Consider the following 115,343-nt stretch of genomic DNA (forward strand, 5'->3'; position numbering starts at 1 on the left):
CGGCAGCGATGACGTTTCTCGTACTCGGGGCGCTCTGCCTCTTCTCGCACAACGTGATCGTGACGGTGATTCTCGTAGTCATGCTGGGACTGTTCGGCATGTCGACCAATCCCATCCTGATCGGGATGGCTGTGCGTTATGCCGATCAGGCGCCGACGATGGCTTCTGCTCTCAGCACCTCGTCGTTCAATCTGGGCACGGCGGTCGGCTCCTGGATCGCCGGGTTTGCGTTCGCCTCGAGTCTCGGTGCCACTGGGCCGGTGTTGGTAGGCACCGGCGTTGCCGCTCTCTACTTTCTGCCGCTGATGATCCTGTTGCGCAAGGAACGCACGAAGCGCACCACCGTCGAAGTCGTCAACTGACGACCCGATCAACCGTCGCGCAGTTCGTCAGCCGTCCGTCAGCGACCGCTCCGACACGTGAGGAGCAGAGTCCGCATCCTCACTGGCTGCCAACGAGGCGAGTAGCTGCATCCGTTCCGCGGACGGCGATCCCGGCTCTGCGGTGTAGATCGTGAGCGTCAACCCCGGCTCGGCGGCCATCTCCAAACCTTCGAAGGCAAGCGTCAGCTCCCCCACGGCGGAGTGGTGAAAAGTCTTGAATCCGGTGCCGTGATGGCGGACGTCGTGCGCGCCCCACCGACGCCGGAATTCCTCACTCCGAGTGCTGAGTTCACCGATCAGATCGTGCAATTCCTTGTTGTGAGGATCTCGCCCAGCCTCGGTTCGCAGAATCGAGACGGTCACCTCGGCAAACGCGTTCCAGTCCGGATAAAACTCGAAAGCCCTTTCGTCGAGGAACGTGAAGCGCGCGATATTCGGGGGCTGCCCCGGCATGTCGTACAGGTCCTTGTAAAACGCACGCGCGAGTGGGTTGACAGCAAGAAGATCCATGCGACCGTTCCGCACGAAAGCGGGTCCCGCGGTGACTGCATCAAGCGCCCACTGCAGGCTCTGATGGGGCTTCCAGCCCTTCGCATTTCGCCGACGCGGGGGCCTGGCTACCGGGCTTGCCGCGTGCGCGAGATCAAAAAGGTGGGCGCGCTCGGCGTCGTCGAGTCGTAAGGCCTTCGCGATACTGTCGAGTACACCCGGCGATGCGCCGCTGATCGCTCCGCGCTCGAGCCTCGTGTAGTACTCGACGCTCACGCCGGCGAGGGTTGCCACTTCACTTCGACGTAGACCGTCCACGCGGCGGTTCGATCCGGCCGGAAGTCCAACTTGTTCGGGCGTGACTCGGGCGCGCCGCGAGGTCAGGAATTCGCGTACTTGCGCTCGATCGTCCATGCCATCGAGCCTAAGTCAGTGACCGGTAGCGAGGGAGTCCCTCGCAGTACCACTATCGCGTGGGACTCCCGCACGCCGCCAAATCATGATCAGGTTGAAGTGACACGAGAAAACCGATGGTGAGGAGTCACGTCATGCGCGCTGTCGTCATGCATGCCCCCGGCGACGTCCGGGTCGAAGAGATCGAAGCGCCGGTGATCGTCGAACCGACCGACGCGATCATTCGCGTTACAGCCACCTGCGTCTGCGGTTCCGACCTCTGGCCGTACCGCGGCATCGAAGAGCTGAATGGCCCGACGCCGATGGGACACGAATACGTGGGCGTCGTCGAACAGGTCGGCCCCGACGTCAACGACATCGAAGTTGGGGACTTCGTCGTGGGCTCGTTCGTCGCGTCGGACAACACCTGCGAAATCTGCGAGGCCGGCTTTCAGTCTCGCTGTATCCACCAGGTCATGATGGGCTCGGTCGGCACCCAATCCGAATACGCTCGCATCCCGCTCGCGGACGGCACCCTCGTCCCTGTCCACGGAGAGCCGACCGAGCGGCAGGCCCGCAGCCTCCTTGCAGCCTCCGACGTACTCGGCACCGGTTGGTTCGCCGCCGTAGCTGCGGAAGCCGGACCTGGCAAAACGGTCGCCGTCGTCGGCGATGGCGCAGTCGGGCTTTTGGCGATCCTCGCTGCCAGACAACTCGGCGCCGAGCGGATCATTGCCATGTCACGTCACGCCGACCGGCAGGCACTCGCCACACAATTCGGCGCCACCGACATCGTCGAAGAGCGGGGCGACGCGGGCATCGCGAAGATCAAGGAACTCACCGGCGGCTACGGCGCCCACTCGACCGTCGAAGCCGTAGGTACCCAAGAATCGATGATGCAGGCTATCGGAGCTACCCGCCCCGGCGGACATGTCGGCTACGTCGGGGTATCCCACGGCGTCGAACTCGACGGCATGAACCTGTTCTTCGCGACGGTGAGCCTGCTCGGCGGTCCCGCGCCGGTCAGGCGATTCCTACCCGAACTGATCGAGCTCATCATGACCGACCAGATCGACCCAGGCATCGTCTTCGACCTCACTCTCCCGTTGGAGGACGCCGCCGCAGGCTACCGGGCGATGGACGAGCGGCGCGCCACCAAAGTGCTACTCACCCTCTGACCGATACCAAAGGCTCACGAGACAGAACTGGGCTCTACACGCCGGTCGAGGAACGTCTCGGCTACCAACGAGAGGCGCTCTTGGTCTACCGATCAGCATGTTCACTGATCACACCGAATGCGTATGACGCCGAAGGTGAGGACGGGCACTTCGATTGGTGCGCAGCTGCTTTGACCCAAGCGGATGCTTCGCGACTGATATGCGCCCCCACCAGCGGAAACCGATTGTACGAGTGAATGTTTCAATGAGAGCGACTCGGCGCTACTTTGTAGCAACGGCACTCGTCTCTACCTACGGTTGCGTACTGAATTCCTTGTGGGGCAGGCTTTCTTGTGTACTGCTGACGAGCCGTATCTGCTGACGAATCGTATTGCTGACGAACCAAGGTCGGAGAACAATGGGTCACTACAAAAGCAACGTGCGTGATATCGAGTTCAATCTGTTCGAGGTACTCGGGATCGGCGAACTGCTGGATGCCGGCGCTTACGGGGACCTCGACACCGACACCGTGCGCAACATTCTTGCGGAAGTATCGAGGCTGGCAGAAGGACCGGTCGCCGCGTCCTTCGCCGACGCGGATCGAAACCCTGTCGAATTCGACGCACCCAATCACGCAGTTGTGGTCCCGGAACCTCTACGCAAGACGGTCGAGGCGGTGAACGAAGCCGGTTGGTCGCGACTCGGCCTACCAGAAGGCATGGGTGGTGTACCTGCTCCGGCGCCGTTGGTCTGGGCGATCGGCGAAATGTTGGTCGCGGCAAACGGATCCGCAAGCTTTTTCAACATGGGTCCACTGATGGCGAGCGTGCTCTACACCATCGGAAACGAACAGCAAAAACACTGGGCCAAAGAAGGATTCGAGCGCGGATGGGCCGGAACGATGGTGCTCACCGAACCAGACGCCGGATCCGATGTAGGCGCAGGCCGAACAAAGGCAATCGCGCAGGAGGACGGCACGTGGCACATCGAGGGCGTCAAGCGGTTCATCTCCGGCGGCGACGTCGGAGACACGGCCGAGAACCTCTTCCACTTGGTGCTTGCCCGGCCCGAGGGAGCCGGTCCAGGAACCAAAGGTTTGAGCCTGTTCTACGTTCCGAAGTCCCATTTCAACTCGGACACACTTGAACTGGGAGAGCGCAACGGTGTGTACGTCACCGGCGTCGAGCACAAGATGGGCCTCAAGTCTTCCCCGACTTGCGAGCTCACCTTCGGAGCGACGGACGTTCCTGCCGTCGGCTGGCTCGTGGGTGATGTCCACAACGGTATCGCCCAGATGTTCCAGGTCATCGAGAATGCTCGAATGATGGTGGGCACCAAGGCTACCGGAACACTGTCCACCGGCTATCTCAACGCCCTCGAGTACGCAAAAGAACGAATTCAAGGCGCAGACCTCACCGAGCTGACAAACAAGACCGCGCCCCGCGTGGCCATTACGCACCACCCCGACGTCCGACGCAGCCTGGCGATGCAGAAGGCCTACGCCGAAGGCCTCCGAGCGGTCTACCTCTACACCGCTGCACACCAGAATGCCGATGTCGCCGAGTTGGTTTCGGGTGCGGATGCCGAATTGGCGGTGCGGGTCAACGATCTGCTGCTGCCGATCGTCAAGGGCGTCGGCTCCGAGAAGGCCTACGAACTGCTCACCGAGAGCCTGCAGACCCTGGGCGGCTCCGGTTATCTTCAGGACTACCCCATCGAGCAGTACATCCGCGATGCCAAGATCGACACCCTGTACGAGGGCACCACGGCGATCCAGGCGCAGGACTTCTTCTTTCGAAAGATCGCACGCGACCGCGGCGTTGCACTCGCTCACGTAGCCGGTCGCATACGAGAGTTCATCGACAGTGAGGCCGGGAACGGTCGACTCAAGGCCGAGCGAGTCCTACTCGAGACCGCCTTGACCGACGTGCAGGAGATGGCCGGGACGCTCACCGGGTATCTGATGGCTTCCCAGGACCAACCCTCCGAGTTGTACAAGATAGGCCTCGGCTCGGTGCGCTTTCTGTACGCGGTAGGCGACCTGCTCATCGGATGGCGCCTGTTGGTGCAAGCGGAAGTCGCGTTGGCAGCCTTGGACCGTGACGCGTCGGCAAAGGACCGGTCGTTCTATCGGGGCAAGGTGGTGATCGCGTCGTACTTCGCCAAGAACATCCTGCCCGTCCTGGCGTCGACCAAAGAAATCCTGGGTTCCCTCGACAACGAGATCATGGAACTCGAGGAAGACGCATTCTGACAACGTGCCACGCGCGGTATGGGTGGTGCGCAACTCGGAATGCTTGCTGCGTGATTCAAACGCGGTCGTGAACCGGCGACGGAATCTTGTTGGAACGATAAGAGTCTGCGCTCCGGTTCGGCCGCCAGAGACGCCAGTGCTTCGCGGACAGCCGGAACGGGAGATGGTCTTGTAGGTGACGAGCACCGGACGACAACCGTTCGTCTGCTGGCAGGTTGAGCCACAGGGACAGTGAGGATGCCGCGTTGCCAAGGGTTGCGCGTATGCCTGAGTCACCCAGAGTCCGGCCGTATCCATCCACGGCAAAACGGCCGAACGCGTCGGGGGTGATGTCGGGGTACGGCGCGCGCGTGTTGGGGTCGATCAGGCGTACGGGCGTGCTGCAGGTCAGTGCCGCCAAAGAACGTCCGTGGGTTGTGACCGCATCGGAACCAACGAGGGCATCGAGCGCTTCGTTGACAGAACCAGGTGGGACGTTCCATTCGGTATGGGTTTGCGCTTTGTAGCGGGGCCCACCGAAGATCCCGGTGGCAAGCTCTGTCAATTGCGCGGTCGGCGCGGGTGGCCCGCCCTGGCGGATCTCTAATGTCCACGACGGCAACGACACTGGTTCGGTGCAGGCTTCCAGAAATGTCTGCAGGCGTTGAAATGCCACGTCGGGGCGCTTGACTCGAAGCGAGTGTGCACCACCGGCGGACCTGGGCAGCCCGTCGTATGTCACTACCTCGGGCAATGTGATGTTCGGTGTCCGCGCCGTCACAGGTTAGCCAATCGCGAAAGCACTACCCCGGCTGGTTCCTCCGTCGCGTGGCGGTAGCCAGTACCGGCCCACAGGTGCATTCGCTCGGGATCTGCCTGCGCAACAGCGGCTTTGCGCATCGGGTTGGTCAGGTGATGGATGGCCGGATACCCGATGGGCGCTTGTGCGTCGTAGCGATCGATGAACTCGTTCCGAAGCGCCCGTGCAGGACGTCCCGTGAAAGCTCTTGTGACGACCGTGTTCCCGCGGGACGTGTCGGCCAGAGCTGCCTTGTGCGGAGCCGAGGCACCACTCTCCTCGGTGCGCAGCAGCACAGTACCGACGACTGCCGCGTCCACTCCGGCACGTAAGGCTGCAGCGACGTCGGCGGAGGTCGCCAGTCCACCTGCCGCCAATAGCGGAACAGAGGTGCGATGACGGATCTGTGCGATAAGTTCGGTGATCGGTGTTTCTGCCGGAACCTGCAGGGGAGTGAGCGTTCCGGAGTGGCCGCCGGCAGCCGACGATTGCACCACAAGCAGATCGGCACCGGCGTCGACGGCAAGGAGCGCCTCTGCCTCCGAAGTCACAGTGAGGACGACAAGTGAACCGGCAGCGCGCAGCGCCTTGATGACGCCGGGTGCGGGAAAGCCGAAGGTGAAGCTGACCACCGGAACCGGGCTGGCCAGGAGCAGATCGATCTTGTCCTCGAAGTAGTCGTCGTCTTCGACCGGCTCACCGTCAGCCAGTGTGATGCCGTAGCGATCCGCCTCGACCTGGATCGCCCTGGCATAGGCACGGTAGGCATCGACATCGACAGGCACCGGGTTGGGCGCAAAGACGTTGACACCGAAGGACACTCCCTCGGCGCGCACGGCGTCGATCTGGTCGGACAGAGCCTGAGGCGTCTTGTACCCGGCGGCGAGGAAGCCGAGACCGCCTGCGCGAGAGGCAGCAGCAACAAGTGCCGGTGTGGAAGCGCCGCCGGCCATGGGGGCTGCGATGACAGGGACCTTCAGGTCGAGATCGGTTGTGAGTGCGCTCATTCGAACATCTCCAGCCCTACGTCGGGTAGTGCTCCGGCGGTTTCGTCATCTGACATCAAAAACTACCTCCTCAGTCGAGGTGGCCGTCCGAGGGTCCGCATCGAGATCGGAAGGGAATCGGAACCGCAAAACCGCGGCGGCCACTGCCGCGCCCAGGACGACGGCCGCACCCAACAGCAGAGCGTCGCGATACCCGTCTCGCAGCAACGGAGTGACAACGAGTGGGCCGAGAATCTGACCGACGCTGTATCCAGCGGTCAGGAACGCCACGGCGCGTGGGAACTGCAGGTGCGCGCCGATTGCCAACACAATTGACCCGATACCAAGGAAGGTGACACCGAACAGGAAAGCTGAAATCAGTGCGGGGCCGACGCCTCCGATCACAGCAGGAAGCGCTATGCCCACCGCCTGAATCAACAGGGCAACGAGAAGCAGAGTCGGCCTCGACCAACGCAGGCTGAGCCAAGCCCACAGGGCGCACGAGGGAAATGCGGCCAGACCGACCACTATCCAAGCGCCGCTGCCGACCCATTCTGGAGCGGCGAGATCGATTGCGGCAACAAGGAACGTGCCCGCGATGATGTAGCCGATGCCTTCCAGGAAATAACTGATGAACAAGGCAGTGAACCCGCGTTGGGAACTGGGAGTTCCCGGCGCGTCCGGTGTGATGGCCGGACGCGGTTCCGGCGTCAATCCCCAGGCTGCGACCGCACACACCACTGCAAGGGCCGCAGATGCCAGCCAGGCTGTACTCCAGGTACCGATGAAGCGGACGACCAACACGAGGACCCCGGACAGGGCGATACCCAACCCAACTCCGCCGAATCCCCATCCGGCCAGGAATTGGGACTGCCCCCGAAGGTGCGCGTGCAAAGCGCTGACGGCGATCATGAAGACGAGGGCACTGGCAATGCCTGCGACGAGCCGCAGGGCGAACCAGATGGATCCGTCGTGGGTAGTGGGCATGAGCGCCAAAGTCGCGATGAGGACCACCAACGACGTACGCATCACCGCTGCCGAGCGCACCACGCCGGGAATGAGGATTCCCGCGAGCGCGCCGATGAGGTACCCGAGGTAGTTGGCCGTCGCCAGGGTGGCGCCGAGCGAGGCGGACAGACCGGCCTGCGTGTGCATCAACGGCAGAATCGGTGTGTAGACGAATCGACCGATTCCCATGCTCGCCGCCAGCGCAGCGGCAGCTTGGACAGCGTGCGCTCGCGAGGAGACGCCGTTGTGGATTGTGGTCATGGTCTTATCGTGTGCCCCGGCCGCGCCGGACCGCCACGACCGCTTTGCTCCTGACTGATAGGCGCAACCTCCCACCGCACGTAGCATGAAGGATCGTGGAGCTGCGTCAGCTGAGATACTTCGAGGTCGTCGCCGAGGAACTGCACTTCGGCCGAGCCGCGGCAAGACTACTGATCGCCGGGCCGTCATTGTCGCAGCAGATCATGGCACTCGAGCGCGACCTCGGCGTCAAGCTGTTCGTCCGCGACCGCCGTTCCGTCGCTCTGACGCCAGCCGGCGCGGCGCTGCTCCCCGATGTCCGTGCGCTACTCGAGAGTGCCGGGAATCTGCGGCGCCGCGCGGAGCGTCTGTCCGGAGCGGAGCCCGTCCGGATCGGCTACGTCAATTGGCTCCCCGCGGATCTGATCGCGCGCACTTCAGGGGTCGCGCAACTGCACGTCGACGCCTGGGTGGTGCCATCGCACGCACAGGCCGCGCGGGTGGCGGACGGCAGCCTCGACCTGGCGATCGCCTGGGTGCGGAAAACCGATGTCGCCCAACATGCTCTGAGCGCGAAACTGCTCGGCGCGGATCGGCTCTACGCCGTCTCCACCGGAGAAGACACCACACCGGTGCGGGCACGCGACGTCGTCGTACTCGTCGACGAAGACACCACCTCCTGGTATTCGTGGAACGTCTTCGCCGAAGAATTCGCTCGCGATACCGGCGCACAGATCATGCGCATCAACGACGGTGGTATCACCGGCCCGGCATTCTTCGATCACGTCCGTGCCGTCGGCCGTCCGGTCGTCAACTCGCCCAAAGGGCAGACCATCACGCTGCCGAGCGATCTCACGGCACGCCCGATGATCGACCCGGCGGCAATCTGGACGTGGTCACTCCTGTGTCGTGAGAACGAAACGCGCCCTGCCGTTCTCGCGGCCGTCGACGCTCTCACCCGCGGCGTCACTGATCTCGGAATCCACGAGGACGGGAGATGGCTACCCATGGACGATCCTTACCGGAGGACTCGATGACACGACGCGCTATTCGAGTTTTCTGGGGACGACGGCCGGAATCGGTGCAGGCCGTGGCCTCCCGGTGGCGTCGGACGTTGGAGCAAGTCGAATTCCTGTTGCCCGAGGTGGTCGGCGGGTCGTGGCAACAGATCCATTCCGCTGGACCTGCTACTGCCGTGACCGTCGACCAGTTGGCACACGTGCTCGAGATCGCGCAGGCCGCCGAAGACTGGTCGGATCGTCTGGGAATCGGGTTGAGGCTCGCATCCGGCGGAGGGCCCGAATGGGGGCTCGAACTCTCAGGGTTGGCCGGCGGCGAACCGGAAATCGTCCTACAGTCGATGATTCTCGGTGTCAGCGCGCCGGACGCCGCCGAAGTTCCTGAGACAGAACTACTTCGGATGCTCGCCGCGGTGTGGGAACCGGACTTCGGGGACGTCACCGACGACAACATCCTCGACGCTCTCGAAGACGAGTCCGACTATCGCGTCGGAGATCCCGTGATCGGCCGCGTCGGCTACCTCTCGTCCGCTCGCGCTGACGCGATCCCGGATGACCTGGCCGTAGGCGTTGCCGCGTTACCGGGCGGCGTGTTGCTACAGATCGGGGCCGTCGATGGGGTCGTTCGAGCGTACGAGCGCCTGCGCGAGACCGGCGCACTCGATCCGCTTCCGCGTCCACTGGACCGCGCAGTCCTCTGAAGGCGGTTACCGTTCGTCGAGTTTGGGTAGCCCGCGCGTCGGAACGAAGTCTCGCCTCGGCACTACCGCCGAAAAATGAACCGAAAGGCCCACCGCATGGTTGACGTCACCCGCAAATTCACCGCCGAGGTACCGATCGAGAAGGCTGCGGCGTTTCTCCGCGACTTCGCCAATGCGCCGACGTGGGATCCGGGCACCGAGAGTTGCACGCAGATCTCCGACGGTCCTGTCGGCGTCGGAACCCAATGGCACAACGTGTCGAAGCTGTTCGGCGTCACCACGGAACTGACGTACACGCTGGTGACCGACGAGCTGAATCACGTTGTTCTCGAAGGAAAGAACAAGACTGCCACCAGTACCGACGACATCACCTTGACTTCAGTGAGTCCGAACTCGACCGAGATCGAATATCACGCGAACGTCGAGTTCAACGGTGCCGCCAAGATTGCGTCGCCTCTCCTGAAGGCGGGATTCGAAGCCAAAGTGGCACCAGAGACGGTGAAGAAGATGACGGAAGCCCTCGAAGCGCTCTGACAAGTCCGTCAGGTTCTTGTCACTGTGTGTTGCCGCCGCTCGCGCCACCGTTGCGAGCTTCGATGGCATCGATGGACTTCGTGAACGACTTTCCCAGCACTTGGGTGCCGACGAGTCCGAGTACCGACGCCAGGAGCTTTCCCTTGAGGTTCTTGCCGTCCCGGACCACGACGGCGTCGACATCGGTCAGGCCCGTCGGTTGCCGGGTCAGCGTGTAGGTATGGCTCGACGCCCCGCCCCACAGGTTGGAGTCGGTGGTTGTCATCACGACGCGGTGCGGGTCGGTCCAGTCGTAGTGCAGACGCTCCCAGATACCACTGGAGCCCTCGGTGACATCAGCATCGTGGGGTCCTTGTTGGTGCACTTTCAGGTAGCTGTCCGCACTGCGGCCGAAGATTTCCTCACGGCCCGGGCCGAAGTCGGTCAGGCCGGCAAGGACCTGTTCGGGCGTCGCAGTGGTCGTCTTGTGAAGATGGATCGTGGTCATAGCGCCTTCTTTCAACTGTGGATGATCCGGTGCTGAAAAAGCCGGGAAGTGACTCATCCAGCACACCACTCACACGAAATGAATGAAAGAGAATTGCTCGCCCTGTCTCGATCCGCTATTCGACGCCGCGCCGGCTGGCAGTGATTGCGCCGTGCGGCCTGTAGCCGCTCCCCGTCCGGGTATGGGTCTCGATCACGTCGAAGCCCGCTGTGACCAGCACCTCGGCAAGTTCGGTCACCGGCCATCGATAACCAGTCGTCGCGGCATGATCAAAAGGCTCTACCGTTGTGCCTTCGAAGAAGCCCACCAGCAACCCACCACCTGGGCGGATCACGCGCGCGAATTCAGCGAGCGGTGCCTCGATATCTTGCGGGTGATGGTGAATGAGCGAGTACCAGGACAGCACGCCGCCCAGTGAATTCGTTTTCGCGTCCAACGCCTCGAAGCCCCCGACCTCGAAGGAAAGATCCGGGTATTGGTTGCGTGCTCGTTCGACGAACTCGGGCACGAGATCGATCCCGCTCACAGCCAGCCCGGCCTGGGCCAGGAAGTCTGTCCACTGCCCCGGCCCGCACCCGGCGTCGAGCACGGGGCCGGTCAAAGTGGCAGCCCAGCTGGTCACCAGGGCCCGATCAGATACGTGCGTCGAATCCATCGAGCCGAAGAGGTCCGTGTACTCCTGGGATCTGGCCGAATACGACTCTCGGACTACGTCGCGGCGCGTTGCACTCGAATTCTCCACGCCGTCAATGATTATCGATGTGCACCATTCCTTCGCCACAACTCGCCGAACCGAAGGTTCATACTCTGTTGAAGGCCTACGGTCACGTCCGGAAACTGAGGTCATATGGTGGAAGAGAAAGAACTGGCGGCGAAGATCCGCGAACTACTCAATGCCCGATCGGCCGAGTCGAGCATCTGCCCCTCCGACGTGGCCCGCGCAGCAGCACCCGACAATTGGCGTCCGCTGATGGAACCCGTCCGAGAGGCTGCCCGCCACATGGTGGCCCACGGCGAAGTGCAGATCACCCAAGGCGGCGAAGTCGTCGACCCGGAATCCGTACGAGGTCCGATCAGGATTCGGTGGGCTCGTTGATCAACCGCGTGACTTCTGGCGGCACTGCTCTCGCAGCGTGAATCAGCGGAAACGGTCCAGATGCTCACGCAGGAACGCATCCAGGCTTCGTGGCTCACGCCCCAGGACACGTGCCACCGTGTCGGTGGGTGACTCCGGGCGCGAGACGGCAAGTTGCTGGATCTCCAGAATGTGCTCGGCCAGCCACGGAGGCATGTGGGCATGATCGACGAGGTTTTGCCGAAGTTCGTGCGGTGGCAGGTCGATATATTGGACGGGGCGATCGAGCATGCGGGTCAGAGAATCGGCGATGCCGCCGTAGCCGACTGCCTCGCTGCCCGTCAGGACGTAGGTACCGCCGGCGAGGTCGGCGCGTGTGAGCACGGCCGCGGCGACGTCACCGATGTCTCGGCAGTCGATCCAGTTGCACGGCGCGTCCCGCATCGCGCCCAGAATCACCCCTTGCGCAGCCACCGCCGGAGCCAGGAGCAACAGATTCTGCATGAACGCATAAGGGCGGAGCAGAGTGTGGCGGATCCCGGATGCACGCAGGTGTTCGCCGACGGCATGGTGGCCGCGGGAGAGAGCGATGGGGGAGTCGGCCGCGGCGGCGGGGTCGGAGATCTTGACGATGTGTTCGACGCCGCTCTCGGCGGCTATGTCTATCACACGCGTTTCGAGCTCGACCTGTTCGAGGCCGTTGGCCATGGCGAGGAAAAGTTGTTCGGCCCCTTCGAAAGCCGTGCGCAGCGAAGTTGAGTCTGCGGCATCGGCCGGCACTACTTCGACCAAACCGTCGGCCAAGTCGCCGAGGTGGGCGCGCAGCCTGTCCGGGTCGCGGGACAGCGCTCGGCTCGGCACACCCGAGGATGCGAGACTGTGTAGCAACGCGCCGCCTGTGGTTCCGGACGCTCCCATGATGACGATCATCGTGTTCCTTTCGGTCTTCCCCGGGAAGCCGGGGATCGTTGACATATGTTGTCGGTCAGGGATTCTGACGGCGCCATCGCCAGCTGACGATGACGGCAGCCACAGCGGCAGATATCGGTAGATCGAGTTGCAGGCGAGCAAGGCGAGCGGTGTCGACTACGCTCGTGTGAGCTGGTAGCCAACGGGAGGCGAACCATCCGACGAGACCAGCAATCACAGCGGCTCCGACGGCAAGAATTGCCGCCACCATGATGCGAGGCAGGGCCGTGGTCCACGGCCGTGACCTCCCGCGACGCTGCAGCCAGGAGCCGATCAGCAACGCCACCACTGCCGACGTGCCCGCAATGGACGTAAATGCCGCCGTCGTGAGGCCCGATTGGCCGGATGCGACTCCGCCCGCACCCGCCATCAGCGCAGGGGCAAGGTAGGCGACCAGCACCTCTCTCCACAGGGTGAAAGGTCGTGCGGCGCGACGATCGGCAACCGGGTCGAGTCGATTGGAATCGGTTATCTCCTTTTTGTTTTCGCGACGGATCGGCGGGGTGAGTCCGGACATGAAGGAGACCAACTTTCCGTTTATAATTAGGTGGCTAACTATTTGGGCATGGAAGGAGAAGCCTCTGTCGAGAATTGACGACGATTCGAAATCGCTACGCGAATGCCTGGAATCCCAGCCGACTACTCCGCAGTCAGCGCACCGATACCGCGAACGACCCGCGAGAGCAGATCCAGAAAAACCGCACGCTCGTCGACAGTGAGCTCGTCGACCATTTCCTCGAGACGAGCAAAGTGTTCGGGCGCCATGTCACGTAAACGCTGAGCGCCGCGAGCAGTCAGGACGACCACCGCACCACGCCCGTCCTCCGCGGACGGACGTCGAGCGACCAAACCCTCCTGCTCGAGCCCATCGACCAAGCCGGTGACCGTGGCTCGCGAGACGCCGAGATCAGCCGCCAGACGTGAGGGAGATTTCTCCCCGTCGTGGTCTTCCAGATCCGCAAGCAGTCGGTAACGGCCGGTCGACAGTCCATACCTCGCGAAGTGAACCTCAGTCGCTCGACCGAGCCGCGCGCCCGCCGAGATCAACCGCACCGCAACCAGCACCGCCTGCGGATCGGACCCGAGGCCGTAATGCTCCAACTGCCGCCGCGCCTGATCCAAAGTGGGTGAGTCGTGATCGGTTCCGTCCACTGCCATGCAACTAATATGGCACCTAACTACATTCTGGTCAACCCTCCACCAGAGCGCGTGTCAACGCCGAACAATTCCTACGGGGCCGCATGGCAGTCCGGGTGATTGCCGGGATAGGGCAGGACCTTCTCGAGAGCGAGACCAATCGCAAAGGCCGTTTGGTCGTCGTACGGTCGCGTAACTATCTGTGTGCCCGTGGGGATTCCGTTCCGAGCGAAACCGGTGGGGATTGTCAGCACCGGGCAGCTGCTCAGGATGTTGAAGGTGATGGCCGGTACAGCCTCGAGGTAGAACTCCAATTCTGTTCCAGCCACATTGATTCCGTGCCCCACGTAGTCGTCGCCGGCAAGAAAGCCCTCCGTCGCCACTGCCGGAGTGATCAACGCGTCATAGGTGTCGAACAGGGATCCGATCGACGAATACAGTTCGGCTTCGATCGCGAGTCCGTCGAGGAAAGTCGCGTCACCACGGGTGCGGCGTGCCCATCGCGCGAATTCCTTCGCGTACTCCGTGACTTTGTCGGGGTGCGCGGACGCTTCGGCGGAGATCGATGCACCGAACACGTGATCGTAGTGAATGGCGGCCGCACGCATGATTGCAGCGCGTGACAAGTCGACTTCGATGATCTCCGCGCGTGCGCCCAGCGCAGTGAGGGTGTCCACCAACTTGGCGGTGTTGGCGGCAACGTCCGGATCAACCGGCCAGTCACCCAACGCGGGGATCACGGCGATACGCATTCCTGTCAACGAATGCGTTGCGAGGCCGGGCAGCGGCGATGCCGGCACATGCGAGGCAATGTCAGTGGAGCTCGGTCCCGCGATGACCGACTGCAGTGTGAGGCAATCACTTACGGTGCGCGCCATCGGACCGCAGTGGCAGTAGCGATCGAGATTGAAGGGAGGATCGACCGGGACACGGCCGTGTGGTGGCTTGAACCCGACAATTCCGTTGAACGACGACGGAGTTCGGATCGATCCTGCAACATCGGAACCGGTAGCCAAGTGCGTCATCCCCGTGGCAAGTGCGACTGCCGATCCACCGGAAGACCCGCCGGAGGAGTATTTCGTGTTCCACGGATTGCGAGTGACGCCCCACAACTCGGACTGTGTGAACGCGGCCGAGGAGAATTCGGGCGCCGTCGATCGCGCGTGGACGATCGCACCGGCGTCGATGATTCGCTGCACGAAAGTGGAAGTGTGAGTGGCGATCACATCCTCATAGACCTTGGACCCTTGAGTCCAAGGTTGTCCTTGCACCGGTTCATCCTCTTTCACCACAACGGGAACACCGGCGAGCGGAAGGCTGACATCCGAGCCGCGGGCGTAGTGGCGTTCCGCTGACTTCGCTTGTGCTCGTGCAGTATCGAAGAAAGTGTGTCCCAATGCGTTCAAGGTCGGGTTGAGCGCCTCGATACGTTCGATGGTGGACTCGAGCACGTCCACCGGAGAAAGCGATTTGTCCCGATAGCGTTCGAGCAACTCGGCCACATCCATGAATGCCGAAGCGGGTATCTGGTGCATATCTGTTGTCCTGCCTCTATGAAGGTTTTGTGTAGGCGGCTAGGTTGTCAGTTCATGCTTTGCCACGACGGGATTGCGGAATGTCGCGAGCAGCATTGCGAGAGTTGCGATTCCCGCGGCTGTCCAGAAGACCGTTTCGGAACCGGAGTGGTCGTGAATGCGTCCGCCCGCGAACGCACCGAGCGCGATGCTTGCATTGAAGACTGCAACCCATAGAGCAGAAGCGGCCTCGCGGTGAACGGGAGCTGCTTGTGCAATCCATGTTTGAGTACTCACCGATGCACCACCGTAGAAGAGGCCCCAAGCCGCCATGAGCAGAGCAGCTGCGATCAAGGTGGTAGCCGAGATCGGAAACAGGGCGAGTGTGACCGCTATTCCCACGCTGAGGCTGACGACCACCGCCTTCGGGGACTTTGCAGCGGACGGCCCGGCGATGAAGTTGCCGACGACACCGAATGCACCGTAGATCAGGAGCATTGTGCCGACCTGCGAAGCGTTCAACCCCGCGAAGAACTCCAGCCCCGGACGCACATAGGTGTACGCCGCGAAATGAGCGGTGACGATGAGCGCGGTAATCGCGAATCCGACCCGGACTCCTGGGTTCCGAAAGGCCGCCACGAGACTCCCGAGCGACAAGGCCCGATCAGCTGGCATCGTGGGTAGGACAGCGATCATGGCGATCGCGATCAGCGTCGCCGCGCAGCTGAGAGTCCAGAACGCCACGCTCCATCCGGCGACTGCCCCGATATACGTCCCCGCAGGGACACCGAGAACTGAGGCAACAGCGATTCCGCTGAAGATGATCGTGGTCGCCAACCCGACGGATCTGGAACCCACCAATTTGGGTGCCAGACTAGCTGCGAGTGCCCAGACTCCACCCATGCTCACGCCTAGAAGGACGCGAGCCACAGCGAGGAAAACGAAGCTCGGAGCAAGGGCCGTGAGGGCGTTCGCCGCGGCGACTACAAGCATCAGAACGATAAGCGTCGACCGACGATCGAAGCGCCGGGTCACGATGGGCACAAACGGGGCAGTGGCCGCTGCCACCAATCCGGTAATGGCCAGTGAGAGCCCGATGGTCCCTTCACTTTCCACCAGAGCAGCACCGATCGGGGTGAGTAGCCCGACCGGCATCATCTCTGCCGCGACAACGATGAAGGTGGACGCTGCGATCAGCGCGACCGCAGCCCAGTGGTTCTCAATGGTGTGTGCGTGGGTTGAGGACGTGGACGCAGGGCTGTTCTGTGCAGATGCGGAGTGGGGCATGTAACCAGAGAAGCTCCTGCACGCCGATGGATCAACGGCGAATCGCTCATCCAACCATTAGCTCAATTCATCGATGAGCCATGATGGAGTGGTCGAATGAGTCCAGGGTCGGAGTGAAAATGTCGGAGCCCCCGATGCGTGAGATCGAGTGCTTCCTCGTTCTCGCTGAAGAACTGCACTTCGGTCGCACCGGCGAGCGGCTGTTCATCTCCCAGAGCCGAGTGAGTCAGCTGATCAGCGCGTTGGAGCGTCGTATCGGCACCAGCCTGGTGGCGCGGACCAGTCGCCGCGTGCACCTGACTGAATTCGGTGCCGATTTTCTTGCGTCGTTGGCTCCCGCGCATCGTGCGCTTGTCGGAGTAATCGAGGACGCTCAGTCAAGAGCACGCAACACGCCGACGCCGTTTCGGGTGGGTTTCCAAGGAGCAATTTACGATTCGATCGCGGCTGCTGTCTCTCGTTTCGAGATACAACATCCGCAAACATGCGTGACCATCAAAGAATTACCCCTGGGTGATCCGTTCAGTGATGTACTCGCCGGGCGAATCGATGCGGCAGTGGCCCTTCTCCCCGTAGATGAGCCGGAACTGACAACCGGGCTCGTCTTTTCTCGACAGCCCCAGACCCTCGCCGTCTCAGTCCATCACCCGTTCAGCGAACTGGGCGTGATCGACGCCGAGCAGTTGGCGCAGATCTGTCTCGTACCCATCACCGGCCCCGCCCCCGACTATTGGCAGCGTGTGAATTCCCCGAGCACGACGCCGGGCGGAGCCACGATTCCCACGCAGGGTGGGGCGAGCACCGTTCAGGAAGGCCTGTCGCAGGTCGCATTCAGTCAGGTCGGCCTCATCCTCTGCGCTGCAACCGCTGCATACAGCCAGCGCTCGGACATCACATTCGTACCGATCAACGGATTACCCGAATCTGCTTTGGGTCTCGTGTGGCGTACCGATCTCGAAAGCCCACGACTTCGCGCTTTCGCGAAAGCGATCGAGGAAGCACACACCTGTCCCTCCTGACGTCGATCAGTAAGTCGCGGAAGGAGTCCGGGGCATTGAGATGCATCGTGTGTGAGATGATCGCGCCATGTCTGCGATCACCGACTACTTCACCGCGCGCACGGATGAGCATGCCACCTCTGCCCTCGAGGGACTCGTCGACTTGGACCCAGAGGTGATGGAGGCGAACGCAGCTTCTCGCCCGCGGATCCAGTTGGCTGCGAGTGGGACTCCAGTTCTGCAGGCGAAAGGCGTCGATCCAGTTGTCGCGCTCGGCCGACTGGAAGCAGCCCTCACCGCTCGCCCCTACGACGAAGTTGCAAAAGGTCCACGCTGCGGGAAACTCGTCGCGATGAGTGACGACGGCGACACCCTCGTGCTCACGGTTACCGACGAATTGCGTGATGCACTAGCGGAATTGAACGCAGAAGGCGTCGCGGCCGCTGCGGCCGCCTGGGCGATCGACGAGACCAGTGAACCGTCGGAGGACTCAGTGCCGTTCCTGACCGCCTTCGTCGAACTAGCGACCAGAGCTGTGGCTCAGGGCGAACGAATGTACGGCTACGTCGTCATTTGAGCTTCGCAACTCCGCCGATCTGAACAGACAGGTCGTTCGTCTTCGACTCCCGACTTACCGTCAGCCCGGGATCTGCCGGGCCAGATCGTTGCGGTCGAAGTCGGAGAACTGCTGGGTGTCAGTGCAGTATCCACAGCTCGCTCCGAAGAACTCGGTGCGAGCGTTCGGATCGTCGAGTAGCCAGTACCGCAGCCACGCCGTGCTCGGCCCGCGCATATCGCCGCCGTTGATCGCCGTACCGAAGTGCGTGGCGCCGCGCAGTTCCAGATACTCGGCAGGCACGTGGTCTGCGTCCTCGTACATCGCCCGCACGATCGCCGGCCAAACGATTGCGTCGGCCTGGCCGGCCAGATAGAGAACGGGCTCGTCGATGAGATCGACATCATTGAGCGGGCCTGGTTGGATCGCGACGGCGGTGTCGACGCGGTCGTCGATCGCCGCGTTGATCGCCGCAGACCCGCCCTGCGAGTGCCCCACCGCACCAATGTGTTCCAGGTCGACTTTGCCGTAGAAGACACTCGACGGGCTGGCCGCTTTGTCCGCGATGAGGTCGATTCCCGACCGCATGGTGATGGCGAAGTTGCTTGCCGGTGTATTGGCGGCGACCACGATGAATCCGTGGCTGGCGTAGTGGCGCAACAAGGAGGTGTACGCACCGGGGAGCACACCGGTACCGTTCCCCCAGATCACAACAGGGTGCTTCTCGCCGCGCGCGCCGAGCTGGCGCGGGTAGTACAGAGTGTGCACCAGCCCGATCGAGACGTTCGGGGTGTACGGCCCTGCACTCGCCCAATCGTGCCCGACGCTCGGGATGCCGGGCGCATCGGCAGCCGCTGTTCCGGTTGCGCCCGTGAGTCCTAGCGTCGCGCACAACGCAACCGCCGCTGCAGCATTCACGAAATGTTTCAGAGACTTTCGCATGAAAGTCAACCTTTCGAAGTTGATCCGGAGTGACGTGTATTACATATTCACGGGAAGGCAACCCGTCGGCTTTGTTTCAGGAAACGGACTATCCCAGAAGTGTTGTGTCTGTGGACAAAATCATCGTTCTCGGTGGATGCCCGGGCGACGCGAATACCCAGAGCGCAAGGTCGAGATCGCCTCGGCCTACGGCTTCCGCGCGGATTGCTCGGCACACAGCCGTAGGAAATGTTCGACGATCTGCGTGTTCTGGCCGTCCCTTGCCACGGCTGCGATCTTCCGTGGGGGCAGTTCGAATATCTCGCCCACAGTGCACCCGCGTTCGGATGCTCGCTCGGCACTGGAGAGTTCGAGGATGACAGCACCGATCCCTTCGTACGCGAAATCCGCGAAGGCATCGCGGTGCTGTGACCTCATCACGAATGCGTGGTCGATTCGCGGTTCGATCGACCGCAGATGGCGATAGACATCGGAAGTTTCGAACCGTGGTGCGACAACCAAGCCGATGCGCATGAGATCTTCGCCGATGAATACCCCGTCCACCGGTGGCGGGGTACCGGGCGGGCAGACGAGCCGCAACTTGTGGTCCGGAAGGCGCACCGTGCGCGTCCCGGGAACACCGGTGGGCGGCGACTCCATTATTGCCACGTCAGCGGTGCCTGCCATGACCGGATGAATCGCATCGGCCACGGACGACCCAGGCGGATCCGAGATGGTGATCCTCAGGTTCGGCACCTCCGTGCGCAGCGCTCCGAGCAGTACCGCTGCGGGATCGTCCGCAAGGCTCGCTGTCGTGGCAACACTGAGGTGGGGGACTGCTGACAGTAAGAACTCGCGCTCGACCACTAATCGGTCGAGCGCGGCCAGCGCTTCGCGTGCTGGATCGATGAGATTCCGTCCGCGCGCAGTCAGCGTCGCGCCGGTCCGGCCTCGATTGAAAAGCCGTCCTCCGACCCGTCTTTCGAGCCGCGCAATTGATTGAGAGACGCTCGATGTTCCCGTGAACTGATTTGCCGCTGCCGCCGTGATACTGCCGTGTTCGACGACGGCAAGGAAGTCTTGTAGCTGCCGCGGATCGATTCGCGGGGTGGCGGACTCTCCGAACTTGCTCATCCGGCGTTCCCCATTCCACCTTCGTCACGTAATCGGCTGGTCGTCTCGATAAACGCTTGTGCCGCAGGCGATGGCGTCGAACCGTGGAACATCCAGATATCACGAGTGAGCGGGGGCCGAGTACGACACAGCACCACACCTTCTCCGACTGTATCGGCGACAGATTCGGGAAGGAAAGCGACACCGACTCCCGCGCGTACAAGTGGGATCATCGAAGCCACAGAGATAGTCTCCGCAACCACCGCCTCGTCCACAGTGCCTTCGCCCAGGCGTTCCGCCAACAGTCGCCGAGTGACATCGTCACGCGGGCTGGTGATCAATCCGATTCGCAACAGATCCGTCAACGCCGCTGCCCCCTCGCCTTCACTTCGTGCGGCCGGCACCAGCGCAACGATTTGTTGCCGGCCGAGAAGGATACGTTCAACGCCCTCGTCGAACACCTCGTCCACCCCGAGCCCAATATCAGCCTGACCCGAGGCGACCACCGTTCCGATTCCGTCGGTGTCGTTGCTGAGCATCGTCACCGCAACGTTCGGAAACTTTCTTTTGAACGCACCCAGGGCCGTGGCCGCTGGATCACGCGCCAATGTTCGCGGACACACGACCGTCAGCCGACCCCGCTGCACGACGTTCAATGGATGCAAAGCGTGATCCAAATCCCGGTATGCCCGAAGTACTTGGGCCGCCGGACCTGTGAGATCGCGTCCAGCGTCGGTCAGGGTGACTCCCCGCGATCCACGGCGGACGAGCGTCAGGCCGCACTCTTTCTCCATCCTGGCCAGAGCCTCCGAGATTGTCGGCTGGCTGACCCCCAGTCCGCGAGCAGCAGCGGAAATGCTGCCCCGATCAGCAAGGGCAAGAAAGTATTCCAGATGACGCCGGTCCATTGGGGTTCCCTTCTCGTGGAAGTCATCGCGCGCGCCCGATTTTGCGCCCGTCAGGCATAGGGAAACCCTATGGCATACCTCTCGAATGTGGCGTAGACGGGAAGAAGAATCCCGTGATCTGCTTCACATATGAACGCAGTGAGCAACAACCCGGGGAGCTTCGACCAGAGGCACCCGTCTGCTTTTGTCGAGCACCAATCGCCGCCTGCGAGCACAACGGAGGAGGCGCCGAAATGACCGAAACCATCACCGCAAGTTCGCCATCCGGTGCTACGTCGCTCCGTTCCGTGAGGCGGGCGCGCTCTGAGCCGAAGCCCGCTCGACAGCGTCGATCCGGTACGCGACTCACCATCGGGGTACGACTGGCCCAGGTCGCGCTGCTTCTGGTCCTACTCGGAGCGTGGCAGCTCGTCGCATCGCAAGGTTGGATCGAGCCAGTTCTGGCCAAAACGCCAGGCGAGGCCTGGGCCTACTTCACCGCAGCGGTGCAGTCGGGCGAGATTTCGTCGAACTTGCGTGCCACGATGACTGCCGTCGTGATCGCGTGGATCCTCGCTAGCGCAGTCGGGGTGGCGGTCGGACTCTCTCTCGGACTGCTTCCGACCCTCGAACGCATCATGAGTCCGTTCCTGGATGCGGCGAATGCCATGCCACGTCTTGCGCTGGCGCCTCTGCTTATCGTCATCTTCGGGATCACGATGACGGCGAAGGTCGCTCTCGCGTTCACACTCGTCTTCTTCATCGTCTGCTCGAGTGCACGAGCCGGTGTGAAGTCGGTGGACGACGAATGGCTCCGACTTTCCACTGTCCTGAATGCCAGTAAGACACAGGTGTTCTGGCACATCCTCCTCCCCGTCGCAACACCTGGCATTTTTGCCGGTCTTCGGTTGGGGCTGATCTATTCGCTACTTGGCGTTGTCGGTTCGGAACTGATCTCGTCACGGGACGGGCTGGGCCAGCTTGTGTCGATCTACTCGGCCCAGTTCCGGATGGAAGCGGTCTACGCGATCCTCATACTTCTCGCAATCGTCGCAGTCGTCCTCAACCAGGTCATGAACTTCGCCGAGCGCTACCTCCTTCGGTGGCAGCCGCCGGCTCGACGATGACAGGAATCATCATGGATACCAACGTGATTACACCCGCCGTACAACTCGACGGACTGACGATATCCTTCCCCTCACCCGACGGGTCGACGAAAACTGTGGTCGACAATCTCGACCTCACCATCCCTCGCGGACAGTTCGTGAGCTTGGTCGGCAGGAGCGGTTGCGGAAAGACCACTCTGCTCAACGCGCTCGCTGGATTGGTGGACGCGACGGAAGGCAAAACCGAGGTCCTCGGCACAACACCATTCGACGCTCGTTCTCGGATGGGCTTCATGATGGCCCGAGATGCGCTGTTCCCGTGGCGAACAGCGCAGAAGAACGTGGAGTACGGTCTCGAATTGAGGGGAGTACCCAAGGCGGAGAGACGAACTCAATCCGCGCGCTGGCTTGCGGCCGTTCAAATGTCCGAGGCGTCACGGCTGTGGACTTGGCAACTCTCCCAAGGGATGCGCCAGCGTGTCGCGTTGGCCCGAACGTGGGCGCTGGATCCGGACATCTTGTTGATGGACGAACCCTTTGCCGCCCTCGATGCGCAAACCCGAGTCGAAGTACAGCGAGAATTCCTCGAGCTTTGGCAATCCCAGGTAGGCCGGACGGTCATCTTCGTAACCCACGACCTCGGTGAAGCCATCTGTCTCTCCGACCGCGTTCTGCTGCTCGGGGCCGGCCGAGTGATCGACGACGTCAGCATTGACATCGAACGCCCCCGCGAACTCGAAACCCTCACCGCCGAACCTCGATACATCGAAATCTTCAACCGGCTACGTGGTCAGCTCGACCACTGATGTGCCCAGCCAACTCAGCTTGATTACTGATGCGCCCAGCCAACTCAGCTTGATTTCTGATGCGCCCAGCCATCAAGGAACAGGAATCCCATGAAACTTCGACCTTTTGTCGGCACAGTCATTGCAGCGGCCCTACTGCTTTCCGCGTGTGGAGGGGGAGGGCGGCCGAACGACGGTAGCGTCGCCATCGGGGTCTACCCTGCGAGTGCTTTGTCCCTGCCTGTCTACGTCGCTGTCCAACAAGGAATGTTCGACAAGGAAGGCCTCCACGTCGAGCTCATCGACGGAAAGAACGGGCCCGAACTCATCAGCGGTCTCATCGGCGGTACAACCGATCTCGCGGTCGGTGCACCCGGAACCGTCGTGCCGGCCATAGAGCAAGGGCAGAGTCTGCGGCCACTGTCCCCCTACGGGTCGATCGATCTTGCCATCGCCGTGACGAAAGACAGCGGCATCACCACCATCGAGGATTTGCCCGGCAAGCGGATCGCCATACCGTCACGTGGCGGCGCGGCCGAGCAATTCGTCAATCAGCTTCTCGCAGAGAGAAACATCGACGGCTCCACGGTGCAATTCATCGCAGCGGCACCCACCGCGAGTCAGATACCACTCGCACGAAAGGGCGACATAGATGCCGCCGTTCTCACCGCTGCCAGCCAGGCCGTATTCGATGCTCAAGGAATTCCGATGACGGCGATTACAGAAGTAGACCCGGTGGGCTCTGACGGCGTGAGTTCATACGGCCTGGGCACGGTGCTCGTCACGACAGCCACATTCGCTGAATCCGATGCTGCTGCCCCCGTGTGTGCGGCGCTCGAGGCCGCAGCAGGGTGGATAGCCGATCCTGCGAACGAGCAAGCAGGAGCTCAACTTCTCACCGAGCGAATGAATGTTCCTGCTGACAAAGCCAACCAGGTGTGGGCTTCGCAGAAGACCCTCTGGCCGGTCGAGATTTCAGCCGACCGATGGACCCAGAACGTCGCATGGGTGAACAACCAGACCTCGGGCAAGTCCGACGCAGACGTCCCCTTCGACCCCCTCTGCTGACCAACGCCCCCACACACAATCCAGTTCGTCTACTACGAAAGAGAAGAAACGATGACACAACTCGCTGACCAGTCAACACAATCCGAGTCCCAGCACGATCGCCGGCAGCTCACCGAGGCTTGGTCTGCAGTCACCGACAGTCTTGCGACATTCGGTTCGACCGCTGCCGCTACCGGATCGCCGCTGGACAGCGCCGAAGGTGTACGGCACGCACTTCGCCTGTTCGGATACCTCGCCGAGATGAACATCGAGCGCCAAGACGTGCTCCGGCCTGAACTCTTCACCCTGATGTCACCGATGCGAAAGTTCTGGGGAGACGGCATCGACGTCGACTACTGGACTGCGATGATCGACCCCAACGAGACATATCGCATTCACGGTAACCGTGGCACAGTGCCCTACGTCGCCGTCCTCGCCAATCGTGTGGGCGCGTCTGGGACCGACAGGGTCGCCGACAACATCGTCATCGACGACAAGGTGTGTGACGCGGACGGCAACTTCGAGATCTTCGTCGCACAAGAGCTGGAGGGGCGCAGCGGCATTCGGCTGGATGAGCGCTGCTTCGACGTAGTAGTGCGTGTGTATCACAAGACGCGTAACGCGGAGATCGATCCTGTTCTCCACATCGAGCGCCTCGGTCCGCCGCCTGGTGCACGCCCCGATCTCGAGACGGCGTGGCTGACCCAGCGCCTCACGAAACTTGCTCGTGGCATGGACGTGAGCCTTCGACGCAGTCTTCAGCTCATCGAAACACTCAGTCAGTCTCCCAACGAGATTCGCGTGACCTCGGAGCAGCGAGGGTGGGGAGACTTCTACGGCACCAGCTCCAACCAATACGTTGCCGGCTGGTGGTCACTGAAAGACGCTACTGCCGTCGATATTACATTCACTCTCCCGGACTGCACCTACTTCGGAGTGATGCTGTACAACCACTGGTTCGAGTCCTTCGAGTACCGCGACCACACCGTCAATCTCAACGACGCGCACTTCGAGCGCAATGACGATGGAACCGTGACAATCCGAATCGGGGGAGTAGAAGGTGACAGAAATCGATTGAACCCCTGCAACCACACCGAAGGCATCTTGTTGGCGCGCTGCCTGGAGCCCGCTGAGGATGTCACTTCGCCTCATGTGGAGATCATTCGATGACCGACGAAGTAGACCTGCCGTTGGCAGGTGTCCGAGTAGTGGAGATCGGTCAACTGATCGCAATACCCAGCGCCGGGCAGCAGTTGTCCGATCTCGGCGCCGAGGTCATCAAGCTCGAGCCTCCAGGTGGTGAACCGGCCCGACAAATCGACGCCGACTACGCGCGCGGCATCTTCTACGGGTACAACCGTGGAAAGCGTTCAATCTGCCTCGACCTCAAAGACTCCGCCGATCTGCAGCGAGCTCGGGATCTGATCGCGTCGAGCGACATCTTGCTGCACAATCTTCGCCCGGGAACCCTCGATCGATTGGGATTCTCCTCTGCCGAACTCCAACGCCTGCGACCGGAAATCATCGCCGTCTCGGTGAGCGGGTACGGGGCGGAAGGCCCGTCCGCCACCCGCGCGGGGCTCGACATCGCTGCGCAAGCAGAGAGCGGACTGATGTCGGTGACGGGTGAGGCGGATAGCCCGCCACAACGTGTGGGCGCACCGGTCATAGATCATGCAACGAGCTACGTTGTCGCTCAAGCGGTACTGGCAGCGCTACTTCGACGTGAGCGCACCGGCAAAGGATCGTCCGTCCGAGTCTCCCTGCTGGACGTCGCAATCCACTTGCAGACCGCCAACTGGATCGAGTGGCAGGTATCCGGAAAGCCCATGAGTCGCAAAGGGAACGGACAACCGAGCGTCGCACCGGCGGCAGACGTCTTTCGTGCCGTCGACGGCGAGCTGGTGATCAGCGGATACCAACCGCAAGCCTGGATTGAACTGTGCAAGGCAATCGACCTGCCGGAGTTGGCCGACGACCCGCGGTTCACCACCAACGCGCTGCGCGTGGAAAACCGTGCAGACCTCGTCGCCACGATCGAGAAGCAGCTTTGCCATCGCAGCGCCGCTGAGGCAGTAGAGCATCTCACTGCGGCCGGAGTGGTTGCCGCAGTTGTGCGTGACTACGACCAGGTAATTTGCGCCGACGATGTGATCGCGAACCGTACCTTCATCCCCGGCACCAACGAACATGGCGAACAGTATTTGACGCCTGCCATGCCCTATCGCGCCGAACCTCCGATGGCACGAACTGAACTTTCACAGGTTCCGGCCTTGAACGAGTGGACAACATCGACGCGCTGAATGCGCCGTTCGGGTCGAAATTGACTTTGCACCAACGTAACTGACAAACAGATAGCCATGCACCATCGAGGAGATGTCCAGTGCTGACCACCGCATTTACCGAGACGTTCGGAGTTCGCCACCCAATCGTGCAGGGCGGCATGCAATGGGTGGGGAGAGCAGAACTCGTAGCGGCAGTTGCAAACGCCGGCGCGCTCGGCATGCTCACTGCCCTGACACAGCCGACACCTGACGATCTTGCCCGAGAAATATCCCGAACGCGCGAGCTCACCGACCAACCGTTCGGAGTCAATCTCACAATCCTCCCCACGATCACGCCCCCGCCCTACGATGAGTATCGCAACGTGATCATCGACTGCGGAGTGAAAGTCGTCGAGACAGCCGGATCGTCTCCCGCGCCCCATCTGCCGCACTTTCACGGCGCAGGCATCAAGGTTCTCCACAAGTGCACCAGCGTCCGCCACGCGGTCAAAGCCCAGGCCCTCGGTGTCGACGGCATCAGCATCGACGGGTTCGAATGTGCCGGGCATCCAGGGGAAGACGACGTACCGGGTCTCGTCCTCATAGCTGCAGCAGCAGAGCGGATCAGCATTCCCATGATCGCGTCCGGTGGATTTGCCGACGCGCGAGGATTGGTGGCCGCCCTGGCGCTCGGCGCCGACGGCATCAACATGGGTACCCGGTTCATGTGCACCGAGGAGTCTCCGATTCACCGCAACATCAAAGAGGCGATAGTCGCTGCCTCGGAGGTCGACACGGAACTGATTTTCAGGTCACTACGCAATACCGCACGGGTAGCACGCAACAGCATCAGCCGAGAAGTTGTCGAAATTCTCTCCAGTGGTGGCAAATTCGAAGACGTTCGACATCTTGTTGCCGGTGCGCGGGGCAGAGCGGTGTTCGACAGCGGCAACCAGGAGGCTGGCATCTGGACGGCTGGGACTGTGCAAGGATTGATTCACGACATCCCCACAGTGGGTGAATTGGTGGAACGAATTGTCACAGAGGCCGAAGCACTGATTGCCGGACGGCTTACCGGCCTCCTGGACCCGGTCAGCGCCTGACTACGTCCGAACCCGCTGAGCGCTACAGTCGGCCAGTCCTTCGCGCATGACCCCTGCCGTTGCGCTCGTCGACCCGCATGCCGCCGATACCTCGTCCTCGATGCGTCGTGCGGTGACGGTGAGCTCTTCGCGATCGCCTCGCGGCTTGTCATCGCCGTTCGATCGTTTCGGGTGCATCCGGACGATCATTGACGTCAGGACGAGGAAAGGAGGTGTACTCCGAATTGCTTGCGGTCATCAGAGTAACAACCGCAAGGTTTTGATCGGCACCGAACACGATCTACTCGACGTTGTGGCCATGGGGCTACCAAAACATCACCGTCGGCCCACAGCAGCTCCCCCCATTACGTCCCCCGACATTTCTTGGCTTCGACTGCATACAGCAAGGACGAGAGCCCGGCGCGCCCGTCCCGACTGTGCGATCGTCGAAGTCGTCTCACAACCCTTTCAAGGCACCTAGTCCCTATGGCGCTACGATCCCCGCAACAATCTTGCGCTTGACCGAATACTGAAGTCCCACGAGCCCGATAGCGTTCGCGATAGAATCCGATATTTCGCTCGCATCGTCCGGGGCACACCGAAGGGGAATCAAGAGCATGCATGCGGTACCGATCCGGAGGGCGAAATTCGTTGCAGCGGGATTGATCATCGCTGTGGCTACTGCTGGTGCTATCGGTGTATCGAAGATCTTCGCTGCACGCCCATCCTCTGCGAATATCGAAGAGACCATCACGAAAGCGGAACGTGGACGGCACAATCCAGCGTGTGAACCCATCCCGTCGAGGCCCGATGCAGCTACGTTGCGTCGCTCTTCTGACGCGTCGGTTCGTTTGACGAACGTGGTACAGACTGCTGCGCAGCTCTTGCGAGTCAACGGAGCGGCTTGGGGGCCCCAAGTCGCTGTCGGTACTGAGCTATCCATTGATGAAGCTTTCGAGAACGCCGGTTCGATTCCCGGAGATGCGATAGTCGCAGAAGCGGAGTGGCTTCGTCAGGCGCAACGAGATGGACTCTACGACGACGCAGATCGTTCGCTCGATTCGCTTGTCCGGCACATCGAGTCGACAACCATCACGGACGTCGACCTCGCCAGCCATCTGGGGCCGAATTGGCCCGCAGTAATCGATGTCGTCGGGACTGTCGCCGTGATCGGGTTCGAGGAGTACGTGAGCAAGGTGCGCGCGTCACCCCCGATGAGAGCAGCTGACGCGCTCGACCTTCGATCCGCGTTGCGGGAGAACACGGTAGCCCTCGGCCTGGAGGCGGAGTGGGACGGCGCTCAGGAGTTGGTCGCTCTCTACTTTCAAGGATGCACTTCGGCCGCGCTGAGCCGGCGAGAAGCGAACCTTTCGGTCGAGGATTACATCCATGATTGGGACCTGGCGGAGGCTCTGGCACGCGACGCCGTAGCTGCTGCTTTCGCAGCAGATCTCACGAGCAACGAGAACCGTGGACGAGTCGAGATCTTGGCACGAGGTCTTCAGATCATCCAGGCGCCAGACGAATTGGGTCCAAACGACCGGTTGACCCGATCCGTGGATCCGAACGAAAACTTGAATCCGGACGAGGTCGCGCTTCTCGAACTGGAAGATCCATTGATCGAGGGCGAGTGACACGACCAGAGCCTCCGGCGAGTGTGGCGCGGCAAGCAGAAGGGTGGTTGCCGATGTGGCACCGCGCTCTCAGAACCGAAGTGACGCAACATCATCGTGCTCTCCTCTTCGGTGCCCCCTTGCTCACGCAGACAACGCAGCACCTCCTTTCGATACGCACGTAATCGAACCCCGAAAATCATGTCCTCTAGCTGACGGTCCATCCAGTCGAAGAAACAGTTCGCGTCGTGCGGCGGCAGCGGATTTACCGTGGGTATGCCCAGTCTCGAAGCCCCAGCAGAAGCCGAGGGTCTCGACTAACTTTGCCGGACCGACTGCAATGGTCAGCTTCGGCGGAGTGAATCTCGGAAGAAGAAACCTTCGTCCCCGATATGCCAACTCCCTTTGCAGCCGGATCGACCCGCGGCATACCTCGCGATAATTGTTCACCACAGTGCAGCTGTTCTGACCAAGGAAAGGTCGAGGCGCTTCTCCACGGCGAAGTCGATGCATGTCGCGCCGTCGACACCATGCACCTGAGTGCAGGGAAGGGTGCGCACTGGATTCGGCGTCCGTCACCAGAGTGCCAGTGATGGCTACAGCCCCAGTACTCAACCCAGGCGTCATCACGCAGCTGTTCCCGAAATTAGGCAATCGGCGGTTAGGTAATTCGACCTTTTGGGGATCGAATCCACCGTAACCGATTCTCGCCCTCCACTGGAGATGCAACGGCGCGCCGCCGAGAGCCATGAAGATTTCTGAAAAACTGCAGATCAAGTCAGTATTTACGCCCACGGACTAACCTCGCCCTCTGGTTCCGCTGGCCAAAAGACAAACGATTGTGGCGTGCGCCACAAATCTCCTATAGGGTAACCACTGTTAGCCTGCGACGGGGTGCGAGACATTTCCCAGCGCCGGATCCACGCTCTATCCCACTCCTGAACAGACCGAGCGAGAGCTGAGCGCTCTTGACGACGTCGTGGTGGATTGAGGATCAAGAAAGAAAGATGGTATTGCCGTGCAGTCATCACTTGTCTCTCTGCCGTCCATGGAGAGAGTCCGCATTGGCGCTCCGGTCGCGGAGGCCGCGGCCCAGGAAGCAGAGTTGCTCGGGGCGAACCGAGTCTTCGTCGTATGTAGCGGGACGCTCAACTCGCAGACCGACGAGATCGCTCGGGTGATCGAGGCATTGGGTGATCGATTCGTGGGACTGTTCGATGCGGTTCGACCTCATGTACCGCGCGAAGACGTCATTGCTGCCACCCGAGTTGCTGCCGACGCCGATCCGGACATGCTGTTGTGCGTGGGCGGCGGATCGGCGACGGACCTGGCGAAGATCCTTGCAATCACTCTGGAGCACGGAGTTCGCGAGGCATCGCAAATGGACGCCTACCACCTGCAGGTCAATCCCGACACATCGGTGACCGCCCCCACCTTCTCCGCCCCGAAGATCCCGGTAGTGGTGGCGCCCACGACCCTGGCGGGAGGTGAGTTCAACGCGTTGGCCGGGTCGACGGATGAGACGAGCAACGTCAAAGAGGGTTACTTGCATCCGGCGATGACCCCGAAGGCTGTCATCCTCGATCCTGCACTCACGCTGCACACTCCGGAGTGGCTGTGGCTGTCGACCGGGGTTCGCGCACTGGACCACGCCTTCGAGACCCTGGGCTCACTCGAATCGAACGGGTACTACGACGGGATGGCGATGAATGCCATACGACTGCTCTCCGAAGGACTCGTCCGAGTGAAGGAGAACACCGACGACGTGGATGCGCGGCTGATGTGCCAGGTCGGTGCGTGGTCGTCAATGGTCGCGATCGTCGCAGGCCTCGACATGGGCGTCAGCCATGCCGTCGGGCATGCACTCGGCGGTTCGTTCAACGTCCCACACGGGTACACCTCCTGCGTCATGGCGCCCTTCGCGCTCGAGTACAACCGCGAAGTCAACGAGCATCGCCAGGCGCTGATCAGTGCGTCCTTGGGTGCGCCGCAAACGCCCGCACACGAGTTGGCGGACTCGCTCATCCGGCGGCTCGGCATGCCGAGATCGCTGGGAGAAGTCGGGCTGACCGAAAACGACCTCCCCAGTCTGGCTACGTACACGTTCAAGGACATCTGGTGCGGGACCAATCCGAACCCCATCGCGAATCCGGATGCTTTGGTTCCTTTGTTGCGGCGGGCACTCTGATCGAGCTCGAAAACAAGTGATCCCCCTCCACGTCGGGTGGAGGGGGATCACTTGTTTTCGGGCTGAACGGGCGTAACCGTCAGCTGGGCGTACCGCCGTTACCACTCTGCGTTCCGGGACGGTGACGGAGAATTCCGACGACGATGTAATCCACGTAGGTTGCCACCAGCGCCTCGATATCGTGGTCGTCTCGAAGCCACCAGCTCACGCCATTCATGAGGTCGAGCACCGCAACAGCCGCACGCTGTGGGTCGGCGATCTCGAACTCTCCGGCGCGGACCCCGGCAGCAATCACATCGCGCACACGCCTCTGGTAGTACTTGCGGTACTCGAGCACCCTCATACGGTGTTCGTCGGTAAGCGCCGAGATCTCTCGTAGGCTTACCAGATGCTCGACCCTGTTCATCGCCAAATACCGCAGATGAACATCGATCAGCGAGGTGAGTCGCTCGACCGGAGTTCCAGTCTCGTCGAGGACAAGTAGATGCTCCTCGACCGGGTCCCGGGTCATCTTGAGCGCGATCGCGTAGAGGATCTCCTCTTTCGAGGTGAAGTGGTTGTAGAGGCTCGCGCCCTTGATTCCCACCGAATCTGCGATGCCACGCATGCCTGCCGAGTGGTAGCCCTGATCAGCGAAGTATTCGGCCGCCGCGGCCAGTATGTCGTCACGTCTGCTTGGAAGCCCTTCAAGCCGTGGTCGACCGGATCCGGGTGTCGCGCTGCTGGCAGGATCGATGTTCAGCGTTTCAGTCCTTTGCATACAGGCGGCGTAGTTCTCTCTTGAGCAGCTTCCCCTGAGGGTCCGTGGGCAGCTCATCCACAATCTTGATCGCCTTTGGAACCTTATAGCCTGCGAGCACGGTCTTGCAGTGGTCTCGCAACTCCTGGCCGGTGAGGTCGCTGCCGTCTATGACGATGACGAAGCCTGTGACCGCCTCGGACCAGTATTCGTCCGGAAGTCCCACGACGGCGGCGCGCGACACCTCGGGGTGGGCTTGTAGTACGCGCTCGACCTCCTGCGAGGACACGTTGTAGCCGCCCGTCTTGATCATGTCCTTGCTGCGATCGAGGAAGAACATGTTGCCCTCCGAATCGCGACGTACGATGTCGCCGGTGTGGACCCAACCACCGTCGAGGACAGCGGCGGTCTTCTCGGGATCCTTGTAGTAACCCAGCATCACCGACGGCGTGCGACAGAGGAGTTCACCTCGCTCTGCTTCATTTCCGTCGGCATCGACCACCTTGACCTCGAGATGGCCTACAGGCTTGCCGATCCAGGTCGGATCCTGATCGGGAATGTCCTCGAGTCGCTTGAACCAGCCGACGGAGCCCAACTGCGTCAACTCGGACTGACCCCAGTAGGTGCCCCACACCGATGCGGGCGCCGCGTGGTGCCATGCGTCCACCGTTCGCGGCGAGACCTGACCTCCATAGGTCAGGCAGCGCTGGATGGTCCCGACAGTCTCAGGACCGAAGTCAGGATGATCTGCGAGCGAGATGAAGAACGTCGGGGTTTGAGCCAGGACGGTGATCTGCTCCGCTTTGATCATGTGCAAAGCGTCGGCAGGCGCGAGGCTGGCCGGGAGCACGAGCGTCGCTCCCAACAGCAGGAGCGAGGTCAGGGAGCCGATTCCGGCAATAGTGTGGAATGGCATGACGTAGAGCCAGACGTCATCGTCCAGGCATCGCAGTCCCCATGTGTACGCAGGTGCAGTGGAGACCAGGTAGTTGCGATGCGGCAGCATGACGCCCTTCGGAGCCGCCTCGGTTCCACTGGTGTACACGATCATTGCGAGATCGTGCTCGTCGACATCGCAATCCGGCTCTGTCGGCGACGAGGACTCGAGGAGTTGATCGAAGCAGTGGCCGCCGAACTCGTCCGTGCTGTCGAGAACAACGATTTCGGGGCGGGTACCGAGTCCCGCCAGCGCTTCTTCCAGTACCGGCAGGAATTCCGCGGCCACGACCACAACCGCGGGCTCGAGGTGCCCGATCTGTTGAGCCACTTCGTTCGGCCCGAAAAGGACATTGATGCCGGAGTACACCGCCCCTATTTTGAGAGCACCGTAGTAGGCGACTACCGACTCCACGCGATTGCGGGCCATCACGGCGACCCGGTCACCGCGGGAAACACCGAGTCCGAGGAACATGTGGGATGCCCGGTTGGCATCCTGATTGAGCGCACCGTAGGTGGTCACGGTGCGTCGACCACCTGGGGCATACGACACGATCGCCGGCTTCGAGTGTCGACTCTGCGAGTGGCGGCGTAGCTGGTCGCCCAACGTCGCTCGCCCTAGCGGTGACGACTGGGTCGCTGTGAGGGATCGGACAAGCGGACCTGAACTCCGTCGCATATCAGTGGCATCCGATTCGACACTTGTCGACAGATCCATGGTTCCTCAACTTCCTGAATGCTTACCGCGGTTAGTATGATGTGGCTCATACTGTCATCGGCATCCACGCGGGTCAAGCAGAGTTTCCAAGCAACAATGGGAATATCGAAATCACACTTGGTTGTGTCGCTAACGGCTGTTAGCCTGCATGACATGACTATCGTCACTGACCTGGACCGTGACCACCTGCGTTCGGCGGTGTTACGGGGCAACGTTCCGACCATGCTCGCCGTGTTGCTGGAGCTGACCGCCGATGAGCGGTGGGTGGCACCCCGCTATCAACCCACGCGCAGTCGGGGCATGGATGACAACTCCACGGGAGGACTTCCGGAGGAAGTTCAGTCCGAAATCCGGAGCGCGTTGATCGACGCAGTGGAACGCTGGTGGACGCTGGACGAGCCGTCCCGGCGGACGCTGGACAGCTCGGAAGTCGAGCGAATCCTCAACTTCACCTGCAGCGAGACCGTGCCGCCGGACTTCGCGCCGATGATGGCGGAGATAGTCAATGGTCCGCAGATCAAGCCTGCCACCGCCAAGTGCGACGAGCGACTCCACGCCATCGTGATCGGAGCCGGCATCGCGGGGATGCTGGCCTCCGTCGAGCTCACCCGCGCTGGAATCCCTCACGTGATCCTGGAGAAGAACGACGACGTCGGCGGATCATGGTGGGAGAACCGCTATCCGGGCGCCGGAGTTGATACACCGAGCCACCTTTACTCGATCTCGTCGTTCCCTCGTAACTGGTCGACCCATTTCGGCAAGCGCGACGAGGTTCAGGGATATCTCGAGGACTTTGCGGAGGCCAACGACATCCGGCGCAATGTCCGCTTCCGCCATGAGGTGACGCGCGCCGAGTTCGAGGAGTCGAAACAGAGTTGGCGTGTGTCCGTCCAGCGACCAGGTGAGGCGCCGGAGACCCTCGAGGCTCCCATCCTGATCAGCGCGGTCGGTCTGCTCAATCGTCCGAAGATCCCGCATCTACCGGGAATCGAGACCTTCCGTGGTCGCCTCTTCCACTCCGCCGAGTGGCCGAACGAGCTCGACGATCCCGAGTCGCTCCGCGGAAAGCGAGTGGGCATCGTCGGTACCGGAGCCAGTGCTATGCAGATCGGCCCGGCCATCGCGGATCGTGTCGGATCGCTGACGATCTTCCAGCGCTCACCACAGTGGATCGCACCGAACGACGACTACTTCACGACCATCGACGACGGCGTCCACTGGCTGATGGACAACATCCCCGGCTATCGCGAGTGGTACCGGGCGCGTCTGTCGTGGATCTTCAACGACAAGGTGTACTCGTCCCTCCAGGTCGACCCCGACTGGCCAGAGCCGAGCGCCTCGATCAATGCGACCAACCATGGTCATCGCAAGTTCTACGAACGCTATCTCCGCGATCAGCTGGGTGATCGAACAGATCTGATCGAGGCATCTCTTCCGGACTATCCGCCCTTTGGTAAGCGAATGCTGCTGGACAATGGCTGGTTCACGATGCTTCGTAAGCCCGACGTCACACTGGTGCCCCACGGAGTCGACGCCCTGACACCTTCTGGACTCGTCGACACGAACGGCGTCGAGCACCAGCTGGACGTCATTGTCATGGCGACGGGTTTCCACAGTGTGCGCGTTCTTTACCCGATGGACATCGTCGGTCGATCCGGCCGGTCCACCGGAGAAATCTGGGGCGAGCACGACGCGCGCGCCTACCTGGGAATCACAGTTCCTGACTTCCCCAATTTCTTCGTCATGACCGGACCGAACACCGGCCTGGGACATGGGGGGAGCTTCATCACGATCCTGGAATGTCAGGTCCGCTACATCATGGATGCCTTGAAGTTGATGCAATCGGAAAACCTCGGCGCGATGGAGTGCCGGGCCGAGGTCAACGATCGATACAACGAGGCCGTCGACCGACAGCACGCACAGATGGTCTGGACCCATCCGGCAATGGAGAACTGGTACCGAAACCCGGACGGTCGCGTCGTGTCGGTCCTTCCGTGGCGGATCAACGACTACTGGGCCATGACCTACCGAGTCGACCCGGCAGATTTTCGTACCGAGCCGGCACGCTCCGAGTCGGTCCCGACTCCGACCGCGCGAGGGTGATCATGCAGGACGAAGCCACCGGCGGAGTGCACGGCGGGCCGCTGTCGGGTATCCGGGTCATTGAAATGGAGGCCATAGGGCCGCTACTGCACGCCGGTCTGATGTTGGCAGATCTTGGCGCCGATGTCGTGCGCATCGTGCGCCCCATCTCGATGGGAGCAGATGACGGAATCGACGATGCGAATGCGGGGATGCTCCGAGGGCGGACCGAACTCACTGCAGATCTGACCAAGACCGAAGATCTCGCCAAGGTGCGCAGGCTGATCGGCCGAGCGGACGTCCTGATGGAGGGCTCTCGGCCCGGCACGATGGAGAAGCTCGGCCTGGGCTCCGAGATCTGCCTGCAGGACAATCCGGGGCTGATCTACGGCCGAATGAGTGGCTGGGGCCAGAAGGGACCGATGGCCCGAGAAGCCGGGCACGACCTGAACTACCTTGCGCTTTCGGGCGCGCTCGAACAGCTCGGACCGGCTTCCGGGCCGCCGTCACCGCCGCTGAACTACGTCGGGAACTTCGGCGGCGGATCGATGTTCCTGCTCGTAGGAGTACTTGCCGCGCTGCACGAAAGAGAACGCACTGGCCGAGGCCAGGTGGTGGATACAGCGATGGTCGACGGCGCCAGTTCGTTGACTGCGCTCGTCCGATCGTGGCAGCATGCCGGCCGCTGGTCAGCCCGTCGTGGAACCAACCTCCTCGACGGATCTGCCCCGTTCTACCGCGCGTACGAGTGCGCAGACCACAGGTACATGGCGGTAGGGGCCCTCGAAGACGTGTACTACGACCGCTTCGTGTTCGGACTCGGATTGGATCCCGCCTCGTTGCCGAATCGCTGGGACCAATCGAACTGGGACGACTTGTCCGAACGCTTCGGCAGAACCTTCGCCACACACGATCGCGACGCCTGGGTCGAGGTCTTCGACGGCCTGAACGCTTGTGTCACACCCGTGCTCACACTCCACGAGGCAACACTCCACGACCATGCAATACAGCGGACGGCCTTCGTCGATGCAGGAGGCTTTTCGATGCCCTCCGCCGCACCACGGCTGGACTCGTCACAGGGAGCAGCCCCACCACGGAGAAACGACGAACTGGACGCAACCGTGTCGCGATGGGAGATTGCCTCAGAGCACCACGGGGGCAATTCCACTCGACATCGGTCCACTCGCATGGCTGTTGGTCCACAGACGTGGTGAGCGAGAGAACCGATGGCGCCAGGCGGGCTACGATTTCGGTATGCGCAGGCTGGCTGGATCGTTCGATCGTGACCTCCCCGGGTTGCCGCGTGGCCGCGGCCGACTGGCTGTGGACGAGGTCCAAGACGCGCAACGCGATCGCATTCTGCGTGCGGTGATCTCGTCGACGGCGGAGAAGGGGATCGCCTCGACCACGATCGCCGATGTCGTCGGGCGTGCCAGGGTGTCTCGCCAAGCTTTCTACAAGCAGTTCGAGAGCAAAGAAGCGTGCTTGATCGCGGCGATCGACGCCGGCATCGAGGTGATCGTCTCCAACATCACCTCGACACAAAGCTCGACCGCCAATTTATCTCTACACGAACAGCTTTCGGCTGTCATCGAGAAGTATCTCGAGACGTGTTCGTCCGAACCGGAGTTCGTGCGAGCCTGGGTGGTGGACCTACCTGTGGCCGGCCCGGCCGGGGTGGCGAAGCGCAACGAGTACGTGGAACTGCTCGCCGATGCATTGCTCGTCGGCTACTCGTCCAAGTCTTCAGAAGCCCCGGGGCGTGAAGTGTTTCTCGCGGCGATCGGCGGTTGCAACGAGTTGTTCTACCGCCAGGTGGTTGACGGGTCGAATTCGTACATGAATCTTCATGCGCCGATCATGTCCTTCCTTGAACGGGTACTGGATCTCTCGTCCAACCCTTCGTAGTCCGGTGTTGACAAGCCAAGGGTAGATCGCCATGCTCATTCATAAGTACGCAGCAGTACTTATGAATGAGGAGTGGTCATGCGAATTACGAGTGGACTGACACAGAGTCCGATCGCACCGCCCGGCCGGGTAGCGATCCGTCCGCGGCGAGTCGATTTCGACTGGGAGAAAGCGCCTTTGGTGTGGTTGCCGAACGAGCCGATCGCCTCATACCTCCTCAGCTCGATGAACCTCGTCATCCCGGAGGGCGAACGGATGATGATCCAGGCCTTCGAGCAGGCCCTCCCGGACGTGCACGACGAGAAGCTTCGCGAGGACATGCTCGGTTTCATGGGTCAAGAACTGCTGCACGCAGAGGCGCATGACGAGGTCATGAATCAGGTGTTCACACGGCACGGGATCGACCCGGCCCCGTTCAACCGCCAGATGCAGTATTTCTTCCGCAGAACTTTGGGCGTCGGTGACGACTCCGATCCGCGGGCCATCCGGCAGCGTCTGATCGAGCGTCTCGGGATTTGCGCGTCTTCGGAGCATATGTTCGCGTTCGTGGGCGACTGGGCGTTGAACGCGGACTTGGAGAAATTCGGCGCGGATCCGCAGATGCTTGACCTCTATCGGTGGCATGGGGCCGAAGAGGTCGAGCATCGTGCCGTGGCACACGAGGTCGCCACGTACTTCGGAGTCGGCTACTTTCGCCGCTGTATCTCCATGATCATCACGTGGCCAATCTTTTTGGGGTGGTTGCTCCGTGCTGCGATGTATCTGAGTCGCAACGACCCCAACACGCCGAACATCGGTTATCCACGATTGCTACTGGAATTCGTCCGCGCCGGACGCCGCGGACTGGTGCCTGGTGTATCGAAATGGTTCTGGAGCGGTGTGTCGACGTTCGTGCCGGGATTTCACCCCGACAGTGTGGGGTCCACCGCCCAGGCCCTCGCCTACATCGCGCAATCGCCAGCGGCCAAGCGGGTCAACACATGACACCCAACGCGCCCGAACTCACACAGCGGTGGCCGGCCCCCCGCGAGATCCCGGTCGACCTACGTCGCGGCAAGCGCCGCGACTCGATTCTGCGCATTCTGGATGTCCTGGTCTCCACGCAGGTCAAGTTGGCGGTCTTGATTCATCGCGACGAGCCACCGGAAAACCGGATCGACGAGTACAAGACAACGCTCACGGTGTCGGAGCGCACGACGGTGGCCACCGACAACGACGTGGTCAGTCTCGAACTGCGAGCACCTGACGGCAGCGACCTCGAACGGTGGTATCCCGGGGCACACCTCGACCTGTACCTGCCCTCGGGACGGATACGTCAGTACTCGCTGTGCGGCGATCCCGCCGATCGACGCTGCTACCGGATCGCGGTACGCCGGATTCCTGATGGTGGCGGCGGATCGAACGAGGTGCACGACGAGTTGCCAGTCGGTACCGTCGTCGGCGTTCGCGGTCCACGCAACGCGTTCGGGTTCGTCGAACCCGGGCGAATCGAGCGCGCGAAGCGCGTTCACTTCGTGGCGGGTGGCATCGGCATCACACCGATACTGCCGATGGTCCGCGAGGCGGAGCGCATGGGCCTGGATTGGTCGCTGATGTACGTCGGTCGCGAGCGCCGCACACTACCGTTCCTCGAGGAATTGTCGCCGTTTGGTGATCGGGTCACCATCCGCACCGACGACGAATACGGCCTACCCGCAGCGAACGATCTTCTCCCGCCGAATGTCCGCAGCGGCGACGCGATCTACTGTTGCGGTCCGGTCCCGATGATGGACCTGATCACAGCTAGTGTGCGCAACGAGCCCGGTGTGGAAGTGCACGCCGAACGCTTCTCCGCCGCACCGGTCGTCGATGGACGACCCTTCCGCATCCAACTGGCTCGCACCGGTCAGGTCATCGATGTCGCCGCCGACCAGACCGCACTGGACGCGGTCCTGCGTGTGAACCCGAAAGCCCCCTATTCATGTCGTCAGGGCTTCTGCGGCACCTGCATGGTCCACGTCAGCGACGGCGACGTCGATCATCGTGACAATTCGTTGAGCCCAGCCGAGCGCGCCGCCGGCAAGATGCTCCTGTGCGTTTCGCGGAGCAACAGTCCCTGCCTGACGGTCACCACATGAATCCACCGATGAGAAAACACAATTCCAGACGACCGGAGTACCTGTTGAACGACGATCAACTGACATCGCGAATGGTGGACCTGCTGATCGCACTGGAGGAAATGGACGCCGATGCCGTGCGCGCACTCGTCGATCCCGACATCGAATGGCGCAACACCGGCCTGCCCAGCGTGCGTGGAAGCGAACGCGTCGAACGGGCGCTCACGATCGTCTCTCGCCTGATCACCAGGTACGAGGTCGTGGAAGTGCTCACGATGACCACCGACCACAACACCGTGTCCTCCCGGCGAAGAGAGATCATCCGCATCGGATGGTTTGCCATGCACCTCGACGTAGACGGCCACTACACATTCGCAAACGGCCTGCTTCGCATTTGGGACGACCGCTTCTCCTACCGCCGACTGCTCCGCGGATTGCGATTCGGCCCAACCACCTGAAGTAGCGACGTTTTGTGTCGCATTTTGCCGGGGAGTCCTCACCAGATGCTGAAATCTCCCCCTGCAGCTTCTCGACTGCATCCTCGGTTCAGGAGTTCGGCCGCTGGTGCGGAGAACTCTCGCCGAGTCTACGTTCGCGCATGTGACCAGCTCGTTGTTCCTTTGGACTGCAACGGGATTGGATACCGCTGATGGATTCTCGACAATTGTTCGCCCTCGGCGCGCTCGGTACCGGGATGTTGTCGCTGGCCTTGCAGCTGACCCCGCTGTGTCTCGGCGCAGAGGATGCGGAGCAGTACGTCTTTGTTCGCACCGCCAATGCCACCGCGGTCCTCAGCCTTGCTCTGCTGTCCGCCGCGTTTGTCTTCTGGCCGCCGGCTGGATGACTTTCCGGGCGCAACATGTTCACGAATAAAGGAGTTTCGGTGAATCCACCCATAAACCACTACCGCCGGCGATCGGTGGAATCGATCCTCCTCGGCGGAGCCCTTGCAGCACTGCTGCTCTCGGGATGCACGATCAGTTCAGCAGATCCCACTACCGAGGGCAGGCAGTCGTCGAAGATGCCCACCGACTCCGAGCAGATCACCACGGTGATCCGATCTCACCTCGATACCCTCAGTACGACTCGACCGAGGTGCAACGAGAATTGTCGACGGGTCGGGGCATCCAGGGGTCGGTATCGAGCCGACGGTCGACGGGTGCTCAACTGACAAGTAGTTCCGCAACTTTCTTCGAGAGGGCCCCACTAATGCGTATTGGAGTATCCGGCCCGCACGGGACCGGCAAGAGCACGCTGGTCGACGAGTTGTGTGGCCGCCTCGCGGGACACATTCGGGTCGATGAACCGTATTTCGTGCTCGAAGAGGAGGGGCGCGAGTTCGAGTTTCCACCCTCGGCTGATGACTACCGTGCGCAGCTTCGTCGTTCACTGCGATTGCTGACTACACCTTCTTCTGGTGTTGTATTCGATCGCACGCCGCTCGACTTCCTGGCGTACTTGTCGGCGTGTGGTGTCGATCCGGAGGCAGAAGTCGAGGCGGCGATTGTGAGGTCCGCGCTACGTACTCTCGACGTGCTGGTTGTGGTGCCGATTACCGTCGAAACAGTGCAGAAGTTGCCTGCGGTGGGGATGCCGGAGCTGCAGCGCGCGGTGAACGACGCGTTGCTGGATTTGGTGTACGCCGATCCGATGCAGGTGTGTGACTCCCTGGTAGTTGTCGAGCTTGACGGCCCACTCCGTGGGCGGGTCGACACGGTTCTCTCGGCTTTGCAGTGACACCGGAATCGTCGAGCTGGGTGCGTTCGAAAGATGTTGGTACTGAGTGTTACTCGTGATGATCGACCTGATGAAACTTCGGTTTATGGCTGGCCGGTCTCTAAAATCGCAAGGGATGTACGTCTTCTCGTATGAGCTGGTGCTGACGCCCCTTCAGTTTGCCGCCCCGCAGAGCGCTGCTCACCAACGCGCGTTCCCGGGCTCACTCTCTGGCGGAGGGTATCGAAAACAGGCATCTCGTGGCTCAGAGTGAATTCTGAGAGCCGGTTGTCCTGGCAATTCTCGCGGAACCGAGGAAACGGAGTCCAGCGTGACAGTCGCCGCGTACCCATCCTTTCTGTTGCGATTCTCGCTACGGCCGCACTTTTCGTGGCCGGATGATCGTCGGGCTCCGAGACTGATTCGACAAACACCATAACCGCTCGGCAGCCGCCCAACATCGACATAATCGCTGGTGCTCGCCCCGAATCCCACCATGACCGATTCTTGTCCCACCTTCAGGCGATGGCGGCTGTAGATTCCGATCTATTTGTCAGATCAACCTGCGACTTTCGAAAAACTACGCGACAGTTGGCGCTGAAATTCCGGGCAAAGATGGCCTTTTCGACAGCTGAGAACAATCCACCAGCAGTCGGTCAACACTGGCCCTCTCCCTGGACTCGACGGGATGAAACCGTTAGCAACGGAGCTACGAACGAGGCACGGGGCGTCAGGATTCACCAGTGTGTCGACGACCGGGAGTGACTGCCGACGGAAACTGTTGACTAGGTTCGAACCTTTCCAGCACCAGGCACCGACCCGACAGGTGACCTATCGCCATGGTTCTGTGGCAACAGGTGTGGCCGCGACTTCCCACGAGCATTCCGAGCGCTCCAAGGGGCACCCACCACCCCTTACATAATTTGCCAGCGGAGATCGTCCATGTCGTTTCCAACCTCAGCCGTCGTTGATGCCAACAAACACCTACTGGCGCTTTGCAACAACGGCAACATGATATGGTCGGCAACCAACAAAACCGCACACAACAAGATCGCATCAAACGGCGAACAGCTAACGACTGCAACAATATTCAGTCCACGGCAATCCGGGCTCACACCGCTCCGACGCCAACCACACGGGGACGCGGCATCACCGCTTTTCAATCCTGAAACAGCCACCCGAAAACCACCCCCTCACTTAGGGTGTCGGTTTGTCCAACAAGAACACGGACAAACCGCGGCAGGTCGAACTCATCGGTTTCGCCGCCGGGATGATGACGTACTCGATCGACCGGCCGTGTAGTGGGGAGTCTTCACCTTCCCGATCGGAATCGGGCTTGCAGTCAGTACCTATGGATGGCGCTGGGAGGAAAGCGATTCCGGGCCGTCGGTATTGCAGCGACTGCAGAAATTTTCGCCGTCAACCGCATCCGGGACCTCAACGAGGGCCAAGACACCGCCGAACTGACCGTCCGTATCAGCGGCCCGGGTTTGGACACGTTCGACGCTGACTGCGAGGCACCCAAAGGTAACGTGCTACCCCAGGTCGGTGACCGGCGCACGGTGATGGTGAATCCATCCGACCTCACCTTTGCCATCGTCTATGACCATCTTTCCAACAGGACTAGCACCAATCGTCCTTGCTCGATGATCCGTGGTGCTCCACTAAGCCCTCCTCCAAGAACAAGGAGTCCTACTTCACTCCAGGCAGGTCACCTCAAACTCGAAACACTTTGCAATGAAACGAGTTTGAAATGCTCTTCCTACACGGGTAGCGAGTTGGCTCGACTGAGTGCCCTGCTCGTGATCTACCGATACCTGGGCGGAAGCGAGCGACGGACAGTACGCCACAGCCGCGCACGCCGGCAAAGCTACCGTGATTCGGGTATGGCTGTGGCACAACTGTATTCACAACCGAATGTGACCGCCATCGACAAGACATTTTCCAGTCGGTTGTTCAGACTTTTTCAGCGAGAACGTCGAGGTAGCTGATTTCGGGCGGCGCAGCGAAGAGTTCGTCGGCGCGTTCGCCGAGGGCCTTGCCGACCGGACCATTGAGATGTGTCTCGCGGGCAGCTTGGTCCGGGAATGCGTCGATGATGCCGAACGACGAGGGCCCGAACCGCACCGCGAACCAGGGTTTCGTGCCGGGCTCCTGCTCGACGAGCGGCAGTGCCGATCGGAGGAATTCCTCGACCGCTTCTTCCTTGCCGGGCTTCGCTTCAAGTCGGACCAGCAGCGCCTTGGTGGCCATATCGGATCTCCTCTTCGAGGTGGTGAACACTGTCAAGCATCACACCATCCATCGGTTAATGGAAGGTACCCAAACCCACCGTTCGAGGAAACCGATCCCAACCCCCTAGCGATCGTGGAGCCGAAGGAGGAGACTCCATGGTGAGGGAATGCGATGCCTGGATGCAGCCGCAGTTGCGTCGATGGCAGGAAAAATGTTGGTGCGCCGACATTTTGGTGCGGTCTTCACTTCTGCGCCCCGTGGACCTTCCCCGAACAGCACGATTCATTCGGTCGGTCGCTCACGCGTGGACGCCTGCGGCCGACGAGATCAACCGGAAAGCCGCAGCTACAAGACAAGGGAGTGCCGCGATGAAAGCGCTTGTATACGACGGGCCTCGAGAGGTCCACGTCAAGGACGTGCCCGATGCGCGGATCGAGAATCCGACAGATGTGCTGGTGAAGATCACGAGCACCAACATCTACGGGTCGGATCTACACATGTACGAAGGCCGCACCGATCTGGAGCCCGGAATGGTCCTCGGTCACGAAAACTTGGGCATCGTCGCCGAAGTCGGCAATGCAGTGGTCAAAGTATCGCCAGGGGATCGAGTGTGCTTGCCGTTCAACATCGGCTGCGGCTTCTGCCGAAACTGCGAGGAAGGGTTGACTGCATTCTGCCTGACGGTGCACCCCGATCCGAAGATGGCCGGCGCTGCATTCGGTTTCGCGGGGATGGGCCCGTTCTGGGGCGGACAGGCGGAATATCTGCGAGTGCCGTTCGGCGACTTCAACTGTCTGCGACTGCCCGAGGATGCCCAGGACAAGGAAACCGACTACGTGATGCTGTCGGACATCTTTCCCACCGGATGGCATTGCACCCGCCTGGCCGACATGCAACCCGGCGATTCGATGGTGGTCTACGGCGCTGGCCCAGTCGGTTTGATGGCCGCGTATTCGGCGATGATCCAGGGAGCGAGCAAGGTGATGATCGTCGACCGCCACCCCGACCGGCTACGCCTGGCCGAAGAGATCGGCGTCGTCCCCATCGACGACTCGAAGGGCGACCCCGTCGAGCAGGTCCTCGAGCAAACCAACGGGAAAGGCGCAGACAAGGGGTGCGAGTGCGTCGGCTATCAGGCACACGACCCGCAAGGCCACGAGGACGCCGCCATGACGATGAACCGGCTCGTGGATTCGGTGCGCTTCACCGGCCACATCGGGGTGGTCGGCATCTTCCTTCCCCAGGACCAGAACGGCCCCGACGAACTCGAGCGCAACGGCAAGATCGCCTTCGACATGGGCAAATTCTGGTTCAAGGGCCAGAAGATCGGCACCGGACAAGCGAACGTCAAACACTACAACCGGCAACTGCGCGACCTCATCCACGAAGACCGGGCAAAGCCCTCCTGGATCATCTCCCACGAACTCCCGCTCGCCGAAGCCGAATCCGGCTACCAGCACTTCGACGCTCGCGACGACGGCTGGACCAAAGTCGTCCTGCATCCCTGACACGGCCAGAACCGAGAGGAGCACAACGATGCCAATGCCACTGCAGGGCAAGCAGATAGCGATATCGACTGCCGACGGGGCCGGAGGAGTAGAAGTCGTAGACGAACAGGTCGCGATCGACGGGAACCTGATCTCGAGCCGCTCGCCCGACGACCTTCCTGCGTTCCGTCAGGCCATCGTCGAGCAGTTCGCGAAGTTCGGGGCAGGTGCGTCATGACCGTGAACCAGACCTCGGTGTCCCTCGACGATGCGCAGCGGGTCATCGCCGCAGGACAGGCCAAAGCCACCGAGATCGAGTCGCCGTCGAACATTGCGGTGGTCGATGCCGGCGGCAACCTCGTGGCTCACGTGCGAATGGACGGTGCCTGGATCGCCAGCATCGACATCTCGATCAACAAGGCGTTCACCGCGCGGGCATTAGACGTCTCGACCGAGGACCTCGCGGCCAACGCGGGCCCGGGCGAGCAGTTCTACGGGATACACGCCTCCAACGGCGGGCGCATCATGATCTTCACCGGCGGTGTGCCTCTGCGGCACAACGGCCAGGTCGTGGGCGCTGTCGGCGTCAGCGGCGGCACCGGGGAGCAGGACAAGACCGTCGCCGAGGCGGCCGTGGCGGCGCTGTGAGCGGTGGACTGCGTCGTCAGGTCAGAGAACGCATCGACAGGGCAACGTCGAACATTCCGACGTTGCTTTAAAGCTAGTCGCGGCCCCGCGACTGTGACTGGACCGAAGTCGTCCCGCATCCTTGACGCGGCCAGGACCGAGACAAACATAACGACGAGCGGACGTGCACATCCGCGCGCCGTGTCAGGGGCAAACCGAGCCCTCGGCCGAATGATGCCGCAAGGAATAGACGATAATTACGCAAGTCCAGCGATATCGGTGTCCGAAAAATGTTGATTTGCAATAAATTCCGCCTGAGCGGTCTGTTGACCAGCCTCAGAACGGGACGTTGAACTGCGCAGCACGCGGGTGCACGCCGCCTACTCGCAACCAATTGGAACCGACCAGTAGTGACCCATTGCCTTTCTGTTACAAGGAGATTCGATAGAATTACAGTGAATCTCGTCCGGGTTCAACGGAGCTGCTGTTCGCCGACTGGGAAGTTCTTTCGCAAAGGTGTTCTCCTTATGCATGCGCCGCGGTAGTGTGGACGTACCGCAGTAGCGGCCGACACTCGAGTTTTCGTGTCGAAGCCGATACTCGGAGTTTCATGCGATGGCCGCTTCGATCGGGTTCCGGCGGGCATCTTCGATCAAGGGCAGGTGTGGTCGCCACTGCCCCGTTGCGCCCCGCCCATCAGGCGAATGTTGTTGACGCCCTTTAGGTGGACGAAAAGACTCATCATGGCTGGGTGGTTCGTGAGCTCAACCGGTTGACCGGCGGTCGGGCCCTGTCAGTACACACAGGCCCGGCGAACCCCACAACATCAACGCTGAGGGGCGTGATGTCAAAGCACAGTGGCGGAAACCCTTACCCTCGGCCGCTCTCGAGCCTCACGCCCGCCATTCACGGATTGGTGTCGGGCGCCGTTATCGGCGCCCTGCTCGGTCTCCGTGACTTCACCCAATCCACTCGCCAAAACCAGGGAACTACGAAGTCCTTGCCGACATCGAGCGAAGTTGCGGGCGGAATCGCACTTGCTCAACGGCCGGGCCGATCGAAAGGAATTGAGTCATGACAACTGCTGTAGGCATCGACTTGGGCACAACCAACTCGGTCATCGCAAGCTGGCAAGGCGGCGAGCCGGTGGTGATCTCCAATGTGGAGGGAGCACGGACGACGCCTTCGGTGGTGGCGTTCACCGAGAACGGTGAGCGTCTGGTGGGCCAGCTTGCCCGACGGCAGGCGATCTTGAATCCGAAGGGCACGATCTACTCGGCGAAACGCTTCATCGGACGCCACTACGACGAGATCTCCGAGGAAGCCAAAGCGGTCAGCTTCGACGTCGTAGCGGGTGACAACGGTGAGGCCCGCTTCGACGTGCGCGGCAAGAAATACGCACCAGAGGAGATCAGCGCTCTCGTGCTGCGCAAGCTCGTCGACGACGCGAGCAAGTTCCTCGGTGAGAAGGTGAAGGAAGCGGTCATCACCGTTCCTGCCTACTTCAACGACGCGCAACGAAACGCCACCAAGGACGCCGGCCGTATCGCAGGCCTCGAGGTTTTGCGGATTATCAACGAACCGACCGCTGCGGCACTCGCGTACGGCATGGACAAACAGACCCACGAAACCGTACTGGTCTTCGACCTCGGCGGCGGAACCTTCGATGTGAGCCTGCTGGACGTCGGAGAGGGGGTAGTCGAGGTTCGTTCCACGGCCGGCGACTCCCACTTGGGCGGCGACGACTTCGATCGACGCGTGGTGGACTACCTCGCCGACGAATTCCAGCGCGCGGAGAACATCGATCTGCGTAAGGACGCGCAGGCGTTGCAACGACTGTTCGAAGCCGCGGAGAAGGCAAAGGTTGAGCTGTCCTCGGTGACCCAGGCCCAGGTAAACCTGCCTTTCGTTACCGCTGACGCGAATGGTCCCAAACATCTCACCACTACGATCATGCGATCGAAGTTCGATGATTTGACTGCCGATCTGGTGGAACGGTGCCTCGGCCCGGTGAAGCAGGCCATGAGTGACGCCAAGGTCGCCGCCAACGACATCGACGAAGTGATACTGGTCGGCGGTTCGACACGTATCCCGGCTGTACAGGCGCTGGTTCGCCGGCTGACCGGCGGCAAGGACCCCCACATGGGCGTCAACCCGGACGAGGTCGTTGCCCTCGGAGCCGCAGTCCAGGCAGGCGTGCTCAAAGGCGAGGTTTCCGATGTGTTGTTACTCGATGTCACCCCACTGTCCCTCGGCGTCGAGACGCAGGGCGGGGTGATGACGAAGATCATCGAGCGGAACACGACGATCCCGGCACGGCGCAGCGAAGTGTTCTCCACGGCGGAAGACAATCAGTCCGCCGTGGACGTCGTGGTGTTGCAGGGCGAACGCGAACGTGCGGCCGACAACCGGGTGCTGGGCCGGTTCCGGCTGGAAGACATCCGCCCCGCGCCACGTGGCGAGGCCCAGGTGGAAGTCATTTTCGACATCGACGCCAACGGCATCCTGAACGTCACCGCTCGCGACAAGGATACCGGCAAGGAACAGAGCATCACGATCAGTGAACAGGGCAACCTGGATCAGGGTGAGGTCGAGCGCATGTTGGCGGAGGCCGAACGGAACCGGGGTGAGGACGAGGCGCTGCGCAAGGCGGTCGACGCGCGCAACGGGCTCGATTCGGTTGCGTATCAAGTGGAGCGGCGACTCGCCGAACTCGGTGACAGTGCCCCGCCGCATGAGAAGGCGCGGGCCGAGATGCTGGTTGCCGACGCCCGAAAGGCCGTGCAGGACGGCGCTTCACCCGCGGAGGTTCAGCCACTCACCTCGGAGCTGCAACAGCTGCTCTACGGACTTGTGCCGGACCAGTCGGACGACGGCCAAGCAGGCGGCGCTGATGCTGCGTCGTCGGATGACGGCGACGTGATCGACGCCGAATTCGATCGAAGCTGAGGCGCACGATGGAAATGTCTGCAGATCATTCGACGACTGAGCCGACTACCAACAGCGCCGACACGGATCAAAGCAAGACCGAGTCCGATCGCGCCGAGACGGCAGACGAGCTGTCTCAACTCGAGGACCGTTGGCGCAGGGCCGTCGCAGATCTGGACAACCTGCGCAAGCGATACGCCAAAGATCTGGACCGTGAACGCGCCGCGGAAGTAGCGAAGGTTTCGGCGGCGTGGCTGCCGATACTGGACAACTTGGAGCTTGCGCTTGCACACGCAGGCAGCGATCCGCAGGCCGTCGTCGAAGGTGTGAAGGCGATCCGGGACCAGGCGGTACAGGTGCTCTCACGACTCGGCTTCGAGCGCCACGACGAGGCCGGTGTGCCGTTCTCCCCGGAACTCCACGAAGTGGTCAGTGTGGTAACCCGACCCGACCTTCCATCCGGGACCGTGGTCGAGGTCTTGCGCCCGGGTTATGGAGAGGACGGGCGACAGTTGCGGCCCGCCGCGGTGGTCGTCAGCCGCCCAGAGGGGTGAGCACCGATGGCCCGTGACTACTACGAAGTACTCGGCGTACCGAAGGGCGCCGGCACCGACGAAATTCAGCAGGCGTACCGCAAGCTGGCCCGCAAGTACCACCCCGATGTGAACAAGGATCCCACTGCGGAGGACAGGTTCAAGGAGGTCAACGAGGCCTATCAGGTGTTGTCCGACCCGGACACCCGGAAACGCTATGACCGATTCGGTGACGACTTCCGGCATGTACCCGAGGATTACGACGAACGGGTGCGGGCAAACGCCGCCGGGTACGGCGGTGGCGGGAGACGGGTGCACTTCGGCCACGGTGTCGGTGGTGAGGGTGCCGTCGACTTCGAAGACCTCTTCGGGCAGATGTTCGGCGGAGGCGGTGGGTTCGGACCGATTCCCGGCGCCGATCAGGAGGCCGAACTGGAACTGGCGCTGGAAGAGGCCTATCAGGGCGGAAAACGCACTCTCAGACTGGACGGACGGCAGTATGACGTCGACATTCCAGCCGGCGTCCTGGACGGCCAGCGAATCCGGTTGGCCGGGCAAGGAGGCCGAGGCAACGGTGACGCGCCGCCTGGGGATCTGTACCTCGTGGTGCGGATCAAACCGCATTCACGGTTCCGCGTGCAGGGTCGGGACATCTACGTCGATCTGCCCGTATCGCCATGGGAGGCGGTTCTCGGGTCGACAGTCGTCGTTCCCACACCGGGCGGAGAGGCGAAAGTCAAAGTGGTGCCTGGCTCTTCGACTGGTAGGAAGCTGCGCCTGCGCGGAGAGGGAATGCCGAATCCGCGCGGTGCCAACGGCAACCTCTACGCCGAAATCAAGGTGATGGTTCCGTCGAAACCGACAGCACGTGAACGCGAACTGTTCGAGCAGTTGGGCGCCGAATCGAACTTCAATCCGAGGAAAGAGACATGAGCACCTCAACGCCGATCACTCAGTACGTATTGGTTCGCCGTACCGGATTGTCGCCGGACGCCTTCGCCGAACGTACTGGCCTGCACCCGGATCTGGCACGAAAACTCGTGGCTCTCGGACTGCTCGACGCCCACCGCTACGCCGGCGGAGAGATGTCGTTCGACCCATCCGAAGTGACCCACGCCGCACGCATCCAACGACTGCGGACGGGTCTGGGTCTCAACTACTCGGCAATCGGGCTCGTGCTCGATCTGCTGGATCGAATCGAAAGACTCGAAACAGCGGCCCGCAGAAGGATGACATCCTCATGGACACCGGCAGCTTGACCGAAAAGTCACGAGAAGCCTTGCAGGAAGCCCAGAATGTTGCGACCAGAATGGGCCACACCGAAGTCGACGGAGAGCACCTGCTGCTCGCATTGGTCGATCAGCAGGATGGGTTGGTGCCCCGACTGCTCGAACAGGCCGGCGCGAATGTCGAAGCACTTCGATCCGATCTGGATCGTGAACTGTCGCGTAGGCCGAAGGTCAGCGGCCCCGGCGCGACCCCCGGTCAGGTGATGATCACCCAGCGTCTGGCCAAGCTGCTCGATGCCGCAGAGCGGGAGGCGAAGAGACTCAAGGATTCCTACGTGTCGGTGGAGCATCTTGTGATGGCCCTCTCCGAGGAAGGATCGGCCAGCGCGGCCGGGCGGGTCCTCGCCAGTCACGGGGTCACACGGGACGCCTTCCTCACAGCGCTGACGAAGGTGCGCGGCAATCAGCGTGTCACGTCGGCAACCCCGGAGGGGGCGTACGAGGCATTGGAGAAGTACGGGCGCGACCTCGTCTCCGAGGGACGGGCAGGCAAACTCGATCCGGTCATCGGCCGGGATGCCGAGATACGCAGGGTAACTCAGATCTTGAGCCGGAAAACGAAGAACAACCCGGTGCTGATCGGCGACCCCGGTGTAGGTAAGACTGCGATTGTCGAGGGTCTCGCCCAGCGGATCGTCCGCGGCGACGTGCCCGAGGGCCTACGCGACAAGACGATCTTCTCGCTCGACATGGGTTCTCTGGTGGCCGGTGCGAAGTACCGCGGCGAGTTCGAGGAGCGACTGCAGGCCGTGCTGTCCGAGGTGAAGGCTGCCGAGGGGCGCATCCTGTTGTTCGTCGACGAGTTGCATACCGTGGTCGGAGCGGGCTCGGTCGGCGGCGAGGGGTCTCTCGATGCCGGCAACATGCTCAAACCGATGCTCGCACGCGGCGAACTGCACATGATCGGTGCCACCACTCTCGACGAGTATCGCAAGCACATCGAATCCGATGCGGCACTGGAGCGTCGATTCCAGACCGTTCTCGTCGACGAGCCCAGTGCCGAGGATGCGATCTCGATTCTGCGCGGACTTCGAGAACGCCTCGAGGTGTTCCATGGCGTGAAAATTCAAGACGGTGCATTGGTGGCCGCCGTGACCCTCTCGCACCGGTATATCACCGACCGCTTCCTTCCGGACAAGGCGATCGATCTCGTAGACGAGGCATGCGCTCGGCTCCGCACCGAAATCGATTCGATGCCTGCCGAACTCGACGAGCTCACGCGGAAGGTGACCCGTCTGGAGATCGAAGAGGCCGCACTGTCCAAGGAAACGGACGCGGCCAGCAAAGCGCGCCTCGAAGAATTGCGCAAGGAGCTGGCCGACCTGCGGGCCGAGGCAGACGCCCGGCACGCTCAATGGGAGGCGGAGCGGCAGGCGATCCGGCGGGTGCAAGAACTGCGAGGAGATTTGGAACGGTTGCGCGTCGAGGCCGAGGCCGCCGAACGCAACTACGACCTCAATCGGGCAGCCGAGTTGCGATACGGCGAGATCACCGAGCTCGAACGCCGGCTCGAGGCGGCGGAGGAGCAACTGGCCACCAGACAAGGCCGAAATCCGTTGCTGCGTGAAGTGGTCACCGAAGACGAGATCGCAGAGATCGTGGCCGCATGGACGGGTATCCCGGTCGCCCGGCTGCAAGAAGGTGAGCGGGAGAAGTTGTTGAAGCTCGACGAGATCCTGCACGAGCGGGTCGTCGGTCAGGACGAGGCGGTGCAACTGGTCGCGGACGCTGTGATCCGGGCGAGGTCCGGTATCCGTGATCCTCGTCGACCGATCGGTTCGTTCATTTTCCTGGGCCCGACGGGCGTCGGAAAGACCGAGCTTGCAAAGACATTGGCCAGCGCCCTATTCGACAGTGAAGACAACATGGTGCGCCTCGATATGAGCGAGTACCAGGAACGGCACACGGTGAGTCGGCTCATCGGTGCACCTCCCGGATACGTCGGGTACGACGAAGGTGGCCAGCTCACCGAGGCGGTGCGGCGTAAGCCGTACTCCGTGGTGCTCTTCGACGAGATCGAGAAGGCCCACGCCGACGTCTTCAATACCCTGCTGCAGGTGCTCGACGACGGCCGGATCACCGATTCTCAAGGGAGGCAAGTCGATTTCCGGAACACGGTGATCATCATGACCTCCAACATCGGATCCCAGCATCTCCTCGACGGGGTCACAGCCGACGGCGAAATCAAGCCGGACGCCAGGGAACGGGTGATGGCAGAACTGCGCGGGCATTTCCGCCCCGAATTCCTCAACCGGGTCGACGACATCGTGCTGTTCTCCCCACTCACCCTGCCCCAGATCGAGTACATAGTGGAACTGCAACTCACCGACCTTCGAAACAGGTTGTCGGAGAGACAGATACACCTGGAAATCACGCCGGAGGCACGCCGACTGATCGCCGAACACGGGTTCGACCCTGTCTACGGTGCGCGGCCGCTGCGCCGATACATCGCACACGAGGTCGAAACCAAGATCGGCCGTGCACTGTTGCGCGGCGAGATCAAACCGGACGGCACCATCAGCGTCACGGTGGACGGCGGCGAGCTTGCCGTCGCGTATGCCGAACCCGCCTTCGCGGCGGCCTGAGAAGAGGTAACTGGTCATGGGATCCGAAAAGGTGAAGTGCCCGAACTGCGGCAAGACCAACAACATCCCGGCAGCAGGGGAAGGAAAACCTCGCTGCGGCAACTGCCACGAGCCGCTGCCCTGGATCGCCGCGGCGGGAGACGGTGACTTCGCGGAGATCGTCGAAAAATCCTCGGTGCCTGTGCTCGTGGATCTGTGGGCGACGTGGTGCGGCCCGTGTCGCATGGTCAGCCCCGCGCTCGAGCAGCTCGCCAGAGAACACGCCGGCCAGATCAAGCTGGTCAAGGTCGACGTCGATGCTGCACCCGGACGGCTGAACGATTCACCGTCCGCGCCGTGCCGACTCTGCTGGTGATGGACCGGGGTGAGGTTCTCGCTCGCCAGTCGGGCGCAGCTCCGGTCCCCCAGCTGCGCACGTGGCTCGATCAGGCGCTCTCGGAAAATGCCGGCGAGGAGGCGAAGTCATGAGTCCTGTCCATGCGGACCCACATGTAACCGCGATCCGGGCCGTGGTGCCCCGTACCCCGCAGGGCTGCGAGGAATGTCTTCGCCTCGGCACCCCGTGGGTGCATCTGAGGCTGTGCCTGACGTGCGGACACGTCGGTTGCTGCGACTCTTCGCCGGGCAGGCACGCGAGTGCTCACGCTCACGCCATCGGGCATCCGATCGTCCAGTCGATGGAGCCCGGCGAGGATTGGCGGTGGTGTTATGTCGACCAGAACTTCGTCTGAGGGCGCCTCACCCATCGGGTACAGCCCGCCGGTCGACGACGAGACCCCGGACGAGGAGGGCGCCTTCCCGCGGCTGACGGACGACCAGGTCGCGAAGCTCGAGGTCGGTGGCTCGCGTCGACCGGTTCACGCCGGCGAGGTGCTGATCCGAGAAGGCGCGCCTGACAACGATTTCGTCGTCGTCCTTTCCGGAAAGATCGCAGTCGTCGACGAAGGCGACGCGGACGGCGAGCGCCGGGTACTGCGCGTGCACGGTCCTGGGCGTTTCCTGGGCGAGCTCGGACTCCTGGAAGGTCAGGTGGCGTTCTTCACCGCCGAAGCGATCGAGGACGGCGAGATACTCGTCGTCCCGGCCGAGCAGGTACGCGAGCTGATTGCCCACGATCCCGTGCTCAGCGATTTGATCCTGCGCGCCTACCTTGTGCGTCGGCACTTGCTGATCGGGCTCGGCTCCGGATTCCGGATCATCGGCTCCTGCTTCTCCCCGGATACGTTGCGACTTCGTGAGTTCGCGATGCGAAACCGTCTGCCCCACAAGTGGTTCGACTTGGAACAGGACGAACGAGTGGAGCAGCTGCTACGCAGCCTGAACGTCGCACCCGAGGACACACCCGTCGTGATCTGGCACGGCGAGAAGGTGCTGCGCAATCCGACGAATGCGGAACTCGCACGCGTCGTCGGGCTTCCTGTCCCGGCACCCGTCGCGGACGCAGCCAAGGACGTCTACAACCTCGTCGTCGTGGGTGCCGGACCGGCCGGCCTGGCCGCATCGGTGTACGGCGCCTCGGACGGGTTGAACACGGTGACGTTGGAGCGGATCGCTGCGGGCGGCCAAGCCAGTACCTCATCCCGGATCGAGAATTATCTGGGATTCCCCGCCGGGGTCTCCGGCTCCGAATTGGCCGAGCGAGCCGTGCTCCAGGCCGGGAAGTTCGGCGCCCGAATCCTGGTGTCGGCAGAAGTGACCGGTTTGGGATCCGAGGCCGGGAACCATGTGCTCCGACTGGCGGACGGCGGGTCGGTGCACGCCCGGGCCGTTGTGCTCGCCGCCGGGGCGCGGTACCGCAAGTTGGCCGTTCAGGGGATCGAGGCGCTGGAAGGAACAAGCGTGTACTACGCCGCAACGCATCAGGAAGCACGGATATGCGGCACCGACCCGATAGCCATCGTCGGTGGCGGCAACTCCGCCGGCCAGGCCGCCGTCTTCCTCGCCGAGCACGTCTCACAGGTGCACCTGCTCATCCGCGGCGATGACCTCGGGAAGAGCATGTCCCGATACCTGGTCGACCAGATCGAACACCATCCGCGGGTCACCGTGCACCGGCACAACGAGATTCGTGCGGTCCACGGCGAGAAATACCTCGAAGCAATTGCGGTCGAGGACAATCGCACCGGCGACCAGGACACGATTCGGGTGCGCGCCCTGTTCGTCTTCATCGGGGCGGTACCGCACACCGGGTGGCTTGCCGACGCGATCGCACTCGACGACCACGGCTTCGTCCTCACCGGCATGGACGCGATCCACGCCCGAGCAGACGGCAACCTGCATATCAACGGCGGCCTGTCCAGGACGCTCGAAACCAGCCTGCCCGGCTTGTTCGCGGCGGGCGACATCCGCCGCGGTTCGGTGAAACGAGTCGCATCCGCCGTCGGTGAAGGAGCGATGGCCGTACGCCAAATCCATGAATACTTCGAAAGGAGCTGACGACATGCCAGTAATGGGCACCGTGAAATTCCAGCGGTTCTTCAGGGCAGCGGCCGGACTGCAGGTCGACCGGAACGATCTCAAGCGCTATACCGATTTCATCGACGACAAGATCTACGACGTGATCCTGATCGGGAAAGCCTCCGCGAAAGCAAACTTGCGCGACGTGATCGAACCGTGGGACCTGCCGATCACCAAGGGATTACAGGAGAGCATCCACCGGTTCGAAAAACTCGACGAGGAGATCGAACTTCAACCGCTGCTCGATCAGCTCACGGCCCGCCCGCCCTTGGACGTGGCCCTCTCAGAGGAGACAGAGCAACGACTGCCGCTGATCGCAGGAGGGTTGAGCGTAGCGCTGGCGCAAACCTTCGCCACGGTCGAACCGGACCGCAAGAACCCCGGCACAGCCCAATGGACAGTCGCCTTCGACATCTTCCACCTACTTCTGTGATTACCACCCGTCCCGGCTGACAGCGCGTCTGAGTTCGAATATGCCGTCCGGCTGCGAAAATACCGGTGCGATTCAGAACTGCCTGTCAGTTGGCGTCGACGACGGAGGATTTCCGGCGAGAGGTGCGGTTTCCGCGCTCGATTCTCGGGCAGCGAGAACTCCAGTGAGGGACTCGATTACAGCCCTCAGATCTTCTGCCGTGAGCGAGTTCGGCTTACACGCCGAACCTCTGACACCGGTAGTCCGCGTGGCCAGGCGGCGAGCAGAACTTGTCGATCGCCGATCACTCCTTCGGCTCATCTGAGAACCTTTCGTCTTCACTTTCTCGATCCCCGCATCGGGCGGGCCCTGAGCACTTCTGGGCGCGCACAGCTCAAGGCCCGGCAAGGAGACCAGTGAGGGTGATATGGCCTTGCCTTGACGAACACCCGCCCGATTGTTTGCCCCCTCGAACGGAACGGGTGCCCCCGACCCGACGAAGGTTATTGCGCACTGCTTGTAGACGACAGGGTCGAAAGTCCCAGTTCCATTGTGATGAGCAAGCTTTGACGGTAGCCGAAGTGTTCTCCCTTACAGCCGGTTCGGTGTGTGCACGAACACCGACATCGTTCGCAGCGACTCCGACGAACGAGCACCCGCGATGTTCGATGCCCGATCCACCCGCAAACATCGGGAAAAGACCTATTTTGCAAAAGCATTCGGAACAGACGTCTGCAAACCAAATACCAGGCACGGGCCACCTTTCCAGGCACCGCGGCTACTGCGCCGCTAGCGTGACGACCAAGATGTTCACCTTGCCATGCAAACGGCCATGTCACTTCTTGGCATCGAAGGCGACTGAACATGATTTATACCGATCGCACTGTTTATGGTTGAAGATGTGCGGACGACATGAACGTCGACTTCGCACGGATAGTGGGTCATCGGTGTTGTGTGCTCAATGCCGACGTCGGTCATACGCCCCGACTCGCACACGCAGAGTCGGGGCTCCGGCGGATCCGTTGCCGCACCGCCGCTACTGACGAAGTGCCGTACCGCGCCGCCCGCTTCGAATCGAGGCCGAAGGCGGCCACCGCTTTGTCGGGACCAGGCAAAGCAGCGATCTTCAGGGACCGGAACACTTCCCCAAAGCTTCTGGCACTCTCGGTTGCAGAGTGCTAATTCGTGTGGTTATCATGTTCTCGCACAGTAAGTTCGGTCAACCGCCACAGTGGCGGTGACCTTTCTTTTCACGACATGGGAGGTGTGTTGCTGTGCTTCGTTTCGATCCTTTCACCGACATCGACGCGATCACCAAGTCCGTACTCGCCGCGGGAACCGGCAACGGACGCAGTCCACGGTTCATGCCGATGGACCTCTACAAGGTCGAGGACCAGTACGTCCTGCACGCCGATCTTCCGGGCGTCGACCCAGGATCAGTGGGCGTCCACATCGACGGCTCGACCCTGACGTTGACCGCGCACCGCACCGCCCTCTCCGAAGAGGGTGTGAGCTGGCTGGCGAGTGAGCGTTTCGCTGGAACATACAAACGGCAGCTGTCCATCAGCGACGACATCGACGCCCAACAGATCGAGGCCTCGTACGACAACGGCGTGTTGACGGTGACGTTGCCGATCGCAGAGAAGGCGAAACCGCGGCGGATCGAGGTCTCCTCCGGACCACCCTCCCGAACCGATAACGCCGGATCGACAACACAGGTGCAGATCGAAGCCTGATCCGCCTGGCCCGAACACCGCTTTGATGGTGGGGTGACTCCCGAGGACACGCGATGGGTTCTCGGGCCTCACCCACCATCGTTTCGATCTCCCACTGCACACCCGTGGCGCACACCGGTACATCCACCACACGAAAGAATCAGCGCGAGAACCCTTTAGCTGCCATGACTGCATCCACCATCCCCCGCACGAGCAATCCGACAACACCAACAACACCGAATCCCGCGCGCACACTCCACCCGATTGGTGGGATCACCACCGTCCTATCACCAGCGATGAATACAGCGACATGGCGTTGATGCTCGGTGCACTCTCGATACTGACGTTCTGGATGTTCGGCCTCGGCATCCTCCTCGGTGCCGCCGCCATCGGAACCGCCCTGGCAGCGCGCCGACCCGACACCCCCGGACGCGATCTGGGCGACAACACCGCCGGCGTGGTCGGGATCCTCACCGGCATTGCCGGAATCGCCTTCGGCGCCGTCTTCCTCACTGCAGCACTACCCCACCTGTAGAAAAACCGAATTTTGCACTAGTGGAATCGAATTGGTGCTTGTAGCAGGATCTCACAAGATCTGAAATCCGTCCCACCTTCAGGCGATGGCGGCAGCCACTATCCCCGGGCCATGTCCACAAACTTGGACAGGTGAAGCTGGTGCGCCACAGTGATTGTCGCGGTCGGGCCGTTACGGTGCTTACCCAGAATCAGGTCGGCTTCACCGCCACGGGGATCGTCTCGCTCGGTCGCGTCAGGGCGGTACAGCAGAATCACCATGTCGGCGTCCTGCTCGAGCGATCCGGACTCACGAAGGTCGGCGACCTGCGGACGCTTGTCGGTTCGCTGCTCGGGACCACGGTTGAGCTGACAGATCGCGACAACCGGAACTTCGAGCTCCTTCGCCAAAAGCTTTAGGCTACGGGAGAATTCGGAGACTTCCTGCTGACGGGACTCGACCTTTTTACCCGAGCTCATCAGCTGGAGGTAGTCGATGACGATCAGGCGAATGTCGTGTTTCTGCTTGAGCCGCCGCGCTTTTGCGCGAATTTCCATCATGGTGAGGTTGGGGGAGTCATCGATGAAGAGCGGCGCCTCACTGATCTCACTCATGCGACGCGCGAGCTTGGTCCAGTCGTCGTCGGTCATCTTTCCGGAGCGCATGTCGCCGAGCTTGATCTTTGCCTCTGCGGACAGCAGACGCATGACGATCTCGGTTTTGCTCATTTCCAGGGAGAACATGACGCTGGCCATGCCGTGCGTGATGGAGCAGGAACGCAGGAAATCCATTCCGAGCGTGGAATTGTGCGTCGGGACCATCGAATGACCGGCCAGGTACATGTGGTCGGCGTTGTCGACCTCGACGCAGCGAACCGGAACACTCGCAATTGGTCGAACATCGACAATGTAGCGCGACCCGCTGCGCGCAGTGCTTTTACTCGCTCGACGCTCCTTGTGCAGCATCGCTTTCCGCGTAAGACCGAACACTTCGTCATCAGTCGAGAAGGTCAAGGTGAATGCAGTCGACGAAGCCTCGGTGCGACCGTTGACTCGCTTTGTGCTCATTTGGCAGCGATAGCCAAGACTAACCACTAATTCCTGGGCATCGCGGACGAGGCGCTCGTTGGTTACCGAAAACTGAACGGAGCCACCGGCAGTCACAGTTCCATCAGTGTCGAGAAGCCCCGCAAGAACCGCACGACGCTGCGCCTCAGACCCACGGAGATACTGGACAGGGATGTGCTTGTTGCCCAGAACACCGACCGTACGTAGGCGTCCTTGAACCGTGCCGTACTCATTGCGGCACTTCTGGCACAGTCGCAGCCCGATCGAAGGTCCACCACAGTGTGAACAGGTTGGCGCAGGTACAGGGTCAGACATGAAACGTGCTTTGCCGCCGCATGATTGACCGCACGTTCGCACCTGACTGGTGAACGGCACGAAGCTCTTTCCGCACACAACGCAATCGCGCGGAGCGACGGGATCTTCCGGGGCTAATTGAAGGCTGTAGCGCAAATGCGCCGACTTGGACGGAACTGCAACCAGGCCTTCGGCCTCGATCAACATGATGATCTCAGGATCAGCAGTGGTGAATTGTGCGCAGGCAGTAGAACCGTCACCTAGCCAAGCGCCAAGTGTGTAGGGCGGGACAAGGAGATCCTGCGTTGGTAGGTCGAGCGGCTTGGCATTCACGACAGAGTGATTAACGCGGCCATCCGCCGTTGCGCATCGCACCGTCGATGCGATCTCCGCCGTGGTTCGGACCTCGGCGAATGTCTTTTGATTCTTATAGCGGTTGTAACCTGTCTTGGCGTTCTGCGCTGAACGGCGCGAAGCACGCGTCTCCGTCAACCACTGATGCTGCTCGTCGGCCACCAACACTGTTCCATCGGAAAACTCGACCTCGTAGCAAGGACGGTCAACCATCACGTCGGTAGCGGCAACAACCCGCGTCGGCTTGCCGTGGTTGTCGATCAACAGATCGCCGACAGCAACGTCACCCATCGTGGTCCAGCCACTGGGCGTCGCGAGGGGAGTATCGAGGGCAAGCGCCTTGCCCACACCAGGACGGGCCGCGACGATAATCATCTGACCAGCGTGAAGGCCGTTGGTGATCTCGTCGAGATCCTTGAATCCGGTGGGCACACCGAGGGAAATTCCGCCGCGGCTGGCGATGGAGTCGATCTCGTCCATCGTGGGCTGGAGGAGCTCGGTGAGGGGTACGAAGTCCTCGGTGGTTCGACGCTCGGTGACCTCGAAGATCTCGGCCTGCGCGCGGTCGACAACCTCGGCCACGTCCTGGCCCTCGGTGCCGGCGTAGCCGTACTGGACGATGCGAGTACCGGCGTCGACGAGACGACGCAGCACGGACTTCTCGGCGACGATCTCGGCATAGAAGGCAGCGTTGGCGGCAGTGGGCACTGTCTGGGTCAGCGTCACCAGGTAGGCAGCACCACCGATACGGCGGAGCTCACCTCGACGGTCGAGCTCGGCGGAGACCGTCACCGGGTCGGCAGGCTCGCCACGGCTGTAGAGGTCCAGGATCACGTCGTAGACGGACTGGTGGGCGGGCCGGTAGAAGTCACCCGGACGCAGTACCTCGAGGACGTCAGCGATGGCGTCCTTGCTCAGCAGCATGCCGCCGAGCACCGACTGCTCGGCAGTCATGTCCTGAGGTGGCTGGCGTCCGAACTCCTGGTCGGGCTCGGCCTCGGGAGGGCCCGGGTAGTCCGGCCCTGAGAAGTCGGAAGGTCCTCGATCATCTACAACAGCCACAAGCGAGACCTTCCCGTAAAACACTCGACGACACTGCCAGAAACCGCAGCGCCCTCATCATTTGTACCTGCCCCCACCGACATCCCCTAGCCGCATTCGGCCGGGCTGTAGATAGACGCCGAGATGACGTTAGGGACTAGTAGGTCCGCATACAAACCGGACTGTGGATAAACCTGTGGATGCTTTGTGGAAACTCCCGCCCCACGGTGTGCACCGCCTGTGGAGCATTTGGGGACTACTTTGCTCAGTAACTACAAAAGACCAGGTAGATGGCTATCCACAATTTCACAGGCCTGTTGATGAAAATAGTTTTTCCACAGTCGGCGCGTCGGCGTGTCGGGCGTGTTGCCTCGCCCGATTCGTCACTGATCACCAAGTCGAACATCACAGTGTGAGAGTTATCCCCAGGTCCGATTCGGGACGCTGACAGGCGGCACACCGCACCCCGAAACAAAACGTCGGGCCCCGCACACCGAAGTGTGCGGGGCCCGACGAGACGAACAGTCGACTATGCGCCGACGACGTTCAGGTTGAACTTGGCAACCACATCGGGGTGCAGGTTCACGACCACGGCGTGCTTGCCCGTGTTCTTGATGTGAGCCTTCGGCAACACGATGGAGCGCTTGTCGACAACCGGTCCACCGGCAGCCTTGATCGCAGCAGCGACGTCAGCGACGGTAACCGAACCGAAGAGCTTGCCCGAGCCACCGGCGGTCTTGACCGTCAGCGTTACGGACTCAAGGCCCTCGATAGCTGCCTTGAGCTCCTTGGCGTGATCCAGGCCGCGCACAGCGCGCGCTTCCTGTGCACGACGGATGCCCTCGACCTGCTTCTCGGCGCCACGGGTGGCGACGATTGCCAGTCCGCGGGGGAGCAGGTAGTTACGGCCGTAGCCGTCCTTGACCTCCACGGTGTCGCCAGGCGCACCGAGGTTGTCCACGTCAGCGGTGAGGATGAGCTTCATGTTCTTTCCTCCCTTTCCTTAGCGAGCCACGGTGGCGTAAGGCAGCAGTGCTACCTCACGTGAGTTCTTGACGGCAATGGCAACGTCGCGCTGGTGCTGGACGCAATTGCCGGTGACACGGCGAGCACGGATCTTTCCGCGATCGCTGACGTACTTACGAAGCAACGTCGTGTCCTTGTAGTTGATCTGCGTGTTCTTCTCTTTGCAGAAGGTGCAGACCTTCTTCTTCATAACCTTGTCGCGCAAGGGCGGCTTCGGCATGTCTTTGCTCTTTTCTGGATGTTCCTGATCAGGTACGGATCAGAAGGGCGGTTCGTCGCTGCCCGCACCACCGAAGGAGCCCGAAGCCTGAGGCGCACTGCCCCAAGGATCGTCTCCACCCGAAGGTGCAGCGCTCGGACGTCCGCCACCCGATCCGCCGGAGGAACCGCCGAAGTTGCCGCCTCCACCGCCGCCACCACGGTTGGCCTTGTTGACCTTTGCCGTGGCGTACTTCAGTGAAGGACCGATTTCATCGACTTCGAGCTCGACGACAGTTCGCTTTTCGCCCTCGCGAGTTTCGTACGAACGCTGCTTGAGCCGGCCGCTCACGATTACTCGTGAACCACGGGTCAAGCTCTCCGCGACGTTCTCGGCTGCTTCGCGCCAGATGTTGCAACGCATGAACAGCGCATCGCCGTCTTTCCATTCATTGGAATTACGGTCGAAGGTGCGGGGCGTGGAAGCAACCGTGAAGTTTGCAACCGCGGCACCCGCCGGGGTGAAACGAAGTTCAGGATCAGCCGTCAGGTTTCCGATGACGGTGATGATGGTGTCGCCAGCCATGTGGTTCCTCCTGCATTGATGTAAGACCGTTGGGCGCGAGAGTAGAGCTCGCTACCGACAGTAATTACTTGTTGTGGCGCAGAACCTTCGTGCGCAGAACCGACTCGTTCAGACCGAGCTGACGGTCGAGCTCAGCGACGGTGGCGGGAGTGGCGTTGATGTCGATCACCGCGTAGATACCTTCAGCATGCTTCAGGATCTCGTAGGCGAGACGACGCTTACCCCAGACATCGACCTTGTCGATCGTGCCGCCGTGCTGGCGCACAACATTGAGGAACGTATCCAGTGAAGGAGCGACAGTGCGCTCGTCCAGGCTGGGGTCAAGGATGACCATCAATTCGTAATGACGCATAAGACCTCATCACCTCCTGTGGACTAAGTGAAAACGGCCACGGACTATCCGTGGCAGGAGGGTCGTTGCGTCAGCAACCCTCGTAGGTTACACGAGGGGCCTTGACCAGGGAAATCGTCCCAGCCCTCCGGGGAGACCGCCAGGTCGATGCGCGACGCGTGGCGCAGACGCATCACCCCGCGAGCCACTGCGCCCCCTAGGGTGAGAATCATGCGAACAGACCGCAAGACCCCGGCGTCGATCCTGGCGTTGGTCGTCGGATTGTGCGGGCTGACGATGGCGCTGGGCTATTTCAACAAGGCCAGATGCGGCGGTGCACCGTTCGCGCCCGACGGCCGAAGCCTGAACTTCGACGTCAACAAGAACATCGACGTCTGCTACTCCGATATCCAGTTGCTCTGGCTCGGACGAGGAATCGATCAGCATCTGTTCCCCTTCGTCACCGGAGGGATAACGCCCGAAGGATTCCTGACCGGCGGAACCGTCGAATACCCGGTGCTCAGCGGAATTCTGATGTGGCTGGGCGGTATCGGCTCACACACCGACACCGATTTCCTTCTGCACTCGGCCCTGATCCTGGCTCCTTTCGGACTGCTCACGGCGTGGATGCTCGGCAAGATGAGCGGCGCGTACGCGCTCGTGTGGTCGGCGACTCCGCCCCTGGTTCTGTACGCATTCCACAACTGGGAGCTCCCGGTGGTGGCCACCAGCGTCGGCGCGATCTTCCTGATGACGTTCGAGCGGATCCCGCTGCGAACTCGCGCGGTTCTGGCGGCCGTCATCCTGGCGATCGGTTTCTGTTTGAAGCTGTACCCGGGAATGTTCGTGCTGCCGCTCATGGCCTACGTGCATCTACGCGGCACCGAAGGCAAGCGCTACGACGTTCGTGGAGCGCTGATGACGGCAGGCGCGGCGATCGTCACCGTCGTCCTCGTCAACCTGCCGTTCGCCCTCATCTCGTACGAAGGCTGGCGCGCGTCGTTCAGCTTCCAGGAGAAGCGAAGCGCCGACATCACCACCAATTCGGTGTGGTTCTGGGGTTTGCGCCCCTTCTACGGTTTCGGAGTTCGCGAGCTCAACGCCGACTACGACGCACTGGTGAGCATCCTGTCTCCGGTGATGATCCTGTTGTCGTTCGCGCTCGCGATGTATCTGGGTTGGCGCCGCTACGTCCGCGACGGCTACTTTCCGTGGATTGCAGTCAGTGCCGCGATGCTGTGCGGATTCGTGTTGCTACACAAGGTCAATTCACCGCAGTACACACTGTGGATCCTGCCTTTCCTCGTACTGTTCAAGATCCGGTGGTTCTGGATCGTCGCCTATCTGATCGCCGACGCAGCGTTGGGTATCGGCATCTTCCGGTACTTCTACCAACTGGACATGAATCTCGATCCGAGCAAGTACGAGGCCGTCGTCCAGGCGAGCGTGTGGGGCCACGTCATCCTGCTCGCCGTGTTCTTCTTCCTGTTCCTGCGAGTCCCGTTGCGGTATCCGCTTGCCGGTGGGACCGATCAGATTGCCAACTCCGACAACAACCTTCCGACTCACTCACGGGAGCACGCCTGATGACTGCATCATGGTTCGAATCACCGACGCTGACCGGTGATCGTGTCCGACTCGAACCCCTGGGCGTCGCGCACACCGACGCTCTGCTCGCTGCTGCCGACGACCCGGCGATCTTTCGTTGGACCGCATCGCCCATCACCGATCGGGAACAGGCACAGAAGTACATCGCTGCAGCAACCGACGACCCTAATCGGATCGCCTTTGCGCAGGTGAACATCGCGACGAACGCCGTGGTCGGCACCACGTCCATGTACCAGATCGACCCGGTAAACCGCAGTCTTGCAATCGGATACACGTGGTTGTCGCGATCGGTTCAGGGAACCGGGATCAATCCCGAATCGAAGCTGCTCCTGCTTCGTCACGCCTTCGACCAGCTCGAAGCCGTACGCGTCGAGTGGCACACGGACGAGTTCAACGAACAGTCCAGGGCCGCGATCGCAAAGCTCGGCGCTCAGTTCGAGGGCCTGCTGCGCAAGCACCGACGCCGCGCCGACGGCAGTTGGCGTACAACAGCGCTGTTCGCGATGACCGACGACGATTGGCCGACCATCGCACCTCAGCTCGAGACACGTACCCGAAACTAGCGATCACCTGCACTCTTCGGCCAAGTCCATGCCAAGATTCACCTCATGAGCGATCAGGGTGGGTACGGGTACCAGGGCAATCAGAATTGGCAACCGTCTCCGTACGGGCAGCCCGATCCGTACGGCAGGCGGCCGACGAACACACTCGCGGTACTCGCCCTCGTCTTCGCGTTCCTCATCGCGCCGTTGGGGATCGTCTTCGGGCACATCGCTCGCGGCCAGATCAAACGGACCGGCGAAGAAGGCGACGGACTCGCCCTTGCCGGACTGATCATCGGCTACATCTTCACCGCACTCGGCATCCTGGCCGTGATCGTGTGGATCGCGTTCTTCGGGCTGCTCGCCGCCGCTTTCGGCAACGCCGCCAATGAAGCGAGTTCGCGGAGTCTCACCTATACGACGCCGTACTCGTACTCCACGACCACGACTCGGGCGCCGAGTGCACCCACCACAGCGCCGAAAACGACGACGCCCCCACGCGTCACAACCTCGATCGGACCAGCGCCGACCGTCTCGGGCACCAACCGTCAGGGCTTCATCTCCGGCGGCCCCAGTTGCAACTCCACCAATCCTGCCGTCGCCATCGCCGTCACGACCGGATCACGAATCGTCATCTGCGAAACCGGAGTCGGGCGTTACTACTACAAGGGTCAACGGCTGAGCGACGGCGCCACCATCGAACTCGACGATCCGACGCCCACCGGCAACGGATTCACCGTCACCAACAAGGACGTGACGTACAAGCTCACCTCCGCCGGACTGGTGATCACCGGCAGCGGAGGCGAGCTGGGTCGGGAACCGGCGCTCGAGTTCTGGATGAACTGACCCACGTCAGCCGGCACACGGATCCTGATAGGGAACACCGGGCAGGTACCGCTCCCATTCGGCTTCCGTGATGGGAGATCCTGCGGTGCGGCACAATCGATCAACGACGCCGTCGGGGTCGATTCCCCACAAGCGAACGGTCTTGTCCGACCCGCTACCCGCGATCATGTCACTCTCGCCGGCGAACTGAGCGTCGTTGACGCGACCCGGGTAGGCGGACAGCGTCGCAAATCGTGTTGCCTGCGAGGGAGTCTCGATGTCCCAGAGCCAGACGGTTCCGTCGCCGACACCGGCAGCGAGCCGATCACCGGCGCGGTTGAACGAGATCGAATAGATTGCGCCCTCGGGGCCGACGAGACGAGCGAGTTCCTCGGGTGCCGACGGTGTGCGTACGTCCCACACGGCGACACCGTGATCCGCACTTCCAGCGGCCAACAGCGTTCCGTCGGCGCTGAAAGACACTGCTAATGCGTAGCTTTCGAATCCACCCACCGTCGCCGCCACTCGGGGCGACGCTGCGTTCGACACGTCCCACAGATCCACTTCGTTCTTGGCGTTCGCGATCGCCAAGATGTCGGTACCTGGCTGAAAGGCCATCATCTGCGGGTAGGAGCCGACATCGGTCGACGACAACAGTTTCGGAGCCGACGGGTCGGAAACGTCGACCAACGCAATACTGTTGTCGTCCTGCGAGGACACCGCCAGCAGATCTCCGGCGGGATTCAGTGCGACAACCGCCACGATGCCCTTCACATATACCGCAGGCTCGCCGTAGATACGTGGCGACGCCGGATCACTCAGGTCCCAAAGATATGCACCGCCGCCGCCGGTGCCGCTCACAGCCAGGTTCCCGTCTGCCGACACCGCCGACGCACCGCTGAAAGAGTCGTCCCCTTGCGGTTTCAACTCCGGCATCACCGCGGGGCGATCGAGATCCTCGGTGTTCCACGCCAACATCGCGCCACCCCTGGCACCGACGCCGGCCACCAGACGCGAGCCGTCCGCGGCAAAGGGACTGGTGAAGATCGTGTCCCGAGCTCCCGCCCAGACCGGACCCGGAAGAGCCCACACGCGAGTCACACCGTTGAGTCCCCCGGTGACCAGATTGCGGCCGTCATCGCTGTAGTCGACTGTGGTCACCGCCCCACTGTCCGGAAGTGTCTCGATCAATGCCCCGGTTCGGGGGTCCCACACGCGCACGGAGTTGTCGGAACTCCCTGCAGCAAGGCGTGTTCCATCTTTACCGTAGTTGAGTTCGTTGACGTAACTGGAGAATCCCGTCAGCGCCGGGAGGGGAGCAGGGCGCGCCGGATCGCTCATGTCCCACCGAACCACCTCCCTGCCAGTCGTTCCCGCCGCAAGCTCACGTCCGTCCGGGCTGAAGGCAACGCCGAGGTAGTGGACGGTGGTGCCGTTGGGCTCGGTCGCGAAGATCGGCGCCGATTCCTCACCCCACTTCGCGACGTCCCACACGCGCAGAGTCGCTTGACGCCCGCCCGCCACGAGGAAACGTCCGTCGGGGCTGAACGTCGCGGTGACAATGCCGTCAGCTGGATGCGGAAGAGCAGGCAAAGCAACGGCATTCGTGGAGGTGTCGATGTTCCATCGCAGGACGTCGGGCGTCGAGGTACCGGCGACCAGCTTGGTTCCGTCTGGGCTGAACTCCATGTCCTGCACTACGCGTTCACCGTCGACGGGAAGTGTTCCACGGACCGGATTCTTCGGGTCCGACACATCCCAGAGTGCAGCGCCGCCGGCACCACCGGTCGCAAGGAGCCGTCCGTCCGGGCTGTAGGCGACGGCAAAGAGGGCCGTGCCCTCCGAGACTCCGAGGAACTCCGCCTGCGGAACGGCTGAGGCAACACCGTCCACCATCGGATAAAGCCTGACTTTTCCGTCCGAACCACCCACCGCCACAACAGTTCCGGCTGGGTTGATCCGGGCCTTCATCGCGCCGGGCGGCCCGATGATGCGAGTAGCCGAATGAACGCCCGACGCATCCAGCAACGCCGAGCGGGCTTCGGTTGTTTCGTTGACCGCAAATGCCGCCAGAGCAAGCTGCGACGCCAGCGACGGATCCCGCTCACGCATCCTGATCGACTCGGTGGCCACCTGACGCGACATCGCCTCGTCGCGCGCGGTATCTGCTTGGACACGTTGACGATTGGCGCCGATACCGGCGACGGTGGCAACCACCGCCAACACCAGAGCGATCACCGACGCGGCTGCCAACGCAGTCACGAGTCGCCGCAGAACGCGTGTACGTCGGCGATCGGCAAATTCCTGCTGATCACGATGCTCGATGCTCGCGGCGAGGTACTCCCGCTCGGTGGCATTGAGGTCGGCGGCGCGGGTCCGACTCGGTTCCAGTGGGAGCCCGAGTTCGCCCGAACGCAGCCATTCTTCCGTCAGGTGAAGACGTGCGGGTCCGAGCAGCGCACCGGGGTCGCGTCCACTGTCTTCCCACACCTGCGCCGCGTAGGTGAACCGGCGATGCACTGCCAGGCCGGCGCGGTCCGAGTCGATCCAATCGCGAAGCCGACTCCACGCGGACAGCAAGACCTCGTGCGAAACCTCGACGGTCTCCTCGTCGACGGTGAGAAGGCGGCGTAAGGCGAACCGGTCGATGACGGTATTCACGTCGTCGACGTCGTCACCGAGGAAGAGTTCGGTGCGCGGTGCCCGCCGACGCGTCTGCGTCACTTCGTCGACGTTGACCAACCGGAGGAAGATCCTGCGCGCCAACTGCTGCTGCCGCTCTGTGAGCTCGCCGTACACTTCCTCCGCGCTTTGCTGGACGGCCCCGGCAATCCCGTCGGTGGCGTAGTAATCCGAGACGGTCAGAGTTTTACGCGTCGACCGTTGCCAGGTCCCCAACAGTGCGTGTGACAGCAAGGGCAAAGCTCCGGGGTCGCTCGCCGTACGCGAGCCGCGTGGTGTCAGCTCGGAGACCAGAACCTGAACCAATTCGCTCTGCACGGTCATCCCGGCCTTGATCGCCGGCTCGACGATCACCTCGCGCAATTGTTCGTCGGTCAGTGGCCCGACCACCATCGGCGAATCGTCGAGCAGCGGCACCAAAAGCGGTTCCTCCGCCGCGAGCCCGTAGAAGTCGGCGCGCATTCCGATGACGGCGATGGTGTTCTCACCGAGTTCCGCGAGTGTCCGCAGTATTTCCTCGCGCCGATCACCGTCGCACTGCGTCCACAGTTCCTCGAACTGGTCGAGGATCAAGACCGTTGGTTCGTCGGAAATCGACGACGGGATTCCTCCTGTACCCGGCTGCAGGGTTTCCACCCGCCAACCGTCGAACCGTGGATCGTCCCCGGCAACCTTGGGGGCGAGCCCGGCCCGCAGCAAAGACGACTTACCCGATCCGGAAGCACCGATCACCATGAACTGACGGCGGCCGACACCCCGTATCGCCGACGCCACCCGCTCGACCAAGTTGGCAGTGAGTTCGTCTCGACCGAAGAACCACTCGGCATCCTCCTGCCGGAACGACTCGAGACCTCGATACGGAACGGTGGCGTCGCCGCGTCGTCTGGCCGTCAGCTGTCTCACTCGTTGCACCGCACTGATCCAGCGCTCCCGCTCATCCTCGGAATCGACGCCGCAGGCCTCGAGGAGCGCGAAAAACATCGGGGTACTCGCCGGCGTCGGCAGGTGTTGGCCGGCAAACCATCCGCTGACGGTTCCGTGCAAACCACCCGAACGCTCGACGGCTTCGCGGACCGTCAGTCCGGCTGCGTTCCGCAGTGCAGTGAGCGTCTCAGCAAACTGCCCACGCGACTCGATCCGGGCGGGATCGACCTGATTGTGCGTACCGGCTTCCGCCTTCGAGTTCATAGCGACGCACTCTATCGGAGCAGGTAGGGGATTTGTCCGTTGTATGGACTCTGTATCGAGAGAGTTGCACCCGTTCCACTGAGACACCTCGATTGAAATACTCGTCTCAGTCGCACCCTGAGCCAGCAGCCCTTCTGCAAATACGGCAGTCGACGCCCATCCCCTCCGTCGAAAGGCGCTACTCGCGTGTCTTCAATCGGCATTTCTCCGAAGATCGAGGCAAACGTGTCCCGAGTCGGCAACCCCAAGCACGGCAAGCACAAGCCGAAGCTGAGCGTCCGCGAGATCGAAGTACTTCTTGCCTGGCTACGTTCGGATTCCAAGTCCGAGGTCGCCGAGACACTCGGCCTACGCGTCTGCACCGTCAACACACACATCACTCGGATCCGCACGAAGTACAGCGACGTCGGGCGGCCGGCTCCCACGAAGGCAGCATTGTTTGCCCGCGCGGTCCAGGACGGGTACACCACCCTCGACGAGTGGTGACCTCAGACCGTGACGGGTTCCGGTTCCTTCGCCTTGGACGGCTTCAGCCAACCGGGTAGCCAGGCAGGTTGTTTGTCCGGTGCTTGATCGAGAACACCGCCCGCCGGATCGTCGATGAACCCGTACCGCACGAGATCCTCCGACGGCCGGTAGATCTGCCGGAGCACCAGCGCGCATAGAACGAGTACCGCGATGTCCCGGATCACGACGGTTCCGGTGAACCACTGCTCGGGCAGCCCCTTGTTGGACACACCGAGGTAATACATCATTCGTGGAACCCAGACCAGGGCGTCGATGGTCATCCACGCGAGCAGGAGTCTGCGGTGCGGCAAGGCCAACACGGCCAGCGGCACCAGCCACAGAGAATACTGCGGGCTCCACACCTTGTTGGTGAGCAGGAAGCCCGCCACCAACAGGAAGCACAGCTGCGCAACTCGCGGACGACGCTGCGCCGTCAGGGCGACGTATCCGACACCGATGCAGACGGCCACGAACAAAAGCAGAGAGACGGCGTTGAGATTCGACGGCGACTCACCCTGTGCGAGAGGACCGTCGAGGCCCTTCCACGACGTGAACGACGCGATCACGTTGTAGAGCGAATCCGGATCGGCCCCGCGTTCGGAGTTGAGCCGGAAGAACTCGTACCAACCATGGGGGTACAGCGCGGCAATGGGCAGGTTCACCGCAAGCCATGCCGCGACCGCGCTGAGAGCGGTCACCAGCCAGTCCCTCGTCTTGCCCGCGCGCAGACACAGGACCAAGAGCGGTCCCAGTAGGAGCAGCGGGTAGAGCTTTGCGGCGCCGCCCAGGCCGAGCAGGATTCCCGCGAGCACGGGCCGCTTGCGTGCCCACGCCAACAACCCACCCGCCGCGAACGCCGTCGCCAGAGGATCGAAGTTCGTGAACACGTGCACGATCACCAACGGGGAGCACGCGATCAGAGCGCCGTCCCACACTCGTCGTCCGGCCAGCAGGGTGCTCGCCCACACGGTGACCAGCCACGCCAACGCCAACCCGAACGCCACGACGTTGAAATAGAGCGCCACCTGAATCGCGCCCGGCAGCCAGGTGATCGAATCCCACGCCTTCGCGACTTTCATTGCGCCGTACTGATAGAGCCCCGAGATGACCGGATACTCCATGTACCGCATCTGGATCGAACCGTCGCCGCGTACTTCTTCCCACGACGTCTTGTACGGGAATGCTCCCTGATCGAGGCGTTCGGCTCCGTACAGCGGAACGGTATCGGAGTAACACATCGCCACGTACTGACGGCTGCCACTCCAGTCGAGGCCGACCTGCCCGCTCTCGCCGACCGGCGCCTGCTGAATACAGCCCGCCTTGGCGAACCAGCCGAAAGCCAAGAACACCACGGCGAGCAGAAGGATCACTCGCATCGGTGTGAAGAAGCGAGTGCGCCCGATCAGTGCGTGACGACCTACCGGACCGCCGACGGTTCCCGACAGCGCAGACACCATCGCGTCGTTGCGACTGGGAACGTCCCGCCAATCCGCCGAACGAAGATCTTCGGCCAGCGGAGCGGGGGAGGTCGGTTCGGCATCATCAGCATTCGCGGCCACTCCGCGAGGTTACCGTCTTTCGAACCGACCACCCTCCAACTACTGGCCGGGGCTCACACCTGCCGGTTCTTCCTCGGTGGTCTCGCCTGCCCCCGGTACCTGTGGCGTGGTTGTCGTCGGCCGGGAGATGCCCGGAATCGGGATCGTGATGCCCGGCAGAACCTCGACCTGCGTCGTTGTCACCACGGGCGGCGGAGTGGTTTCCGTCGTCGTCGGTGCGGTGGTCGGCGGCGCCGACGTCTTGGGCGGTGCGGGAGCCGTGTACTCCGGAACACCACCGGCTTGACCGTTGATCTTGCCCGGCGTCGGGAACTTCTCGTTGTCGGTGCCCTCGAGGGCGCCGTCCATCGTGTCCTTCCAGATGTCCGAAGGCAGACCCGAGCCGTAGATCATCGCGCCACCGGAATTGGTGATCGCTTCACCGTCGGGAGTTCCGACCCAGACCGCGGTCGAAAGCGACGGCGTGTAGCCGACCATCCACGCGTCCTTGTTGGCTCCGGTGTCACCGAGCTGCGCAGTACCTGTCTTCGACGCCGACAGACGTCCGCCGGCCAGGTTGTGACCGCGCGAGTACGCCGCGATCGGCTGCATCGCAGCCGTCACGTTGTCCGCCACGGCAGCGTCGATGCGGTCTTCACCGGCGGGCGCGCCGCGGTCCAGCAGCACGGTGCCGTCGGCCGCGACGACCTTCTGCACGAAGTGCGGTGCGTGATACGTACCGGACGCGGCGAGTGTCGCGTACGACGACGCCATGTCGAGCACGCGGGCCTGGTACTGGCCGAGCACGATGCCGTTGTTGGGGCCGGAACCGTCGGCCTCGGTGAGCGACGGGCCGACGCCCGGGATGTCCTTCGGGATGCCTGCCTTGTGAGCGATGTCCGCGATTTCCTGCGGGCCGTTGCCGTCGAGGCTGAGCATCTGACGGTAGAAGCTGGTGTTCAGCGAACGCTTGAGCGCCTCTGCGATGGTGCAGGTGCCGCAGCTTTCACCTTCGACGTTGCCGATGGAGATGCCGTTGACGGTCAGCGGTGAGCTGTCGTACATCTGCGAGAGCGGGATTCCCTGATCCAGGGCGGCTGCGAGGCCGAACACCTTGAACGAGGAACCAGTCTGAAGTCCGGCATTCGCGAAGTCGTATCCCGCGCCGTCCTCACCGCCGTAGTACGCCTTGACGGCTCCGGTCTTCGGATCGACCGAGACAACTGCGGTACGCAGATTCTCCGGCTCACCCTCCATATTGGAACGGGCTGCCTCGACCGCTGCGGCCTGAGCCTGCGGGTCGATGGTCGTGGTGATCTGCAAGCCCTCGGTGTTGAGCAACTGCTCGCTGATTCCAGCGTCGCCGATCTCCTTGAGCACCTGACGCTTGATCAGGCCTTCGGGTCCGGTCGAGCCCTGGCTGCTGTTGTCGACCTGGGCGAGCGGGATGTAGGCGGGGTACTGCATCGGCGTGCGCGCGGCCTGATCCAGCGTGCCGGCGGACACCATGCCGTCGAGCACGTAATCCCAACGGGACTTCGCGCCTGTCGGGTTGGTCTCGGGATCGAGGAGCGACGGAAGCTGGATCGACGACGCCAGGACGGCGCCTTCTTCGATGGACAGCTGGTCGACGGGCTTACCGAAGTAAGCCTTGGATGCTGCGCCGATGCCGTATGCGCCGCGACCGAAGTAAATGGTGTTCAGATACGCGGCGAGGATGTCGTCCTTGGACCACTCGTTGGCCATCTTCGAGGAGATGACGAGTTCCTTCATCTTTCGCGTCAGCGAACGCTCCGAGCCGACAAGCGCCTTCTTGACGTACTGCTGCGTGATGGTCGAGCCACCACCGGCGCTGTCGCGACCGAGGACGTTGTCTCGGGCCGCGCGTGCGAAACCGGAGATCGAGAAGCCCGGGTTCGAGTAGAAATCGCGGTCCTCTGCGGCCAGAACAGCGTTGCGAACGTGCGGCGGTACCTGATCGAGCGAGACCTCGACGCGGTTGCCATCTGGCGGGACGACAGTGCTGATCACCGTGGTGCCGTCGGCGGCAAAGACCGTCGCCACCTGATTGGTCTTGAGGTCACCGGGCTTGGGGACGTCCTGCACGATGTACGCCGCCATGAAGGCAAGGACGGGCAGAACAAGACCGAGCGCCACCAAGACGTAGGCCGAGCGGCGAACTGTGCGCCACTTGGACTTCTTCTTCACGGTGCTCTTTCTTCCCTTCGGGGGTTGTCCGTCGTTGCCACCGCCACCGGAGCCACCTGTCGGTGGCTTCGTCGGTGGAGGTCCGACCGGCGGGCGGGTGCCCGCGTTGCTACGGGTGGTCGCTGCTGCTGCCGCGACGCGCTGGGTCGGTTCGTTCGCCTGAGCGCCTACGGCGCGATCTCGAGGCGGCGGGCCGGCAGGTCGGCCTTGCGGCGGACGACCCTGAGGAGGGGGACCGGCGGGGCGGCCCTGAGGAGGCGGGCCGGCAGGTCGGGCTTGCGGCGGACGCCCCTGGGGCGGGGGTCCCATCGGACGACCTTGCGGCGGACGACCCTGAGGGGGCGGACCCATCGGAGGGCGTCCCTGCGGTGGTGGGCCCATGGGACGTCCCTGCGGCGGACGACCCTGAGGAGGTCCGGCGGGACGGTTGGGACCGACGGGACGGCCACCCGGGTTGTTGCCGCCCGGGTTGTTGTTGCTGGGGGAACTCACGAATCAAATCTCCAGTGGTCACGGACCGATCACGTGCAGACTTCGATCGGGCCCTTCTTCGGGTGTGGCGTTACTCGCTGGCGGTGCGCCGGCTTGGTGGGCGTGCTCGCCGCGGTCGCGGCGGCGCAGGTACTGCGCCGAGCACATAGGACTGCACCAAGTGGTTCCAACTGCAGGTACGGCACACCTCTACAACGTGCACCGTGAACTCCTCTGCTGTTTCCGCAAGCCGAGCGAGCTCGTCCGAGGTTCGGGCCGATCCCGAAACCTGACCGAGCTTGTCGCCGAACACCCAGGACACGAGCGTCAACTGTTCCTTGCGGCAAATGGGGCAGACGACGTCGCTGCCCCGGCCGTGGAACTTCGCGGCTCTGAGTAGGTACGGATCGGCGTCACACACCTGCTTGACGTCGGTCCGACCCGCAGACACTTCGGCCAGCACAGACCGACGCGCGAGCGCGTAGTCCACAACTTGCCGCTGTATCCGCACCTGACCAGCGTACGTGCGTCCGTGCCGCGACGGACGGTTCGGGAGGGTCACGATGAACACATTTCGGGGGCTGGGGGCATGGCGACCAGCCATTACGATCACTTCCTGTGAAGTCTTCTCGTTCTCCGATGACGCGCGCTCGTGATCTTGATCGCGTCGAAACGTGCAATGTGTTGGACGCCGCGTACGCCGAAGGGCAGTTGAGCGCGGAGGACTACTTCGACCGGACCGAGAAGGCGAAGTCCGCGAAGACCCTGCTCGCACTCGCACGCCTGGTCAACGATCTGCAGGTGCCGAAGATCGAGACCAAAACGGTGCCTCGGACGTCGACGGCACGAAAGGCCGTGTTCGTCGGTGCTGCTGCTCTGATCGTCGTCGGCGCGATCGCAGCAGTGGCGTGGAGTCGGTCACCGTTGACGCCCTCGGAAGACATCACAGCCAGTTATGCCAGCACTACTTCCCTCGCTCCGCCGTTGCCGACCACCACCCCGGTGCCGGAGCCGACCGTCGAACCGATCCTGATCGCACACATCGACACGTTGACGCCGGAAGGAATCGGCGCATTCATCGAGAGGTATCGAGAAGAGTTCGGTGACATGTTCGTAGACGACGCCAGCTTCCACGGCGACTACTCCTCAGTGAGCCGGGCGGTCCCCGATGCTCCCGCTCTCACCGAGTCCATCAGTTTTCGCGACGGCTTCGAGAGGGAAGTGACGTCCATTCCGCGGCGAACGGGCCAGCCGACCTTCGACCTCGGTTCCATCCAGATCGACAAGCTCGCGCCGTACATGGTGAACATCGGCGACTATGTCAATGTTTCGGACGCCGCGATCACCCACTTGATCGTGGACGCGAACTACGGCGTCCCGGAGATCGCGATCTATGCAGAGAACGGACTCGGCCACCAAGGACGCATCGAGGTCACGCCGTGGGGCGAGATCTCTCGTTCCTACCCGTACGGGAGCTAGGGTGAGCCGGTGAGTGGGTCCCCGACTACTACCTCTACGCGCACCCGTGCGCGCGACGTCGACCGTTCCGATACCTGCGCCGTTCTCGATACGGCTCTGTCCGACGGCCAGATCACGGTCGACGAGCACGCGAACCGGACGGCTGCGGCCATGACCGCGACCACGCTCGGACAGCTCGATCTGCTGGTCCGCGATCTGCAGAAAGCAACGCTGCGCAACGCCGTCGCCAAAGTTCGCCGTATCGACAAGATCTGGTACCTCGCAGCCGCATCGACTATCTTCGCCGGCCTGATCGGGTACCTCACCTTGTCCGCCGACCCTTCACCCCCACCGCCTCCACCGGCGGCAGCCGAAAACGTCGAACCGCTTGCCCCCATTGTGAGTTCGACGTTGAACACGGTCACCGCAAGCGGGATCGAGGAATTCATCACCAGATACAGCGCCAAGTACGGCACGACGATAATCGATTCCGCCAACTTCTACGACGGCTATGCAAGCGTCACTCGCGCCGCCGCTGTCTCGCCGAACCTGGAGGAAGACATCGACTTTCGAGGCGGTTTCACACCACGCGACAGCACGTCGACTCGAGCAGCCAGCACCGTCACCTTCGACCTCGCTGCCGTCGACATCGACAAACTCGCCGGATATCTGGCAGGAGTGTCCGCAAATCTCAACGTCCCCGACGCCGAGATCACACAAATCAGCATGAGTTCGTCGAGCGACGATCCACGCATCTCCATCTACGCCAGCAACAACCTCGGCGCGAGCGGCTCAATGGATTTGACCCCGGATGGCCGCCCGATCCGCTTGTCTCCCTTCACTCCTCGATAGGCCCCGGACATGCCGAACGATCTGACCAGGACCACCCGCGCTCGCAATGCCGATCGCGAGGCTACCTGCGCAGTGCTGGACTCCGCCTTCGCCGACGGACAACTCACGGCGACCGAGCACAACGAATTGACCGAACTCGCCGCGGTGGCAGTCACTCTCGGCGATCTCGAAGATTTGACGTCCGATCTGCAGACCGAGGCGTCCCTACCCATTCTTCGGAAAGAACCTTCGCTCGACACGCGTTGGATCGCCCTTGTGATCATCGCGCTGTCACTGGTCTCGGCTGTCGGTTTCGGAATCAAATACGCCGCGTCCGACGTCACGATCTTCTCGAGCCCCGAGCCACAGTTACACACCGTCGACGGCCTGGGGGCGATGTTCCATGCCATCGAAACGGAGTACGGCAGCGGACTGGTCGACGAGATGACCATCTATCCCACTTATGCACGCGTAACGCGCGCCGATCCTGCCGCGCCGCGCAAGAGCCTGGACAGCTACTACCGAGGCGACCTCGAGGACACGACTTCAGGAGGATCACGCGAACCCGACGTGACACAGATCGACGTCAGACAGCTCGATCCTCGCATCGTGATCGCCCTGCTCGACGGCGCCGGAACAACGACGTCGGTGCAAAATCCGACCACTCGGTACGTCTCTGTCGACAGCACCGAAAATGTTCCGACCATCCAGATTCACGTCGGCAACGACCTCGACGAGAGCGGGTACCTGACCGCTGGCCTCGACGGGGAAATCATGTCGATCTACCCGTTCACCCCCTGATCTAGCCGTGACACCTTGGTACACGTATCGGGCCGCAGTGTGGTTTTATATATCGGCGCGATATAGTTGGTTATCGCATCAAGCGGTTAGGTTCAACGACTCGGGAGGTTTGTCAGTTGCTCGAACTCGCAATCCTCGGGCTGCTCCTCGAGTCACCGATGCACGGATACGAGCTGCGTAAGCGGCTCACTGGTCTGCTCGGCGCATTCCGCGCGTTCTCGTACGGATCGCTGTACCCGGCACTGCGGCGCATGCAAGCCGACGGATTGATCTCAGAAGACGTCGACACTGCCACCGGCACGCTCAAGCGTCGGGCGCGTCGCGTCTACCAGCTCACTCCGGAAGGTCGGCAACGGTTCACCGAACTGGTCGCCGACACCGGGCCGCAGAACTACACCGACGACGGTTTCGGCGTTCACCTCGCCTTCTTCAGCCGCACCCCCGCAGAAGCGCGGATGCGGATCCTCGAAGGCAGGCGACGCCAGGTCGAGGAGCGCCGTGAGGGGCTCCGCGAGGCCGTCGGTCGGGCCAGCGGATCGCTGGACCGCTATACCCGTCAGCTCCATCAGCTCGGACTCGAATCGAGTGAACGCGAAGTGCGTTGGCTCAACGAATTGATCGCAGCCGAGCAATCGACAACAGGAACATCCCGGAAAGAAGGAGAACCCGACCATGGGTGAGAACAGCACCGCGGTGCGCGTAGCCATTGTGGGCGTGGGTAACTGCGCCTCGTCCCTGGTTCAGGGCGTCCACTACTACAAGGATGCCGACGAGACCCAGACGGTCCCCGGCCTCATGCACGTCAAGTTCGGTAAGTACCACGTCCGCGACGTGCAGTTCGTCGCTGCGTTCGACGTCGACGCCAAGAAGGTCGGCTTCGACCTCTCCGAGGCGATCCTCGCGAGCGAGAACAACACCATCAAGATCGCCGACGTCCCGCCCCTGGACGTTCCCGTTCAGCGTGGCCCGACCCTCGACGGCATCGGCAAGTACTACGCCGAGACCATCGAGCTGTCCGACGCCGAGCCCGTCGACGTCGTCAAGGCACTCAAGGACGCTCAGGTCGACGTCCTCGTCTCCTACCTGCCCGTCGGTTCCGACGACGCTGACAAGTTCTACGCACAGTGCGCGATCGACGCAGGCGTGGCATTCGTCAACGCTCTGCCCGTCTTCATCGCTTCCGACCCGGAGTGGGCTGCCAAGTTCAAGGACGCCGGCGTCCCGATCGTCGGTGACGACATCAAGAGCCAGGTCGGCGCCACCATCACCCACCGCGTGATGGCGAAGCTGTTCGAAGACCGCGGCGTCGTGCTGGACCGCACCTACCAGCTCAACGTCGGCGGAAACATGGACTTCAAGAACATGCTCGAGCGTGATCGCCTGGAGTCGAAGAAGGTTTCCAAGACCCAGGCCGTGACGTCCAACCTGACCGGCGCACTTGCCGGCAAGGTTCACGACCGCAACGTCCACATCGGTCCCTCGGACTACGTGGAGTGGCTCGACGACCGCAAGTGGGCATACGTCCGCCTCGAAGGCCGCGCCTTCGGTGACGCTCCCCTGAACCTGGAGTACAAGCTCGAGGTCTGGGATTCGCCCAACTCTGCCGGCATCATCATCGACGCCGTCCGCGCAGCCAAGATCGCCAAGGACCGCGGCATCGGTGGACCGGTTTACCCGGCTTCCGCTTACCTGATGAAGTCCCCGCCGGTCCAGATGGCCGACGACAAGGCTCGCATCGAGCTCGAAGCCTTCATCATCGGAGCCGACGAGGCCTGATTTAGGTTCACGCTGATTCGGGGTCTTGCGCCAATGGCGCAAGGCCCCGATTCTGTTATCCGCAGGGTGTTTCCGCATCCGCGCGGGTAATCACGCCTGCGGCTGCCGAATTGCCGTGCGGGTCCGGGTGCCGCTCAGCGTGGAATGATGGACATCAGAACCATCACACGGATCGAGGACCCCATGTCGATTACGTCGCTGCCAGTGCTCGATCTGTCGCTTGCGCAGAACCCCGACACCGCCGAGCAGTTCCGCACTCAGCTCCGCGAGGCCACCCACGAGGTCGGATTCTTCTACCTGGTCGGCCACGGAATTCCCGACGAACTGCAGCGCCGCCTCCTCGCCGTCGCCCGCGAGTTCTTCGCGCTGCCGACTGCCGAGAAGCTCGCGATCGAGAACGTCCGCAGCCCGCACTTCCGTGGGTACACCCGGCTCGGCGGCGAACTGACCGAAGGCAAGCAGGACTGGCGCGAGCAGATCGACATCGGCGCCGAACAGCCCGCGGCCGAGCGCACCGACACCTCACCGGCCTGGGAGATTCTGCAGGGCCCCAACCAGTGGCCAGACGCCCTTCCCGAACTTCGCGACGTCATCACCGAGTGGAACGACACACTCACCTCGATCGCATTGAGCCTCTTACGCGAATGGGCGGTAGCCCTGGGCCAGGATGCGAACATCTTCGACGACGCGTTCGCTCACGATCCGTCGATCCTCATCAAGGTGGTGCGTTACCCGGGCCGCCCGAAAGGTGCCGGCTCCCAGGGCGTCGGCGGACACAAGGACGCGGGTGTGCTGACTCTGCTCTATGTCGAACCGGGCAAAGGCGGTCTGCAGGTCGAGCACGACGGCGACTGGATCGACGCGCCGCCGATCGACGGGGCGCTGGTGGTCAACATCGGCGAACTGCTCGAGGTCGCTACCGGCGGCTACTTGAAAGCGACTGTGCACCGGGTAGTTTCACCCGAGGGCGACGGTGAACGTATCTCGGTGCCGTTCTTCTTCAACCCGAACTACGCAGCACAGATCCCGGAGTTCGACCTACCGCCCGAGCTCGCGGCGCGCGCCACCGGCGTCACCGTGGACGCGAACAACCCGATCCACGATTCCTACGGGGCGAACGCCCTCAAGAGTCGACTACGTGCGCACCCCGATGTCGCGGCCCGCTGGTGGCCGGACATCGTTGCGGCACAAAGCGCTACCTGACGCTGAACTACAGATCCATCGCGACTTTCCACGCCGTGTGCATCGCGCCCTCGATGTAGTCGACGTTCACCGCGTCACCGACCACGTGCACGTCGGAGACGACGCCGATCAGAGAATCGGCCAGTGGCGCCTGCGCCGACACTCCCGAGGCGACGACAACCATGTCGGCCGGAGCGGTCAGTGTCTTGTCACCGGAACGGAATTCGACGTGCTCCTTGGTGATGCGCTGCACCGTTGAATTGCGGTGAATGTCCACACCGACATGCTTGGCGTGGCGCACAGCCGTCCAGCGGCGCGGCATCGCCATCGGAATGCCCAACTGCTGGCCTTCTTCGATCAGCGTCACAGTGCGACCTCGCTCGGCCAGGAACTCTGCAAGCTCGAGTCCGACAAGCGAACCACCGATCACGACAACGTCCTTACCCATGGGCAGGAACTTGCGGGTCACAGCTCGGATCGCCGCGGGGCTCTTGGTGATACCGGACAGCTTGCCCAACTTGGCCATCGTCCGCAGGAACGGCGGTACCTGTGAGACGTCTCCAGCTCCGGTCATCAACGCGCGCAACGAATCACCGGTGTGCACGTGCGGCAAGTCGCCGCCCGGAACGCTAGGCCGCTCACGAACCGCACCGGTGGCCACGACTACGGCGTCGGGGTTCAGTGCCCGGATCAAGGCAACCGAGGCTTCGGTCTTCAGTCGAACATCGACACCGAGACGCTCGATTTCCACTTTCAACCAGCTGAGCAGACGCCCGTTGTCCGGGGTAGTGAGGCTCGAGAACCACAGGGTGCCACCGAGGCGATCGGACTTGTCCAACACCGTGACTCGGTGCCCACGTTCAGCGGCCACGCGGGCCGTCTCGAGACCACCGGGGCCCGCTCCGACCACAACAATGCGTTTCGGAGTGCTGGTCCGGACGAAGGGGAGAAGCGCTTCGTTGCCGAGCGCGGGATTGACAGCGCACAGCGGCGTCTCGTCCCAGAAGTTCTCCTGCACGCAGACGTAGCAATTGATGCAAGGCCGAACCCGCTCGGGTGCACCGTCTTTGAGTTTGTTCACCAACTGTGGATCGGCCAGGAGCTGGCGGCCCATTGCGGCGAAGTCCGTGCGACCTTCCGCGATCATCTTCTCGCCGACCTCGGGGAGCATACGTCCGACCGTGATCACGGGGATCGATATCGCCTGCTTGATTCGCGTTGCATTGTCGGTGTAGTAGCCGACCTTGTCGGGCAGGGGGCCGTCGGTGAAGTTGGCAAAAGCATTCAGCGCGGTACCGGTGACGTGAATGGCGTCAGCGCCGGCCTCTTCGAACATCTTCGCGGCCGCAGCAGCCTCGTCGACCGTCAGCCCGTCGGTTTCGCCGTACTCTTGACCGGCCAGACGCACGATGACGGCGAGCGCACCACCGACCTCCTCCTTGACCGCCCGAATGACCTCACAAGCGAGGCGAGCACGGTTCTCCATGGAACCTCCGTACTCGTCGCTGCGCTGATTCGTGTACCGACTCAGGAACGCTCCGAGGACGTAGTTGTGGGCACAGTGAATCTCGACGGCGTCGCCGCCCGCCGCCTTCACCCGTCCGGCAGCCTCGGCGAACATGCGAACCAGCCAATCAAGATCTTCCTTGGTTGCCTCGTGGTACGTAGCCCTCTTGCCCTCGTTGATGGCAGCCATCTTGCCCAGTTCTTCTGGCGTGCAATCGGCCATCGCGCTCATGTCACCCGGCGGCTTCGGCGTGGACGGGACCAACTGCGGTCGGCCGTCGAGGGTATCGATGCGCGCCACCTTGCCGTGGTGTGTCATCTGCACACAGAGCTTGCTGCCCGCGTCGTGGACTGCGTCGGCCAACGCCTTGAGACCGGGGATGAACCGGTCTTCCGAAAGCCCCGGTTCCTTGCGGCTGGTGCAGCCCAGCGGATACGCAACAGCGCAGCAACCGGTGATGATCAGACCCGTTCCACCAGCCGCACGAGCCACGAAGTGGTCGATGTCGCCCTTTTCGATTTCCCCGTCTTCACACAGGTTCATGTCCATCGCAGGGAGAACCACACGATTGGGCACGGTCATCGGGCCGATGGTGCCTGGTGCGAGCAGGTGCGGAAAGGTCTGGCTTCGGATCGTCACGAGCAGACGCTAGAACTGGACCACGCCCATCCGTTGCCGCACTCCCGATCAACGAGACTTCACGCGCAGTGACGTGCGAGGCACTCGGCTATCACCTCGAGCGCATATTCGAGGTCCGCGGATTCCACTCGCCCGTAGCCGATGACCAATCCGCCGGGGTCTCCGTGCGTTCGGGTGGACTCGACCAGGGTGGGCACTTCGACGCCGTGTTCAAGTGCCTCGCGAGCGACGGTGGCTGCCAGATCCGCGTCGAGCATGAGCGTCGTGTGCATGCCGGCGCCGAGACCCCGCAGTTCACCGAACGATGACAGCGCTTCCTCGACCGCCCGATCACGCTCCCGGTACCTGCGCCGGGCGGTACGCACCGCTCGATCCCATTCGCCGTCACGGAGCAGGGACAGGAGTGCTTGCTGCAGCGGAACCGACGGGAAGTCGCCGATTCGCTGGCGGTGTACTGCTATGCGGTCGACCAGGTCGAGGGGAGCTACCAACCAGCCCAATCGAATTCCGGCGCCGAGCGTCTTTGCAACTGTTCCGAGATACACCACCCGATCAGGAGCCAACTGGGCAAGCGCAGGCAAAGGCGCTACGTCGTAACGGAATTCGGAGTCGTAGTCGTCCTCGAACAGGACGACGTCGCGGACGCGGGCGAACTCGATCAACTGGTTGCGCCGACCTACCGGAAGCAGCCCACCCGTCGGATACTGATGGGACGGTGTCACATACACGCCACGGACGCTCTCCGACGCAGTTTCGAGTTGGTCGACACAGAGACCATGAGCGTCGACGGGCACGTCGAGCAGCGACCATCCACAGGCTGTAGCGGCCGAGGACGCATACCGGTATCCGGGATCTTCCATCGCCAGAACAGCACCACGGGTACGCAGAGCCGACAGGGCGAGGCCGAGACCATGCGTGGCACCTGAGGTGATCAGGATTCTCTCGGGTTCAACCGACATTCCGCGGGCTCTTGCCAGCAATTCCGATAGTGCCGAACGCAATTCGTAGTCACCCGCAGGATCGGGATCCTCGAAAGGTGGCGGTTTGGACCCGACGTCACGCCACGCCCGCCGCCACGCTGCCGATGCACGCGGCGGCGTCCACGGCACGCCCGGCCGGAGCTGCACCCTGGGCGACATCTTGTCGGCGGCATTCTTCGGTGTAGTCGTGGGAGTGACCATGGGGGAGGGCGCCTCGGCAACGAAGGTGCCTGAGCCGTGCACAGCGACAAGCCAACCCTCGGCGATCAACTGCTCATACGCCCGTTCCACGACGCCCCGCGCCACCTCGAGTTCCGCCGCCAGCTTCCGGGAACTGGGTAACCTCAGACCCACTGCCGCCTTACCACTGCGGATATCAGCTCTGAGGTGGTCGGCAATCTGGATCGGGAGCGCCCGCCGATCTGTCCGGTCGAGGACGACGGCTACCGCCGAAGGCAGAAACATTCGGAATCCTCCCGGAAGTGGCAAATCGAAGTGGCCTATCGAAGTCTCCACTGATTGGACCATGACTTGAAGCCACTTTGCCACCAGCATTGTCTGCATGACAGATTCCGTTGTCTTTGCTGCCCCTGCTCCTGCCCCCACTGCACCTGTTCCGCTGTCCCCAACAGCACGTACGACGCACAAGCGCGCCCGCCACCACGGCGTCGCAGAACGCGCGGCACTCGTCGACGTCTTGCAGTCCGCGAAGCTGTGCCACATGGGTGTGACCGTCGGCGGAGTTCCCATGGTGTTTCCCACCGCCTACGGGTTCGACCTCGACGGCCCCGACCGCGGCGGATCTATTTATGTTCACGGTTCAGTCGCTTCACGGAGCTTGGCTCCCGACAGCGAAATCTGCATCACCATCACGATCCTCGACGGGCTCGTGTTGGCTCGGTCGGGCTTCCACCACTCGATGAACTACCGCAGCGGCGTCATCATCGGATCACCTCGAGTCGTGACCGACGGCGACGAACGCGTGAAGGCTTTGAATCTGATCGTCGACCAGGTGGTTCCCGGACGTTCCCAACACTTGCGGGATCACACGCGCAAGGAAATGGTGGCAACCATCGTTCTTGCGCTGCCGTTGTACGAGGCTTCCGTCAAGGCTCGCACCGGCGGCCCCGGTGACGATGCCGCCGACATCGGTATCGAAACCGTTTGGGCTGGAGTAGTTCCCGCAGCTACGCACTTCGGTGAACCGATCCCGTCCGAGGATCTCGACTCCGGTGTCGCGCTGCCGGACCATATCTCGACGATGCTCTGACCGCACACGCCGTACACACCGGGGCATGGCTAAGCCCCGGTGTGTACGTATTCAGTTGCGCCCGTTCAGGCTGCTGTGGGTGGGCTGTTCCCGCCGATCGGCTGTTGATACGGGTCGATCGACATCGGTGGATAGAACACCGATTTCCGATCCGGTCCGATCTCCACCCGCCACTCCGTGTGATGCAGCGTCCGATGATGATGACCGCACAACAAGATCAGGTTGTCGAGATCTGTTGGGCCACCATCGTTCCAGTGAACAATATGATGGGCATCGCACCACCCCGACGGAGTTCCGCACCCGGGAAACGCACACCCGCCATCACGAACCGCCAACGCTCGCCGCTGCGGCACCGTCGCCGTTCTCGCTTCCTTACCGCAGTCGAGCGGAACACCATTCTCATCCAACAAAATTCGCGTGACCGTGCAATCGCAGGCCAACATCCGGGCAGTGTCGATACTGATCGGGCCCACCCAATCCGTCCACGCGAAACCCAGTTCCTGAGTCGACGGCAACATATCCTTCATTGCTTTGAGGTCGGTCATGTCTTTCGCCGACGCAGTCACCGTGATGTGCGGTTTCACCCCGCCCTCGATCGGACCCAACCCCGCCCGCTCGTACCGCCGCAACAACTCGCAAAACCCGTCCGCCCGCCGTAGCGCCGGGGTGCGGGTGTCTTTGACGCCGTCCTTCTCCGGTGTCGGAGCAGACAGGCTCGACAGCAACGTGATCAACCGGGCCCCGTTCACAGCATCCAGGTCGCCCTTCACCGACACGCGCCCGTACAGGCCTTTCGACGCGTAGAACTCGTTACGCTCCGAATCCTCGCCGACCGGAACACCGTCCTCACGCTTGCCGTACTGCTTCTCGATCCGCCGGATCGCCGCCCGCACCGCATCACAATCGGCAATGTTCTTCGACGCCAACCCGAGCAAGATCCCGCGAGCCTTGTCCACGTCCGCCGGCGTCATGTTCTTCGGCGGATGCTGACAAAACGACGCAACCTGCCGCGCCTTCAACGCATCCACATCACCACGGTGAAACGCATCCGCGACAACAGGTTCGAGCATCAACAACCGCGCCAACCCGACCAGCAGACTGCACTCACCGATCTCCAAATTCGTCGAACCATGCAACCACTGCGCGATCGCCCGAAAACCCTTCCCGCCGAGAACCTCACGGGAAAACACCTCCACGATCAGCAACACCAACCGCGACTGCAACTCGTGCCGGACACGCACCAGATCCAGAACCTCCCCCTTGAGGCCCTCGCCATCCAGCTGCCACGCATCCCGACTGTCCATGCCGAAAGTCTAATCGAACATAGTTTCGAATACAAGGAACGGATAACCGAAACTAGATGCTAATCAACAACTTTCGCATTCCAGGCGAAACGGGCAGGTTCTTGGGTCGCGGGAGTTGCCGCAACTCCGCCACCGATAAAGGGCCGGACAAGATCCAGCGGCAAGGGGAAGACAACGGTGGAGTTGTTCTCGCTACCGATCTCGTGAAGTGTCTGCAGATATCGCAACTGCAGGGTGGTCGGATTGCGGCTGATCACCTCGGCCGCCTCGGCGAGCTTGGCCGAAGCCTGAAACTCGGCGTCGGCGTTGATGATCTTGGCTCGCCGCTCTCGTTCGGCCTCTGCTTGCCTGGCGATGGCGCGCTGCATGTTGGCCGGAATCTCGACGTCCTTGATCTCGACGGTCGTGACCTTGACTCCCCACGGCTCGGTCTGCTGATCGATTACCTTCTGCAAGTCCTCGTTGAGCCGTTCACGTTCGGAGAGGAGCGAGTCCAACTCAGCTTTACCGAGAATGGAGCGCAGTGTGGTCTGGGCGATCTGTGAGGTGGCGGCCAGAAAATCCTCGACCTCGACTATCGAACGGTCAGCGTCGACGACCCGAAAGTACGTGACGGCGGTGACCTTCACGGGGACGTTGTCGCGAGTGATCACTTCTTGGACCGGTATCTTCAGCGTGACGGTTCGCAGACTGACCCGCTCCATGCGATCGATCGCCGGCACCAGAATCACCAGACCAGGACCCTTCAAGGTGATCAGTCGACCGAGGCGGAACACCACCGCGCGCTCGTACTCGCGCAGAACTCTCACCGACATGCCCACAAGGACTGCAATCAGCACGACAAACACGGACAACACGACAAGCACGGTGGTCATAGCGGCAGCTCCCACGGTTCACGACGGCGCACTTTCAGAGTCAGGCCTCGAACCTGCTCTACGACGACGGATTCGCCCACGGCAGGCACAGAATCGTCGTACCCGAATTCCATTCGAGCACGCCATAATCCGCCGTCGAGCTCGACCTGACCCTGCGCACCGGTCCAACTGCGAACGGTCGCGTCCGAGCCGACAAGAGATTCCGTCCCCGTACGCACGGGAGCGCGGCGCGCGGTAAGCGCTTTTCGACTCGCTACCGCCACCACGCCCAGGCCGACTACCGCGACCCCCGCCGTCACCGGGATCGCGATCAATTGGCCGATACCGTCGGATGTGAAGAGCATCCAGACGCCGGCACCGATCATGAGTGCTCCAAGCGCACCGAGCACCCCCGCGGTTGGGGCATGCGCCTCGACCACAATCAACAGGACGCCCAGCAACAGGGCAACGACACCGATCGTCGTCATCACTCGTCTCCACGCTCGCGAGGACGCGGTCACGTCGCGTAGCCATTGTGCGATCACGCCCTCGACTTCAACGGTAATCACGTTCGGCCGGATCTGCCACAAGCGCTTTCACATCACGTCAGAGAAGGACCTCACCGATCTGTCGTGCAGTCACCTTGGCAAGGTCGGCGAGAAACGGAATCCGTTCGTCGATCATCAGCTCGACCGGACCACGAAGCCCGAGAGCGTAACGCACAGTGCCGGATCCATCGATGATCGGAATTCCGATCGTTCGGAAATCCGGGGTCAACTCCTCGTCGTTGAATCCGTATCCTCGCTCACGAGTCAGTTCCAGTTCCCGGCGGATACCGGCGACATCGGTGATCGCACGCTGAGTGGTCGCTTCACGTGGCAGCGCAGCCAGCTCGGAATCGTCGACATCGGACCAAGCCAGAAAGGCTTTCCCCAGTGCGCTCGCATGCAAGGGAAGGCGGACACCCTGCAGCACGTGCCCGTCGGCCTCGCGCCACCGACTGAATCCGAGCAACACCACCTCACTTCCGCTTCGCACTGCCAGGGAAGCGGATGCTCCTGTCGTCGCGGCCAATTGCTCCAAATAGGGCTCGGACAGATAGATCCGATGCTGCCGGTAGGAGACCTGTCCGTAAGCCGCCAGCGCCGCGCCGATGCGATACCGACTGGTTGCGTCGTCCTTCTCGAGAAATCCCGCGTCGACGAGCGACTGCAGCAATCGATGCGTGGTGCTGACCGCAAGCTCTTGTCGCCGCGCAACTTCCGAGACTCCCAGTTCTTCGCCACTGCGAAAACATGTGAGCATGGTCAGGGCACGGGTTACCGTCTGAACTCCCGCGCCGCGTGCGTCCGTCACGAACGATCCTTTCGCTGTGGCCTGATCGACCTGAGAATCGGACGCTAACACGGACCCAGCAGTCCGGCCATCCTTTCCATCAGATGGAAAGGAACCGAACGTGGACCTGCAAAAGCCCAGATGAACAGACTTCCGATGTTGTCAAGATTTCCAATCTCCAGAAAGCAAACGGGGGTAAAACGGACAGGCACCCAATAGCGTCATCGTCGTCAGTTCTGACGATTCAACGCCTGAAGGAGCCACATACATGTCCCGCTTCCGCCGACTGCCACGAGCTGCCGCTGCGCTCGCCATGATCCCGCTGGCCGGGTTGGCGGTGGCGTGTGGGTCTTCCGATTCCGACAGCGCCGCAGGCAATTCCAGCGCAGACTTCACGCTCAAGGTCTTCGATCCCGGAAACTCCGGTGCCATCGCCGTCGGCAAGCGTGACGGAACCTACGACGAGGCTCTGGCACCGCTGGGCGCAAAGATCGAATGGGTCAAGACCACACCGGGATTCAGCTCCAACCTCAAACTCTTCAACAGCGGTGAACTCGACATCCAAACCGGCGCATACAGTCCCGTCGTCGGCGCACTGTCCAAGGACGTGGGTGTCCGCATCTTCGCCACGTCCGACCCGTACAACAAGGACCAGGCCGGCATCATCGCCACTCCGGAGTCCGGCATCAAGACCGTCGCAGATCTGGCCGGCAAGCGCATCGCCGTCAACCCTGCAGGCAAGGGCGAGTACATCACGCTCAAGGCTCTGACGCAGGCCGGAGTGCCGATCGATTCCGTCGAACGTGTTCCGCTGCAACAGGCTGACGCGGCGTCGGCATTCTCCACCGGGCAGGTCGACGCGTGGGCATCGTTCCTGATTCCGTATCAGGAGGCCAAGGCCAAGGGCGCGGTCGAGATCGCAACCGAGGCGAGCATCGACTCCGTGGACAGCACCATCATCGCCGGCCGCACCGTAGTACTCGAAGAGCATCCCGAAGTGGTCCAGAAGTTCCTCGAGGTCACCCAGGAACTCACCGCGAAGCAGCAGGCCGACCCGACAGCATTCGAGAACGTCTTCGAACAGACCGGTCCGCGCGCACTCTCCGGACAGCGACTCGACGACGCGATCACCCTGGGCGGCCAGATCACCAACTTCCGCTACCCGACTGCAGCCGACGCTACCGACCTCGAATCGATCTCCACGTTGTTCGCCGACAACAAGGTGATCCAGCAGCCGATCAAGGGCAGTGACGTGATCTTCGACCTCCAGGGTGCTGTGGCAGGTTCGGCAGCGGCAGCGCCCACCACCGAGGGGAAGTGACCCGATGGTGACGCTGACCCGGCCCGCACGAACTGCGTCGCCGTCGGTGGTGCATCCGCAACTCGAAACGCCCCGCTACCGCCGCAATCGCAGCAGGCCCAAGTGGGTCTCGATCCCACTCCGCTTCCTCGTGCCCGCGCTGCTGGTTGCCGGATGGTGGATCGGATCCGCTACCGGACTGATCCGCGAAGAGATCCTGGCCGGACCTCCGGCGGTGTGGACGGCATTCGCCGAGCTGTACCAGTCGGGTCAGTTGGTCGACTTCGGTCTCGCGTCGCTTCAACGTGCTGCACTCGGTGTTTCGGTCGGTGTGATCGTCGGATTGGTGCTCGGGGTTCTGTCCGGTCTCTCCTCGCTCGGCGAAGAACTGATCGACTCGACCATGCAGATCAACCGCGCGGTTCCGTTCCTCGCGCTCGTTCCGTTGTTCATCGCCTGGTTCGGTATCGACGAAACCTTCAAGGTAGTCCTGATCGCCGTCGCGACCGTCGCCCCCATGTACGCGTACACCTACCTGGGAGTGCGCGGAGTCGATCGCAAGATGGTGGAAGCGGCACAAGGTTTCGGCTTGACGGGTTGGCGACTGGTGTTCGGAGCGATTCTTCCGACCGCCCTCCCCGGTGTTCTGATGGGGCTTCGAATCTGCCTGTCGCTCAGCATCACCGGATTGATCGCCGCCGAGCAGGTCGGCACACGTGAGGGCATCGGATATCTGGTCACCCTGGCGCAGGAATACAACCGCACCGACTACATGGTTCTGTGCATCGTCATGTACGCGGCACTGGGACTCATCTTCGACGCAATCGTCAGACTGATCGAGCGGTACTCCATGCCGTGGCGGAGATTGTCGGTGGCGCGATGACGAATACAACCATCGGCTCGCTGCCATCCACCGAAGCACCTCTGCCGCCGTTGGCAGCCCGTGAGCGGACCGGCACCACTGCGGCCGAGCGACGTGCCGGATCACCGGTAGCGGTCTCGCTCACCGGAGTGCGTAAGTCGTTCGGTGACAAGACTGTTCTGGGCGGTATCGACCTCGAGATCACGCGCGGCGAGTTCGTCGTTCTCCTCGGCCCCAGCGGTACCGGCAAGACGACCCTGTTGCGAGTGCTCTCCGGTTTGGAAGCACCGGACAGCGGGGAGGTGCTGGTTCCGCGCGACCGCACGGTTGTCTACCAGGAACCGCGATTGATCCCGTCGAAGCGAGTTCTGGCCAATGTCACAGTCGGACAGAAACGGTCACGTCAGGTCACCGACAATGCACGCAACGCACTCGCCGAGGTCAACCTCGCGGACAAGCACCGCGCCTGGCCGGCCACCCTCTCCGGCGGCGAGGCCCAACGCGTCGCACTGGCGCGCGCTCTGGTTCGCGAACCTGAACTATTACTGCTCGACGAACCGTTCGCAGCCCTCGACGCTTTGACCAGGCTCCAAATGCAAGACTTGGTAGGCGATCTGGTCGCCCGCCACCGTCCGGCAGTACTGCTCGTCACGCACGACGTCGACGAAGCCGTACGACTTGCCGACCGTGTGCTCATCCTCGACAAGGGCGGGTTTGCCGTGGATGTCGACATCGACCTACCACGCCCCCGCGATCGGAACGATCCCGAATCTCTGCGCTACCGAGCGAGTTTCCTGAAGGAACTCGGCGTCGGTCGCACCTTCCCCGACGGACAGGACAGTCATGACATTGATCGCTGATTCCGCAATCGACACACTCTGGTACACCCGCTGCCCCGTTCCCACCGCCAGCGGCCTCGCCAACAGTCTCGGTTGGCTCGACCGGACGGCAAACGAATCCGGAGTGCGTTTCGGCGTACTGCAAGATGCCGGACCGGAATTGGCAGTGCGCCATTTCGATCACCACCTCTCCGGACTCATTCGCGAAGGCGGCAACGTCCCCGCACTGGCTGCGCGTGCCAGTGGTTCTCCGACGAGGCTCATCGGGCTCACCTGGATCGATGAGGCCCAGGCAATCCTGGTGCGCGGAGACTCCGACATCCGAGAAGCCGGTCTTCTGGCAGGCGCTCGGATCGGCATCCCGGCCTGGGCGGCAGATCAGGCCAGGAGCTTTCCTCGTGCCATGGCCCTGCACGGCTTCGCCTCCGCACTTCGACTCGGCGAGTTGAGTTTTGCCGACGTCACTCTCGTCGAGGTTGCGACGACGGCGGCCCCCGAGGTCCGCACCGCCTCGTCCACCCGCAACACGACGTGGGGCGTCGAATCCCTGCTACGCGGCGACGTCGACGCAATCTACGTCAAGGGCGCCCGAGCCCAGGAAGTTGCCCGCGAACACGGTCTCGCGGTGGCCGTCGATCTCGATTCCACTGCTTCCCTGCGTGATCGCGTCAACAACGGCACCCCACGACCGATCACGGTTCACGCCGATCTACTCGAACAGCGCCCGGACATCGTCGTGGGTTTCCTTGCCGAGAGCCTGAGAGCGGCGGACTGGGCCGCAGCCAACATCGACGAGGTCCGAGCCGTTCTGCAAACCGAAACACAGTCGGGGCCCGAAGGTGTGGTGGCAGCATACGGCGAGAACTTCCACACCGGACTGCATCTGAGCCTGTCTGACGAGCGTGTGGACCTGCTCGGGGTGCAGAAGCAATTCCTGTATGCGCACGGCTTCCTTGCCGCCGACTTCGACCTGCAGTCCTGGGTGGCGCACGAACCACTGGAACAGGCACGCAACCTTGTTGCGCAGAAGGGCACAGCAGAATGACGGACGTCTACTGGGAGCTGTCCTCGCGCGGTGACGGACGCCGAGCAGTGGCCGCGCTGAACAGTCGCGGCGGCTTCGGGCCACAGCGACCGACTACCGTTGCGACCGATGTTCGTCCCGGAAACTTCGGGCCCTTCGACGAATTGGCACAGATCGTTCTCGCCGCCGAACTGTCGGGCGTCGACGGCGTTGTCGCACCGTACGATCCGAATGGCGAAGAATCCTGGATCGTTGCTGCCGCCGCCCTACGTCAGACGCGTCATTCGCGAGTGGTCGTGGAGTTTCACCCCACTTTCGGCACCCCCGTCTACGCCGCCAAAATGTCGGCGACACTTCAGCGCCTGTCAGCAGGTCGTCTCGAATGGCGAGTGAAGGTAGAGACGGACCCCGAAGACGCCGCTGCTCGCGGCGACGTGGTTCGAGGAGCCGACCGCTACGCGCGCGCCGCGGAGTTCCTGACCGTCGCCCGTGGCGTATGGAACGAGGAGCAAATTCTCCCTGGCGGATTCGGCGGCACGGGTTACGACTTCGACGGCGAATACTACGACGTACTCGGCGGCGGATTCCGAGGCATCTTGTCGGGACTCCGTTTTCCCCGAGTACATCTGACCGGAGACTCACCGGAAGCTCTGGAACTCTCGGCCCACCATGCCGATGTCCATCAGTTCACCCTTGCCGGCGGCGAGTTGTCGACACGGATCACCACCCTCGACGACCGAGCATCCGAACTCGGCAGGACCGTCGAGAAGGTCCTGCGCATCCCGATCATCGCGAGGGAAACAGCGGACGAAGCCTGGGCTCGCGTCGAACGGCAACTGAGAGAAGCCGATTCCGCTGCACTCGAGATCGATCGGGGCGGCATCCTGTGGTCCGGATTCGACCGCATCGGCTACGAGCACAGTATCGGCCTCGTCGGAAGCTACGAGGAGGTGGCGCAGCGATTGTCGTCGTATCGCGATATCGGCGTGGACGGTTTCGTCTTGTCCGGTCGGCCACACATCGAAGAGCTGCACCGGGCGGGCGAGCATCTCCTGCACCTGGTCGATCCCGAGGGTCGGATTCGCAAGGAAGAGAAGGCCACCACAGAAGAGAAGGCCACCGCATGAGCATCGATTTCTATTGGCGGATCGGGATGGAAGGCGACCACGCGTCGCTGCGTACTCCGCGTCGCTACAACCGCGGCGATGCCGGTGGATACGGGCCGGGCAACATTGCTCCCGCGATCCGCGGCGGCGAATTGGACGGATACAGCTACATCGACCACATGGCAGCGGTGGCAAAGGCTTCCGAGTCCGCAGGGTTCCTCGGTGGACTTCTGCCGTCTTTCCCGATGACCGAGGATCCGTGGGCGACCGCAGCAGCGTTGGCCGCCGAGACCACCACCTACCGTTTCATGGTTGCGTTCCAACCGGGGTTCCTTCACCCGGTACAGGCAGCGCGAATGTCGGCCAGTCTGCAGCGCGCAACCGGTGGACGTCTGGTCTACAACATCATCAGCGGCGGAGGTGGAGCGCCTCAGCTGTGGTGGGGCGACAAGGTCGACCACGACGATCGCTACACCAGGACATCCGAATTCCTCGATGTCCTCAAGGGTGTGTGGGACGGTGAACCTTTCGACTTCGACGGTCGCTTCTTCCAGACCCACGGCGCCGCACTGCCAACCGGACTGGCCGGCCAACCGTTTCCCGAGGTGTACTTCTCCGGATCTTCGGCCGCAGCCGTCGCCGCCGCCGGACTGCACTCCGATTACTACCTTTCCTGGCTGGAGCCGTACGCCGATCTCAGAGCCAAGATCGACGGGGTGCGGGAGAACTCGGCCAAACTGGGACGCACGCCGAAATTCGCCGTACGCATCGACGTCGTAGCCCGGCACACCGAAGAAGCCGCGTGGGCCGAGATCGAGAAAGGCTGGGCCTTCGTCGACAAGGGGGCCGCCGACCGTGCAGCCCAGGGTGACTCGGTGGGCGCCGCCCGCATCAAAGGCTGGGTACCCGAACACATCACCGGCTACCGAGATCTGGAAGTGCAACCCAACGTGTGGTGCGGCTTCAGCCTCATCCGCGGCGGACCGGCGTTCGGACTGGTCGGCAGTTACGAGCAGGTCGCCGAAAGAATCGACGAGCTGCGCGAACTGGGCGTCGACGCCTTCATCCTCGCCGGTAACCCGCATCTCGAAGAGGCATACCGCGTCGGCGAAGAAGTTCTTCCCCTCCTGCAGCGCACCCCGATCACACCTTCTGGACTGGAGACTCGATGACCACCACCGAAACTCGACTCGACACCGATACCGCAGCATTCGTCGAAGAAGCTCGCAAAGCAGCAGACAAAGCATTCGACGTCTTCCGCAAGACCGGAACCGTTGCAGCCAACGGGACCGTCAACTTCGTCGAACGAGTACCCGGCACCGAAATCGCGGTCGCCCTGAACGATCCGGGACCGTGGGCGAACGATCCGTCGGTGTCACCGGTTGTCGCCACCTTCGATGGAGAGGTGCTGTCCGGCAACGGATCTGCCGGATTTGTCACCGGCTACGCATCGGTCTTCCGTCAGCATCCGGAAATCACCAGCGTTGTCCACATCCACACACCGTGGCTCGGCGGTTGGGCACAGACACATCGGACGCTACCCATCCGCTATGCGGCTTCGCAGAGGCTGACGCTCTCCCGAGAGATTCCGCCGCACATCGATCGGTCCCGTTCTGCAGGCGATTTCATTCTCGAGCGTCTCGAACACGATCCCGATCTGGTGGCGATCTTCGAAGCCAACGGCGGGGTCAACGTCATCGGCCGCAGCGGGTTGCTCGACCTCGCGAAGTTCGTCGTCCTCCTCGAGGAAGGCGCCCAGTTCCAGGCGATCGCCGAATCCCTCGGCGGTTCGGTTGAATTCGATCCATCCAACCTCGTCGTGCAGTGGGGCCGTAGCGGACTCGCCGACGAGGCGCGTCGACGCGGCCTCATCTAGCCACCCCCATCACTGATTCAGAACAGGAAACCGTAGATCTCATGACCGTTCGCGTCGGATACTTCCCACACAACAATTCGCTGTTCGTACTGCGCCACACCGGAATCCTCGAACGCCGTCTCCCCGATGTCGAGTGGGTGGACCTGCGTGAGCTTCCCGCCAAGCCTGCAGTGAACCCGGAAAACGCCTTGCCGACCCTGCACTCGGACTGGCTGTTCGAGGAGGGCGGATACGACGTGATCGGAACCGGATTCACGCCGCCCGTCACCGGATTGGCTCAGGGCCGCGATCTCGTCTACATCGGAATCTCCGGCCCACGTGTGGAGAACGGGCGCCTGGTAGTCAAGGCAGAGTCCGAGATCAACACGGTTGAGGACCTGCGCGGCAAGCGCGTCGGCATCGCGCACGGATCGTGGCAGACCACACTTCTGTTGTTCGCCCTGGATCAGGCGGGGCTGACCTGGTCCGACATCGTCCCCGTCGACACCGACGTACGCGGTGGTGGAGCGGACCTCGTCGACGGCACCATCGATGCCTGGGTTGGCGCGTACCCGGGGCTGACGGACATCGAAGCGAACCACGAACTGCGCACGCTGATCGCCACCGACGGACTCTTCAGCCACCCCTCACTGTGGTTCACCCGGCGCGATTTCGCGGATACCAACCCGGAGGCCCTCCAGGCGATCATCGAGGCCCTGCAGGAATCCGACGCCTGGATCGAAGCCAACCCCCGCGAAGCCGCGCAGATCTTCGTCGACGACATCGAGAAGCGTGGCGGGTCCGCGAGCATCGATGCCTGGGAAGCTGCACTGCGCGGACGTCCTTTCGGTGTCAACCCTGTCACCGACGAGTTCCTGGACGAGCAGCAGCGCGCGGCCGATCTCCTGCTGAGCAACGGACTACTGCCGAAAGCGGTCACCGTCCGCGAAGCAGTCGTGCCGTGGATCAGCGAGTTCGTCGGTTCGGATCGTTCGTCGATCTGAGGACCCACTCCTGACAGATCCGCTTCACACGTGACAGATACCGAACGGTCTGCCATTGTGAAGGAATGCGGCGGCGCGTGGGTGAGAGTTGGTCCACGCGACCAGTCTCAGGGGTAACCCCTGGGTCGGCCAGAAGAATTGGATACTGCGTCCACCGGCGTTCGGCACGCTCCGCGTGCTTGCCGCCGCACCGGACAAAGGATTTGGTCACCCCGCCCCGTCGCATCCCGGAGTCGAATCATGCGTGACTTCGAGCTCGATCCCGAGTTGGCGCGTCGTCTGGCCGTTGCGGCCGCTGACGCTCCGTGGACCCTCAGCGGCCTCGAGGAGGCATTCGGAACCGTCTTCGGCGTTTCCCCGACGCTCCTGGCCGTGCGCGTTCTCGACCTCATGCCCGCTCCACCGTTCGAACCGCAGACTCTGTACCGATTGCTTCGCGAACTACCTCGCCTGCGGCCTGTTCCTCTCTCACTGGACACCAATGAAACCTCGGTGTGGCGGTTCGACGTTCCCCGCTACAACACCAGTGTGGACCTGGCTCGTTCACTGGATCTGACGATCTCCGAACTCGAGTGGTTCGCCGACCGAGGGGAATGGCTCCGCACGAAACCCCGACCGCTACGCCACTACCGGCCGATGCAGATCAGCAAGAAGGCCGGCGCTCGCCTCCTCGAGGTACCGAAACCCCGATTGCGCGAAATTCAGCGGAAGATCCTGCGCCGCATCCTCGACCTGGTGCCCCCGCACGACGCGGCACACGGATTTGTCCGTGGTCGAAGCCCTCTGACTTTTGCAGCGCCGCACGCACAGTCGGAAATCGTGATCGGCGCGGACCTCGCGCAGTTCTTCCCTTCGATCAGCGGCAGCCGCGTTCATGCCGTCTTCGCCGCCCTCGGCTATCCACCCGCAGTGGCAGGCGTTCTCACCGGATTGTGCACTGTTGCAACACCTGCCGATACCCTGCGCGGCCTACCGTATGCACAGGCATCACAGCTACGCACCGCGCATCTTCCGCAAGGCGCACCCACTTCTCCTGCACTGGCGAATCTCGTCGCACGCAAACTCGACATCCGCTTGAGTGGACTCGCACAAGCGAACTGGCTCACCTACACCCGATACGCCGACGACCTCGCGTTCTCCGGAATCGAAGTAGCCGACGTCGGCACCCTCCTCTGGACGGTCGAGCAGATCGCCAGGGACGAAGGGTTTGCCATCCATCCACGAAAGACCAAGGTGATGCGCCCTCATCGACGCCAACACCTCACCGGGCTGGTGATCAACGACCAACCCTCGTATCCGCGCGACGACTACGATCGCTTGCGCGCCCTGCTGCACAATGCCGCCAGTACTTCTGCGCAGGAACAGAATCGGGACGGTATCGAGGACTTCCGCGCCCGCATCTACGGCCGGATCGCGCACATCGGCGAAACCAGCACTACACGCCGACGCACATTGCTGCGCCTGGCTGAACGTGTGGATTGGGACGGCTAGTGCCCGCGAGCAGTCAGAACCGCGGGGTGTAGGCCATGCATTCGACCTCCATGTGCGCACCCAGCGCCAGTCCGTCTGTTCCGAACGCACTGCGGGCCGGCAGTCTCGACGCCGGGAAATACTCGAGGTAGACCTTGTTGAACTCCTGCCAACGAGACATGTCGTCGAGCATGACAGTGCATTTGAAGATTGCTTCGACGCCGGAACCGTAAGCGATCAGCGAAGCCACGATGTTCTCCATGGTCTGACGAGCCTGCGCTTCGAAGCCGTCGGCCAAAGTCCCGTCCGGGAGCATGCCGATCTGACCCGACAGATACAGAACGTCTCCGACGCGCACTCCGGTGGAGAACGGCGTATCGAAAGCGGGTGGGATGAACTCGACGGTCTGAGATGAATCCATTAGATCTCCTCGGAGTTGGAATATGCGTGACGAGTTGGCGTTTCAGCGCACTGGGCGCGCACGAACATCGGCCAGGAAGTGCGCCACCAACTCGTTCCACGCGTGTGGGTCCTCGAAATAGGGGGAGTGGCCGCGGTCGGCAAGTTCGACCACTTCGGCGTGGGGCAGGAACTCGGCGGCGCTGCGAATCCGCTCGGGTGTCATCAAATCGTCCAGCTCACCTGCGATCAGGAGAACCGGCGCCGTCACCGCGGCAAGATCGCTCGGCGAGTAGTTGTGGGCCTTGAGAATTCGGAAGAACTCGGTGTCAGGTGGGCGATGACCGAAGGTGCCGAGAGCTTGGTACAGGTATGCCCTCGCCATGTCCAAGCTCGGCAACCGTCCGCCCACAGCGGGATGCTCCCCCAGGGGCCGCGCGGTGACGGGTGCTGCGGTGAGGGGAGGTGCGCTGTCCGGACCGAATCCGACGGGAATGCCGCCGGTCGTGCAGGCCAGGACTACCGACTCCACCCGGTCCGGAACAGCGATCGCGGTCCCCAATGCGGCCCAACCGCCCATCGACTGGCCGACCACGTGCGCTCGATCAACCGCCAACAGGTCCATGATTTCGATCAGATCAGAGACTGCCGCTACCGGGCCGTGGTTGCCGTTCTCGTTGGTAGAGCGGCCGAATCCTCGCTGATCCCAGCTGATCACCCGATAGTGCTGAGCGAAGTAGGGCACCTGCTGGTACCAGACGGCCGCATTTCCGCCGAGACCGTGCGTGAGAATCAGATCCGGGCCCTCGCCGGCAGTCTCGTACCAGACCCGTTCGCCGTCTGCGACGGTGATGAAGCCCTCGGTCCGTGAAATCATCCTTGTTCTCCTGTGTCGGACGGGCGCTTGCCCGAAGTGTGGTCAGTGAGGAGTTGCTGCACTTCATCGGTGGCCCGCAGCAGGTGTTCTTCGACCATTCGCGTCGTTTTCGCATCGAAGTCGGTATCGAAACCGATCACCGTCAACGCACAGAGCGGAGACCCCTTGCGGGAAGACACTGCACGCGAGACCGAACCGATGATGTCCTGAGATCGTTTGTGGACAACGGCGAATCCGGTTTTCTGCGTCTCGGCGATGTCGGCGAGAAAGCCGGTGGGTCCTTCCAGTGGATAGCCACTCTTCTCCACCATCGCCAGGTAGGGCGCCCGGGTGTTGTCCTCGAGTGCCGCCACCAACGCGAGCGGACCCGCGAACCGGTGCGGCGGAAGCAGATCCCCGAGCATACGAGTGATCATCTTGAGTCGCTCGGGACGCAGCGCCGCGATGATCCGCGTCCCGCCGCTCTCGAGAACCTGCAGATTCACCATCATGTCCGTGCTCTCGGACAGCACCCGCATGGTCGGATCGCACAAGGCCGCCAACGAATGCGCTGCCGCTTCGTGGGAAACCTGCAGTGCAGCCGGGCCGGGGAGATAGCGACCGTCGTAGCGGAAGACCCAACCACGGTTCGCGAGTTCTCCGAGCACTCGGTGCGCAGTCGGGCGGAGCATCCCGACTTCTTCTGCCAGTTCGCTGAGCTTCATCGGCGTGGTCGAGCGCGCGATGGCCTCGAGTAGATCCAGCGCTTTGTCGACGGCGGACGCAGAACCCTTCGTCATCCGATCCCCTCCCGGTGCCGTGGATGTACCCGGCGATCCGAAATCTCGTGTTCTTGGAAAACCCTTGGCATTCGCCTAGGAAATTACTATAGTCACAACAATCGTTCCGGCGTACGGAATTCTTTGAGCGTCTTCACCTTCCCACCGGATTACCGGCAAGGAAGTCATATCTTTCCCAGCGAGAGGTTTTCGGACATGACGGTTGGACTTACCCTTCGGTCGACACCACGGTTCAGAGTTGTTGCCCTGGCCGCAGTCGCGACCGCGGCATTGGCACTGACAGGCTGTTCGAGCGACGCCACGGCCTCCGACGACGGGGGCACCCAGACCACCACGATTCGAATCGCACCTCAGCCGATCGCGGACTTCGCACCGATTTGGCTCGGCATGGAGCAGGGGTACTTCACCGATGAGGGACTCGACATCCAACTCGTGGAGGGCGGCGCTAGTTCCTCGGCTCAAATTCCGTTGTTGCTCAGCGGAAATGCAAATATGGCAGCCACGACTGCCGCTGCCGCAATTCAGGCACGGAGCCAGAACATGCCCGTCACCATTGTCGGCGGGCTCACGAATTTTGCCGCAAATGACAGCGTCGACCAGTCCGGTCTCGTGGTCGCCAAGGACAGTTCCATCAGCGGCTTCCGTGACCTCGAAGGCAAGACCGTCGCGATCAGCGGTTTGAAGTCCGTCAGCGAAGCAGTCATCTCTGCCGCGGTGGAGAAATCCGGCGGAGCAGCGAACAAGGTCTCGTTCATTCAGGCGCCCATGCCCAACCTCGGCGACCTGGTTTCCACCGGCGGGGCCGACGCGGCATTCCTCATCGATCCGTTCCTGAGTAAAGCAACCGACTCGGGGCTGAAGATCCTCGGCCACCCCTTCCCCTTGGCCGCACCCGGTGTACCGGGGACCTCGCTGGTCGCTTCGGAATCGTTTGTCAATGCGAACCCTGACTCACTCGCGAAATTCCGTACCGCGCTTGCCAAATCAGTTGACTACGCCAATCAGAATCCGGGCGCGGTCAAGGCTGCACTCTCGACACAAGCCAAGATTCCGCTCGAAATGCTGGCCAACAGCAAGAATCCTCAGTTCGTCGCAGTAGTGGAACCGGGTGCTCTCGGCACGGAGATCGAACTGCTGGTCAAGTACGGGGTACTGACGGATTCGGTCGAGGCCGAATCCCTGCTGACCCCGGCCAACTGAGTTGTCCGCCTTGACAACCCTGCAGACTCGCCGCAGGCAGGTTCTGCTCGGTCGGCTGCTGACGCTCTTCGCGTTGGCAGCCGCCTGGCAGATCTTCGGAATGCTCGGCGACGAGGACGTCAAAGGTATTCCGAAGTTCAGCGACGTGGCAGTGGCCTTTGTGAACGAGCTCGGCATGTCCTCGTTGTGGACATCACTGGGACAAACGGTGACCACCACGGCGATCGGATTGGCGCTGTGCCTGGAGATCGGAATCCCGGCAGGGCTGCTGCTCGCCGCGCACCCGTTCCTGACGGTCTCCTCCCGCTTCGTCATCGACTTCTGCCGAACCGTTCCGCCGCTCGCAATCATTCCGCTCTTTCTGCTGATCATGGGCCCGACGCAACGGATGGCGGTGGCACTGATCGTGGCAGTAAGTGTGTGGCCGATTCTGCTCCAGACGATTCACGGTGTGCGCAACGTCGACCCGGAACTGCTGGCCACCGCACGATCCTTCCGACTTCCACTGTGGCGCAGGCTCGCTCTCGTCGTCGCACCGGCGTCGATGCCCTACATCTTCACCGGGATTCGCATCTCGGCAACACTGAGCTTGCTGCTGACCATCGGTGCAGAATTGATCGCCGGCGTGCCGGGACTCGGTAAGGAGATCCTGCTGAGCCAATCCGTTCCCGATCGAATGTTCGCACTGATCATCGTCGCCGGACTACTCGGAATGCTGCTCGCCTTCGCCGTGATGGCGATCGAGAATCGTTTACTTGCCTGGCATTACATCCCGAGGAGGATGACGACGTGAAGATGATGTCAGGACTTCGACTCCTCGCGTGGGAGTTGTGGCTGCCGATCTTGATCGTCGTCGTATGGTACTTCGGTTCGGAGTCGAGCAAGTCGCCTTACTTCCCGCCGCTGTCACGTATCTGGAAAGCGTTTGTGGACAACTGGTTCGGTCCGGGATTCGCCCACGACGTCGTACCGAGCTTGACCAACCTTGCCTTCGGTCTCGCCGTGGCACTGGCGGTCGGCGTCGGTGCCGGTCTCCTGCTGGCACTGTTCCCGCTGGCTGCCGACATTGCCGATCCGTTTCTCCAGTTCTTCCGCGCTATTCCGGCGCTGGCCGTATTACCCGCACTTTTCATCGTTTTCGGAACCGGTTCGACGGGTAACGTTGCCGCCATCGCCTTCGGCGCGGTCTGGCCGATACTCCTCAACACCCTCGACGGCATTCGCTCCATCGACCCGAGTATCCGATTGGTGGCGCGCAGCTACCGGATCCGTACACCCCTCCTGGTGACGCAGGTACTCCTCCCCGGAGCGATGCCGCAGATAACAGTCGGTATCCGCACCAGTCTCGCGATCGGTGTCGTCATCATGGTCGGAAGCGAAATGTACGTCTCCACTGCAGGAATCGGTCACTTCGTGATCGTCGCGCAACAGACCTTCGCGATCGCCGACATGTGGTCCGGAATTCTCCTGATGGGAATCATCGGATACGTGCTCAACCTCGGATACGGCGTGATCGAACGATGGTTGCTCAGATGGCAGCCGCGGACCCACGACGCTCTCGCAGTGAAAGGAAACTGATGTCATCCACAGAATCTGCGGCATCGAAACCCGCAGTCGAACTGAGCGGCCTCGGGGTGACCTACGGCGGTCCCACCGGCCGCGAAGTGCTCCGCGGCATCGATCTGTCCGTTGCACCCGGAGAAATCGTCTGCATCGTCGGCCATTCCGGCATCGGCAAGAGCACGCTGATTCGTTGCATCGCCGGTCTGCAGAAGCCGACCACCGGTGAGGTCCGCATCGCCGGGATCGCGATCGATGCACCGCCGGCCACGCTGGCTCTCGTGTCACAGGACTACGGACGCACACTGATGCCGTGGCTTCGAGTGGGCGAGAACGTTCGCCTGCCGCTACGGGGCAACGGTCTGGCGCGGAAGGTTCAGAACGAGAGGGTTAGCGATGCACTTGCCGTTGTCGGTCTAGGCGGTGCTGCGCGTTCCTACCCCTGGCAGTTGTCCGGCGGAATGCAGCAGAGAGTGGCGATAGCTCGCGCTCTCGCCTATCGGCCGCAGGTACTCCTCATGGACGAACCCTTCGCGTCGGTCGATGCGCAGACCCGCGCGGAACTCGAAGACCTGCTGCTGACGCTTCAGCGTGATCTTGGCATCACCGTCCTCCTCGTCACCCACGACGTCGACGAATCGGTGTACCTGTCCGATCGAGTGGTCGTCCTCGGCGGAACTCCGGCATTGATGCAGGACATCGTCGACGTCCCGTTGACCGGAGCTCGAGATCAACTGACCACCAAGGCAGACCCACTGTTCATCGAGTGCCGTACCAGGGTCCTGTCCGCGATCCAGCAGTCGAAGGTGGTGGCGCCCGTGTCGTAAGCGCCTCGCCTAGGCTGGCTCCGTGATCCTTCTCCTCATCGGCCTCGCGCTGCTCGGATTCTGCGGCTACCGGTTCAGGCAGGATCGACGGAGGCTGAGCAACGGCGTCTACCTACTTCTCGGACTGATCTTCACCGGTCTGTGGATGTTGCAGTCGGGTGCGCCGGGAACCGAGGTCCCGTCGTTCGTCATCGCGACGATCGCTCTGCTCTCGCCGTTGCTGGTGCTCATGCTTGCAGGATTCCTGATCGTCAACGGAGTCACGATGCTGCGGCGCGAGGGATTCAGCGTCGCGAATCTGCTCTCACTCGTCGCCGGACTCGGCCTGCTCGTTCCCTACGTGTTGCTCGCATCAGCGCTGCTGACGCAGAGATATTGGCTCGCAGTCGTTCTCGGTTCGTTCAGCCTGGTCGCGTCGTACCTGGGGTTTCTGTTCACGAGCTTTCTGCTCTACTCCTACGTCTACGGACGCCAGAAGTACCAGCCCGGAATGGACGCGATAGTGGTTCACGGCGCCGGGCTTTCGGGCGCCGACGTGACGCCCCTGCTTGCCAGCCGTCTGGACAAGGCGGCCGACGTCTTTCGCGCCGAGGTCCGCGAAGGACGTTCACCACTGTTGGTCGTGAGCGGCGGGAAGGGTTCGGACGAGGTGGTCAGCGAGGCGGAGGCAATGTGCGTCTACCTCGTCGATCACGGGATACCGCGCGAGAGCGTGATTCTCGAGGACCGCTCGACCACCACGCTCGAGAACCTCGAGTACACCAGGGACCTTCTCCGTGCCAACACCACGAAGCCTCGAATGGTGCTGGTCACCAGCAACTTCCACATCCTCCGAACTGCGACGTTTGCCCGAAGCCTCGATCTGGATGCGGAAGTCATCGGTTCCCACACCGCCCGGTACTACCTGCCGAGCGCCATTCTGCGCGAGTTCGCCGCCGTCACGGTGGAGCACAAGTGGCTCAACGGAACGGTCTGCCTGATCCTGGCCGCCCTGCCCCCACTGGTGGTCTGGGCGGCAGGAGGCATTTCGTAGCCGGATTCAGCGAATCAGGCTCTCGACGGCCATCGGTCGGCGACCCAGAAGCAGTTCGACGGCCGCGCTGCCGGCAAGAAAATCGTGGTGGTTGTAGAACTCGAACATCACCGCCAGACGCGAGCTGGCGTTGACGTCAAGGCTGCTGCCGATCTGTTCGCGCCATTGATCCACGCTGATCTGATCTATCGCGACGGTCCGTGACGTCTGCTTTTCCACCATCTGTGCCACCTCCATGACGCTCAGAGCTTGCGGGCCGCCCACCTCGTACGTCGCTCCGTGATGTTCACCCGAGCCCTCGCTCAGTACGACCGCGGCAACAGCCGCCACGTCCGCCAGACTCACGAACGAGAACTTCGTTTCCGCGCTGTACGGCAGGACGATGGTGTCAGATCGGCCCGTGAGTACCGCCTCGAAATTCTGCGCGTACGCACACGGTTGCAGCACAGTCCATTTCAAGGGTGAACGATGCAGTTCGTCCTCACACCTGGCTTTGTCCAGGTGATGCGGCATGGACGGGCTGAACGGCCACGCGACGGAGTGATAGACAAAGTGCTCCACTCCCGCCGATGCCGCTGCCGTCAGCGCATTGCGAAGCAGTGCGGGCTCGTCGGGATGGACGTTCGGGGCAATGAAGTACACGCCTCGGCACCCGGCGAGCGCCTTGCGCAGTCCGCTTCCGGTTTCCAGTTCTACCTCGAAGTCCCCGTCGACACGCGCCTTTCGCACCAGTCGCCGAACTGTCACGCTCGGCGGCAGTGCGGCGACGACGGCCTCACCGGTCTTACCCGCGGCGCCGATCACCGCGATGTCGGCGCCGCGAGCAATTCCGTTCTCCATGAGAGTTTTCCGTCCTAGACGTAGTCGTAGACCGCTGAGGTGGCGCCACCCGAAAGCTGCGCGTAGCCCGGACCCCGATCGAAGAAGGGCTCGTTCTCACCGCGTTCCGAGCGCAACTGATCCCGCAACTCCGTGGTAGCAGCCTCGTCGACGGTCGGCTCGTCACCCTCGATCATGACGACAACGCCGTAGTCGTCGCGTGCACCCTCGACGGAAACCTTGCGCCACTGAATGTCTCGCAAGACCTCTTCGGTCGGGCGCTCCAGTGGATCTCCCCAACCGCCACCACCGGTGGTGCGAATCCGTACGACCTCGCCGGCCTTGATCGGCTCGGCATCGGTCAGCGCGTCGAACTCACGCTCGTTCGGTCCACCCGGATCCAGGACGACGGAGAACGGCCGACCGGCCTTGCCGCCCTTGACTCCCCAGCAGGCGAGGATCGAACGGTCCGCGATGGACATGAAGTGAGCATCCTTGAGCATGCGGATGTGCTTCTCGTATCCCAGGCCGCCCCGGTAGCGTCCGGCTCCGCCGGAATCCATGGCCAGACCGAGCTTTTCGACGATGAAGGGGAAACGGCTCTCGGTGAATTCGGTCGGCAGGTTCCGTGAATCGGGAACGACGTGAATCGTGTCCTCGCCGTCGGCGTAGTAGCGTCCGCCGGAACCGCCGCCGAGCACCTCACGCATGAGGTACGAGTGACCCTCGAAGTCCTCACCGTAAACGCCGGTGTACCTGATGGTCTCCTGATCGGCGGGCATGTTGCCGTCCACAGCCTTGGCGACGACGCCGGCCAGCACTCCGAGCAGACGGAGGATGACGAACGTGCGCGCGTTGGTGGGGGCAGGGAAGATCGGGGTGATCAGTGTTCCCTTTTCGGGGAACTTCATCTCGATCAGCGGTACGACGCCCTCGTTGACATCCAGTTCGGCCATGCGCTCCGGGGTGTCCGCGAGGTTACGCAGAATCGGGGCCAACCACTTGATGAGGAAGTTTCCGTCCGCGTAGTCACCGCAGTGGTTGATCGGGCCCTTTGCCTGCGGTCCGGTTCCGTTGAAGTCCAGGATGAGTCGCTCGCCGCCCTCGTCCTCCGGCCGCGTCTTCGTGAGCGTGATGCGCTGGATGTGGAGCATCGGCTCGTCGACGCCGTCGTGCTCGGCGTAGTCCTCCCACGTGTACTCACCGACCGGGATCTTGCTGAGGATCTCGCGGCGGTACGTCTCGGTGGTCGCGTCCATCATCGCGTCGAAGCACGACTCGACGGTGTCGACGCCGTAGCGCTCGAACAATTCGGTGAGTCGACGCGCACCCATCAGGCACGCCGAGCACTCGGCGTCGAGGTCAGCTGCGAGGGCGTCCGGCATGCGGGAGTTACGCGTCATGATGCGCAGCGCCGCCTCGTTGGGAACTCCCTGGTCCCACAGTTTGATCGGCGGAACCATCAGTCCCTCTTCGTACACCGTGGTGGCGCCGGACGGCATGGAGCCGGGGCAGCAACCGCCGATGTCGTCGTGGTGACCGAATGCCTGAACGAACGCAACAACCTTCGGTTCGGCATCGGGAGTGACGCGGGCGAAGACAGGCACCGTGACGCAGAGGTCGGGGAGATGGCCGATGCCACCTTCGGACAGGTAGACGTCGTTGTGGAAGTACACGTCTCCCGGCTTCATCGTCTCGAGTGGGAAGTCCCGGGCGATCGGATGCACCAGCGCGGAATACGAACGGCCCGTGAGCTTGCGGAGGTTCCGGTCGTGAATACCGGCGCGGAAATCGTGAGCATCACGGATCATCGGTGAGCGCGAGGTGCGCGAAATGGAGGTCTCGACCTCCATTTCCACGCTGGCGAGGTAACCGGCGACGATCTCGACCAAAATCGGATCAGGTGACGCGCCGTCGGTAGCGGTGAGTCGGTACGGCTTGGCCGCGGTGGCAGCAGCAGCATCGAGAATGGCGGTCATCACTTCACTCCGTTCGAGTCGGAAGACTTCGAGATACGAATGTTCCCGAAGGTGTCGATACGTGCCGAGAATCCGGGGTGGATCGGGACAGTCGAGCTGAACTCCTCGATCACGGCCGGTCCTTCGATGACGTCACCCGCACCGAGCAGTGTGCGGTCGTAGGTAGCAGTTTCGACCCAGCTGTCGAAATACGATTGCCGCGAACCGGTTCGGGCGGTGTCGGCGCCGGTGCCGGCGGGGATCTCCTTGAGCGTCGGACGCTTGATCGGGCCGATGCCGCTCACGCGCAGGTTGACCCATTCCACGTGCTGCGACGGGTCTCCCCGGAAGTCGTAGCCGTACAGTTCGCGGTGCGCCTGGTGGAACGCCTCGGCCGCGTCGTCCATGATCTGCGCCGTGACGGTACCTTCCGCCACCGGGACGCGCACCTCGAATGCCTGACCGAGGTAGCGCAGATCCGCAGTACGGGAGTACTTGCGCTGCGTCTCGTCGAAACCCTCTTCGGCAAGCGCGATCTCGGCTTCGCCGGCCAGCGCGTCGAACTGGCTCTGTAGGTCTTCAGCCTTCAACCGGTCGTGACGACTGACGTGCGTCTGGACGTAGTCGTTGCGGACATCGACCGTCAGCAGACCGAACGCGGAGACGTTACCCGGATTGAGCGGGACGAGAACGTCTTTCAGACCCAGGATGTCGACGAGACGGCAGGCGAGCAGGGAGCCGGAGCCGCCGAACGTCACGAGGGTGAAGTCGCGAACGTCGAGGCCACGCTTGACGGTGATCTGACGCAGGGCGTTGGCCTGGTTCCACGCCGAAACCTCGAGGACGCCGACCGCACACTCCTCGAAGCCCAGACTGAGCTGTGTTGCAAGCTCTTCGAGGCCCTTGCGTGCCAATTCCGTGTCGAGAGGAATCTCGCCACCGAGCAGGTGGGGTGGGATGCGGCCGAGCAGGACGTGCGCGTCGGTGATGGTCGGTTCGCTGCCGCCCTTGCCGTAGCACAACGGTCCGGGATCGGCGCCGGCCGACTGAGGGCCGACTCGGAGGGTGTGTTCCGGCGTCATCCACGCGATCGACCCACCACCGGCGCCGACGGTCACGACGTCGATCATCGGGATCTTCGACGGGTAGTTGCCCACTCGCCCTTCGGTAGTCAGCGCGGGCTCGCCGCGAACCACGACGGTGACATCCGTCGACGTTCCGCCGCCGTCACAGGTCAACACCTGCTCGACGCCGGCGGCGTCGGCGATCAGCGCAGCACCGAGGGCTCCGGCGGCGGGCCCCGACAGGACTGTCGTAATAGGCTGGTGAACAACTTCTTTGGCCGAGAGGACACCGCCGTTGGACTTCATGACGTAGAACGGGATGTCGCGGGGTTCGCCGTCGGTGGTCGAGAACTCACGCAGACGATTCGCGATGTTGTTCACGTAGTTGCGGATGTTCGGCTTGACCGCGGCGTCCACGAGTGTGGTGATGGACCGCTCGTATTCGCGGTACTCACGCAGCACCTGGCTCGAGATGCTCACCGTCGCATCGGGGAAAACTTCGAAGAGGATGTCGCGTACGCGCTCCTCGTGCGTCGGATCGGCGTACGAGTGCATGAGGCAGACGCCGATGGTCCGGATCCCGCGGTCCTTGAAGAACTGCGCTGCGCTGCGAACGCTCTCTTCGTCGAGCGGACGAATCTCGCTGCCGTCGAAGGAAAGGCGTCCACCGACGGTGCGTACACGATCGGCGGGAACGATGCGTTCGGGCTTGACCCAGAAGTACGAGTTGCCGTAACCGTCCGGCACCGACTGACGAGCGATTTCGAGAACGTGCTCGTAGCCCTCGGTGGTGATGAAGCCGAGGTTCTCGACCTTGCCTTCGAGCAGCTTGTTTGTCGCTACGGTCGTACCGTGGCTGACCGCACCGATGGAGTCGCCACTCTCACCGAGCTTGGAGAGTACCTTCTCGATACCGGCGAGAAAGCCCTCGGCGGGATCCGCCGGGGTGGACGGGGTCTTGGTGGTGACGATGGCGCCGGTTTCGTCGTCCACTGCCACGATGTCGGTGAACGTTCCGCCGGTATCGATACCGACCCGAATCTTCCTGGGTTCCACGCTTCCTCCTGAGATCTTTGGCTCGTCTCGTCTGGTACCGATCGACGGTTGCGGCCTAGCCGGTAAGTGGCTCGTACCTGACGTGTAGAGCTATTCCACAGGTTCGGAAGAGCGGATTCTTTGTCACAATTCGCCGAATCGGGGGACCAAGGTTCGGCGCACGATCACGAGCGGATCTTCGCCAGCGCCTCCATGGGTTACGCGGACGTGAAAAACGCCCCGAACCTGGTCGGTTCGGGGCGTTTCCCTCATCGCAAATCAGCTGTTGACACCTGAGTGAACTACTCGCGACAACCAGAACGCGCCAGGAATCCGCCTATAGCAACACCTGACAAAGCAATGGCTGCGCCGACGACGGCGCTGACCATCACCGTGCGAGCATCTGTGCCCCCCGCTGTCGGTGCAGCGGCCGGAAGAACCGCCGGTGCCGCGACAGCTCCGGAAACTACCGGCGCGCCTTCGACCGCCACTGCCGGTATTGCCGCCGCCACGGCGGCAGTGACCTTCTCGGGGATGCCGTTGGCAATGACGCCGTCGATGCTCTTGAAGAACACCCCGGCCATCTTCTTGGCTACACCGGTGATCATGCGCTGCCCGACGCCGCCGACCATCCCGCCGACCACGGCGTCGGCGTCATACGAAAGCAGCGTGCCACCCTCGTTCTCCGTCAAGGTGACCGTGACGTCCGCCTTCACCGTGCCGGGAGCACCCGCCCCCGAAGCCGTCATGACAAACGAATTGGGCCGATTCTGTTGCGACAGAACAACCTCGCCGTCGTAGACGCCCTTGATCGACGCAACCCCCGCCATGATGGAGAGCTTGTAGTGATTGTCCGTGAGCTGCTCGAGCGACTGCACACCGGGAATGGTCGCGGCCAGTACACGACCGTCCTGGAGCTTGTCGTAGACCTCTTCGCGAGGTGCCGTCAGCTGCGCGGTGCCGGCGATTCTCATGCATTCTCCTCTGATGACGAACCCGCGTGTGCGAGTCGAAGTTCGAACAGTTCGGACGGTGAAATGGGCATGGACGTGATCGAGATTCCTTCGGCGTCCTCGATGGCAGCCGCGATGACGGCGCTGGTGGGGATCACACCCGCCTCACCGGCACCCTTCATTCCGAGTGGGTTGAGTCCCGACGGCGTGACGGTGTGATCCATCTCGAGCGAATCCGGCATCTCGGTGACGAACGGCATCAAGAAGTCCATGTACGACGCGTTGAGCATCTGCCCGTGCTCGTCGTAGACGATCCGCTCGTAGAGTGCGCCGCCGATACCTTGCGCGACGGCGCCCATGACCTGACCTTCGACGATGCGGGGGTTGATCACGTTTCCGCAGTCGTGGATGACAACGTAACGACGGACCGTGATCTCGGCTGTCACGGGATCGGTTTCGACGATCGCCGCGTGCACTCCCGAAGCGAAGGTGGAACTGGGCGGCGAGTAGTAGCCGGTTGCTTCCAGACCGGGCTGCTCGCCCTCGGGAATCGGCGGCTTCGACATGTCCGTGTCGGTCTTGGCGAAACCGGTGGCCAGCTTCGACTCACGGTCGAACGCATATCGTAGCGGGTTCGACAGCACGGCAACAACACTCAGCGGTACGGACGTACCCTCCACTCCGGCTTCGGTGCCGATCTTGCACACGTGCCCTTCCCGGAGTTCGAGTTCGGTTTCCGGCAGATCCAAGATTCCGGAGGCGATCTTCTTCGCCTTCTCCGCGACCATCTGCGCCGCGACATGGAAGGCCGAACCCGACATGACCGCCCCACGCGAGGCGAAAGTGCCGACGGCATAACCGAACCGGCGGGTATCACCCGTGACGATCTCGACGTCGGAGACCTTGACTCCGAGATCGTCCGCGACGATCTGGGCGAACGCGGTCTGGTGGCCTTGGCCTTGCGTCGTCAAGCCTGTTGCGGCCTTGACCTTTCCTGACGTCTCGACGACGACGTGTGCACCCTCGTAGGGTCCGGGTCCGGTTCCCTCGACGTACGCGCCGATACCGATGCCGACCGACCGACCTTCGGCACGAGCCTTCCTCTGGTACTCGGGAAATCCGTCCCAGTCGATGAGCTTCTTGAGCTTGTCGATGCCCGCCTGGTAGTCGCCCGTGTCGTAGATCAACGGGCGTCCGTCCTGGAACATCAGGCCGAAGTCGTACGGCATGTCCTCGGGGCGAATGAAGTTCGCCTCCCGCACCGCGATCTTGTCCTTGTTCAGGTACTTGGCGATGGCGTCCATGGATCGCTCCATCGCGAACACGGCCTGCGGACGTCCGGCGCCGCGGTACGGGGTCACGATCACGGTGTTGGTGTACAGCGAATAGGCGTTGACCCGGAACGACTTCGGCTTGTACGGCCCGAGAACCTGCGTCGCGGTGTTGATCATGACGATGATCCCGTACGGCAGGTAGGCACCGTTGTCGTGCCAGAACGTGAAGTCGAACGCCAACAGGCGACCCTCGTCGTCGAATCCGATGTCGACCTTCTGGATCTGCCCACGCTCGTGCGCGCTCGAGATGAAGTGCTCACGGCGATCCTCGACCCACTTCACCTCACAGGAGATGCCGGCCTGGCCTAGGCGTCGAGCGGCCCACGTGATCATCACTTCTTCGGGCCACGGGTGAACGATCTTGACGCCGAATCCGCCGCCGACGTCAGGAGCGATGCAGTGAACCTTGTTCAGCGCCATCCCCAATCGCGCGGCGATTGCGGCGCGGGCGGACGTGGACGTCTGGGTGGAGGTCCAGAACGTGAGGGTGTTCTCGTCGCCGTCCCAGCGCGCATAGACGCCCTTGCCCTCCATCGGCATGGAAGCCGAACGCTCGATTTCGAGATCCAGCGTCAGTCGGTGCGGCGCGGCGGCCAGTTCGGCGTCCAGATCTCCGAACCCGTGCTGCAGGTGAGCGGCGACGTTGTCCGGAACGTCCGCGTGGACGGCGTTGTCGGCCGTGCGGGCGACGTCGATCCCCACTACAGGCTTCAACGCCTCGTAGGTGACGTCGATCTTCGCGCAAGCGTCCTCGGCGATGTACCGGTTGTCCGCGACCACCATGGCGATGGCTTCGCCGACATGCTTCACCTCGTCCTTCGCGAGGGGATACCCGTTGCGCGGAGCGATGATTCCCGGATGCGGAATGAGCAGTGGCAGGTTCTCCGCCATTTCCGGCGTGTCGGCCAGGAGATCTTCGTAGGTGTAGATGGCATGTACACCAGGCACTTCCAGCGCCTGGTCGATGTCGATGTCGATGATTCGCGCATGAGCGTGCGGCGACCTGACGAATGCCGCGATCAGCGCGTTGTGGCCCAGATCGTCGAGGTATCGCCCCTGACCGCTGAGCAGACGCGTATCTTCCTCGCGCGGAATCGGTTTACCGAAGAACTTGCCGTCGTCGGCAACCGAATGATCGGCCGTCGAATGATCGGAAGCGGGATGCTTCGCCCCGTTGCGCTTTGCTGGTTTGACCGGAGTACTCATGCCTTACCCGCCCGTCCTCCGACGGGATTCGTCGTTCCCCGCACCTTGCGATCCAACGCCTCCCGAGTGGACGCGTCGTCGATTCCGAGCGGGAACTGCCCGGCCCGTTCACGCTTGATCTCGGCCGCGCGCAGAACCGACGCCCTGATGTTCTGGTACCCCGTACAACGGCAGAGGTTTCCCGCTATCGCGTCGGTAGCTTCCTCCCGCGTGGGATTGGGGTTCTCCTCGAGAAATGCCGCGATGGTCGTCACGAATCCCGGAGTGCAGAATCCGCACTGCAGACCGTGACAATCCTTGAACGCCTGCTGAACCGGATGCAAAGTGCCGTCCGGCTCGGCGAGGCCTTCGACGGTGGTGATCGATCGACCTTCGAGGCTGGCCGCGAGGACGAGACAGGACCGAACCGGCTTTCCGTCGAGCAGCACGGTGCACGCACCACACACGCCGTGTTCACAACCCACGTGCGTGCCCGTCTTACGGAGGTGGTGACGAATGGCATCCGAAGCCAGAGTGCGGGAGGGAAGAACGACGGTGTTCGTCACCTCGTTGAGCGTGAACGTGACAGCTACATGGTGCTCACCGGTATCTGCTGCCAGCTCGGCAAGTTGATCATCGATGGAGCGATCGTTTTTGGACATTGTCACCACTTTCCTGCCAGTACTGCGTTCTCACTGAGAGCATCCGTTGCCGCCGCGAAGCCGACCCGCGCCGTGAGCGCGGACACCAACTGCGAGCGGTACGCCGCCGTCCCGTGAATGTCTGCCTCGGTATCTATCTGCGCGCGGGCGCATTCCCCGAGGGTGCGCCACCGCGGGTCCCGCTGATCAGTCGCCGACGCCCCCGCCAGTACGTCCGTGTAGTCCACGACCTGTCCCAGCTCTCCGGCGGACACGTACGTCATGTGCGCTTCGGCCACCAGACCGTCGACCACGCGAATCCGTGCGACGACACCGACCAGTGCGTAGTCACCGTGACGGCGCGCGATCTCGTCGATGGCGGTTCCCACGCCGGGTTCGGCGGCGGGCACCGACACCGACACCGCGATCTCGTCTGATTCCAGGCTCGATTCGAGAGGACCGGCGAAGAGATCCGTCGACGCGATCTCGCGGGTGCCACGCACCGACTGGACGGTCACGCTGCCCCCGAGCAGCGTCAGGACTGCCGGCATCTCCGCCGACGGATCGGCATGGACGATGGAGCCGACGCTCGTCCCGCGGTTACGGATCGTGGGGTGCGCTACCAACTGCAGAGCACGGTTCAGCAGAGGCTGGACTCGACGAGCACCTTCGTCGGCCGCCAGCACCGAGTGCGTGGCCAGGGCCTGGAACCGCACTCCTTCGTCTTCGGACGAGGTCACCGAAGCGAGGTTCGGGATCGATCCGATGTCGACGATGTGGGCGGGCGCGGCGAGGCGCATGGACAGCAGCGGCACAAGCGATTGCCCACCGGCGAGCACCTTCCCCTCGTGAGAGACCTCGGAGAGGATTCGGCACGCGTCCTCGACCGAGGACGGTCGGTGATAAGTCAGCGGCGACGGTTTCATTACTCAATCCTGCCTCTATGAGTCACTTCACGTTTTGTGCAGATGTGACAACGGTCACGGGTCATACCTGGCATACATTCAACTTGGCATCACGTGAGCTGCGCCACGGGCTCTTCGCGTTCGTCATCTGACGCATTCGCCCCCGGCGTTGCGCCCGGCCGCCTGCCGGACTTCGGCCTGTTCAGTTCAGGGTTCCAGGACCCTACGAGCCGGCAGAGGTGGTACATCACGATCAAGACGATGGTGCCGAGCGCGATACCTCCGAGCGAGAACGTGTCACTGAACTTCAGCGCCGTGTCGCCGATACCGATGATCAGACCGGCGGCAATCGGCATCAGATTCAGCGGGTTCCCGAAGTCGACGCCGTTCTCTTTCCAGATCTTGGCGCCGAGCAGACCGATCATGCCGAACAGAACCACAAGAATTCCGCCCAGGACGCCGCCGGGCGTCGCCGCCATGACTGCTCCGAACTTGGGCGAGAAGCCGAGCAGGATCGCGATGAAACCCGCAATCACGTACGCGGCGGTCGAGTACACCCGCGTGGCAGCCATGACACCGATGTTCTCGGCATGCGTCGTAGTGGGGGAGCCGCCTACTGCGCTGGCGATGGCGGTGGCAAAACCGTCACCGGCAATGGCGCGTCCGATGTACGGGTCGAGATCGTCGCCCTTGATTTCGGCGACCGCCTTGACGTGTCCGGCGTTTTCCGCGACCAGTGCGATGACACCGGGAAGCACCAGAACGATGAACGTGAGGCTGAACGAGGGAGCGTGGATACCGACGATCCCGTTGGCTTCGTCCGAGAACGGCGGCAACCCGAACCAGGACGCCGAGTGCACCGAATCCCAGTTGACACGAAAGTGCTCGGTGGGTGCGCCGCTACCACTGGCGGACGTGATCGGACCGGAGAGCCGGTCGAGGACCCACGAGAAGATGTAGCCG

107 protein-coding genes and 2 pseudogenes (2 of these 109 running past the window's edge) are annotated in these 115,343 nt (G+C 62.4%); 65 read left to right on the top strand and 44 right to left on the bottom strand.

What is annotated here, in order from left to right; translation table 11 throughout:
• Positions 1-362: the 3' end of an MFS transporter gene (locus tag EHW12_RS28740; RefSeq protein ID WP_164490605.1), read on the top strand. Its footprint begins 847 nt before the window's first position; only the last 362 of its 1,209 coding nucleotides appear in the window; its start codon lies beyond the left edge, outside the window; the stop codon is at positions 360-362.
• Between the two features lie 27 nt (positions 363-389).
• Here EHW12_RS28740 and EHW12_RS28745 read toward each other — a convergent pair whose 3' ends face one another.
• Positions 390-1,286, bottom strand: a complete 897-nt coding sequence (locus tag EHW12_RS28745; RefSeq protein WP_125052382.1) for a helix-turn-helix transcriptional regulator — start codon at positions 1,284-1,286, stop codon at positions 390-392.
• A 134-nt stretch (positions 1,287-1,420) separates the two neighbouring features.
• Here EHW12_RS28745 and EHW12_RS28750 point away from each other — a divergent pair, with 134 nt between their 5' ends.
• Positions 1,421-2,443: a zinc-dependent alcohol dehydrogenase family protein gene (locus tag EHW12_RS28750; RefSeq protein WP_030537173.1), complete on the top strand. Its 1,023-nt coding sequence runs from the start codon at positions 1,421-1,423 to the stop codon at positions 2,441-2,443.
• 397 nt (positions 2,444-2,840) lie between these two features.
• The gene (locus tag EHW12_RS28755; RefSeq protein WP_125052384.1) at positions 2,841-4,676 is read left to right on the top strand and encodes an acyl-CoA dehydrogenase; all 1,836 of its coding nucleotides are present in this window, start codon (positions 2,841-2,843) and stop codon (positions 4,674-4,676) included.
• A 55-nt stretch (positions 4,677-4,731) separates the two neighbouring features.
• Here EHW12_RS28755 and EHW12_RS28760 read toward each other — a convergent pair whose 3' ends face one another.
• Genes EHW12_RS28760 through EHW12_RS28770 form a run of 3 tightly spaced genes read right to left on the bottom strand, consistent with a single transcriptional unit; the run spans position 4,732 to position 7,709 of the window.
• A complete protein-coding gene (locus EHW12_RS28760; protein WP_125052386.1) occupies positions 4,732-5,436 on the bottom strand; it encodes a hypothetical protein in 705 nt (234 codons plus the stop codon).
• Positions 5,433-6,461 (bottom strand): nitronate monooxygenase, encoded by a 1,029-nt coding sequence (locus EHW12_RS28765; RefSeq protein ID WP_125052388.1) that lies wholly within the window; start codon positions 6,459-6,461, stop codon positions 5,433-5,435. The genes EHW12_RS28760 and EHW12_RS28765 overlap by 4 nt, the downstream gene beginning before the upstream one ends.
• A gap of 45 nt (positions 6,462-6,506) precedes the next feature.
• A complete protein-coding gene (locus EHW12_RS28770; RefSeq protein ID WP_125052390.1) occupies positions 6,507-7,709 on the bottom strand; it encodes a YbfB/YjiJ family MFS transporter in 1,203 nt (400 codons plus the stop codon).
• A gap of 95 nt (positions 7,710-7,804) precedes the next feature.
• On the opposite strand from EHW12_RS28770, the gene EHW12_RS28775 reads away from it, so the two are divergent.
• The 3 genes from EHW12_RS28775 (at position 7,805) to EHW12_RS28785 (ending at position 9,942) form a co-directional block, all read left to right on the top strand.
• On the top strand, positions 7,805-8,725 hold the full coding sequence (locus EHW12_RS28775) for a LysR family transcriptional regulator (RefSeq protein WP_125052392.1): 921 nt from the start codon (positions 7,805-7,807) through the stop codon (positions 8,723-8,725).
• Positions 8,722-9,408, top strand: a complete 687-nt coding sequence (locus EHW12_RS28780) for a hypothetical protein (protein WP_050654942.1) — start codon at positions 8,722-8,724, stop codon at positions 9,406-9,408. Before EHW12_RS28775 ends, EHW12_RS28780 begins: the two co-directional genes overlap by 4 nt.
• 96 nt (positions 9,409-9,504) lie before the next feature.
• A complete protein-coding gene (locus EHW12_RS28785) occupies positions 9,505-9,942 on the top strand; it encodes an SRPBCC family protein (protein WP_046379623.1) in 438 nt (145 codons plus the stop codon).
• A 19-nt stretch (positions 9,943-9,961) separates the two neighbouring features.
• Here the strand turns inward: EHW12_RS28785 and EHW12_RS28790 are convergent, their stop codons facing one another.
• Both EHW12_RS28790 and EHW12_RS28795 read right to left on the bottom strand, forming a co-directional pair.
• Positions 9,962-10,429 (bottom strand): hypothetical protein, encoded by a 468-nt coding sequence (locus EHW12_RS28790; RefSeq protein ID WP_020971317.1) that lies wholly within the window; start codon positions 10,427-10,429, stop codon positions 9,962-9,964.
• A 115-nt stretch (positions 10,430-10,544) separates the two neighbouring features.
• Positions 10,545-11,171, bottom strand: coding sequence for a class I SAM-dependent methyltransferase (locus tag EHW12_RS28795; protein WP_197487710.1), 627 nt, complete (start codon positions 11,169-11,171; stop codon positions 10,545-10,547).
• Between the two features lie 105 nt (positions 11,172-11,276).
• On the opposite strand from EHW12_RS28795, the gene EHW12_RS28800 reads away from it, so the two are divergent.
• Positions 11,277-11,525: a DUF3253 domain-containing protein gene (locus tag EHW12_RS28800; protein ID WP_030537164.1), complete on the top strand. Its 249-nt coding sequence runs from the start codon at positions 11,277-11,279 to the stop codon at positions 11,523-11,525.
• Positions 11,526-11,567: 42 nt separating this feature from the next.
• Here the strand turns inward: EHW12_RS28800 and EHW12_RS28805 are convergent, their stop codons facing one another.
• The 5 genes from EHW12_RS28805 to EHW12_RS28825 all read right to left on the bottom strand — a co-directional run bounded on the left by EHW12_RS28805 (position 11,568) and on the right by EHW12_RS28825 (position 16,411).
• A complete protein-coding gene (locus EHW12_RS28805) occupies positions 11,568-12,434 on the bottom strand; it encodes an NmrA family NAD(P)-binding protein (RefSeq protein WP_116058258.1) in 867 nt (288 codons plus the stop codon).
• Between the two features lie 55 nt (positions 12,435-12,489).
• Positions 12,490-12,990: a hypothetical protein gene (locus EHW12_RS28810; RefSeq protein WP_125052394.1), complete on the bottom strand. Its 501-nt coding sequence runs from the start codon at positions 12,988-12,990 to the stop codon at positions 12,490-12,492.
• A gap of 122 nt (positions 12,991-13,112) precedes the next feature.
• Positions 13,113-13,631: a MarR family transcriptional regulator gene (locus tag EHW12_RS28815; protein WP_003943230.1), complete on the bottom strand. Its 519-nt coding sequence runs from the start codon at positions 13,629-13,631 to the stop codon at positions 13,113-13,115.
• 71 nt (positions 13,632-13,702) lie between these two features.
• The gene (locus EHW12_RS28820) at positions 13,703-15,145 is read right to left on the bottom strand and encodes an amidase (protein WP_125052396.1); all 1,443 of its coding nucleotides are present in this window, start codon (positions 15,143-15,145) and stop codon (positions 13,703-13,705) included.
• Between the two features lie 39 nt (positions 15,146-15,184).
• On the bottom strand, positions 15,185-16,411 hold the full coding sequence (locus tag EHW12_RS28825) for an MFS transporter (RefSeq protein ID WP_064443519.1): 1,227 nt from the start codon (positions 16,409-16,411) through the stop codon (positions 15,185-15,187).
• A 119-nt stretch (positions 16,412-16,530) separates the two neighbouring features.
• On the opposite strand from EHW12_RS28825, the gene EHW12_RS28830 reads away from it, so the two are divergent.
• Positions 16,531-17,430, top strand: a complete 900-nt coding sequence (locus tag EHW12_RS28830) for a LysR family transcriptional regulator (protein ID WP_042448101.1) — start codon at positions 16,531-16,533, stop codon at positions 17,428-17,430.
• Between the two features lie 67 nt (positions 17,431-17,497).
• Positions 17,498-17,986: a hypothetical protein gene (locus EHW12_RS28835; RefSeq protein ID WP_042922958.1), complete on the top strand. Its 489-nt coding sequence runs from the start codon at positions 17,498-17,500 to the stop codon at positions 17,984-17,986.
• A gap of 60 nt (positions 17,987-18,046) precedes the next feature.
• On the opposite strand, the gene EHW12_RS28840 is transcribed toward EHW12_RS28835, so the two are convergent.
• The 3 genes from EHW12_RS28840 to EHW12_RS28850 form a co-directional block, all read right to left on the bottom strand.
• Positions 18,047-18,907, bottom strand: a complete 861-nt coding sequence (locus EHW12_RS28840; protein WP_042448096.1) for an acetylxylan esterase — start codon at positions 18,905-18,907, stop codon at positions 18,047-18,049.
• Positions 18,908-19,093: 186 nt separating this feature from the next.
• A complete protein-coding gene (locus EHW12_RS28845) occupies positions 19,094-20,020 on the bottom strand; it encodes a LysR family transcriptional regulator (RefSeq protein ID WP_007735588.1) in 927 nt (308 codons plus the stop codon).
• Complete coding sequence (locus tag EHW12_RS28850; protein ID WP_007735587.1) at positions 20,017-20,907, bottom strand: LysR family transcriptional regulator; 891 nt, start codon at positions 20,905-20,907, stop codon at positions 20,017-20,019. The genes EHW12_RS28845 and EHW12_RS28850 overlap by 4 nt, the downstream gene beginning before the upstream one ends.
• A gap of 233 nt (positions 20,908-21,140) precedes the next feature.
• On the opposite strand from EHW12_RS28850, the gene EHW12_RS28855 reads away from it, so the two are divergent.
• The 6 genes from EHW12_RS28855 to EHW12_RS28880 all read left to right on the top strand — a co-directional run bounded on the left by EHW12_RS28855 (position 21,141) and on the right by EHW12_RS28880 (position 27,191).
• Positions 21,141-22,013: an ABC transporter permease gene (locus EHW12_RS28855; protein WP_007735586.1), complete on the top strand. Its 873-nt coding sequence runs from the start codon at positions 21,141-21,143 to the stop codon at positions 22,011-22,013.
• Positions 22,014-22,024: 11 nt separating this feature from the next.
• Positions 22,025-22,798: an ABC transporter ATP-binding protein gene (locus tag EHW12_RS28860; RefSeq protein ID WP_037126877.1), complete on the top strand. Its 774-nt coding sequence runs from the start codon at positions 22,025-22,027 to the stop codon at positions 22,796-22,798.
• Between the two features lie 90 nt (positions 22,799-22,888).
• The gene (locus tag EHW12_RS28865) at positions 22,889-23,845 is read left to right on the top strand and encodes an ABC transporter substrate-binding protein (protein ID WP_007735582.1); all 957 of its coding nucleotides are present in this window, start codon (positions 22,889-22,891) and stop codon (positions 23,843-23,845) included.
• Positions 23,846-23,896: 51 nt separating this feature from the next.
• Positions 23,897-24,994: a hypothetical protein gene (locus tag EHW12_RS28870; RefSeq protein WP_125052398.1), complete on the top strand. Its 1,098-nt coding sequence runs from the start codon at positions 23,897-23,899 to the stop codon at positions 24,992-24,994.
• On the top strand, positions 24,991-26,127 hold the full coding sequence (locus EHW12_RS28875) for a CoA transferase (RefSeq protein WP_125052400.1): 1,137 nt from the start codon (positions 24,991-24,993) through the stop codon (positions 26,125-26,127). The genes EHW12_RS28870 and EHW12_RS28875 overlap by 4 nt, the downstream gene beginning before the upstream one ends.
• 80 nt (positions 26,128-26,207) lie before the next feature.
• Complete coding sequence (locus EHW12_RS28880) at positions 26,208-27,191, top strand: nitronate monooxygenase family protein (RefSeq protein WP_125052402.1); 984 nt, start codon at positions 26,208-26,210, stop codon at positions 27,189-27,191.
• On the opposite strand, the gene EHW12_RS34770 is transcribed toward EHW12_RS28880, so the two are convergent.
• Positions 27,192-27,368, bottom strand: a complete 177-nt coding sequence (locus EHW12_RS34770; protein WP_156511704.1) for a hypothetical protein — start codon at positions 27,366-27,368, stop codon at positions 27,192-27,194.
• Between the two features lie 419 nt (positions 27,369-27,787).
• On the opposite strand from EHW12_RS34770, the gene EHW12_RS28885 reads away from it, so the two are divergent.
• Together EHW12_RS28885 and EHW12_RS28890 are read left to right on the top strand one after the other, a co-directional pair.
• Positions 27,788-28,804 (top strand): hypothetical protein, encoded by a 1,017-nt coding sequence (locus EHW12_RS28885; protein WP_125052404.1) that lies wholly within the window; start codon positions 27,788-27,790, stop codon positions 28,802-28,804.
• Between the two features lie 997 nt (positions 28,805-29,801).
• Positions 29,802-30,971: an iron-containing alcohol dehydrogenase gene (locus EHW12_RS28890; protein WP_024487884.1), complete on the top strand. Its 1,170-nt coding sequence runs from the start codon at positions 29,802-29,804 to the stop codon at positions 30,969-30,971.
• Positions 30,972-31,050: 79 nt separating this feature from the next.
• Here EHW12_RS28890 and EHW12_RS28895 read toward each other — a convergent pair whose 3' ends face one another.
• Both EHW12_RS28895 and EHW12_RS28900 read right to left on the bottom strand, forming a co-directional pair.
• Positions 31,051-31,731 (bottom strand): TetR/AcrR family transcriptional regulator, encoded by a 681-nt coding sequence (locus EHW12_RS28895; protein WP_007735574.1) that lies wholly within the window; start codon positions 31,729-31,731, stop codon positions 31,051-31,053.
• The gene (locus EHW12_RS28900; RefSeq protein WP_039973508.1) at positions 31,718-33,325 is read right to left on the bottom strand and encodes a class I adenylate-forming enzyme family protein; all 1,608 of its coding nucleotides are present in this window, start codon (positions 33,323-33,325) and stop codon (positions 31,718-31,720) included. Before EHW12_RS28900 ends, EHW12_RS28895 begins: the two co-directional genes overlap by 14 nt.
• 192 nt (positions 33,326-33,517) lie before the next feature.
• On the opposite strand from EHW12_RS28900, the gene EHW12_RS28905 reads away from it, so the two are divergent.
• The 9 genes from EHW12_RS28905 (at position 33,518) to EHW12_RS28945 (ending at position 41,187) form a co-directional block, all read left to right on the top strand.
• Complete coding sequence (locus EHW12_RS28905; RefSeq protein ID WP_007735571.1) at positions 33,518-35,467, top strand: NAD(P)/FAD-dependent oxidoreductase; 1,950 nt, start codon at positions 33,518-33,520, stop codon at positions 35,465-35,467.
• 2 nt (positions 35,468-35,469) lie between these two features.
• Positions 35,470-36,660, top strand: a complete 1,191-nt coding sequence (locus EHW12_RS28910; protein WP_042922113.1) for a CaiB/BaiF CoA-transferase family protein — start codon at positions 35,470-35,472, stop codon at positions 36,658-36,660.
• Positions 36,661-36,700: 40 nt separating this feature from the next.
• Positions 36,701-37,354, top strand: a complete 654-nt coding sequence (locus tag EHW12_RS28915) for a TetR/AcrR family transcriptional regulator (protein ID WP_020971347.1) — start codon at positions 36,701-36,703, stop codon at positions 37,352-37,354.
• Positions 37,355-37,432: 78 nt separating this feature from the next.
• Entirely contained in the window at positions 37,433-38,338 is a 906-nt protein-coding gene (locus tag EHW12_RS28920; RefSeq protein ID WP_125052406.1) for a metal-dependent hydrolase, read from the top strand.
• Positions 38,335-39,471, top strand: a complete 1,137-nt coding sequence (locus EHW12_RS28925; RefSeq protein ID WP_125052408.1) for a PDR/VanB family oxidoreductase — start codon at positions 38,335-38,337, stop codon at positions 39,469-39,471. The genes EHW12_RS28920 and EHW12_RS28925 overlap by 4 nt, the downstream gene beginning before the upstream one ends.
• An 8-nt stretch (positions 39,472-39,479) precedes the next feature.
• Entirely contained in the window at positions 39,480-39,908 is a 429-nt protein-coding gene (locus EHW12_RS28930) for a limonene-1,2-epoxide hydrolase family protein (RefSeq protein WP_241199075.1), read from the top strand.
• 191 nt (positions 39,909-40,099) lie between these two features.
• The gene (locus EHW12_RS28935; protein WP_125052412.1) at positions 40,100-40,294 is read left to right on the top strand and encodes a hypothetical protein; all 195 of its coding nucleotides are present in this window, start codon (positions 40,100-40,102) and stop codon (positions 40,292-40,294) included.
• 39 nt (positions 40,295-40,333) lie between these two features.
• Positions 40,334-40,621: a hypothetical protein gene (locus EHW12_RS28940; RefSeq protein WP_125052414.1), complete on the top strand. Its 288-nt coding sequence runs from the start codon at positions 40,334-40,336 to the stop codon at positions 40,619-40,621.
• Positions 40,622-40,659: 38 nt separating this feature from the next.
• On the top strand, positions 40,660-41,187 hold the full coding sequence (locus EHW12_RS28945; RefSeq protein WP_042922064.1) for an AAA family ATPase: 528 nt from the start codon (positions 40,660-40,662) through the stop codon (positions 41,185-41,187).
• Between the two features lie 1,935 nt (positions 41,188-43,122).
• Here the strand turns inward: EHW12_RS28945 and EHW12_RS28950 are convergent.
• Complete coding sequence (locus EHW12_RS28950; protein WP_020971354.1) at positions 43,123-43,419, bottom strand: hypothetical protein; 297 nt, start codon at positions 43,417-43,419, stop codon at positions 43,123-43,125.
• Between the two features lie 350 nt (positions 43,420-43,769).
• On the opposite strand from EHW12_RS28950, the gene EHW12_RS28955 reads away from it, so the two are divergent.
• The 14 genes and pseudogenes from EHW12_RS28955 (at position 43,770) to EHW12_RS35535 (ending at position 57,969) form a co-directional block, all read left to right on the top strand.
• Entirely contained in the window at positions 43,770-44,909 is a 1,140-nt protein-coding gene (locus EHW12_RS28955; RefSeq protein WP_125052416.1) for a glutathione-independent formaldehyde dehydrogenase, read from the top strand.
• An 85-nt stretch (positions 44,910-44,994) separates the two neighbouring features.
• Positions 44,995-45,126: pseudogene (locus tag EHW12_RS28960) on the top strand (DJ-1/PfpI family protein); the annotation flags it as partial.
• Positions 45,123-45,536, top strand: coding sequence for a heme-binding protein (locus tag EHW12_RS28965; protein ID WP_042448083.1), 414 nt, complete (start codon positions 45,123-45,125; stop codon positions 45,534-45,536). The pseudogene EHW12_RS28960 and the gene EHW12_RS28965, both read left to right, overlap by 4 nt.
• Positions 45,537-46,589: 1,053 nt before the next feature.
• The gene (dnaK, locus tag EHW12_RS28970) at positions 46,590-48,464 is read left to right on the top strand and encodes a molecular chaperone DnaK (protein WP_007735554.1); all 1,875 of its coding nucleotides are present in this window, start codon (positions 46,590-46,592) and stop codon (positions 48,462-48,464) included.
• A gap of 8 nt (positions 48,465-48,472) precedes the next feature.
• The gene (locus EHW12_RS28975) at positions 48,473-48,997 is read left to right on the top strand and encodes a nucleotide exchange factor GrpE (RefSeq protein WP_007735553.1); all 525 of its coding nucleotides are present in this window, start codon (positions 48,473-48,475) and stop codon (positions 48,995-48,997) included.
• Between the two features lie 6 nt (positions 48,998-49,003).
• On the top strand, positions 49,004-49,909 hold the full coding sequence (locus tag EHW12_RS28980) for a DnaJ C-terminal domain-containing protein (protein WP_007735552.1): 906 nt from the start codon (positions 49,004-49,006) through the stop codon (positions 49,907-49,909).
• Positions 49,906-50,235: a chaperone modulator CbpM gene (locus tag EHW12_RS28985; RefSeq protein WP_125052418.1), complete on the top strand. Its 330-nt coding sequence runs from the start codon at positions 49,906-49,908 to the stop codon at positions 50,233-50,235. Before EHW12_RS28980 ends, EHW12_RS28985 begins: the two co-directional genes overlap by 4 nt.
• Positions 50,217-52,850, top strand: a complete 2,634-nt coding sequence (gene clpB / locus EHW12_RS28990; protein WP_054188357.1) for an ATP-dependent chaperone ClpB — start codon at positions 50,217-50,219, stop codon at positions 52,848-52,850. The genes EHW12_RS28985 and clpB overlap by 19 nt, the downstream gene beginning before the upstream one ends.
• Positions 52,851-52,866: 16 nt before the next feature.
• Positions 52,867-53,318: pseudogene (trxA, locus tag EHW12_RS28995) on the top strand (thioredoxin).
• Positions 53,315-53,581: a UBP-type zinc finger domain-containing protein gene (locus EHW12_RS29000; protein WP_007735548.1), complete on the top strand. Its 267-nt coding sequence runs from the start codon at positions 53,315-53,317 to the stop codon at positions 53,579-53,581. The pseudogene trxA and the gene EHW12_RS29000 overlap by 4 nt, the downstream one beginning before the upstream one ends.
• Positions 53,559-55,286 (top strand): FAD-dependent oxidoreductase, encoded by a 1,728-nt coding sequence (locus tag EHW12_RS29005; protein ID WP_125052420.1) that lies wholly within the window; start codon positions 53,559-53,561, stop codon positions 55,284-55,286. The genes EHW12_RS29000 and EHW12_RS29005 overlap by 23 nt, the downstream gene beginning before the upstream one ends.
• 13 nt (positions 55,287-55,299) lie before the next feature.
• The gene (locus EHW12_RS29010) at positions 55,300-55,740 is read left to right on the top strand and encodes a DUF1931 family protein (protein ID WP_024487875.1); all 441 of its coding nucleotides are present in this window, start codon (positions 55,300-55,302) and stop codon (positions 55,738-55,740) included.
• 1,253 nt (positions 55,741-56,993) lie between these two features.
• Positions 56,994-57,455, top strand: coding sequence for an Hsp20/alpha crystallin family protein (locus tag EHW12_RS29015; RefSeq protein WP_047272442.1), 462 nt, complete (start codon positions 56,994-56,996; stop codon positions 57,453-57,455).
• A gap of 289 nt (positions 57,456-57,744) precedes the next feature.
• On the top strand, positions 57,745-57,969 hold the full coding sequence (locus tag EHW12_RS35535) for a hypothetical protein (RefSeq protein WP_241199076.1): 225 nt from the start codon (positions 57,745-57,747) through the stop codon (positions 57,967-57,969).
• A 98-nt stretch (positions 57,970-58,067) separates the two neighbouring features.
• On the opposite strand, the gene dnaB is transcribed toward EHW12_RS35535, so the two are convergent.
• From dnaB to rpsF, 5 genes are all read right to left on the bottom strand, one after another.
• Entirely contained in the window at positions 58,068-60,725 is a 2,658-nt protein-coding gene (gene dnaB / locus EHW12_RS29025; protein WP_257216880.1) for a replicative DNA helicase, read from the bottom strand.
• A gap of 508 nt (positions 60,726-61,233) precedes the next feature.
• Complete coding sequence (gene rplI, locus EHW12_RS29030) at positions 61,234-61,689, bottom strand: 50S ribosomal protein L9 (RefSeq protein ID WP_007735531.1); 456 nt, start codon at positions 61,687-61,689, stop codon at positions 61,234-61,236.
• 18 nt (positions 61,690-61,707) lie between these two features.
• On the bottom strand, positions 61,708-61,950 hold the full coding sequence (gene rpsR, locus EHW12_RS29035) for a 30S ribosomal protein S18 (RefSeq protein ID WP_003941245.1): 243 nt from the start codon (positions 61,948-61,950) through the stop codon (positions 61,708-61,710).
• 39 nt (positions 61,951-61,989) lie between these two features.
• Positions 61,990-62,514: a single-stranded DNA-binding protein gene (locus EHW12_RS29040; protein ID WP_003941248.1), complete on the bottom strand. Its 525-nt coding sequence runs from the start codon at positions 62,512-62,514 to the stop codon at positions 61,990-61,992.
• A gap of 64 nt (positions 62,515-62,578) precedes the next feature.
• The gene (gene rpsF, locus EHW12_RS29045) at positions 62,579-62,866 is read right to left on the bottom strand and encodes a 30S ribosomal protein S6 (protein ID WP_003941237.1); all 288 of its coding nucleotides are present in this window, start codon (positions 62,864-62,866) and stop codon (positions 62,579-62,581) included.
• Positions 62,867-63,076: 210 nt separating this feature from the next.
• On the opposite strand from rpsF, the gene EHW12_RS29055 reads away from it, so the two are divergent.
• The 3 genes from EHW12_RS29055 to EHW12_RS29065 are packed head-to-tail and all read left to right on the top strand — an operon-like array spanning position 63,077 to position 65,841.
• On the top strand, positions 63,077-64,432 hold the full coding sequence (locus tag EHW12_RS29055) for a hypothetical protein (protein ID WP_125052422.1): 1,356 nt from the start codon (positions 63,077-63,079) through the stop codon (positions 64,430-64,432).
• Entirely contained in the window at positions 64,432-65,016 is a 585-nt protein-coding gene (locus EHW12_RS29060; protein WP_003941251.1) for a GNAT family protein, read from the top strand. Before EHW12_RS29055 ends, EHW12_RS29060 begins: the two co-directional genes overlap by 1 nt.
• Before the next feature lie 45 nt (positions 65,017-65,061).
• A complete protein-coding gene (locus tag EHW12_RS29065; protein ID WP_003941240.1) occupies positions 65,062-65,841 on the top strand; it encodes a DUF4190 domain-containing protein in 780 nt (259 codons plus the stop codon).
• A 6-nt stretch (positions 65,842-65,847) separates the two neighbouring features.
• On the opposite strand, the gene EHW12_RS29070 is transcribed toward EHW12_RS29065, so the two are convergent.
• Complete coding sequence (locus EHW12_RS29070; protein ID WP_125052424.1) at positions 65,848-69,690, bottom strand: helix-turn-helix domain-containing protein; 3,843 nt, start codon at positions 69,688-69,690, stop codon at positions 65,848-65,850.
• Positions 69,691-69,876: 186 nt separating this feature from the next.
• On the opposite strand from EHW12_RS29070, the gene EHW12_RS29075 reads away from it, so the two are divergent.
• The gene (locus EHW12_RS29075) at positions 69,877-70,176 is read left to right on the top strand and encodes a LuxR C-terminal-related transcriptional regulator (protein WP_003941253.1); all 300 of its coding nucleotides are present in this window, start codon (positions 69,877-69,879) and stop codon (positions 70,174-70,176) included.
• Positions 70,177-70,178: 2 nt separating this feature from the next.
• Here the strand turns inward: EHW12_RS29075 and EHW12_RS29080 are convergent, their stop codons facing one another.
• The 3 genes from EHW12_RS29080 to EHW12_RS29090 form a co-directional block, all read right to left on the bottom strand.
• Positions 70,179-71,756 (bottom strand): glycosyltransferase 87 family protein, encoded by a 1,578-nt coding sequence (locus EHW12_RS29080; RefSeq protein ID WP_030537124.1) that lies wholly within the window; start codon positions 71,754-71,756, stop codon positions 70,179-70,181.
• Positions 71,757-71,795: 39 nt separating this feature from the next.
• Positions 71,796-73,943, bottom strand: a complete 2,148-nt coding sequence (locus EHW12_RS29085; protein WP_007735524.1) for a transglycosylase domain-containing protein — start codon at positions 73,941-73,943, stop codon at positions 71,796-71,798.
• 562 nt (positions 73,944-74,505) lie between these two features.
• On the bottom strand, positions 74,506-74,925 hold the full coding sequence (locus EHW12_RS29090) for a DUF5318 family protein (protein ID WP_042448217.1): 420 nt from the start codon (positions 74,923-74,925) through the stop codon (positions 74,506-74,508).
• 128 nt (positions 74,926-75,053) lie between these two features.
• Between EHW12_RS29090 and EHW12_RS29095 the strand changes: the two genes are divergently transcribed.
• The 6 genes from EHW12_RS29095 (at position 75,054) to EHW12_RS29120 (ending at position 80,483) form a co-directional block, all read left to right on the top strand.
• Positions 75,054-75,893: a DUF1707 domain-containing protein gene (locus EHW12_RS29095; protein WP_007735521.1), complete on the top strand. Its 840-nt coding sequence runs from the start codon at positions 75,054-75,056 to the stop codon at positions 75,891-75,893.
• 9 nt (positions 75,894-75,902) lie between these two features.
• Complete coding sequence (locus tag EHW12_RS29100) at positions 75,903-76,724, top strand: DUF1707 domain-containing protein (protein ID WP_125052426.1); 822 nt, start codon at positions 75,903-75,905, stop codon at positions 76,722-76,724.
• Between the two features lie 9 nt (positions 76,725-76,733).
• The gene (locus tag EHW12_RS29105; protein ID WP_125052428.1) at positions 76,734-77,504 is read left to right on the top strand and encodes a DUF1707 domain-containing protein; all 771 of its coding nucleotides are present in this window, start codon (positions 76,734-76,736) and stop codon (positions 77,502-77,504) included.
• Positions 77,505-77,620: 116 nt separating this feature from the next.
• Positions 77,621-78,184 carry a PadR family transcriptional regulator gene (locus EHW12_RS29110; RefSeq protein ID WP_003946014.1) on the top strand — a complete coding sequence of 188 codons (564 nt, stop codon included), beginning with the start codon at positions 77,621-77,623 and terminating at the stop codon, positions 78,182-78,184.
• On the top strand, positions 78,177-79,280 hold the full coding sequence (locus tag EHW12_RS29115) for an inositol-3-phosphate synthase (protein ID WP_003945979.1): 1,104 nt from the start codon (positions 78,177-78,179) through the stop codon (positions 79,278-79,280). Before EHW12_RS29110 ends, EHW12_RS29115 begins: the two co-directional genes overlap by 8 nt.
• A gap of 147 nt (positions 79,281-79,427) precedes the next feature.
• Complete coding sequence (locus EHW12_RS29120) at positions 79,428-80,483, top strand: 2-oxoglutarate and iron-dependent oxygenase domain-containing protein (protein ID WP_007735517.1); 1,056 nt, start codon at positions 79,428-79,430, stop codon at positions 80,481-80,483.
• 7 nt (positions 80,484-80,490) lie between these two features.
• Here EHW12_RS29120 and EHW12_RS29125 read toward each other — a convergent pair whose 3' ends face one another.
• Together EHW12_RS29125 and EHW12_RS29130 are read right to left on the bottom strand one after the other, a co-directional pair.
• On the bottom strand, positions 80,491-82,608 hold the full coding sequence (locus EHW12_RS29125; RefSeq protein ID WP_042922017.1) for an FAD-dependent oxidoreductase: 2,118 nt from the start codon (positions 82,606-82,608) through the stop codon (positions 80,491-80,493).
• Positions 82,609-82,667: 59 nt separating this feature from the next.
• Positions 82,668-84,053 (bottom strand): PLP-dependent aminotransferase family protein, encoded by a 1,386-nt coding sequence (locus EHW12_RS29130; protein ID WP_125052430.1) that lies wholly within the window; start codon positions 84,051-84,053, stop codon positions 82,668-82,670.
• 97 nt (positions 84,054-84,150) lie between these two features.
• Between EHW12_RS29130 and EHW12_RS29135 the strand changes: the two genes are divergently transcribed.
• Positions 84,151-84,858: a pyridoxamine 5'-phosphate oxidase family protein gene (locus EHW12_RS29135; RefSeq protein WP_007735513.1), complete on the top strand. Its 708-nt coding sequence runs from the start codon at positions 84,151-84,153 to the stop codon at positions 84,856-84,858.
• Between the two features lie 65 nt (positions 84,859-84,923).
• Here EHW12_RS29135 and EHW12_RS29140 read toward each other — a convergent pair whose 3' ends face one another.
• From EHW12_RS29140 to EHW12_RS29155, 4 genes are all read right to left on the bottom strand, one after another.
• Positions 84,924-86,162: an HNH endonuclease signature motif containing protein gene (locus EHW12_RS29140; RefSeq protein WP_125052432.1), complete on the bottom strand. Its 1,239-nt coding sequence runs from the start codon at positions 86,160-86,162 to the stop codon at positions 84,924-84,926.
• Between the two features lie 59 nt (positions 86,163-86,221).
• Positions 86,222-87,037: a slipin family protein gene (locus tag EHW12_RS29145; protein ID WP_003946040.1), complete on the bottom strand. Its 816-nt coding sequence runs from the start codon at positions 87,035-87,037 to the stop codon at positions 86,222-86,224.
• On the bottom strand, positions 87,034-87,504 hold the full coding sequence (locus EHW12_RS29150) for an NfeD family protein (RefSeq protein ID WP_007735511.1): 471 nt from the start codon (positions 87,502-87,504) through the stop codon (positions 87,034-87,036). Before EHW12_RS29150 ends, EHW12_RS29145 begins: the two co-directional genes overlap by 4 nt.
• A gap of 118 nt (positions 87,505-87,622) precedes the next feature.
• Entirely contained in the window at positions 87,623-88,372 is a 750-nt protein-coding gene (locus tag EHW12_RS29155) for an IclR family transcriptional regulator (RefSeq protein ID WP_030537941.1), read from the bottom strand.
• Between the two features lie 247 nt (positions 88,373-88,619).
• On the opposite strand from EHW12_RS29155, the gene EHW12_RS29160 reads away from it, so the two are divergent.
• From EHW12_RS29160 to EHW12_RS29200, 9 genes are all read left to right on the top strand, one after another.
• Positions 88,620-89,672 (top strand): NrtA/SsuA/CpmA family ABC transporter substrate-binding protein, encoded by a 1,053-nt coding sequence (locus EHW12_RS29160; RefSeq protein ID WP_007735508.1) that lies wholly within the window; start codon positions 88,620-88,622, stop codon positions 89,670-89,672.
• A 4-nt stretch (positions 89,673-89,676) separates the two neighbouring features.
• Positions 89,677-90,534: an ABC transporter permease gene (locus tag EHW12_RS29165; protein ID WP_007735506.1), complete on the top strand. Its 858-nt coding sequence runs from the start codon at positions 89,677-89,679 to the stop codon at positions 90,532-90,534.
• A complete protein-coding gene (locus EHW12_RS29170) occupies positions 90,531-91,373 on the top strand; it encodes an ABC transporter ATP-binding protein (protein ID WP_007735504.1) in 843 nt (280 codons plus the stop codon). Before EHW12_RS29165 ends, EHW12_RS29170 begins: the two co-directional genes overlap by 4 nt.
• Positions 91,357-92,397 (top strand): ABC transporter substrate-binding protein, encoded by a 1,041-nt coding sequence (locus tag EHW12_RS29175; RefSeq protein WP_007735503.1) that lies wholly within the window; start codon positions 91,357-91,359, stop codon positions 92,395-92,397. Before EHW12_RS29170 ends, EHW12_RS29175 begins: the two co-directional genes overlap by 17 nt.
• Positions 92,394-93,503: an LLM class flavin-dependent oxidoreductase gene (locus EHW12_RS29180; protein ID WP_042922013.1), complete on the top strand. Its 1,110-nt coding sequence runs from the start codon at positions 92,394-92,396 to the stop codon at positions 93,501-93,503. The genes EHW12_RS29175 and EHW12_RS29180 overlap by 4 nt, the downstream gene beginning before the upstream one ends.
• On the top strand, positions 93,500-94,654 hold the full coding sequence (locus tag EHW12_RS29185) for an LLM class flavin-dependent oxidoreductase (RefSeq protein WP_125052434.1): 1,155 nt from the start codon (positions 93,500-93,502) through the stop codon (positions 94,652-94,654). Before EHW12_RS29180 ends, EHW12_RS29185 begins: the two co-directional genes overlap by 4 nt.
• Entirely contained in the window at positions 94,651-95,358 is a 708-nt protein-coding gene (locus tag EHW12_RS29190) for a class II aldolase/adducin family protein (protein WP_065456452.1), read from the top strand. Before EHW12_RS29185 ends, EHW12_RS29190 begins: the two co-directional genes overlap by 4 nt.
• Positions 95,359-95,399: 41 nt before the next feature.
• Positions 95,400-96,341, top strand: coding sequence for an ABC transporter substrate-binding protein (locus EHW12_RS29195; protein WP_020971394.1), 942 nt, complete (start codon positions 95,400-95,402; stop codon positions 96,339-96,341).
• A 240-nt stretch (positions 96,342-96,581) separates the two neighbouring features.
• A complete protein-coding gene (locus EHW12_RS29200; RefSeq protein ID WP_082239233.1) occupies positions 96,582-97,832 on the top strand; it encodes a reverse transcriptase family protein in 1,251 nt (416 codons plus the stop codon).
• 13 nt (positions 97,833-97,845) lie between these two features.
• Here EHW12_RS29200 and EHW12_RS29205 read toward each other — a convergent pair whose 3' ends face one another.
• Genes EHW12_RS29205 through EHW12_RS29215 form a run of 3 tightly spaced genes read right to left on the bottom strand, consistent with a single transcriptional unit; the run spans position 97,846 to position 99,866 of the window.
• Positions 97,846-98,232, bottom strand: a complete 387-nt coding sequence (locus tag EHW12_RS29205; protein WP_050656904.1) for a RidA family protein — start codon at positions 98,230-98,232, stop codon at positions 97,846-97,848.
• Between the two features lie 42 nt (positions 98,233-98,274).
• Entirely contained in the window at positions 98,275-99,087 is an 813-nt protein-coding gene (locus tag EHW12_RS29210) for an alpha/beta hydrolase (RefSeq protein WP_050656903.1), read from the bottom strand.
• Positions 99,084-99,866, bottom strand: coding sequence for a helix-turn-helix domain-containing protein (locus EHW12_RS29215; protein ID WP_003946023.1), 783 nt, complete (start codon positions 99,864-99,866; stop codon positions 99,084-99,086). Before EHW12_RS29215 ends, EHW12_RS29210 begins: the two co-directional genes overlap by 4 nt.
• 195 nt (positions 99,867-100,061) lie before the next feature.
• On the opposite strand from EHW12_RS29215, the gene EHW12_RS29220 reads away from it, so the two are divergent.
• The 5 genes from EHW12_RS29220 to EHW12_RS29240 are packed head-to-tail and all read left to right on the top strand — an operon-like array spanning position 100,062 to position 104,486.
• Complete coding sequence (locus tag EHW12_RS29220) at positions 100,062-101,066, top strand: ABC transporter substrate-binding protein (protein WP_050656902.1); 1,005 nt, start codon at positions 100,062-100,064, stop codon at positions 101,064-101,066.
• 10 nt (positions 101,067-101,076) lie between these two features.
• A complete protein-coding gene (locus EHW12_RS29225; protein ID WP_206434796.1) occupies positions 101,077-101,859 on the top strand; it encodes an ABC transporter permease in 783 nt (260 codons plus the stop codon).
• 2 nt (positions 101,860-101,861) lie between these two features.
• Positions 101,862-102,644, top strand: a complete 783-nt coding sequence (locus EHW12_RS29230; protein WP_241199190.1) for an ABC transporter permease — start codon at positions 101,862-101,864, stop codon at positions 102,642-102,644.
• A complete protein-coding gene (locus EHW12_RS29235; RefSeq protein WP_030537951.1) occupies positions 102,644-103,453 on the top strand; it encodes an ABC transporter ATP-binding protein in 810 nt (269 codons plus the stop codon). The genes EHW12_RS29230 and EHW12_RS29235 overlap by 1 nt, the downstream gene beginning before the upstream one ends.
• Positions 103,454-103,475: 22 nt before the next feature.
• Positions 103,476-104,486 carry a YdcF family protein gene (locus EHW12_RS29240; protein WP_050656900.1) on the top strand — a complete coding sequence of 337 codons (1,011 nt, stop codon included), beginning with the start codon at positions 103,476-103,478 and terminating at the stop codon, positions 104,484-104,486.
• Between the two features lie 6 nt (positions 104,487-104,492).
• Here EHW12_RS29240 and EHW12_RS29245 read toward each other — a convergent pair whose 3' ends face one another.
• The 8 genes from EHW12_RS29245 to EHW12_RS29280 all read right to left on the bottom strand — a co-directional run.
• Positions 104,493-105,326, bottom strand: a complete 834-nt coding sequence (locus EHW12_RS29245; protein ID WP_125052440.1) for an NmrA family NAD(P)-binding protein — start codon at positions 105,324-105,326, stop codon at positions 104,493-104,495.
• 14 nt (positions 105,327-105,340) lie between these two features.
• A complete protein-coding gene (locus EHW12_RS29250; protein WP_125052442.1) occupies positions 105,341-107,284 on the bottom strand; it encodes a hydantoinase B/oxoprolinase family protein in 1,944 nt (647 codons plus the stop codon).
• Positions 107,284-109,383, bottom strand: a complete 2,100-nt coding sequence (locus EHW12_RS29255) for a hydantoinase/oxoprolinase family protein (RefSeq protein ID WP_125052444.1) — start codon at positions 109,381-109,383, stop codon at positions 107,284-107,286. Before EHW12_RS29255 ends, EHW12_RS29250 begins: the two co-directional genes overlap by 1 nt.
• Positions 109,384-109,664: 281 nt before the next feature.
• Positions 109,665-110,336 (bottom strand): carbon monoxide dehydrogenase subunit G, encoded by a 672-nt coding sequence (locus EHW12_RS29260; protein ID WP_003946004.1) that lies wholly within the window; start codon positions 110,334-110,336, stop codon positions 109,665-109,667.
• The gene (gene cutA / locus EHW12_RS29265) at positions 110,333-112,855 is read right to left on the bottom strand and encodes an aerobic carbon-monoxide dehydrogenase large subunit (RefSeq protein WP_125052446.1); all 2,523 of its coding nucleotides are present in this window, start codon (positions 112,853-112,855) and stop codon (positions 110,333-110,335) included. Before cutA ends, EHW12_RS29260 begins: the two co-directional genes overlap by 4 nt.
• On the bottom strand, positions 112,852-113,496 hold the full coding sequence (locus EHW12_RS29270) for a (2Fe-2S)-binding protein (protein WP_125052448.1): 645 nt from the start codon (positions 113,494-113,496) through the stop codon (positions 112,852-112,854). Before EHW12_RS29270 ends, cutA begins: the two co-directional genes overlap by 4 nt.
• Positions 113,497-113,498: 2 nt before the next feature.
• Positions 113,499-114,401 carry an FAD binding domain-containing protein gene (locus tag EHW12_RS29275; protein ID WP_042448023.1) on the bottom strand — a complete coding sequence of 301 codons (903 nt, stop codon included), beginning with the start codon at positions 114,399-114,401 and terminating at the stop codon, positions 113,499-113,501.
• Between the two features lie 89 nt (positions 114,402-114,490).
• Positions 114,491-115,343, bottom strand: partial view of a solute carrier family 23 protein gene (locus EHW12_RS29280; RefSeq protein WP_125052450.1) — the 3' portion only. The gene runs 587 nt beyond the window's last position; the window shows 853 of its 1,440 coding nt (coding positions 588-1,440); its start codon lies beyond the right edge, outside the window; it ends in the stop codon at positions 114,491-114,493.

This window comes from Rhodococcus sp. NJ-530, assembly GCF_003860625.1.
GTDB classification, from domain to species: domain Bacteria; phylum Actinomycetota; class Actinomycetes; order Mycobacteriales; family Mycobacteriaceae; genus Rhodococcus_F; species Rhodococcus_F qingshengii.

Coding starts and splice junctions, on each gene's coding strand:
- EHW12_RS28745 (WP_125052382.1), bottom strand. CDS start 1,286: ATGGACGATCGAGCGCAAGTACGCGAATTCCTGACCTCGCGGCGCGCC.
- EHW12_RS28750 (WP_030537173.1), top strand. CDS start 1,421: ATGCGCGCTGTCGTCATGCATGCCCCCGGCGACGTCCGGGTCGAAGAG.
- EHW12_RS28755 (WP_125052384.1), top strand. CDS start 2,841: ATGGGTCACTACAAAAGCAACGTGCGTGATATCGAGTTCAATCTGTTC.
- EHW12_RS28765 (WP_125052388.1), bottom strand. CDS start 6,461: ATGAGCGCACTCACAACCGATCTCGACCTGAAGGTCCCTGTCATCGCA.
- EHW12_RS28770 (WP_125052390.1), bottom strand. CDS start 7,709: ATGACCACAATCCACAACGGCGTCTCCTCGCGAGCGCACGCTGTCCAA.
- EHW12_RS28780 (WP_050654942.1), top strand. CDS start 8,722: ATGACACGACGCGCTATTCGAGTTTTCTGGGGACGACGGCCGGAATCG.
- EHW12_RS28785 (WP_046379623.1), top strand. CDS start 9,505: ATGGTTGACGTCACCCGCAAATTCACCGCCGAGGTACCGATCGAGAAG.
- EHW12_RS28790 (WP_020971317.1), bottom strand. CDS start 10,429: ATGACCACGATCCATCTTCACAAGACGACCACTGCGACGCCCGAACAG.
- EHW12_RS28800 (WP_030537164.1), top strand. CDS start 11,277: ATGGTGGAAGAGAAAGAACTGGCGGCGAAGATCCGCGAACTACTCAAT.
- EHW12_RS28805 (WP_116058258.1), bottom strand. CDS start 12,434: ATGATCGTCATCATGGGAGCGTCCGGAACCACAGGCGGCGCGTTGCTA.
- EHW12_RS28810 (WP_125052394.1), bottom strand. CDS start 12,990: ATGTCCGGACTCACCCCGCCGATCCGTCGCGAAAACAAAAAGGAGATA.
- EHW12_RS28815 (WP_003943230.1), bottom strand. CDS start 13,631: ATGGCAGTGGACGGAACCGATCACGACTCACCCACTTTGGATCAGGCG.
- EHW12_RS28820 (WP_125052396.1), bottom strand. CDS start 15,145: ATGCACCAGATACCCGCTTCGGCATTCATGGATGTGGCCGAGTTGCTC.
- EHW12_RS28825 (WP_064443519.1), bottom strand. CDS start 16,411: ATGCCCCACTCCGCATCTGCACAGAACAGCCCTGCGTCCACGTCCTCA.
- EHW12_RS28830 (WP_042448101.1), top strand. CDS start 16,531: ATGTCGGAGCCCCCGATGCGTGAGATCGAGTGCTTCCTCGTTCTCGCT.
- EHW12_RS28835 (WP_042922958.1), top strand. CDS start 17,498: ATGTCTGCGATCACCGACTACTTCACCGCGCGCACGGATGAGCATGCC.
- EHW12_RS28840 (WP_042448096.1), bottom strand. CDS start 18,907: ATGCGAAAGTCTCTGAAACATTTCGTGAATGCTGCAGCGGCGGTTGCG.
- EHW12_RS28845 (WP_007735588.1), bottom strand. CDS start 20,020: ATGAGCAAGTTCGGAGAGTCCGCCACCCCGCGAATCGATCCGCGGCAG.
- EHW12_RS28850 (WP_007735587.1), bottom strand. CDS start 20,907: ATGGACCGGCGTCATCTGGAATACTTTCTTGCCCTTGCTGATCGGGGC.
- EHW12_RS28855 (WP_007735586.1), top strand. CDS start 21,141: ATGACCGAAACCATCACCGCAAGTTCGCCATCCGGTGCTACGTCGCTC.
- EHW12_RS28860 (WP_037126877.1), top strand. CDS start 22,025: ATGGATACCAACGTGATTACACCCGCCGTACAACTCGACGGACTGACG.
- EHW12_RS28865 (WP_007735582.1), top strand. CDS start 22,889: ATGAAACTTCGACCTTTTGTCGGCACAGTCATTGCAGCGGCCCTACTG.
- EHW12_RS28870 (WP_125052398.1), top strand. CDS start 23,897: ATGACACAACTCGCTGACCAGTCAACACAATCCGAGTCCCAGCACGAT.
- EHW12_RS28875 (WP_125052400.1), top strand. CDS start 24,991: ATGACCGACGAAGTAGACCTGCCGTTGGCAGGTGTCCGAGTAGTGGAG.
- EHW12_RS34770 (WP_156511704.1), bottom strand. CDS start 27,368: ATGCACCCGAAACGATCGAACGGCGATGACAAGCCGCGAGGCGATCGC.
- EHW12_RS28885 (WP_125052404.1), top strand. CDS start 27,788: ATGCATGCGGTACCGATCCGGAGGGCGAAATTCGTTGCAGCGGGATTG.
- EHW12_RS28895 (WP_007735574.1), bottom strand. CDS start 31,731: ATGCAAAGGACTGAAACGCTGAACATCGATCCTGCCAGCAGCGCGACA.
- EHW12_RS28900 (WP_039973508.1), bottom strand. CDS start 33,325: ATGCGACGGAGTTCAGGTCCGCTTGTCCGATCCCTCACAGCGACCCAG.
- EHW12_RS28905 (WP_007735571.1), top strand. CDS start 33,518: ATGACTATCGTCACTGACCTGGACCGTGACCACCTGCGTTCGGCGGTG.
- EHW12_RS28910 (WP_042922113.1), top strand. CDS start 35,470: ATGCAGGACGAAGCCACCGGCGGAGTGCACGGCGGGCCGCTGTCGGGT.
- EHW12_RS28915 (WP_020971347.1), top strand. CDS start 36,701: ATGCGCAGGCTGGCTGGATCGTTCGATCGTGACCTCCCCGGGTTGCCG.
- EHW12_RS28920 (WP_125052406.1), top strand. CDS start 37,433: ATGCGAATTACGAGTGGACTGACACAGAGTCCGATCGCACCGCCCGGC.
- EHW12_RS28925 (WP_125052408.1), top strand. CDS start 38,335: ATGACACCCAACGCGCCCGAACTCACACAGCGGTGGCCGGCCCCCCGC.
- EHW12_RS28930 (WP_241199075.1), top strand. CDS start 39,480: ATGAGAAAACACAATTCCAGACGACCGGAGTACCTGTTGAACGACGAT.
- EHW12_RS28935 (WP_125052412.1), top strand. CDS start 40,100: ATGGATTCTCGACAATTGTTCGCCCTCGGCGCGCTCGGTACCGGGATG.
- EHW12_RS28945 (WP_042922064.1), top strand. CDS start 40,660: ATGCGTATTGGAGTATCCGGCCCGCACGGGACCGGCAAGAGCACGCTG.
- EHW12_RS28950 (WP_020971354.1), bottom strand. CDS start 43,419: ATGGCCACCAAGGCGCTGCTGGTCCGACTTGAAGCGAAGCCCGGCAAG.
- EHW12_RS28955 (WP_125052416.1), top strand. CDS start 43,770: ATGAAAGCGCTTGTATACGACGGGCCTCGAGAGGTCCACGTCAAGGAC.
- EHW12_RS28965 (WP_042448083.1), top strand. CDS start 45,123: ATGACCGTGAACCAGACCTCGGTGTCCCTCGACGATGCGCAGCGGGTC.
- dnaK (WP_007735554.1), top strand. CDS start 46,590: ATGACAACTGCTGTAGGCATCGACTTGGGCACAACCAACTCGGTCATC.
- EHW12_RS28975 (WP_007735553.1), top strand. CDS start 48,473: ATGGAAATGTCTGCAGATCATTCGACGACTGAGCCGACTACCAACAGC.
- EHW12_RS28980 (WP_007735552.1), top strand. CDS start 49,004: ATGGCCCGTGACTACTACGAAGTACTCGGCGTACCGAAGGGCGCCGGC.
- EHW12_RS28985 (WP_125052418.1), top strand. CDS start 49,906: ATGAGCACCTCAACGCCGATCACTCAGTACGTATTGGTTCGCCGTACC.
- clpB (WP_054188357.1), top strand. CDS start 50,217: ATGGACACCGGCAGCTTGACCGAAAAGTCACGAGAAGCCTTGCAGGAA.
- EHW12_RS29000 (WP_007735548.1), top strand. CDS start 53,315: ATGAGTCCTGTCCATGCGGACCCACATGTAACCGCGATCCGGGCCGTG.
- EHW12_RS29005 (WP_125052420.1), top strand. CDS start 53,559: ATGTCGACCAGAACTTCGTCTGAGGGCGCCTCACCCATCGGGTACAGC.
- EHW12_RS29010 (WP_024487875.1), top strand. CDS start 55,300: ATGGGCACCGTGAAATTCCAGCGGTTCTTCAGGGCAGCGGCCGGACTG.
- EHW12_RS35535 (WP_241199076.1), top strand. CDS start 57,745: ATGGCGTTGATGCTCGGTGCACTCTCGATACTGACGTTCTGGATGTTC.
- rplI (WP_007735531.1), bottom strand. CDS start 61,689: ATGAAGCTCATCCTCACCGCTGACGTGGACAACCTCGGTGCGCCTGGC.
- rpsR (WP_003941245.1), bottom strand. CDS start 61,950: ATGCCGAAGCCGCCCTTGCGCGACAAGGTTATGAAGAAGAAGGTCTGC.
- EHW12_RS29040 (WP_003941248.1), bottom strand. CDS start 62,514: ATGGCTGGCGACACCATCATCACCGTCATCGGAAACCTGACGGCTGAT.
- rpsF (WP_003941237.1), bottom strand. CDS start 62,866: ATGCGTCATTACGAATTGATGGTCATCCTTGACCCCAGCCTGGACGAG.
- EHW12_RS29055 (WP_125052422.1), top strand. CDS start 63,077: ATGCGAACAGACCGCAAGACCCCGGCGTCGATCCTGGCGTTGGTCGTC.
- EHW12_RS29060 (WP_003941251.1), top strand. CDS start 64,432: ATGACTGCATCATGGTTCGAATCACCGACGCTGACCGGTGATCGTGTC.
- EHW12_RS29065 (WP_003941240.1), top strand. CDS start 65,062: ATGAGCGATCAGGGTGGGTACGGGTACCAGGGCAATCAGAATTGGCAA.
- EHW12_RS29070 (WP_125052424.1), bottom strand. CDS start 69,690: ATGAACTCGAAGGCGGAAGCCGGTACGCACAATCAGGTCGATCCCGCC.
- EHW12_RS29095 (WP_007735521.1), top strand. CDS start 75,054: ATGACGCGCGCTCGTGATCTTGATCGCGTCGAAACGTGCAATGTGTTG.
- EHW12_RS29105 (WP_125052428.1), top strand. CDS start 76,734: ATGCCGAACGATCTGACCAGGACCACCCGCGCTCGCAATGCCGATCGC.
- EHW12_RS29115 (WP_003945979.1), top strand. CDS start 78,177: ATGGGTGAGAACAGCACCGCGGTGCGCGTAGCCATTGTGGGCGTGGGT.
- EHW12_RS29120 (WP_007735517.1), top strand. CDS start 79,428: ATGGACATCAGAACCATCACACGGATCGAGGACCCCATGTCGATTACG.
- EHW12_RS29130 (WP_125052430.1), bottom strand. CDS start 84,053: ATGTTTCTGCCTTCGGCGGTAGCCGTCGTCCTCGACCGGACAGATCGG.
- EHW12_RS29135 (WP_007735513.1), top strand. CDS start 84,151: ATGACAGATTCCGTTGTCTTTGCTGCCCCTGCTCCTGCCCCCACTGCA.
- EHW12_RS29140 (WP_125052432.1), bottom strand. CDS start 86,162: ATGGACAGTCGGGATGCGTGGCAGCTGGATGGCGAGGGCCTCAAGGGG.
- EHW12_RS29145 (WP_003946040.1), bottom strand. CDS start 87,037: ATGACCACCGTGCTTGTCGTGTTGTCCGTGTTTGTCGTGCTGATTGCA.
- EHW12_RS29150 (WP_007735511.1), bottom strand. CDS start 87,504: ATGACGACGATCGGTGTCGTTGCCCTGTTGCTGGGCGTCCTGTTGATT.
- EHW12_RS29160 (WP_007735508.1), top strand. CDS start 88,620: ATGTCCCGCTTCCGCCGACTGCCACGAGCTGCCGCTGCGCTCGCCATG.
- EHW12_RS29165 (WP_007735506.1), top strand. CDS start 89,677: ATGGTGACGCTGACCCGGCCCGCACGAACTGCGTCGCCGTCGGTGGTG.
- EHW12_RS29170 (WP_007735504.1), top strand. CDS start 90,531: ATGACGAATACAACCATCGGCTCGCTGCCATCCACCGAAGCACCTCTG.
- EHW12_RS29175 (WP_007735503.1), top strand. CDS start 91,357: ATGACATTGATCGCTGATTCCGCAATCGACACACTCTGGTACACCCGC.
- EHW12_RS29180 (WP_042922013.1), top strand. CDS start 92,394: ATGACGGACGTCTACTGGGAGCTGTCCTCGCGCGGTGACGGACGCCGA.
- EHW12_RS29185 (WP_125052434.1), top strand. CDS start 93,500: ATGAGCATCGATTTCTATTGGCGGATCGGGATGGAAGGCGACCACGCG.
- EHW12_RS29190 (WP_065456452.1), top strand. CDS start 94,651: ATGACCACCACCGAAACTCGACTCGACACCGATACCGCAGCATTCGTC.
- EHW12_RS29195 (WP_020971394.1), top strand. CDS start 95,400: ATGACCGTTCGCGTCGGATACTTCCCACACAACAATTCGCTGTTCGTA.
- EHW12_RS29200 (WP_082239233.1), top strand. CDS start 96,582: ATGCGTGACTTCGAGCTCGATCCCGAGTTGGCGCGTCGTCTGGCCGTT.
- EHW12_RS29205 (WP_050656904.1), bottom strand. CDS start 98,232: ATGGATTCATCTCAGACCGTCGAGTTCATCCCACCCGCTTTCGATACG.
- EHW12_RS29210 (WP_050656903.1), bottom strand. CDS start 99,087: ATGATTTCACGGACCGAGGGCTTCATCACCGTCGCAGACGGCGAACGG.
- EHW12_RS29215 (WP_003946023.1), bottom strand. CDS start 99,866: ATGACGAAGGGTTCTGCGTCCGCCGTCGACAAAGCGCTGGATCTACTC.
- EHW12_RS29220 (WP_050656902.1), top strand. CDS start 100,062: ATGACGGTTGGACTTACCCTTCGGTCGACACCACGGTTCAGAGTTGTT.
- EHW12_RS29230 (WP_241199190.1), top strand. CDS start 101,862: ATGATGTCAGGACTTCGACTCCTCGCGTGGGAGTTGTGGCTGCCGATC.
- EHW12_RS29235 (WP_030537951.1), top strand. CDS start 102,644: ATGTCATCCACAGAATCTGCGGCATCGAAACCCGCAGTCGAACTGAGC.
- EHW12_RS29245 (WP_125052440.1), bottom strand. CDS start 105,326: ATGGAGAACGGAATTGCTCGCGGCGCCGACATCGCGGTGATCGGCGCC.
- EHW12_RS29250 (WP_125052442.1), bottom strand. CDS start 107,284: ATGACCGCCATTCTCGATGCTGCTGCTGCCACCGCGGCCAAGCCGTAC.
- EHW12_RS29260 (WP_003946004.1), bottom strand. CDS start 110,336: ATGAGAATCGCCGGCACCGCGCAGCTGACGGCACCTCGCGAAGAGGTC.
- cutA (WP_125052446.1), bottom strand. CDS start 112,855: ATGAGTACTCCGGTCAAACCAGCAAAGCGCAACGGGGCGAAGCATCCC.
- EHW12_RS29270 (WP_125052448.1), bottom strand. CDS start 113,496: ATGTCCAAAAACGATCGCTCCATCGATGATCAACTTGCCGAGCTGGCA.
- EHW12_RS29275 (WP_042448023.1), bottom strand. CDS start 114,401: ATGAAACCGTCGCCGCTGACTTATCACCGACCGTCCTCGGTCGAGGAC.